The organism is Streptosporangium subroseum (genome assembly GCF_900188345.1).
Classification (GTDB): Bacteria; Actinomycetota; Actinomycetes; order Streptosporangiales; family Streptosporangiaceae; genus Streptosporangium; species Streptosporangium subroseum.
Genome location: NZ_FZOD01000019.1, coordinates 55,474 through 159,007, shown reverse-complemented (window position 1 = coordinate 159,007; position 103,534 = coordinate 55,474). Strand labels below are relative to the sequence as shown.

At 68.7% G+C, this 103,534-nt stretch carries 104 protein-coding genes, 1 tRNA gene and 2 pseudogenes (1 of these 107 cut by a window edge); 60 read left to right on the top strand and 47 right to left on the bottom strand.

Annotation, left to right across the window (positions count from 1 at the left end):
- Both CHC08_RS20870 and CHC08_RS20865 read left to right on the top strand, forming a co-directional pair.
- Positions 1 to 359, top strand: a 359-nt coding sequence (locus CHC08_RS20870; RefSeq protein WP_089208998.1) for a helix-turn-helix transcriptional regulator, incomplete at its 5' end; no start/stop codon positions are given.
- 105 nt (positions 360 to 464) lie between these two features.
- Positions 465 to 923, top strand: a complete 459-nt coding sequence (locus CHC08_RS20865) for a GNAT family N-acetyltransferase (RefSeq protein WP_089208997.1) — start codon at positions 465 to 467, stop codon at positions 921 to 923.
- On the opposite strand, the gene CHC08_RS20860 is transcribed toward CHC08_RS20865, so the two are convergent.
- From CHC08_RS20860 to CHC08_RS20845, 4 genes are all read right to left on the bottom strand, one after another.
- On the bottom strand, positions 904 to 1,206 hold the full coding sequence (locus CHC08_RS20860; RefSeq protein WP_218825392.1) for a class I SAM-dependent methyltransferase: 303 nt from the start codon (positions 1,204 to 1,206) through the stop codon (positions 904 to 906). The two genes, CHC08_RS20865 and CHC08_RS20860, sit on opposite strands and share 20 nt — an antisense overlap.
- Positions 1,207 to 1,388: 182 nt before the next feature.
- Complete coding sequence (locus tag CHC08_RS20855) at positions 1,389 to 1,871, bottom strand: DinB family protein (protein ID WP_420823576.1); 483 nt, start codon at positions 1,869 to 1,871, stop codon at positions 1,389 to 1,391.
- A gap of 228 nt (positions 1,872 to 2,099) precedes the next feature.
- Positions 2,100 to 2,173: transfer RNA gene (locus tag CHC08_RS20850), tRNA-Pro, on the bottom strand.
- A gap of 31 nt (positions 2,174 to 2,204) precedes the next feature.
- Positions 2,205 to 3,128 carry a metallophosphoesterase gene (locus CHC08_RS20845; RefSeq protein ID WP_089208996.1) on the bottom strand — a complete coding sequence of 308 codons (924 nt, stop codon included), beginning with the start codon at positions 3,126 to 3,128 and terminating at the stop codon, positions 2,205 to 2,207.
- A gap of 80 nt (positions 3,129 to 3,208) precedes the next feature.
- On the opposite strand from CHC08_RS20845, the gene CHC08_RS20840 reads away from it, so the two are divergent.
- The gene (locus tag CHC08_RS20840) at positions 3,209 to 3,664 is read left to right on the top strand and encodes a GatB/YqeY domain-containing protein (protein ID WP_089209017.1); all 456 of its coding nucleotides are present in this window, start codon (positions 3,209 to 3,211) and stop codon (positions 3,662 to 3,664) included.
- A 169-nt stretch (positions 3,665 to 3,833) separates the two neighbouring features.
- Here CHC08_RS20840 and CHC08_RS20835 read toward each other — a convergent pair whose 3' ends face one another.
- On the bottom strand, positions 3,834 to 6,056 hold the full coding sequence (locus CHC08_RS20835) for a transglycosylase domain-containing protein (protein WP_089208995.1): 2,223 nt from the start codon (positions 6,054 to 6,056) through the stop codon (positions 3,834 to 3,836).
- A gap of 319 nt (positions 6,057 to 6,375) precedes the next feature.
- On the opposite strand from CHC08_RS20835, the gene CHC08_RS20830 reads away from it, so the two are divergent.
- Complete coding sequence (locus tag CHC08_RS20830; RefSeq protein WP_012887233.1) at positions 6,376 to 6,672, top strand: WhiB family transcriptional regulator; 297 nt, start codon at positions 6,376 to 6,378, stop codon at positions 6,670 to 6,672.
- 283 nt (positions 6,673 to 6,955) lie between these two features.
- On the opposite strand, the gene bagB is transcribed toward CHC08_RS20830, so the two are convergent.
- Together bagB and bagA are read right to left on the bottom strand one after the other, a co-directional pair.
- Positions 6,956 to 8,110: an ATPase BagB gene (bagB, locus tag CHC08_RS20825; protein WP_089208994.1), complete on the bottom strand. Its 1,155-nt coding sequence runs from the start codon at positions 8,108 to 8,110 to the stop codon at positions 6,956 to 6,958.
- Positions 8,107 to 9,111 (bottom strand): ATPase BagA, encoded by a 1,005-nt coding sequence (bagA, locus tag CHC08_RS20820; protein WP_089208993.1) that lies wholly within the window; start codon positions 9,109 to 9,111, stop codon positions 8,107 to 8,109. Before bagA ends, bagB begins: the two co-directional genes overlap by 4 nt.
- 152 nt (positions 9,112 to 9,263) lie before the next feature.
- Here bagA and CHC08_RS49665 point away from each other — a divergent pair, with 152 nt between their 5' ends.
- The 4 genes from CHC08_RS49665 (at position 9,264) to CHC08_RS20800 (ending at position 11,587) form a co-directional block, all read left to right on the top strand.
- The gene (locus tag CHC08_RS49665) at positions 9,264 to 9,419 is read left to right on the top strand and encodes a Sp36 family protein (RefSeq protein ID WP_089209016.1); all 156 of its coding nucleotides are present in this window, start codon (positions 9,264 to 9,266) and stop codon (positions 9,417 to 9,419) included.
- Positions 9,416 to 9,874 carry a RidA family protein gene (locus tag CHC08_RS20810; protein ID WP_089208992.1) on the top strand — a complete coding sequence of 153 codons (459 nt, stop codon included), beginning with the start codon at positions 9,416 to 9,418 and terminating at the stop codon, positions 9,872 to 9,874. The genes CHC08_RS49665 and CHC08_RS20810 overlap by 4 nt, the downstream gene beginning before the upstream one ends.
- Positions 9,875 to 9,965: 91 nt before the next feature.
- Entirely contained in the window at positions 9,966 to 10,802 is an 837-nt protein-coding gene (locus tag CHC08_RS20805) for an NUDIX hydrolase (protein WP_089208991.1), read from the top strand.
- Positions 10,799 to 11,587, top strand: coding sequence for an MBL fold metallo-hydrolase (locus tag CHC08_RS20800; RefSeq protein ID WP_089208990.1), 789 nt, complete (start codon positions 10,799 to 10,801; stop codon positions 11,585 to 11,587). The genes CHC08_RS20805 and CHC08_RS20800 overlap by 4 nt, the downstream gene beginning before the upstream one ends.
- On the opposite strand, the gene CHC08_RS20795 is transcribed toward CHC08_RS20800, so the two are convergent.
- A complete protein-coding gene (locus tag CHC08_RS20795) occupies positions 11,584 to 12,264 on the bottom strand; it encodes a Crp/Fnr family transcriptional regulator (RefSeq protein WP_089208989.1) in 681 nt (226 codons plus the stop codon). The genes CHC08_RS20800 and CHC08_RS20795 overlap by 4 nt on opposite strands.
- A gap of 87 nt (positions 12,265 to 12,351) precedes the next feature.
- Between CHC08_RS20795 and nth the strand changes: the two genes are divergently transcribed.
- Together nth and CHC08_RS20785 are read left to right on the top strand one after the other, a co-directional pair.
- Complete coding sequence (gene nth, locus CHC08_RS20790) at positions 12,352 to 13,071, top strand: endonuclease III (RefSeq protein WP_089208988.1); 720 nt, start codon at positions 12,352 to 12,354, stop codon at positions 13,069 to 13,071.
- A 223-nt stretch (positions 13,072 to 13,294) separates the two neighbouring features.
- Complete coding sequence (locus CHC08_RS20785; protein ID WP_420823575.1) at positions 13,295 to 13,936, top strand: NUDIX hydrolase; 642 nt, start codon at positions 13,295 to 13,297, stop codon at positions 13,934 to 13,936.
- Here CHC08_RS20785 and CHC08_RS20780 read toward each other — a convergent pair.
- Positions 13,886 to 14,437 carry a HEAT repeat domain-containing protein gene (locus CHC08_RS20780; RefSeq protein WP_089208987.1) on the bottom strand — a complete coding sequence of 184 codons (552 nt, stop codon included), beginning with the start codon at positions 14,435 to 14,437 and terminating at the stop codon, positions 13,886 to 13,888. The genes CHC08_RS20785 and CHC08_RS20780 overlap by 51 nt on opposite strands.
- 72 nt (positions 14,438 to 14,509) lie before the next feature.
- Between CHC08_RS20780 and CHC08_RS20775 the strand changes: the two genes are divergently transcribed.
- Complete coding sequence (locus CHC08_RS20775; RefSeq protein ID WP_089208986.1) at positions 14,510 to 15,706, top strand: MarP family serine protease; 1,197 nt, start codon at positions 14,510 to 14,512, stop codon at positions 15,704 to 15,706.
- Between the two features lie 126 nt (positions 15,707 to 15,832).
- Here the strand turns inward: CHC08_RS20775 and CHC08_RS20770 are convergent, their stop codons facing one another.
- The 5 genes from CHC08_RS20770 to acs all read right to left on the bottom strand — a co-directional run bounded on the left by CHC08_RS20770 (position 15,833) and on the right by acs (position 21,207).
- On the bottom strand, positions 15,833 to 16,282 hold the full coding sequence (locus tag CHC08_RS20770; RefSeq protein WP_089208985.1) for a DUF309 domain-containing protein: 450 nt from the start codon (positions 16,280 to 16,282) through the stop codon (positions 15,833 to 15,835).
- A complete protein-coding gene (locus CHC08_RS20765) occupies positions 16,279 to 17,202 on the bottom strand; it encodes an alpha/beta fold hydrolase (RefSeq protein WP_089208984.1) in 924 nt (307 codons plus the stop codon). The genes CHC08_RS20770 and CHC08_RS20765 overlap by 4 nt, the downstream gene beginning before the upstream one ends.
- On the bottom strand, positions 17,199 to 17,675 hold the full coding sequence (locus CHC08_RS20760; RefSeq protein ID WP_089208983.1) for a phage holin family protein: 477 nt from the start codon (positions 17,673 to 17,675) through the stop codon (positions 17,199 to 17,201). The genes CHC08_RS20765 and CHC08_RS20760 overlap by 4 nt, the downstream gene beginning before the upstream one ends.
- A 26-nt stretch (positions 17,676 to 17,701) precedes the next feature.
- Complete coding sequence (gene nhaA / locus CHC08_RS20755; protein WP_245878441.1) at positions 17,702 to 18,910, bottom strand: Na+/H+ antiporter NhaA; 1,209 nt, start codon at positions 18,908 to 18,910, stop codon at positions 17,702 to 17,704.
- Positions 18,911 to 19,221: 311 nt separating this feature from the next.
- Positions 19,222 to 21,207 carry an acetate--CoA ligase gene (gene acs, locus CHC08_RS20750; protein ID WP_089208981.1) on the bottom strand — a complete coding sequence of 662 codons (1,986 nt, stop codon included), beginning with the start codon at positions 21,205 to 21,207 and terminating at the stop codon, positions 19,222 to 19,224.
- A 553-nt stretch (positions 21,208 to 21,760) separates the two neighbouring features.
- On the opposite strand from acs, the gene CHC08_RS20745 reads away from it, so the two are divergent.
- From CHC08_RS20745 to CHC08_RS20725, 5 genes and pseudogenes are all read left to right on the top strand, one after another.
- Positions 21,761 to 22,546, top strand: a complete 786-nt coding sequence (locus CHC08_RS20745) for a Fic family protein (RefSeq protein WP_089208980.1) — start codon at positions 21,761 to 21,763, stop codon at positions 22,544 to 22,546.
- A gap of 951 nt (positions 22,547 to 23,497) precedes the next feature.
- Positions 23,498 to 24,544, top strand: a complete 1,047-nt coding sequence (ssd, locus tag CHC08_RS20740) for a septum site-determining protein Ssd (RefSeq protein WP_089208979.1) — start codon at positions 23,498 to 23,500, stop codon at positions 24,542 to 24,544.
- A pseudogene (locus CHC08_RS20735) lies at positions 24,541 to 25,725 on the top strand (TadA family conjugal transfer-associated ATPase); the annotation flags it as partial. The gene ssd and the pseudogene CHC08_RS20735, both read left to right, overlap by 4 nt.
- A 356-nt stretch (positions 25,726 to 26,081) precedes the next feature.
- The gene (locus tag CHC08_RS20730; RefSeq protein WP_089208978.1) at positions 26,082 to 26,792 is read left to right on the top strand and encodes a type II secretion system F family protein; all 711 of its coding nucleotides are present in this window, start codon (positions 26,082 to 26,084) and stop codon (positions 26,790 to 26,792) included.
- Between the two features lie 437 nt (positions 26,793 to 27,229).
- Positions 27,230 to 27,811 (top strand): type II secretion system F family protein, encoded by a 582-nt coding sequence (locus CHC08_RS20725; protein WP_089208977.1) that lies wholly within the window; start codon positions 27,230 to 27,232, stop codon positions 27,809 to 27,811.
- A 339-nt stretch (positions 27,812 to 28,150) separates the two neighbouring features.
- Here CHC08_RS20725 and CHC08_RS20720 read toward each other — a convergent pair whose 3' ends face one another.
- A complete protein-coding gene (locus CHC08_RS20720; protein WP_245878440.1) occupies positions 28,151 to 28,426 on the bottom strand; it encodes a helix-turn-helix domain-containing protein in 276 nt (91 codons plus the stop codon).
- Positions 28,427 to 29,012: 586 nt separating this feature from the next.
- Positions 29,013 to 29,216, bottom strand: coding sequence for a cold-shock protein (locus CHC08_RS20710; RefSeq protein ID WP_089208975.1), 204 nt, complete (start codon positions 29,214 to 29,216; stop codon positions 29,013 to 29,015).
- A gap of 780 nt (positions 29,217 to 29,996) precedes the next feature.
- Between CHC08_RS20710 and CHC08_RS20705 the strand changes: the two genes are divergently transcribed.
- The 3 genes from CHC08_RS20705 to CHC08_RS50730 all read left to right on the top strand — a co-directional run bounded on the left by CHC08_RS20705 (position 29,997) and on the right by CHC08_RS50730 (position 31,299).
- The gene (locus CHC08_RS20705; RefSeq protein WP_089208974.1) at positions 29,997 to 30,233 is read left to right on the top strand and encodes a DUF4244 domain-containing protein; all 237 of its coding nucleotides are present in this window, start codon (positions 29,997 to 29,999) and stop codon (positions 30,231 to 30,233) included.
- Entirely contained in the window at positions 30,230 to 30,631 is a 402-nt protein-coding gene (locus CHC08_RS20700; protein ID WP_089208973.1) for a TadE family type IV pilus minor pilin, read from the top strand. Before CHC08_RS20705 ends, CHC08_RS20700 begins: the two co-directional genes overlap by 4 nt.
- 125 nt (positions 30,632 to 30,756) lie before the next feature.
- Positions 30,757 to 31,299, top strand: coding sequence for an Rv3654c family TadE-like protein (locus CHC08_RS50730; RefSeq protein ID WP_089208972.1), 543 nt, complete (start codon positions 30,757 to 30,759; stop codon positions 31,297 to 31,299).
- 371 nt (positions 31,300 to 31,670) lie between these two features.
- On the opposite strand, the gene CHC08_RS20690 is transcribed toward CHC08_RS50730, so the two are convergent.
- The gene (locus CHC08_RS20690) at positions 31,671 to 33,923 is read right to left on the bottom strand and encodes a DEAD/DEAH box helicase (protein WP_420823577.1); all 2,253 of its coding nucleotides are present in this window, start codon (positions 33,921 to 33,923) and stop codon (positions 31,671 to 31,673) included.
- 253 nt (positions 33,924 to 34,176) lie between these two features.
- Between CHC08_RS20690 and CHC08_RS20685 the strand changes: the two genes are divergently transcribed.
- From CHC08_RS20685 to CHC08_RS20665, 5 genes are all read left to right on the top strand, one after another.
- Complete coding sequence (locus CHC08_RS20685) at positions 34,177 to 34,527, top strand: STAS domain-containing protein (protein WP_030916965.1); 351 nt, start codon at positions 34,177 to 34,179, stop codon at positions 34,525 to 34,527.
- Positions 34,528 to 34,529: 2 nt separating this feature from the next.
- Positions 34,530 to 34,976, top strand: a complete 447-nt coding sequence (locus tag CHC08_RS20680; RefSeq protein ID WP_089208970.1) for an ATP-binding protein — start codon at positions 34,530 to 34,532, stop codon at positions 34,974 to 34,976.
- Positions 34,977 to 35,406: 430 nt separating this feature from the next.
- The gene (locus tag CHC08_RS20675; protein ID WP_089208969.1) at positions 35,407 to 37,740 is read left to right on the top strand and encodes a sodium-translocating pyrophosphatase; all 2,334 of its coding nucleotides are present in this window, start codon (positions 35,407 to 35,409) and stop codon (positions 37,738 to 37,740) included.
- A gap of 180 nt (positions 37,741 to 37,920) precedes the next feature.
- A complete protein-coding gene (locus CHC08_RS20670) occupies positions 37,921 to 38,442 on the top strand; it encodes a SixA phosphatase family protein (protein WP_245878439.1) in 522 nt (173 codons plus the stop codon).
- A gap of 57 nt (positions 38,443 to 38,499) precedes the next feature.
- The gene (locus tag CHC08_RS20665; protein ID WP_089208967.1) at positions 38,500 to 40,599 is read left to right on the top strand and encodes an FUSC family protein; all 2,100 of its coding nucleotides are present in this window, start codon (positions 38,500 to 38,502) and stop codon (positions 40,597 to 40,599) included.
- Here the strand turns inward: CHC08_RS20665 and serB are convergent.
- Positions 40,580 to 41,803, bottom strand: coding sequence for a phosphoserine phosphatase SerB (gene serB / locus CHC08_RS20660; RefSeq protein ID WP_089208966.1), 1,224 nt, complete (start codon positions 41,801 to 41,803; stop codon positions 40,580 to 40,582). The genes CHC08_RS20665 and serB overlap by 20 nt on opposite strands.
- A gap of 115 nt (positions 41,804 to 41,918) precedes the next feature.
- Here serB and CHC08_RS20655 point away from each other — a divergent pair, with 115 nt between their 5' ends.
- Both CHC08_RS20655 and CHC08_RS20650 read left to right on the top strand, forming a co-directional pair.
- Entirely contained in the window at positions 41,919 to 42,632 is a 714-nt protein-coding gene (locus tag CHC08_RS20655; RefSeq protein WP_089208965.1) for a GNAT family N-acetyltransferase, read from the top strand.
- Positions 42,629 to 43,564 carry a lysophospholipid acyltransferase family protein gene (locus tag CHC08_RS20650; protein ID WP_089208964.1) on the top strand — a complete coding sequence of 312 codons (936 nt, stop codon included), beginning with the start codon at positions 42,629 to 42,631 and terminating at the stop codon, positions 43,562 to 43,564. The genes CHC08_RS20655 and CHC08_RS20650 overlap by 4 nt, the downstream gene beginning before the upstream one ends.
- A gap of 194 nt (positions 43,565 to 43,758) precedes the next feature.
- On the opposite strand, the gene CHC08_RS20645 is transcribed toward CHC08_RS20650, so the two are convergent.
- From CHC08_RS20645 to CHC08_RS20630, 4 genes are all read right to left on the bottom strand, one after another.
- A complete protein-coding gene (locus CHC08_RS20645) occupies positions 43,759 to 44,439 on the bottom strand; it encodes a response regulator transcription factor (protein ID WP_089208963.1) in 681 nt (226 codons plus the stop codon).
- Between the two features lie 332 nt (positions 44,440 to 44,771).
- Complete coding sequence (locus tag CHC08_RS20640) at positions 44,772 to 45,344, bottom strand: DUF11 domain-containing protein (protein ID WP_089208962.1); 573 nt, start codon at positions 45,342 to 45,344, stop codon at positions 44,772 to 44,774.
- Positions 45,345 to 45,789: 445 nt separating this feature from the next.
- The gene (locus tag CHC08_RS20635) at positions 45,790 to 47,013 is read right to left on the bottom strand and encodes an S-adenosylmethionine:tRNA ribosyltransferase-isomerase (RefSeq protein WP_245878438.1); all 1,224 of its coding nucleotides are present in this window, start codon (positions 47,011 to 47,013) and stop codon (positions 45,790 to 45,792) included.
- Between the two features lie 73 nt (positions 47,014 to 47,086).
- A complete protein-coding gene (locus CHC08_RS20630; protein ID WP_089208961.1) occupies positions 47,087 to 47,767 on the bottom strand; it encodes an SDR family NAD(P)-dependent oxidoreductase in 681 nt (226 codons plus the stop codon).
- A gap of 123 nt (positions 47,768 to 47,890) precedes the next feature.
- On the opposite strand from CHC08_RS20630, the gene CHC08_RS20625 reads away from it, so the two are divergent.
- On the top strand, positions 47,891 to 49,021 hold the full coding sequence (locus CHC08_RS20625) for a GAF domain-containing sensor histidine kinase (RefSeq protein WP_089208960.1): 1,131 nt from the start codon (positions 47,891 to 47,893) through the stop codon (positions 49,019 to 49,021).
- Positions 49,018 to 49,674, top strand: a complete 657-nt coding sequence (locus CHC08_RS20620) for a response regulator (protein WP_179282125.1) — start codon at positions 49,018 to 49,020, stop codon at positions 49,672 to 49,674. Before CHC08_RS20625 ends, CHC08_RS20620 begins: the two co-directional genes overlap by 4 nt.
- Positions 49,675 to 49,882: 208 nt before the next feature.
- On the opposite strand, the gene CHC08_RS20615 is transcribed toward CHC08_RS20620, so the two are convergent.
- Positions 49,883 to 50,602 (bottom strand): hypothetical protein, encoded by a 720-nt coding sequence (locus CHC08_RS20615; protein WP_089208958.1) that lies wholly within the window; start codon positions 50,600 to 50,602, stop codon positions 49,883 to 49,885.
- Positions 50,603 to 50,670: 68 nt separating this feature from the next.
- Between CHC08_RS20615 and CHC08_RS20610 the strand changes: the two genes are divergently transcribed.
- From CHC08_RS20610 to CHC08_RS20595, 4 genes are all read left to right on the top strand, one after another.
- Positions 50,671 to 51,465, top strand: coding sequence for an ABC transporter ATP-binding protein (locus CHC08_RS20610; RefSeq protein ID WP_089208957.1), 795 nt, complete (start codon positions 50,671 to 50,673; stop codon positions 51,463 to 51,465).
- A 194-nt stretch (positions 51,466 to 51,659) separates the two neighbouring features.
- Complete coding sequence (locus tag CHC08_RS20605) at positions 51,660 to 52,574, top strand: SPFH domain-containing protein (protein WP_089208956.1); 915 nt, start codon at positions 51,660 to 51,662, stop codon at positions 52,572 to 52,574.
- An 81-nt stretch (positions 52,575 to 52,655) separates the two neighbouring features.
- The gene (locus tag CHC08_RS20600; RefSeq protein ID WP_089208955.1) at positions 52,656 to 53,411 is read left to right on the top strand and encodes a sulfite exporter TauE/SafE family protein; all 756 of its coding nucleotides are present in this window, start codon (positions 52,656 to 52,658) and stop codon (positions 53,409 to 53,411) included.
- A 30-nt stretch (positions 53,412 to 53,441) separates the two neighbouring features.
- Complete coding sequence (locus CHC08_RS20595; protein ID WP_089208954.1) at positions 53,442 to 53,669, top strand: hypothetical protein; 228 nt, start codon at positions 53,442 to 53,444, stop codon at positions 53,667 to 53,669.
- Between the two features lie 75 nt (positions 53,670 to 53,744).
- On the opposite strand, the gene CHC08_RS20590 is transcribed toward CHC08_RS20595, so the two are convergent.
- The 4 genes from CHC08_RS20590 to CHC08_RS20575 form a co-directional block, all read right to left on the bottom strand.
- Entirely contained in the window at positions 53,745 to 54,611 is an 867-nt protein-coding gene (locus CHC08_RS20590; protein WP_245878437.1) for a Rieske (2Fe-2S) protein, read from the bottom strand.
- A gap of 88 nt (positions 54,612 to 54,699) precedes the next feature.
- Positions 54,700 to 55,254, bottom strand: a complete 555-nt coding sequence (locus CHC08_RS20585) for an HD domain-containing protein (protein ID WP_239514561.1) — start codon at positions 55,252 to 55,254, stop codon at positions 54,700 to 54,702.
- A 410-nt stretch (positions 55,255 to 55,664) separates the two neighbouring features.
- Positions 55,665 to 56,318, bottom strand: a complete 654-nt coding sequence (locus tag CHC08_RS20580; RefSeq protein ID WP_089208951.1) for a hypothetical protein — start codon at positions 56,316 to 56,318, stop codon at positions 55,665 to 55,667.
- Entirely contained in the window at positions 56,305 to 56,565 is a 261-nt protein-coding gene (locus tag CHC08_RS20575) for a hypothetical protein (protein ID WP_089208950.1), read from the bottom strand. Before CHC08_RS20575 ends, CHC08_RS20580 begins: the two co-directional genes overlap by 14 nt.
- A 467-nt stretch (positions 56,566 to 57,032) precedes the next feature.
- Between CHC08_RS20575 and CHC08_RS20570 the strand changes: the two genes are divergently transcribed.
- The 3 genes from CHC08_RS20570 (at position 57,033) to CHC08_RS20560 (ending at position 58,599) form a co-directional block, all read left to right on the top strand.
- Positions 57,033 to 57,890: a helix-turn-helix domain-containing protein gene (locus tag CHC08_RS20570; RefSeq protein ID WP_089209013.1), complete on the top strand. Its 858-nt coding sequence runs from the start codon at positions 57,033 to 57,035 to the stop codon at positions 57,888 to 57,890.
- A 49-nt stretch (positions 57,891 to 57,939) separates the two neighbouring features.
- Positions 57,940 to 58,146: a DUF397 domain-containing protein gene (locus CHC08_RS20565; protein ID WP_089208949.1), complete on the top strand. Its 207-nt coding sequence runs from the start codon at positions 57,940 to 57,942 to the stop codon at positions 58,144 to 58,146.
- Positions 58,147 to 58,401: 255 nt separating this feature from the next.
- Entirely contained in the window at positions 58,402 to 58,599 is a 198-nt protein-coding gene (locus CHC08_RS20560; protein WP_089209012.1) for a DUF397 domain-containing protein, read from the top strand.
- 118 nt (positions 58,600 to 58,717) lie between these two features.
- On the opposite strand, the gene CHC08_RS20555 is transcribed toward CHC08_RS20560, so the two are convergent.
- A complete protein-coding gene (locus CHC08_RS20555; RefSeq protein ID WP_089208948.1) occupies positions 58,718 to 60,172 on the bottom strand; it encodes a catalase in 1,455 nt (484 codons plus the stop codon).
- 25 nt (positions 60,173 to 60,197) lie between these two features.
- Positions 60,198 to 60,626 carry a Fur family transcriptional regulator gene (locus CHC08_RS20550; protein WP_089208947.1) on the bottom strand — a complete coding sequence of 143 codons (429 nt, stop codon included), beginning with the start codon at positions 60,624 to 60,626 and terminating at the stop codon, positions 60,198 to 60,200.
- Between the two features lie 125 nt (positions 60,627 to 60,751).
- Between CHC08_RS20550 and CHC08_RS20545 the strand changes: the two genes are divergently transcribed.
- Complete coding sequence (locus tag CHC08_RS20545; RefSeq protein WP_089208946.1) at positions 60,752 to 61,852, top strand: CapA family protein; 1,101 nt, start codon at positions 60,752 to 60,754, stop codon at positions 61,850 to 61,852.
- A 265-nt stretch (positions 61,853 to 62,117) separates the two neighbouring features.
- Entirely contained in the window at positions 62,118 to 62,756 is a 639-nt protein-coding gene (locus tag CHC08_RS20540; protein WP_089209011.1) for a TetR/AcrR family transcriptional regulator, read from the top strand.
- Here the strand turns inward: CHC08_RS20540 and CHC08_RS20535 are convergent.
- Positions 62,732 to 63,307 (bottom strand): hypothetical protein, encoded by a 576-nt coding sequence (locus tag CHC08_RS20535; RefSeq protein WP_143653290.1) that lies wholly within the window; start codon positions 63,305 to 63,307, stop codon positions 62,732 to 62,734. The two genes, CHC08_RS20540 and CHC08_RS20535, sit on opposite strands and share 25 nt — an antisense overlap.
- Before the next feature lie 220 nt (positions 63,308 to 63,527).
- Between CHC08_RS20535 and CHC08_RS20530 the strand changes: the two genes are divergently transcribed.
- On the top strand, positions 63,528 to 64,016 hold the full coding sequence (locus CHC08_RS20530; protein ID WP_245878436.1) for a tetratricopeptide repeat protein: 489 nt from the start codon (positions 63,528 to 63,530) through the stop codon (positions 64,014 to 64,016).
- Positions 64,017 to 64,399: 383 nt separating this feature from the next.
- Here CHC08_RS20530 and CHC08_RS20525 read toward each other — a convergent pair whose 3' ends face one another.
- The 6 genes and pseudogenes from CHC08_RS20525 to dnaK form a co-directional block, all read right to left on the bottom strand.
- Positions 64,400 to 65,323 carry a hypothetical protein gene (locus tag CHC08_RS20525; RefSeq protein ID WP_089208943.1) on the bottom strand — a complete coding sequence of 308 codons (924 nt, stop codon included), beginning with the start codon at positions 65,321 to 65,323 and terminating at the stop codon, positions 64,400 to 64,402.
- 89 nt (positions 65,324 to 65,412) lie between these two features.
- Positions 65,413 to 67,995 carry an ATP-dependent chaperone ClpB gene (gene clpB / locus CHC08_RS20520; protein ID WP_089208942.1) on the bottom strand — a complete coding sequence of 861 codons (2,583 nt, stop codon included), beginning with the start codon at positions 67,993 to 67,995 and terminating at the stop codon, positions 65,413 to 65,415.
- Between the two features lie 147 nt (positions 67,996 to 68,142).
- Positions 68,143 to 68,395: pseudogene (locus CHC08_RS20515) on the bottom strand (heat shock protein transcriptional repressor HspR); the annotation flags it as partial.
- Positions 68,396 to 68,397: 2 nt separating this feature from the next.
- Positions 68,398 to 69,591 (bottom strand): molecular chaperone DnaJ, encoded by a 1,194-nt coding sequence (dnaJ, locus tag CHC08_RS20510; protein ID WP_089208940.1) that lies wholly within the window; start codon positions 69,589 to 69,591, stop codon positions 68,398 to 68,400.
- Between the two features lie 34 nt (positions 69,592 to 69,625).
- A complete protein-coding gene (grpE, locus tag CHC08_RS20505; protein ID WP_089208939.1) occupies positions 69,626 to 70,234 on the bottom strand; it encodes a nucleotide exchange factor GrpE in 609 nt (202 codons plus the stop codon).
- A gap of 28 nt (positions 70,235 to 70,262) precedes the next feature.
- Complete coding sequence (gene dnaK, locus CHC08_RS20500; RefSeq protein WP_089208938.1) at positions 70,263 to 72,140, bottom strand: molecular chaperone DnaK; 1,878 nt, start codon at positions 72,138 to 72,140, stop codon at positions 70,263 to 70,265.
- A gap of 193 nt (positions 72,141 to 72,333) precedes the next feature.
- On the opposite strand from dnaK, the gene CHC08_RS20495 reads away from it, so the two are divergent.
- The gene (locus CHC08_RS20495) at positions 72,334 to 72,912 is read left to right on the top strand and encodes an RNA polymerase sigma factor (protein ID WP_089208937.1); all 579 of its coding nucleotides are present in this window, start codon (positions 72,334 to 72,336) and stop codon (positions 72,910 to 72,912) included.
- Complete coding sequence (locus CHC08_RS20490; RefSeq protein WP_089208936.1) at positions 72,905 to 74,104, top strand: CU044_5270 family protein; 1,200 nt, start codon at positions 72,905 to 72,907, stop codon at positions 74,102 to 74,104. Before CHC08_RS20495 ends, CHC08_RS20490 begins: the two co-directional genes overlap by 8 nt.
- Before the next feature lie 49 nt (positions 74,105 to 74,153).
- Here the strand turns inward: CHC08_RS20490 and CHC08_RS20485 are convergent, their stop codons facing one another.
- Together CHC08_RS20485 and CHC08_RS20480 are read right to left on the bottom strand one after the other, a co-directional pair.
- Positions 74,154 to 74,636: a hypothetical protein gene (locus CHC08_RS20485; RefSeq protein ID WP_089209010.1), complete on the bottom strand. Its 483-nt coding sequence runs from the start codon at positions 74,634 to 74,636 to the stop codon at positions 74,154 to 74,156.
- 37 nt (positions 74,637 to 74,673) lie between these two features.
- Positions 74,674 to 74,925, bottom strand: coding sequence for a type II toxin-antitoxin system VapB family antitoxin (locus CHC08_RS20480; RefSeq protein WP_089208935.1), 252 nt, complete (start codon positions 74,923 to 74,925; stop codon positions 74,674 to 74,676).
- Positions 74,926 to 75,049: 124 nt separating this feature from the next.
- Between CHC08_RS20480 and proC the strand changes: the two genes are divergently transcribed.
- A complete protein-coding gene (gene proC / locus CHC08_RS20475) occupies positions 75,050 to 75,844 on the top strand; it encodes a pyrroline-5-carboxylate reductase (RefSeq protein ID WP_089208934.1) in 795 nt (264 codons plus the stop codon).
- An 89-nt stretch (positions 75,845 to 75,933) separates the two neighbouring features.
- Positions 75,934 to 77,172 carry an MFS transporter gene (locus CHC08_RS20470; protein ID WP_089208933.1) on the top strand — a complete coding sequence of 413 codons (1,239 nt, stop codon included), beginning with the start codon at positions 75,934 to 75,936 and terminating at the stop codon, positions 77,170 to 77,172.
- A gap of 10 nt (positions 77,173 to 77,182) precedes the next feature.
- Here CHC08_RS20470 and CHC08_RS20465 read toward each other — a convergent pair whose 3' ends face one another.
- From CHC08_RS20465 to CHC08_RS52465, 3 genes are all read right to left on the bottom strand, one after another.
- On the bottom strand, positions 77,183 to 77,947 hold the full coding sequence (locus tag CHC08_RS20465) for a hypothetical protein (protein ID WP_089208932.1): 765 nt from the start codon (positions 77,945 to 77,947) through the stop codon (positions 77,183 to 77,185).
- Entirely contained in the window at positions 77,944 to 78,924 is a 981-nt protein-coding gene (locus CHC08_RS20460) for an ATP-binding cassette domain-containing protein (RefSeq protein WP_089208931.1), read from the bottom strand. The genes CHC08_RS20465 and CHC08_RS20460 overlap by 4 nt, the downstream gene beginning before the upstream one ends.
- A 76-nt stretch (positions 78,925 to 79,000) precedes the next feature.
- On the bottom strand, positions 79,001 to 80,164 hold the full coding sequence (locus CHC08_RS52465) for a sensor histidine kinase (RefSeq protein WP_089208930.1): 1,164 nt from the start codon (positions 80,162 to 80,164) through the stop codon (positions 79,001 to 79,003).
- 199 nt (positions 80,165 to 80,363) lie between these two features.
- Between CHC08_RS52465 and CHC08_RS20450 the strand changes: the two genes are divergently transcribed.
- The 6 genes from CHC08_RS20450 to CHC08_RS20425 all read left to right on the top strand — a co-directional run bounded on the left by CHC08_RS20450 (position 80,364) and on the right by CHC08_RS20425 (position 85,455).
- Positions 80,364 to 81,527, top strand: coding sequence for an acetoin utilization protein AcuC (locus CHC08_RS20450; protein WP_089208929.1), 1,164 nt, complete (start codon positions 80,364 to 80,366; stop codon positions 81,525 to 81,527).
- Between the two features lie 162 nt (positions 81,528 to 81,689).
- Positions 81,690 to 82,529 (top strand): phosphatase, encoded by an 840-nt coding sequence (locus CHC08_RS20445; protein WP_089208928.1) that lies wholly within the window; start codon positions 81,690 to 81,692, stop codon positions 82,527 to 82,529.
- 322 nt (positions 82,530 to 82,851) lie between these two features.
- Positions 82,852 to 83,055, top strand: a complete 204-nt coding sequence (locus CHC08_RS20440; RefSeq protein ID WP_089208927.1) for a helix-turn-helix domain-containing protein — start codon at positions 82,852 to 82,854, stop codon at positions 83,053 to 83,055.
- A 281-nt stretch (positions 83,056 to 83,336) separates the two neighbouring features.
- Positions 83,337 to 83,435, top strand: a complete 99-nt coding sequence (locus tag CHC08_RS20435) for a 30S ribosomal protein bS22 (RefSeq protein WP_018654693.1) — start codon at positions 83,337 to 83,339, stop codon at positions 83,433 to 83,435.
- A 23-nt stretch (positions 83,436 to 83,458) separates the two neighbouring features.
- A complete protein-coding gene (locus CHC08_RS20430; RefSeq protein WP_089208926.1) occupies positions 83,459 to 84,487 on the top strand; it encodes an NAD-dependent epimerase/dehydratase family protein in 1,029 nt (342 codons plus the stop codon).
- A gap of 5 nt (positions 84,488 to 84,492) precedes the next feature.
- Positions 84,493 to 85,455 carry a lysophospholipid acyltransferase family protein gene (locus CHC08_RS20425; protein WP_089209009.1) on the top strand — a complete coding sequence of 321 codons (963 nt, stop codon included), beginning with the start codon at positions 84,493 to 84,495 and terminating at the stop codon, positions 85,453 to 85,455.
- 70 nt (positions 85,456 to 85,525) lie between these two features.
- Here the strand turns inward: CHC08_RS20425 and CHC08_RS20420 are convergent, their stop codons facing one another.
- The 3 genes from CHC08_RS20420 to CHC08_RS20410 form a co-directional block, all read right to left on the bottom strand.
- A complete protein-coding gene (locus CHC08_RS20420; protein ID WP_089208925.1) occupies positions 85,526 to 86,389 on the bottom strand; it encodes an HAD family hydrolase in 864 nt (287 codons plus the stop codon).
- Positions 86,390 to 86,494: 105 nt separating this feature from the next.
- A complete protein-coding gene (locus CHC08_RS20415; protein WP_143653289.1) occupies positions 86,495 to 87,076 on the bottom strand; it encodes a DUF5667 domain-containing protein in 582 nt (193 codons plus the stop codon).
- A 208-nt stretch (positions 87,077 to 87,284) separates the two neighbouring features.
- Positions 87,285 to 87,929 carry a sigma-70 family RNA polymerase sigma factor gene (locus CHC08_RS20410; RefSeq protein ID WP_089208923.1) on the bottom strand — a complete coding sequence of 215 codons (645 nt, stop codon included), beginning with the start codon at positions 87,927 to 87,929 and terminating at the stop codon, positions 87,285 to 87,287.
- A 203-nt stretch (positions 87,930 to 88,132) separates the two neighbouring features.
- Here CHC08_RS20410 and CHC08_RS20405 point away from each other — a divergent pair, with 203 nt between their 5' ends.
- Entirely contained in the window at positions 88,133 to 89,998 is a 1,866-nt protein-coding gene (locus CHC08_RS20405) for an antibiotic biosynthesis monooxygenase (RefSeq protein ID WP_143653288.1), read from the top strand.
- Here CHC08_RS20405 and CHC08_RS20400 read toward each other — a convergent pair.
- Positions 89,988 to 90,236: a glutaredoxin family protein gene (locus CHC08_RS20400; RefSeq protein WP_089209008.1), complete on the bottom strand. Its 249-nt coding sequence runs from the start codon at positions 90,234 to 90,236 to the stop codon at positions 89,988 to 89,990. The genes CHC08_RS20405 and CHC08_RS20400 overlap by 11 nt on opposite strands.
- 319 nt (positions 90,237 to 90,555) lie before the next feature.
- Here CHC08_RS20400 and CHC08_RS20395 point away from each other — a divergent pair, with 319 nt between their 5' ends.
- The 7 genes from CHC08_RS20395 (at position 90,556) to hemL (ending at position 98,918) form a co-directional block, all read left to right on the top strand.
- The gene (locus CHC08_RS20395; protein ID WP_089208921.1) at positions 90,556 to 91,263 is read left to right on the top strand and encodes a redox-sensing transcriptional repressor Rex; all 708 of its coding nucleotides are present in this window, start codon (positions 90,556 to 90,558) and stop codon (positions 91,261 to 91,263) included.
- A 115-nt stretch (positions 91,264 to 91,378) separates the two neighbouring features.
- Complete coding sequence (locus CHC08_RS20390; protein ID WP_089208920.1) at positions 91,379 to 92,701, top strand: glutamyl-tRNA reductase; 1,323 nt, start codon at positions 91,379 to 91,381, stop codon at positions 92,699 to 92,701.
- 44 nt (positions 92,702 to 92,745) lie between these two features.
- Positions 92,746 to 93,618 (top strand): hydroxymethylbilane synthase, encoded by an 873-nt coding sequence (hemC, locus tag CHC08_RS20385; protein ID WP_245878435.1) that lies wholly within the window; start codon positions 92,746 to 92,748, stop codon positions 93,616 to 93,618.
- Entirely contained in the window at positions 93,615 to 95,195 is a 1,581-nt protein-coding gene (locus CHC08_RS20380) for a bifunctional uroporphyrinogen-III C-methyltransferase/uroporphyrinogen-III synthase (protein WP_089208918.1), read from the top strand. The genes hemC and CHC08_RS20380 overlap by 4 nt, the downstream gene beginning before the upstream one ends.
- A gap of 328 nt (positions 95,196 to 95,523) precedes the next feature.
- Positions 95,524 to 96,510, top strand: a complete 987-nt coding sequence (hemB, locus tag CHC08_RS20375; RefSeq protein WP_089208917.1) for a porphobilinogen synthase — start codon at positions 95,524 to 95,526, stop codon at positions 96,508 to 96,510.
- A 191-nt stretch (positions 96,511 to 96,701) separates the two neighbouring features.
- Positions 96,702 to 97,343 (top strand): bifunctional DNA primase/polymerase, encoded by a 642-nt coding sequence (locus tag CHC08_RS20370; protein ID WP_089208916.1) that lies wholly within the window; start codon positions 96,702 to 96,704, stop codon positions 97,341 to 97,343.
- A gap of 279 nt (positions 97,344 to 97,622) precedes the next feature.
- On the top strand, positions 97,623 to 98,918 hold the full coding sequence (hemL, locus tag CHC08_RS20365) for a glutamate-1-semialdehyde 2,1-aminomutase (RefSeq protein ID WP_089208915.1): 1,296 nt from the start codon (positions 97,623 to 97,625) through the stop codon (positions 98,916 to 98,918).
- Between the two features lie 53 nt (positions 98,919 to 98,971).
- Here the strand turns inward: hemL and CHC08_RS20360 are convergent, their stop codons facing one another.
- Positions 98,972 to 99,568 carry a Uma2 family endonuclease gene (locus CHC08_RS20360; RefSeq protein ID WP_338055691.1) on the bottom strand — a complete coding sequence of 199 codons (597 nt, stop codon included), beginning with the start codon at positions 99,566 to 99,568 and terminating at the stop codon, positions 98,972 to 98,974.
- 42 nt (positions 99,569 to 99,610) lie between these two features.
- Positions 99,611 to 100,531 carry an EamA family transporter gene (locus tag CHC08_RS20355; RefSeq protein WP_089208914.1) on the bottom strand — a complete coding sequence of 307 codons (921 nt, stop codon included), beginning with the start codon at positions 100,529 to 100,531 and terminating at the stop codon, positions 99,611 to 99,613.
- A gap of 73 nt (positions 100,532 to 100,604) precedes the next feature.
- Here CHC08_RS20355 and CHC08_RS20350 point away from each other — a divergent pair, with 73 nt between their 5' ends.
- From CHC08_RS20350 to CHC08_RS20335, 4 genes are all read left to right on the top strand, one after another.
- The gene (locus CHC08_RS20350) at positions 100,605 to 101,504 is read left to right on the top strand and encodes a LysR family transcriptional regulator (RefSeq protein ID WP_089208913.1); all 900 of its coding nucleotides are present in this window, start codon (positions 100,605 to 100,607) and stop codon (positions 101,502 to 101,504) included.
- Between the two features lie 273 nt (positions 101,505 to 101,777).
- Positions 101,778 to 102,416 carry a histidine phosphatase family protein gene (locus CHC08_RS20345; RefSeq protein ID WP_089209006.1) on the top strand — a complete coding sequence of 213 codons (639 nt, stop codon included), beginning with the start codon at positions 101,778 to 101,780 and terminating at the stop codon, positions 102,414 to 102,416.
- A 57-nt stretch (positions 102,417 to 102,473) separates the two neighbouring features.
- A complete protein-coding gene (locus CHC08_RS20340) occupies positions 102,474 to 103,052 on the top strand; it encodes a TlpA family protein disulfide reductase (protein WP_089208912.1) in 579 nt (192 codons plus the stop codon).
- A gap of 23 nt (positions 103,053 to 103,075) precedes the next feature.
- Positions 103,076 to 103,534: the 5' portion of a cytochrome c biogenesis CcdA family protein gene (locus CHC08_RS20335; protein WP_089208911.1), read on the top strand. The gene runs 276 nt beyond the window's last position; 459 of the gene's 735 nt are visible here — the first part of the coding sequence; it begins with the start codon at positions 103,076 to 103,078; its stop codon lies off the right edge, out of view.

The following is a 103,534-nucleotide window of genomic DNA, read 5'->3' as shown; positions in this document are numbered from 1 at the left end:
CGCTGGACGTCGAGGCGCTGGCCCGCGGCGTGCACATGTCGGCCGGGCACCTCAGCCGCCAGTTCCGGCTCGCCTACGGTGAGTCACCCTACAGCTACCTGATGACGCGCCGGATCGAGCGGGCGATGGCGTTGCTGCGCCGGGGCGACCTCAACGTCACCGAGGTCTGCTTCGCGGTCGGCTGCTCGTCACTGGGCACCTTCAGCACCCGCTTCACCGAGCTGGTCGGGATGTCACCCAGCACCTACCGGCACCAGGCGGCACGCGCGACGGCGGGGATGCCCTCGTGCGTGGCCAAGCAGGTGAGCAGACCGATCAGGAATCGAGAAGCGCCGGCCCCCGAGCCGCACCCAGCCTGACCGTCATGGACATCACCGTTCAATGGAAGCGCCGGTCAGAGGTGAGCCGCGCGGCGCGATCAATCCAGACGAAACCCGTGAGCTCGGCCCCATAACCTCGGTCTCATGAACGACCACGCCTTCGTCCCCGACGACTTCGTCATTCCTCCGGACCTGGCCACCCCGCAGTTCCGCCTGGAACCCCTGGGGCCCCAGCACAACGCCGCCGACCACGCTGCCTGGACCGGCAGCATCGAACACATCCTTGCGACCCCGGGCTTCCAGGACCGAGGGTGGCCTCCCGCGGCCGGGATGACCCTGGAGGCGAACCTCGCCGACCTGCAGCGTCACGCGAACGACTTCGCTCAGCGCCGCGGATTCACCTACACCGTCATCGAGCCGGCCGGCGGCGAGGTAATCGGATGCGTCTACATCTACCCCTCCCGCAGCGACGACCACGACACCGACGTGGCCTCCTGGGTCCGGGCCGACCGAGCCGAGCTGGACGTGCCTCTGTATGAGGCCGTGGCAGCCTGGCTGTCCAGGGACTGGCCCCTCGGGACGCTCAACTATCACCCGCGCTGAGACCACATTCGTCCTGCGGGGGCCGGACCTCACCCAGCGTACGGAGTTCGGCGGTGGGTTCGGCGGCGACGACCCGGTGGCCCCGGGAAGCCAGGGCAGCCGCATCGCGGCCGCTGCCCGCTCCGATGTCCAGAACCCAACTCTGCCGCGTGGGAAACAGGTGGAGCGCCTCTCGGTGAACATCCGCGAACGCCACGCTCTCGTACTGCTCGACGAGGGCGTCCGCTGCCTCGGCGTATCCGGACGCGGAGCGCAGCCGCTCGGACGACAGATCACTGTTCACAGGGCGGCACTCTACGGCTGACCTCACTTCCGGCCACGAAGAGGGTCATCGGGCTCTGAGGCTCGTGGGCCTGCCTCTACCTACGGTGCCGTACGCGGTCACCCGGCCCCAACCTCAACCCGGGCGAACATCTCCGGTTTCCGGTAGCCCGTGGGGACGCATCCGTGGCACGTGGCCGGCAGTCAGTAGTAGCCCTTTTTGCCGTCAAGAAGCTCCCGGACGGCATCCAGGTGACCGGCGTGCCGGGCGGTCTCCTCGACCATGTGGATCAACATCCATCGCAGGTTCGCGGCAGCGGCACGGAAGTCCGGGTGCCGGCCGACATCATCCAGCGAATGGGCCGCGACGATCTCATTCGACACCACGCATTGCCTGTCATACTCCTCGAGGAGCCGTGTGAGCGGGATGCCTTCGACCATCATGTCGGCATCCTCGGGCCCGTCCTCGAATTGAGGCCCTTCGGCCGGTCGGCCCAGGAAGAGGACCTCGAACCAGCAGTGCTCGACCCAGCGCATGTGCGAGACGACACCCGCCATCGTCATGAGGGGGGAGGCCGGAAGGACGGATCGGTGCGCGTCCGCATCGGACAACCCTTCGCATTTCCAGTGAATGATCGCGCGCTGCATGTCGAGCCAGCCGACAAGCTGGGTTCGCTCGTCGGCCACGAAGGGAGGGCGATTACGAAGAGGGGTCATGAGCGCCGACGCTACGTCAGCCCTGATCACATCGCACCGTATTTTCGGCCGAGGCGGGCCGGCCCTCACGAGTTCGAACAGCCGACTTTTCACTGCCCTGAAGGTGCCGGTGTCTTGGTGCGTAGCCGGTCGCTCAGTAAACGCAGAAGGCCGCTCCTGATCTCTCAGGAACGGCCCTCAACCTCGGGACATTCAACGTCGGGGTGACAGGATTTGAACCTGCGGCCTCTTCGTCCCGAACGAAGCGCGCTACCAAGCTGCGCCACACCCCGGTCTTGCGGTCTTGCTCGTGCTTGGGAAAGTCTAGCGGACTTCGGGGGTGCTTGCGTCGCCACGGCGGCGGGGCACCAGTGTCAGGAGGGTGGCCTCGGGATAGCAGGCGAAGCGGGCCGGAGCATAAGGGCTGGTGCCGAGGCCGGCGGAGACGTGGAGGTAGGCGGAGTCGTGGCGGCTCAGACCTTTGACTCGGGCTCGGTCGATGCCGCAGTTGGTGACCAGGGCGCCGTAGAAGGGGATGCAGAGCTGCCCGCCGTGGGTGTGGCCGGCGAGCAGCAGCTGGTAGCCGTCGGCGGCGAAGCGGGTCATGTTGCGGGGCTCGGGGGAGTGCATCACGCCCAGGCGCAGATCGGCCTCCGCGGGGGCGGGCCCGGCGATCAGGTCGTAGCGGTCGCGGTTGATGTGGGAGTCGTGGATGCCGCCCACGGCCACGTCGAGATCGCCGATCTTGATGCGAGCCGTGGTGTTGTTCATGTCCAGCCAGCCCTCGACGGCCATGCCGGAGCCCAGCTCCTCCCAGGGGAGCGAGGGGATCGTCTGCTTGTGATCACCCTTGGAGGTGCGCCAGAGGTAGCGCGTGGGGTTCTTGGGCCTCGGCGCGTACAGGTCGTTGGAACCGTAGACGAACAGGCCCGGGCGCGACAGCAGGGGTTCGAGGGCGTACAGGAGGGGGCCGACCGCGTCGGGGTGCGCGATGGAGTCGCCGGTGTTGACCACCAGGTCGGGCTTGAGAGCGCCCAGCGAGCGGACCCAGTTGATCAGCATCCGCCTGCCGGGGGTGAGGTGCAGGTCGGTGAGGTGCAGGATGCGCACCGGGCGCTGGCCGGGCTCCAGGACGGGCACGTCGAAGCGCCTCAGCCGGAACGCGTTGCGCTCGATGACCGAGGCATAGGCGAGGCCGGCCAGGCCGACACCGAGCAGGGACAGGGGCACCGCGGCTGCTTTCCTCACCCTCTCATCATGCCCGACATGAAGCCTTCGGAAGGAAACTTGGGATACAGGGAGGCTGGTGAGACGGCAAGATGGATCGCATGAGCGCATTGAAAGACAAGCTGAGAGCCGATCTCACGGCTTCCATGAAGAGCAGGGACGAGATCCGCACCCGGACGATTCGCATGGCCCTGGCGGCCGTGGGGGTCGAGGAGGTCTCGGGCAAGACGGCGCGTGAACTCTCCGACGACGAGGTCGTCAAGGTGCTGGCCAAGGAGGCCAAGAAGCGCCGGGAGGCGGCCGAGGCGTTCAGTGGCGCCGGCCGTACGGCGCAGGCGCAGGCCGAGGTGGACGAGCAGGCCGTGCTGGAGGAATACCTCCCCGCCCAGCTCTCCGACGAGGAGCTCGGCAGGCTCGTGGACGAGGCCGTCGCCGAGAGCGGCGCCGCCGGGCCGCAGGCGATGGGTCAGGTCATGAAGGTCCTGAACCCGAAGGTCGCCGGACGCGCCGAGGGTGGCCGGGTGGCGCAGGCCGTACGGGCCCGCCTGTCGGCCTGAGAGCTCCCTGGAACCTCGATGACGGCTTCCGGGCCGTCGATGATCGAGGGCAGACCGCGCGCCGCCGTACGGCCCCTGAGGGCCCCGCTCGGTACGGCAAGCCGCCCGATGTGGCTGAGCCCTCCCGGCGACCCCCGAACGCGGGGTCGCCGGGAGGGCTCCGGTGTCACTACGGGATGACGATGGGGGCGCCACCGTTGGGGTCCGGAGGTGAGGGCGGGCCGTCGCCGCCGTCATCGCCACCATGATCGCCGCCCCGGTCACCCGAGTCGCCCTTGGGCTTCGGGGGCGGCTTGGGCGCGCACCTGCCGCCCGAGCAACCGCCGAAGCGGTCCATGTTCACCGGGGTGAAGGAGGTCGGATCGACGCCCTTCAGAGCGCGGGACATGGAGGCGTTCCAGATCTGGCCGGAGATCGTGGCGCCGTACACGTAGCTGTAGTACTGGCCGCCGATGGTCACGCCCGTCAGATCGTGCTTGAAGGCGCCGCGCGGGTCGCCGAGGCTGACCGCGGAGGCGAGGTCGGGGGTGAAACCGGCGAACCAGGCGGCGGTGTAGGCGTCGGTGGTGCCGGTCTTGCCAGCGGCCGGGCGGCCGATGCCGCCGTACTCGGACATCGTGCCCTTGGTGAACACCCCGGACATGATGTGGGTGGCCGCGTCGGCGACCTCCTCGTCCAGGACCTGCTTGCACTGCGGCTTGTAGGCCGTGGCCTTGTTGTCGCGGTCGCGGATCTCGGTGATGGCCATCGGCTTGCAGTAGGCGCCGCGGGCGCCGAGCGTCGCATAAGCGGCGGCGACCGTCACCGGGTCCATCTCGTTGACCCCGAGGGTGAAGGTCTCGACCTCCTGGAGCTTGTCCCCGTCGGCCCGCTTGATGCCCAGGCTCTTGGCCGTCTTGACCACGTCGCAGAGGCCGACCTCCTGCTCCAGGCGCATGAAGAAGGTGTTCACCGAGCCCAGGGTGCCGGTCGTCAGGGTCTTGAAGCCGCCGCCGCCCTCGCTGGAGTTGTGGATGTCGTGTTTCGGGTCTCCGACCGAGTTGCCCTTGCAGTCGCGGAACGCGCCGTAGCTCGGGGCGTTGTAGGCAGAGCCGGTGCCGAAACCGTCGTCGATCTTGAGCCCCTCGCCCAGGGCGGTGACCAGGGTGAACATCTTGAACGTCGATCCGGCCTGGAAGCCCCTTCCGCCGCCGTGTATCCCGTCGGCGGGGAGGTTGTAGCTGATCTCGTTCTTCTTCTTGCTCTGCCCGTACTTCCGGCTGGCGGCCATCCCCTTGATGGCGCCGGTGCCGGGAACGACCATCGCCTGCGAGGCGACCGGCTTGTCGCTGGTCTTCACGTACCGCTTGATGGCCTTCTCGGAGGCCTCCTGCGCCTTCGGGTCGAGCGTCGTCTTGATCGTCAGGCCGCCGCGCTCCAGCTGCCTCTTGCGCAGTGCCGGGGTCTTGCCGAACACCTCGTTGTTGAGCATCTCGTATTTGACGTAGAGGCAGAAGTACGGGTACGGGCTCGAGTCGCAGTCGCCGGGGACCGGGGTGTCCTTGAACCCGAGCTTCTTCGCCTTGGCCTCCTGCGCCTCCTGCGGCGTGATCTTGCCGAGCTCGGCCATCCGGTCCAGGACGGTGTTGCGCCGGTCCAGCAGCCGCTGGCGGCTCTCCTTGCCGGCGTTCGGGTCGGTCCTGCTCGGGTTCTGCACGGCTCCCGCGAGGGTGGCCGCCTCCCACAGGTTCAACTTGGAGGCCGGCTTGCCGAAGAAACGCTTGGACGCGGCCTGGATCCCGTAGGCGCCCGCACCGAAGTAGGAGATGTTGAGATAGCGCTCAAGGATCTCCGGCTTGGTGTATTTCTCCTCGATGGCCAGCGCGTAGCGCAGCTCGTTGAGCTTGCGGGAGACCGTCGGCGCGATCGCCGCAGCCTTCGCCTCCTTGGTCTCGGCGCTGTTGAGCCGCACGAGCTTGACGTACTGCTGGGTGATGGAGGAACCACCCTGGACGTCACCGCCGCCCGCGGAGTTCTTCGCGAACGCGCGGAAGGTGCCTTCGAGGTCGATGGCCCCGTGCTGATAGAACCGGTCGTCCTCGATCGCGACGATCGCGGTCTTCATGAGTTCGGAGACCTGGTCGAGGGGCACCGACTCACGGTTCTCGAAGTAGAACTGGGCGAACTGCTTGCCGTTCGCGTCGAGCAGGACGGTCTTCTCCGGGAGCGGGGGCTCCTTCAGCTCCTCGGGCTGCAGGTGCAACTCGTCCGTGGCGGCGTTCACGGTCAGCCCGGCCCCGCCCACCGCCGGAAGTGACACGGCGGCGACGAGCACACCCGCCACGGCGGCTGCGGCGAGCAGCCGAAGCACATTGAGGACCGCCGACCCCAGATTTTTGCCATGAGCTTGCACGAGTCAAGGGTACGTCGGACGGATGTCTCATACGGTAACGGAACGCCATCGAGTCCATGGGTGCGTCTGACAGATGTCCCAAACATGAACGGAACACCATTTTGGTCTGTCCGTGTCTCGATCGCTTGGACAGGTGACTAGTCATTCCCGGCCAGATGGCCGTGGATGACCATGTGAGAATTTGGTCCCGCCGGGGTCTGTCGGCCCGAACGTCTGATTGCGTACGTTCTCTTTCTGCGGCAATTGAATACCGAAGGCTCGACGCCCGCGCCCGTCGGCCCCAAAGTCACGACTGACCACCTAAGGGGAGTGGGGTCGAATGTGGATCACGGATTGGACCTCCCGTGCGGCCTGCAAGGGTGCGGATCCTGACGCTTTGTTCGTTCAGGGTGCTGCCCAGAACCGAGCAAAGCTGATCTGCCGAGGGTGCCCGGTCCGGACCGAGTGCCTCGCCGATGCGCTGGACAATCGCATCGAGTTCGGGGTGTGGGGCGGGATGACCGAGCGCGAACGCCGGGCGCTGTTGCGCCGGCGACCGGATGTCGATTCCTGGCGAGACCTGCTGGAATTGGCCAAAGAAGAGTACGAGCGAACAAATGAGCTGATAGCTGGCTGAGTTCGCGCGAAAATCCTGTACGGCTGGTGCCAAGCGCCAGCCGTACATTGTGTACGCCTGGCCTGGCATTTCCGATTTATGGGTGTGCCGGGCCAGGCATCAGCCGCACAGGCATATGCCGGATCGGGCGCCACCGGTCCGCGCATATGCCCATGACGCCCAACACGACATGCCCGTCCACCCGACGGAGCCGTCCGCCGCCACGGCATTTCCAGCGGCAGGCGGGATTGTGCCGAGCCGATCGTGAACGCCATGAGGCGCACACGCCCACGGGCGTGTGCGCCTACTGTGCGCTCAGGAGCTCGCCCACCTCGCGCAGACCCTCCAGGTCGTGCACGTCCTGCGCCATGGCGGGAACCCGCGCCACGGGCACCGTGGGATGGGCGGAGACGAAGTGCTCCTGCTCACGGTGCTCACGGGCGGCCAGCTGCATCCGGCCGGCATGCAGCCGCAGTACGGCGGCGGTCAGCTCGTGCTCGCCCCGTGACTCCAGATCCTCGGCCGCGGCGGTGCTCCGAGCCGCCGACAGCACGCCCGCCGGCGAGAGGTGCATCCGGTTGATCACTAGTCCGGCCAGGGGCATGCGCTCGGAGGCCAGCCTCTCCACGAAGTAGGACGCCTCGCGCATCGCGTCGCGTTCGGGCGAGGCCACGACGACAAACGCGGTGCCGGGAGCCTGCAGGAGCTTGTAGGTCTGGTCGGCGCGCGCCCTGAACCCGCCGAAGACGGCGTCCAGAGCGGACACGAAGGTCTGCAGGTCCTTGAGCACCTGCGCGCCCAGCAGCTTGGTCATGGCCCCGGCGATGACGCCGAAACCGGCGTTGAGCAGCTTGAACGCGCTGCGCCCTCCGGCCTTGGCCGGGGCCATGAGCACCCGGATGAGCCGTCCGTCGAGGAAGCGGCCCAGCCGCTCGGGCGCGTCCAGGAAGTCCAGCGCGGAGCGGGAGGGCGGGGTGTCCACGATGATCAGATCCCAGTCTCCCGAGCGGCGGAGCTGCCCGAGCTTCTCCATCGCCATGTACTCCTGCGTGCCGGCGAAGCTGGACGACAGAGACTGGTAAAAGGGGTTTGTCAGGATCTGGCGGGCTCGCTCGGGGTCCGCGTGCGCCTCGATGATCTCATCGAAGGTCCGCTTCATGTCGAGCATCATGGCGTGCAGCTTGCCCTTGCCCTCCACGCCCGCGACGAGCCTGGGGGTGTTGTCGAGCTCGGTGAGCCCCATGGACTGCGCCAGCCGCCGGGCGGGGTCCACGGTGAGCACCACGGCGGAGCGGCCGCGCTCGGCCGCGCGCAGTCCCAGCGCCGCCGCGGTGGTGGTCTTGCCGACGCCGCCGGACCCACAGCAGACGATGATCCGGGTGCCCGGGTCATCGATGATCGCGTCGAGGTCGAGAACCGGGGCGTCCCGGTGCCCGCCGCGTTCGGTGCGCTTGCTCATGCCGCTCCCTGGGTGCGGATGGATTCCGCCAGCTCGTACAGTCCGGACAGGTCCACCCCGTCGGACAGCAGTGGCAGCTCGTAGCGGGGACGGGCCGCCTCCTCCAGCGCCAGCCTCTCGCGGCTTTCGAGCTCGGCGCGGTGGGCGTGATCGGCGATCTCCTCCGCGAGCGCCTCGGCCACGGAGACCGCGGCCGAACCGCCGTCGGTGAGCCCGGCCGCCTTGAGGCCGAGCACCAGCTCGGCCGGGTCGAACCGGCCCTCGGCGGCGGCGTCCAGAACGGAGTCGGGCAGCAACGACTCCCTGACCATGTTGATGAAGACCCCGCCGGGCGGGAGACCGATCGTGCGGAGCTCCTGCAGCCCGTCCAGGGTCTCCTGGACCGGCATCTCCTCCAGGAGCGTGACGAAGTGCACCGCGGTCTCGGGGGAGGCCACGACACCGTTCACCAGGTCGGCGTGGTTCTTGATCGGGCCCATCCTGGCCAGTCCCGAGACCTCGTTGGTGACGTTGAGGAAGCGGGCGATCCGGCCGGTCGGCGGCGCGTCGAGCACGACCGCGTCATAGGTCCGCCTGCCGTTCTTGCCCTTGCGCCGGACGGCCTCGCTCGTCTTGCCGGTGACCAGGACGTCGCGGAAGCCGGGGGCGATGGTCGTGGCGAAGTCGACGATGCCCATCTTGCTCAGCACCTTGCCCGCCCTGCGCATGCCGTAGAACATCTCGAGGTAGTCGAGCATGGCCTCCTCGGCGTCGATGGCCAGGGCGTAGACGTCCCCTCCGCCGGGCGCGACGGCGATCTTCCTCTCCTCGTACGGCAGCGGCGGCAGATCGAAGACCTGCGCGATTCCCTGCCGGCCCTCGACCTCCACCAGCAGAACCTTGCGGCCACCCGCGGCGAGGGCGAGGGCGAGTGCGGCGGCCACCGTGGTTTTACCGGTGCCGCCCTTACCGGTGACGACGTGGAGGCGTACGCCGTCCCAATCGGTGTCGCGAGCTCTCACATTTCGAAGGCTACCCAACGGGCCATTGACGATTCGCCACTGCCTTGCTCCGTACGTAAATATGTGACTTCTCACAGTTGCCGCCGCAGGCCGGTCCACCGGAAGGCTCGGATGGAACCGATCGCCACAGCCGCCTCGCTAATGTGTCCCACATGACGAAATGGGAGTACTCCACGGTGCCGCTGCTGGTCCACGCGACCAAGCAGATTCTTGACAACTGGGGCCTGGACGGCTGGGAGCTCGTCCAGGTCGTGCCCGGGCCGAACCCCGAGCAGCTGGTCGCCTACCTGAAGCGGCCCAAGCCGTGACCCCGCAGGAGAGGCTGACGGCGCTGGGCCTGGTTCTGCCGGAGGTCGCGGCGCCGCTGGCGTCGTACGTCCCGGCGATCCGCACGGGCGACTACGTCTACACCTCGGGCCAGCTCCCGATGGTAGAGGGCAAGCTGATGACGACCGGCAAGGTCGGCGACGAGGTGAGTGCCGAGGACGCCCACAGCCTTGCCAGGATCTGCGCGCTCAACGCGCTCGCGGCCGTCGCCTCGGTCGCAGGCGGCCTGCCGAACGTCGTCAGGGTCATCAAGGTCGTCGGCTTCGTGGCCAGCGCTCCCGGCTTCACCGGTCAGCCGGGGGTGGTCAACGGGGCCAGCGAGCTGCTCGGCGAGGTGTTCGGTGACGCGGGCATCCATGCCCGTAGCGCGGTAGGCGTCGCGGTCCTCCCGCTGGACGCGCCCGTCGAGATCGAGATGATCGTCGAGGTTCGCTGAGATTTATTGGGGTTTGCTCTTGATTGTCCAGGGCCGGGCGGTGCCACATGATGGACCCTGAAACCGAGTGAGGTTCTGGTGGAGGGTCTGAATGGGTGGTATCCCGCTTCCTGGTGAGTTGGGTGAGCGCGCACGCGACATTCTGGCCGGGCGGGTGGAGCCCGTCCCGGCCCGGGATGCCGCCACCGTGGTCATCCTCCGAGAGGGCCCGCGGAGCGCGGAGGTCTATCTGCTGCGGCGCAAGGCCAGCATGGCCTTCGCGGCGGGGGCCTACGTCTTCCCCGGAGGTTCGGTGGATCCGCGCGACACCGACCAGGCGGTCGCCTGGGCCGGACCCTCGCCCGCCGCGTGGGGCGAGGTCTTCCGCGCGGACGGCGCGACGGCGCGGGGGCTGGTCTGCGCGGCCGTACGAGAGACGTTCGAGGAGTCGGGCGTGCTGCTCGCCGGACCGTCCGAGGACTCCGTCGTGGCCGACACCACCGGCGACGAGTGGGAGGCCGACCGGCTCGCCCTGATCGACAGGAGTCTGTCCTTCGCCGACTTCCTGGACAGGCGCGGTCTTGTCCTCCGCTCCGACCTGCTGCGTCCCTGGGCCCACTGGATCACCCCCGAGGTCGAGCAGCGGCGCTTCGACACCCGGTTCTTCGTCGCGGCGCTCCCTCCGGGCCAGCGCACCCGTGACGTCGGCGGTGAGGCCGACCAGGTCGCCTGGGTGCGGCCCGCCGACGCGCTCGACCGGGCCAGGAACGGTGAGATCTTCCTGATGCCCCCGACCTACCGCACGCTCGGCGAGCTGAGCGCCTACGAGAAGGTCCCCGACGTGCTCGCGGCCGAGCGGGAGATCGTCACCCTCATGCCGAAGATCGCCGAGGTGAACGGGGAGATCCACATCGTGCTCGACGACGACTACAGGTTCGGTGCCGCGTGAGCGGGCTGCGGATCCCCCTGGAGGGGCCCGACGGCTCGGGCACGGCCCACGCCTTCAGCCTTCTCGCCCCGAACCCGTCCCCGATGACCCTGGACGGGACCAACACGTGGGTGATCGGCGACGGGGAGGACGTCCTGGTCGTCGATCCCGGACCGGACGACGAGGGGCACCTCGCGAGGGTCGCCGGCCACCTGGAGGGGCGCAGGGTCGCGACGATCCTGCTCACCCACGGTCACCACGACCACAGCGGTGGCGCGAGGGCGTTCGCCGCCCTGGTCGGCGCGCCCGTCAGGGCGCTGGATCCCGCGCACCGGCTGGGCGAGGAGGGGCTCGGTGACGGTGACGTGCTCACGGCCGGCGGCCTGGAGCTTCACGTTGTGGGCACGCCGGGCCACTCGTTCGACTCGCTCTGCTTCTGGCTGCCCGAGGACCGGGCGATCCTGACCGGGGACACCGTGCTCGGCCGGGGCACCACCGTGATCGCTCCGGACGGCGACCTGGCCGACTACCTGCGGTCCCTGGACCGGCTTCGCGCGAGGACCGAACAGGTCGGCGCCGAGGCGCTGCTGCCGGGCCACGGCCCGGTGCTGCCCGACCCGATCGGCGCGCTGGACGGCTACATCGCACATCGGCGGCAGCGGCTGGACCAGATCCGCCGGGCACGCGAGGGGGGTGCGAAGACGCCGGAGGAGATCGTGGCGATCGTCTACGCGGACGTGGACCGATCGCTCTGGTTCGCCGCCGAGATGTCGGTCCGCGCCCAGCTGGCCTACCTCGACGGCTAGCGCGAGCGGTTGTGCAGCCGCTCCAGGTCCATGATGACCACGGCCTTGGCCTCGATGCGCAGCCAGCCGCGCTGGGCGAAGTCGGCCAGCGCCTTGTTCACGGTCTCGCGTGAGGCGCCGACCAGCTGGGCCAGCTCCTCCTGGGTGAGGTCGTGGTGGACCCGGACGCCGTCGTCGATCCGCTGGCCGAAGCGCTCGGCCAGGTCGAGCAGGGCCTTGGCGACCCGGCCGGGGACGTCGGTGAAGACCAGGTCGGCCAGCACGTCGTTGGTACGGCGGAGCCGCTGGGCCAGGGCGCGCAGCAGGTGCAGGGCGACCTCGGGGCGACCGGTCAGCCAGGGACGGAGGTCGTCGTGGCCGAGTCCGGCCAGGCGGACGTCGGTCAGGGCGGTGGCGGACGCCGTACGGGGGCGGGGGTCGAACAGCGACAGCTCGCCGAACATCTCGCTCGGGCCGAGCACGCTGAGCAGGTTCTCCCGGCCGTCCGGCGCGGTCCTGGAAAGTTTGATCTTGCCTTCGAGCACCACGTAGAGGCGGTCCCCGACCTCGTTCTCGGCGAACAGGTTCTGTCCCTTGGACAGTTGCACCTCGGAGATGCTCGTGCGCAGCGCGGCGGCGCTCTCCCGGTCGAGCGCCGAGAACAGCGGGGCCTTGCCCAGCACGTCGTCGGTGTTCACAGTGCCTCCTGTTTCACGGCTCACGCAGTCATTGTGACCTATCACACCGTCCGGCTCTCCAGGGGGCCATGCGCGTAGGCTGTCGGAGTGCTCCACAACGTCAGCCCCGCAGGTGAATCCCGGCTTGCCCTGGTCCGTCGAGCTCGCCGGATAGACCGCATTTTGGCGGAAACCTACCCTGATGCGCACTGCGAGCTCGACTTCCGCAATCCCCTGGAGTTGCTGGTCGCGACGATCTTATCTGCGCAGTGTACGGACAAAAGGGTCAATACGGTTACTCCTACGCTTTTCGCGAAATATCGGACAGCGGAAGACTATGCGAGCGCCGACCGGGCCGAGATGGAGGAAATCATCCGGCCCACCGGATTCTTCCGGGCCAAGACCAACAGCATCGTCGGCATGGCCCAGGGTCTGTGCGACCGTTACGGCGGCGAGGTTCCCGGCAGGCTCAAGGACCTGGTGACCCTGCCCGGAGTCGGCCGCAAGACCGCCAACGTGGTCCTCGGCAATGCCTTCGGGGTGCCCGGGATCACCGTGGACACGCACTTCCAACGGCTGGTGAGCCGGTTCCACTGGACCACGGAGACCGACCCGGTCAAGATCGAGCAGGTCGTCGCGGAGCTCATCCCGAAGCGCGACTGGACGATGATGTCCCACCGCCTGATCTGGCACGGCCGCCGCATGTGCCACGCTCGCAAGCCCGCCTGCGGCGTGTGCCCGCTCGCCGCCCTCTGCCCCTCGTACGGCACCGGCCCCGTCAACCCCGCCGAGGCCGCCAAGCTGGTGCGTCCAGGGCCGTTCTCGTAGCCGGGCAGGGCCGTTCTCACAACCGGGCGGTCCGGCTCAGGGCCGCCCGAGGCCGTTCTTGTCATCGGGTGGTCCGTCGCGGAGCGAGGCGAGGCCGTTCTCGTAACGGTCCGGGACCGTCCCCGTAACCGGGCGGGGTCATTCTCACAACCGGGCGGGGTCGTTCCCGTGACCGGGAAGCGTCGGGCGGGCCGCCGTGTTGCAGAAGACCGGAGGTGTGCCCGTGGAAGTGCCTGGGTGGTTGGAGACGCTGGCCGAGCGTGCCGCGAGAGCACCGGTGCCCCCGATGTTGCGCCCACCCGCGTCCGGTGGACGCCCGGCCGCCGTGCTGATGCTGTTCGGCGAGGGGCCGCTCGGCCCCGACGTGCTGCTGATCCAGCGCAGCTCGCGAGGGCGCACGCATGCCGGACAGCCCGCCTTCCCCGGCGGAGGGGTGGATCCCGAGGACGACGGCCCGATCGCCGCCGCGCTGCGCGAGGCCCAGGAGGAGACCGGGCTTGATCCGGCCGGTGTCCGGGTGATCGGCACGATGTCCGAGCTGTACGTGGCACACAGCGACAACCGGGTGACCCCGGTGCTGGGCTGGTGGCACACGCCCTGCGTGGTGCACGCGGCCTCGCCCGACGAGGTGGAGTCGGTGGAACGGGTTCCGATCCGTGAGCTCGTCGATCCGGCCAACCGGCTCAGACTGCGCCATTCGAGCGGCTACTGCGGGCCGGCGTTCCGGGTGCGCGGGCTGCTGGTGTGGGGGTTCACGGCGGGGGTGCTCGACGGGGTGCTCGCGAGTTCGGGTTTCGAGCTCCCCTGGGATCGGTCACGGGTCGAGGAGTTGCCCCCTGACGTTCTCAACCTCGCGTCCCGTTGACAGCGCCAGGCCGAGGCAGGCCCAGTCGGCCACGTCGTCGTCGGGGTCGTTGATCAGTCGCCGCAGGGCGGACAGGCCGGTCGGGTCGGGCGGGTTGCCCATGATGTTGGGCAACGCGTAGGCGGCGCCGTAGCGAACCCTGGGGTCGGCGTGCTCGGCCAGGGCGATCACCGAGGGCAGCGCGCGGCGGTCTCTGAGATGACCGAAGGCGATCAGCACCGAGTAGAGGACCAGGCAGTCGTCCTCACGGACGGACAGGGAACGGAGCACCGGCAGGCTGCGGCCGACAAAACCGAGCCGGCCGAGAATATCCACCCCGAGCATCCGCTCGGCCGGCGTTTTTCCCGAACACAGCCGACGAGCCGCGGTGAAAGTCTCTAGATCGCCCCGTTTCTGCAGCTCATTGATGGCCTGCCAGCGGATCGCGCCGTCCTGGTCCTGATCCCGCAGCGCGGTCTCGATGAGAGACTCCACGGCCGCCGACCCCCCGATCGTTGCCATCTGGACACGATAACCGCAGATACCTCGGGGAAGGTGTGCACGCGCGGGACAACGGCTGGATACCGTAAAGGGGTGAGCGGTGATCTTCTCGATCTCATCCTGATCGCCCTGATGGTGGCCTTCGCGGTGTCGGGATACCGCCAGGGGTTCATCATCGGGGTCCTAAGCTTTGTCGGATTCGTTGGGGGTGGGCTGCTGGGCATGTTCATCGCCCCGCCCATCGCCGGGGCCATAGTGAAGGGCGAGACCGAGCGGGCGCTGCTCGCCATCGTCATCGTCTTCCTCGCGGCCACGATCGGGCAGTTCGCGTCGTCGACGATCGGCGCGGTGGTCCGCAGCCATGTCACCTGGGAGCCCGCCAAGGTGGTCGACGCGGTCGGAGGCACGTTCACCAGCGCGTTCTCGGTGCTGATCATCGCCTGGCTGATCGGCTCCCTGCTGATCTCGTCGCAGTTCACCATGCTCAGCGAGCAGGTCAATAAGTCCCTGCTGATCAGCACCGTCGATCAGGTGATGCCGACGGGGGCCAAGGAGCTGCAGGGGCCGTTCAAGGCGTTCATCGACACCTCCGGCTTCCCCAAGGTGTTCGACGCCATCGGGGGCGGCCAGTTCGTCGAGGTCGCGCCGCCCGACCGGAGCGTGCTGAAGGGCCCGCAGCTCGCGCGGGCCCGCAAGGGCATCGTCAAGGTCCAGGGCGTCGCCACGAGCTGCAGCAAGCACATCGAGGGCACCGGATTCGTCTACTCGCAGAACCGGATCATGACGAACGCCCACGTGGTCGCCGGGGTCGACAAGGAGCTCCAGGTCACCGACTACCTCGGCCACTCCCACCGGGCCAGGGTGGTGCTCTACAACCCCGACAGGGACATCGCGATCCTCTACGTCCCCGGCCTGAACATGCCGCTCCTGCGCTTCGACGGCAACGCCAAGCAGGGCGACGACGCGATCATCGCGGGCTTCCCGCACGGCCTGGGCTTCACCACCAACGAGGCCCGGATCCGGGTGCAGCAGAGGGCCAACGGGCCGGACATCTACGAGCGCAAGTCCGTCACCCGCGACGTCTACTCGATCCGCGGCCTGGTCCGGCAGGGCAACTCCGGCGGGCCGTTGCTCACCACGGACGGCCGGGTCTACGGTGTCGTCTTCGCGGCGGTCCTCGACCAGCCGGAGACCGGTTTTGTGCTGACCGCCGCGGAGGTGGCCCCGGACGCCGAAGACGGCTCCAAGCTGGTCAACGCGGTGGGCACCCAGGAGTGCAACCAGAACTGAACGCGGGCGCCCAGGAGCACGTCCGAAACCGGACACGGGCGTCCGGACCCGAACGCGGTGGGCGTCCAGGAGCGCGGCCGGAACCAGCGGCCCCGCCGGAGCCCGTGCCGCTGAAGCGCTGAAGCGTTAGAGCAGGGCCCGGATCCTGGAGATGGCCGTCCCGGCGTCGGGATCCTCCAGCTCGTCCAGCTCAAGGGCGGTCCGGGCGATCTCCTCGTACGGCATGCCGTACGAGGAGATCCTGTCGGCGCCCCGCGCGAACAGCGCCGCGGCCCCGCGCCGGTTGCCCCGCTGGAGGTGGGTGAGGCCGACACAGATCTGCGCCAGCCCCTGCCACAGCTCCCGCTCCTCCTCCGGGGCGGTCTTCCAGCGGCCCTCCAGCACCTCGTGGGCATGGAACGGCCGGCCCTCGTCGAGCAGGCGGCGCGCCTCGGAGAGGGCCTCCTCCGCGCTCGGCGCGTAGTCGTCGGGGATACGCTCCACACCCTCGGCCCCGTGGGGCAGCGGCCGTCCGAGCGCGTCCCTGGGGCGCTGGTTGCGCGCCCTCCCGTCCGGATCCCGGTCTCGCGGGATCATCGGTCGGGCTCCGGGTCGGCCAGCCAGCCGATGAGCTCGGCGTCGAACTCCTCCGGGCGCTCCTCATGCGGGAAGTGCCCCGCGCCCTCGATCAGCCGCCACCTGTAGGGGGCGACCACGTAGCGGCTGGAGCCCTGGGCGGTGCGGGGCAGCATGTGCCCGTCGAGCGCGCCGTGCAGCTGCAGGGTGGGCGCGTTGATCGCGGCGCGCATGGTCCTGGCGTAGCGGAGCCCGTCGGGGCGGAGCTGGGAGCGGGCGAACCAGCGGTGATATTCCAGCGCGCAGTGCGCGACGTTGGGGATGCGGAACGCGTCGCGGTAGGTCTTCGCCACGTCCTCCTCCGGCCAGCCGGGCCCCGACCACTGATCCAGCATCCGTCCCACCATCGCGCCCTCGTTGGCGGTCAGCCGGCGCTCGGGCAGGAGCGGCAGCTGAAAACCCAGCGCGTAGCGGTTGGCCTTGAGCTGGCCGAACGGTTCGGTGAGCAGCGCGGAGCGGAGCCGGAGCGGGTGTGGGGCCGCCACCGGGACCAGCCGCAGGACCGTCTTGGGGTCCATCGCGGCCATGGTCCAGGCCAGCAGCCCGCCCCAGTCGTGACCGACGACGATCGCGCCGGTCTCGCCCAGCGCCCGGATCAGCCCGGTCGCGTCGGCGGCCAAGGTGCGCAGGTCGTAGCCGCGAGGCGGCTTGTCGCTGGCACCGTAGCCCCGCAGATCGACGGCGACGGTGTGATATCCCGCCGCGGGCAGCGAGACGAGCTGGTTGCGCCAGCTCCACCAGAACTGCGGGAACCCGTGCAGCAGGAGCACGAGAGGGCCCTTACCGGCCTCCACGACGTGGAAGCGGGTGCCACCGGCATGCACGGCGCGGTGGGTCCACGGGCCCTCGATCCTGGCCAGGGATTCGTCGGGATCGCTCATGGAGTCGGTCTCACCGGCTCGCTCACCGGCTCGCGATGCGCGCCGATCTGGCCCGCGGAGGCCGGAGCGGCGGGGGCGAGCTCGCTCTCACCGCTCTTGATGGTCTTGAGCGAGCGGAGGGTTCCCTTCATCCAGGTCATGCCCTTGAGCCGTCGCATGCCGATGAAGGCCAGAATCCCGGCCACGAGCAGATAGAACCCCGTGACGATCAGGAAGGCCGCCCAGGGCCATATGCCCAGGCCGATCAGGGCGTAGGCGATGGCGAACGAGAGCAGGATCAGGCACAGGTGGCCCATGAACGCGGCCGCGCCGAAGAGCCCACCGGCCACGCCGACCCGTTTGGCGTCGAATCTGAGCTCGGTCTTGGCGAGTTCGATCTCGGCCCGGACCAGGGTGGAGATGTGGTCGGTGGCCGTGGCGACGAGCGCGCCCAGCGACTCCTCCTGCGGTTCCGTGGGCGGAATCTGTGTCATGAACGATCTCCTATCGAGGGCCGGTGTCAAACATCATCCTGCGCGTTGAGGCGGTGGCGCACGCGCACCCGGAGCAGGATCGTGGCCAGGACCGAAGCCGTGAGGCTCGCCACGAGCACGCCGGTGGTCACCATGTTCACCCGTTCCGGATCGTCGCCGTAGGCGAGGTTGCCGATGAGCAGGGAAACGGTGAACCCGATCCCGGCCAGTATCGAGACGGCGGCCATGTCCCGCCAGTGCAATTCCTCCGACAGTCTCGCCAGGCCCAGCCGTACGGCCAGCCACGCCCCGCCGAAGACACCGAGGAACTTACCGACAACCAGTCCGGCGATCACACCGAGCACCACCCGATCGCTCAGTATCGTGCCGAGTCCCTCCACGCCGAGCACTACCCCGGCGGACAAAAAGGCGAACACGGGCACCACGAAGCCCGCCGAGACGGGGCGGATGTAGTGGTCGGCTCTCTCGCCGGGGGAGCTCTCCTCGCAGGAGTCGCTGTGCACGCGGGTCATCAGGCCGAGCGCTACCCCGGCGACGGTCGCGTGAACGCCGCTGATCTCGATGAGATACCAGGCGACGAGGGCGAGCGGCAGGTAGATCCAGAGACCTCGGACCCGTCTTGCCTGCAGCAGGCCGTACAGGGCGATGATCACGGCTCCGGCGAGCAGGGCCAGGAGGTTCAGATGCTCGGTGAAGAAGACGGCGATGACGGTGATCGCACCGAGGTCGTCCACCACGGCGCTGGTCAGCAGAAACGCCCGGAGCGCGGCGGGCATCGAGCTGGCCGTCACGGCCAGTACGGCGAGGGCGAAGGCGATGTCGGTGGCCGTGGGGATGGCCCAGCCCCGTCCCGCGCCCGGTGCGCCCCAGCTCACCGCGAGATAGATCAGGACGGGCACGATCATGCCGGCGACGGAGGCGAGGATGGGCAGCGCGGCACTGCGCAGGTTCGAGAGCTCGCCGTGGACGAACTCCTCCTTGACCTCCACTCCCGCGATGAAAAAGAAGATCGTGAGCAGGCCGTTCTGCGCCCATTGGGAGAGAGTGAGATGGAGGTGAAGGGCTTCGGGACCGAAGGTCGTGGTGCGCAGCGCCTCGTAGGAATCGTCGGCCACATTGGCCCAGACCAGCGCGGCGACGGTGGCCAGCAGCATCAGGATGCCGCCGACGGTCTCAGCTCGGAGTGCCTCGGCGAGTTGGCGGGCGTATCGAACTGTGGGTCGGAAAGGCCACATATCAGCAGGTCGGCGCATGAAACCTCCGCGAATGCAGGGAGAGACGTTCTCTCCCCGGCCGACCAGACTTCCCGGCACACCTGATCGCCAGCCTACAGAAGCCCGCGAATCGGACCTCTGCCAGGCTCGTGGACGCGGATGGGCCTGCTGCTCAGAGCGCGAGTGAGTTTGCTGCTCGGAGCGCGAGTGAGTTTGCTCGCGAGAGTGCGGATGGGTCTGCTTGCAGAAGGCGCGAACCTCCGTCGCCGGAAATTCGCGCCTTCGCGCTATTCGAGAGGACGTCCGAGGGCTCGGCCCCCGCAGCCCCGGTCTTACTCCTCGCTCTTGGCGCTGGGCAGTTTCTCGGAGATGAGGTTCATCACCGTGCTGTCGGCCAGCGTGGTGACGTCGCCGATGCTGCGGTTCTCCGCCACGTCGCGCAGGAGACGCCGCATGATCTTTCCGGAGCGGGTCTTCGGCAGTTCGGGGACCACCAGGATCTGGCGCGGCTTGGCGATCGGGCCCAATTCCTTGGACACGTGGGCACGGAGCTCGGTGGCGATGTCGAGGCCCTCCTCGGCGTTGCCGCGCAGGATCACGAACGCCACGATGGCCTGGCCGGTCACCGGGTCGGTCGCGCCGACCACGGCCGCCTCGGCGACCTTCGGGTGGGAGACCAGCGCGGACTCGACCTCGGTGGTGGAGATGTTGTGGCCGGAGACGAGCATGACGTCGTCCACGCGGCCGAGCAGCCACAGGTCGCCGTCCTGGTCCTTCTTGGCGCCGTCGCCCGCGAAGTACACGCCCTCGAAGCGGGACCAGTAGGTGTCGATGTAGCGCTGGTCGTCGCCCCAGATCGTGCGGAGCATGGACGGCCACGGGTCGCGGATCGCGAGGAAGCCGCCGCCGCCGTTGCCGACGTTGTCGCCCTGGTCGTCGACCACGTCGGCGGTGATGCCCGGGAGGGGACGCATGGCCGCGCCGGGCTTGCCGCTCGTCACGCCGGGGAGCGGGCTGATCATGATGGCGCCGGTCTCGGTCTGCCACCAGGTGTCCACGACCGGAGTACGGTTGCCGCCGATGTGCTCGCGATACCAGACGTAGGCCTCGGGGTTGATCGGCTCGCCGACGCTGCCCAGGATGCGCAGGGACGACATGTCGTACTTGGCGGGGATGTCGTCGCCCCACTTCATGAAGGTACGGATCGCCGTCGGGGCGGTGTAGAGGATCGTGACCTTGTACTTCTGCACGATCTCCCAGAACCGGCCCCGGTGCGGGGTGTCCGGGGTGCCCTCGTAGATGACGCTGGTCGCGCCGTTGGCCAGCGGGCCGTACACGATGTAGGAGTGACCGGTCACCCAGCCGATGTCGGCGGTGCACCAGTAGACGTCGGTGTCCGGCTTGAGGTCGAACACCGCGTGGTGGGTGTAGGCGACCTGGGTCAGGTAGCCGCCCGTGGTGTGCAGGATGCCCTTGGGCTTACCGGTCGTGCCGCTCGTGTAGAGGATGTAGAGCGGGTCCTCGGCGCCGTGCGGCTGCGGCTCGTGGACGTCCGGCTGCCGGTCCACGATGTCGTGCCACCAGACGTCCTTGTCGGTCCACCCCACCTCCTGGCCGGTCCTTCTCACGACCAGGACGTGCTCGATGCCGGGGCAGCTCTCGACCGCCTCGTCCACGGTCGGCTTGAGCGCGCTGGGCGCGCCACGGCGGTAGCCGCCGTCGGAGGTGACCACGACCTTGGCGTCTGCGTCCTGGATCCGGCCGCTGAGCGCGGTGGCGGAGAACCCGCCGAACACCACCGAGTGGACCGCGCCGAGGCGGGCGCAGGCCAGCATCGTGATCGGCAGCTCGGGGATCATCGGCATGTAGATGGCGACCCGGTCGCCCTTGCGCACGCCCAGCTCCTGCAGCGCGTTGGAGGCCTTGGCAACCTCGCGTTGCAGGTCGGAATAGGTGAGGGTACGGCTGTCGCCCTCGGGCTCGCCCTCCCAGTGATAGGCGACCTTGTCGCCGCGGCCCGCCTCGACGTGGCGGTCGACACAGTTGTAGGCGATGTTGAGCTCGCCGCCGACAAACCACTTGGCGAAGGGAGGGTTCCAGTCAAGCGTGGTGTCCCAGCGCTTCGACCAGGTCAGACGGTCGGCCTGCTTCTCCCAGAAGGCCAGGCGATCCTGTTCCGCCTCGGCGTAGGCGTCGGCGGTCACGTTCGCGGCCGCGGCCAGGTCGGCAGGAGGGGCGAACCGCCGGGTCTCTTTCAGCAGGTTCGACAACGTCTCCTGGGTCTCACGCGATTCGGAACCAGGGGTCTCCGGGGCCACTACGCACTCCTTAGGTACTGCTGGTCTACAGGTCGTGTCCCACTTCACCAGTCCTGTGGGGCCTGCCACAAGAGGTCTAGACAGGTCCATACCAACCGGTGACAAGGGCTCGTGATGACTCGCAAAAGCCTTATTGGCGAGGATAACTGCTGCTCAAACGTTGCGTTTTCGACACCGTAGGAAAGTGGCGGGTTCGATTCAACGTGATTCGGGGCGATGACGCGCCGGACGGTGCCAGGCGCTCGGTGAACGGTCCGACAGTCTTTCCCGCCCTCTACTTCGACCCGCGACCCGGCCGGATCCGCGACCAGTTCTGATCCGCGACCAGTTCTGATCCGCGACCCGGTCTGACCCGTGACTCGCCTGTCATCCGCTCTGATCCGTCACCCGGTCCAACCCGTCACTCGCTCTGGCCCTTCACCCGCTCTGATCCGCGACTCGCCCGTCACCCGCTCTGACCCGTCACCCAGCCTGACCCGCGACCCGGCCTGGCCTGGAGCCTTCGCGACGGTGCCGTCGGAGCCCTGCCGACTGGCCGGTAGGGTCGGGGAACGTGAGCGACCCATTGGCTGTAATCGCCGAACTGCCCGGGGTGTCCGAGGCGGTCACCGATGTCCGCAAGGCCGTGGACCGGCTCTACGGGCACCGCGTGCTGCGGCGCAAGAGCCCGGAGGTGTCGGCCAGGTCGGCGCTGCGCGGGGCCAGGGCATCCGCCGCGCTGGAGGGCGTGGACGTCCCCCTCGCGACCATCCCGGAGGTCACCGACCCCGTCGTCCAGGGCGCGCTGAGGGTCTCGGCCGAACTGGGACGGCTCGGCCCGACCTGGCGTACGGCGCCGCGACAGGTTCTGGCCAGATTGCACACCTTGGCCGCCGCCGGCCTGACCGAGGATCTCGGCCGCCCCCGGACCGGCGTCGAGGCACCCGACCTTCTCGGTCTGGGCGACGCTCCGGGCCCCGAGGAGACGGTTGCTCGGGTGGACGGGCTGGTTGAGCTCGTCACGGGGTCCGCCGGGGGTTCCTCCAAGGCGCCAGCGCTGGTGCTCGCGGCCATCGTGCACGCCGAACTGGCAGTGCTGCGGCCGTTCGGGTCGGCGGACGGAGTGGTCGCGAGGGCCGCGGAGCGGCTGACGCTGGTGGAGTTCGGCCTGGATCCGAAGTCGCTGGCGGCCGTCGAGGTAGGTCATCTCGAACTCGGCACGGCCTACGCGGAGAGCCTGAAGGCCTACCTGAGCGGAACCCCCGACGGGGTCGCGACGTGGGTACGGCACTGCGCCTCGGCGATCACGCTGGGCGTGCGCGAGGCCACGGCGATTTGCGAGGCCATGCAGCGCGGCTGATCACGTAGCGCTGCTGATTACGGACATCTTCCCACAAGACCGACGGCGCCCCTGGTAATGGGGCGCCGTCGCCGGCACGTCCAACCTGGTTACCAAGCGTGCACCCAATAATCGTTGTAACGGGACAAGCCCGCTACAACGCGCCTCCCGCGGCTGGCGGCGCGTGGGTACCAGGCGGCCGTGCCCGGACAATTGGTCCGTAAAACCTTTGTACGACGGATCCCGGCTGATGGGAAGCCCCAGAACCAAGACCTTTACGGATCGTGGGTATTAATGGACAAAACGTCCTTATGCGGAGCGGTCTGTCTTGACGGCGGCGGTCAGACCGGTCGGCGGGCCGGTCGACGCACCGACCTTGATCACTCTAGGTGATCACAATCTGGTGCGTCGGAACGGGTTTCGGTCGGACGATGTCAGGCGTCTGGACCGATGCATTAAAAAAACTAGTGAAAAGTGGAGATTACTCCTCGACGAAACTGAAGTGGATCGGGCAGCATGAGGGTGTATCTCCCCAAACCGGAGTAACTGCGCACGGGTTGGTATCGCAATCCTCTTGCCATGCTCTGGTTGCTGTTGAAAGCTTTCTTCTGAAACGGGACCGGCTCTACCCCCCCAGAGCCGGACCGGTTGGCGACCCCCGCTCTCCCCCCCGGCGGGGGTCGCCACTTTTTTGATCACCCCGCTCCCGCCCGCCCGCACCGGCGGTGTCTCCCTCCGCCGGCGCCGCTTCCGGCGGTTGCGTTCACGGGGTTGCAGCCATTCATCGCCGGCGAACAGATGTGGTCTGACCGTGCTTTTCCGCGCTTTCGCGAGGCTCGGCCGGCACTTCGGCGACCGGTTGTCCACAGGTGAGATGGAATCTGGTCCGGTTATCCACAGCCCGGCATTCGGCGCCCTTGGAGGGACGGGCCATCCCGGAAGGTGGGGTTCCCGCACTTCAGGGAGGAACCGTTGGACCGCCCTCTGGTCATCACCGAAGACCACGATCTGCTTGATGATCTGCTCCGCGTGGCCGCGGCCGCCGGAGCCGAGCTTGACGTCGCTCATGTGCCCGCACATGCCCGGCCCTACTGGAATCGCGCTCCCCTGGTCGTGGTCGGCAGCGACATGGCCGACGCACTGGCCGCCACCGGCCCGCCGCCCCGCCACCGCGTCATCCTGGTCACCCACGCCTCCGAGGACCCCGACACCTGGCGCAAGTGTGTCGCCGTCGGCGCCCAGACCGTCCTGGAGCTGCCCTCGGCCGAGCGGCAGCTGGTCGACGAGTTCGCCGATGTCGTAGAGCCGCAGACGAGGGCGGGACATGTGGTCTGCGTCGCCGGTGGACGCGGCGGAGCCGGAGCCAGCGTCCTCGCGACCTCGCTGGCACTGGCGGCCTCCCGCCGGCGTGTCCGCACCCTCCTCATCGACGCCGACCCGCTTGGCGGCGGCCTGGACGTCCTTCTGGGCCAGGAGGAGACAGGCGGAGCTCGCTGGTCCGACCTGGTCGCCCGCGAGGGCAGGGTCAGCTTCACCGCGCTCCAGGCGGCACTGCCCTCGTTCGCGGGGCTGACGCTACTCTCCTTCCACCGCGGCGAGGTCGAGGCCATCCCCGCCGAGGCGATGCGCTCGGTCATCGAAGCAGGGCAGCGAGGTTTCGACCTGGTGGTCGTCGACCTGCCCCGCCATCCCGACCAGGCCGCGGTGGAGGCTCTCGGCAGGGCCACCACCACCCTCCTCGTCGTCACCGCCGACGTGCGCGGTGTTCTCGCCGCGGCTCAGGTGCTCAGCGGGCTGCGCAGGCACACCGGTGAGGTGCGGGTCGTCGTGCGCAGCGGTGTCCTGGACGACGACGTGGTGACGACCTCCCTGGGCATGCCGTATGCGGGGAGTCTCCCCGATCAGCCCCGGCTCTCGGCAGCCCTCAACCGCGGAGATTTCCCCCCGCTCAGTCGCCGAAGCTCTCTGGGTCGCTTCTGCACCTCGTTCCTGCACTCGCTGTTCGGAGGTTCTCCATGAAGCGCGCCGAGACCGCCGCGGTCTCACCCGAACTGGTGGAAGCGGTCCGGGTACGGCTGGCCCGGACCGGAGTCGAGCCCAGCGCCGCACACGTCGCGGTCGCGCTCCGCGCAGAGCGAGCGATGCTCGGCGACGCCGAGATCCTTGCGGTGGCCCGTGTCCTGTGCGCCGACCTGATCGGCGCCGGCCCTCTGGAGCCGCTGCTGGCCGAGGCCGAAGTCACCGACGTGCTGGTGAACGGCCCACGCGAGGTGTGGGTCGACGACGGTCACGGCCTGCGCCTGACCTCGGTCGTCTTCCCCGGAGAGGACGCGCTCCGACGGCTCGCCCAGCGCCTCGCCTCGGCCGCGGGCAGACGTCTCGACGATGCCTGTCCCTATGTCGACGCTCGCCTCGCCGGGGGCGTCCGGCTTCACGCGGTCCTCCCGCCCGTGGCCCCCGGTGGCACCTGCCTGTCTCTGCGGCTCCCGCCCCGCCGCACCTTCACCCTCCCCGACCTGGTCGAAGCGGGCACGATCAGAGCCGACAGCGTCCCCGTGCTCACCGCGGTGGTCGAGTCAAGGCTTGCCTTCCTGGTCACGGGGGGCACCGGCACGGGAAAGACAACCCTGTTATCGGCGCTGCTGTCCCTGGCCGATCCCGGCGACCGGCTGCTGCTGGTCGAAGATTCGGCCGAGCTGAGACCGCTGCATCCTCACGTCGTCCGTCTGGAGTCCCGTCCGGCCAACCTGGAGGGAGCCGGCGGCGTCGGTCTGCGTGACCTTGTCCGCCAGGCCCTGCGCATGCGCCCGGATCGCCTTGTCGTCGGCGAGGTCAGGGGAGCCGAAGTAGTCGATCTACTGGCCGCCCTCAACACCGGTCACGAGGGCGGATGCGGCACCTTGCATGCCAACACCGCCACCGATGTGCCACCCCGGCTGGAGGCCCTCGCCTGCGCCGCCGGCCTCAGCCGGGAGGCGGTCCACAGCCAGATCGCCGCAGCCCTGGACGTCGTCATCCATCTCGCCCGCGACCATGCCGATGGCCGCCGCAGGGTGGCCGAGATCTGCATGATGGTCCGTCGTCCCTCAGGCTTTGTTGACGCCGAGCCGGCCCTCACCTTCTCACCGGACGGCCAAGTGACCTCCGGTCCGGGCCTACCCGCCCTTGCGGCCCGCGCACCCGGCATTCTCACACCGCCCGGTGCCACCCGTCAGCTGTACGGACCTACGTCGCCCGGTGCCACCCGCCAGCCGTTCGATCCTTCGCCGTCCGGTGCCACCCGTAGGTCATTCGAATCTGCGTCGCCCGGTCTCATCCGTCAGCCTTTTGATCCTGTGCCGCCCGGTGCCACTCGTCCTCCGCTCGAATCTGTGCCGCCCGGTGCCACTCGTCAGCTGTTCGGACCTGCCTCGTCCGGTCTCATCCGCAGGCCGTACGAACCCGCTCGGCAGGAGCATCGCCATGAGCGGCCGGAAGGGTCCCCGGCGACTCGCCGATCGCTGTATGGCTCTGCTTCGGGTGACGGCTCCGTTCCGGACGCGCGGGAGATGTCGTCATGACGGTGATGGCACTGATCCTCGCCACCCTGGCGGTGTGGCTGTGGACGGGCTCCGATCCCGGGGCGGCCCGGTTGAGATGGATGTGGGCACAGCATCGCGGCTCGGGCGAATCGCGTTCTCTGCGTGAGAGATTCACCGGCCGTTCCCGGCCTTCCAAGCGCACGCATGCCTGGCGAACCGCGTCGATCGAGCTGTGCCAGGCGTTCGCGGCCGAACTGGCAGCCGGCCGGACCGCCGGCGAGGCGCTCGCACGGGCCGTGCCGGCCGCGGAGTTTCCCGATTCCCTGGCGCTGCGCCCACTGATCGCGGCAGCGAGAGATGGCGGTGACGTCCCCGCGGCCCTGCTCGCTGTGGCCCCGGAGCGCGGCGGTGAGGCCTTCCGCCGTTTGGCCGCCTGCTGGAAGGTGAGTATGACCGCCGGGGCAGGATTGGCCCTCCTCGTCGACCGTGTGGCCGATTCGCTCAGGGAGGCCCAGGCCCACCGTCAGGATGTCGCCGCCCAGTTGGCCGGCCCCCGCGCCACCGCCCGTCTACTGGCCGGGCTCCCGGTGCTGGGCCTGCTGATGGCGGCGGGGCTCGGTATGCGACCGCTGCACTTCCTGCTCGGCAGTCCTGCGGGGGCGGGCTGCCTGCTTCTGGGCCTCGCACTCGATGCCTGCGGTCTGTGGTGGACCCACCGCCTGGTCACTCGCGCGGAGGAGACCTGACCTCTCACCGGTCAATGCCGGGCAGCACTCCGGCTCGTGGCTGAGGCCGCCGAGGTGGTTGCTGAGGCGGCCGAGGTGGTTGAGGCGGTTGTGAGGATCGGGCGATCGTCTCCGGCTCGTGGTTGAGGTGATTGTGAGGAGCGAAAGAAATGATCATTTTGCTTGCCGCGGTGCTTGCCGGAATCGCCGGGTGGTTGTGGATCACGCCCGGTGACCCTGCCATCCGGATCCGCCGAGCTCGAAGGCGATCGCCGTCTTTGGAATTCCCGTCTTCGGGAGGGCCCTCTGGACCTCTTGGGCTTCAGGGGATCCAACCAAACCTTCAAGGGATGCGACCAAATGCGGAGGGGCCTTCGTTCTCTCCATGGGCGGCATCCTCTCCGCATGTGGCGGGCCGGGAGCCGCTCGGAAGGCGACGACCAAGCCGGAGTGAGGTGATGGTGGCGTCCGCCGCCGGGCTGATGGCAGCTCTGGCCGTCGGCGGAACGCCGGGGCTTGTCGTGGGGGTGGTTGGCTTCGCGATCGTGTTGGTGGTCGTGCGGAGGCGGGAGCCACCCGAGCTCCGCCGGCAACGTGCTCGGGTGACGGCGGATCTGCCCCTGGCGGCCGATCTCATGGTTGCCTGTCTCCGTGCGGGACAGCCGATCAGCGGGGCCATCGGTGTCACGGTGGAGGCGGTCGGCGGGCCGCTCGGTGACCGGCTGGCCTGGGTGAACGGACAGTTGAGACTGGGCGCCGCGCCGGAGAGCGCCTGGCAGGTCCTCGCATCTGAGCACTCGCTCGCTCCGCTGGCACGCACGATGAGCCGGGCCGCGCTCAGCGGAGCCCCGGTGGCCGATGTCCTCACCAGGTTGGCCGACGACTCACGCCAGGCTGCCCGCGCCGCGTCGTCGGCGGCGGCACAGCGGGTGGGGGTCCAGGCTGTCGCCCCGCTGGGTCTCTGTTTCCTGCCGGCCTTCGTTTTTCTCGGAATCATCCCCGTCGTGGCCGGCCTTGCCGGGGAGGTGCTACTTCCCTGAGTTATCCACAGGGTTTCCTCGATCGATTCCATGTTGTCCACAGGAAAGTGCGGGGCTGTGGATAAACAGCCAAAGACCATTCAAGTAACGGCGATGTGGGCTCGCACAGAGCCGTAAGACCTCCGGGGAGACTCGGGTGCGGTTTCGGCCACCGGCTACCGCAGGACGACCTCCGAGCATTCCGGGCCTCATGATCGACGGTATACGCGGCGCCTCTTCCGCCCGGCGGAGTCGGCTCTGTCGCCGACATCGTCACCGGCAGTCGAACCATCGCGGTGCCGACCATCCCCACTCTGCGACGTATGAATCTCATGAGACGAGCGAAGCCACGCCTATCCCTCAACGCGCCCGCTCTTCAAGCAGCGGGGGTGATTCGGACGTCGCCCGGGGGAAGGCCCGCCGGTAGTCGCCTGGCGCCACTCCGACCTGTTTGAGGAAGTGGTGGCGGAGGTTGTTCGCCGTGCCGAGCCCGCTCAGCTCCCCGACTTTCTCGATCGGCAGGTCCATGGATTCCAGTAGACCCCGTGCCCGCACCAGGCGCTGGTTGAGAAGCCACTGAAGCGGGGTCGTTCCTGTGGCGGCCTGGAGTCGCCGATAGAACGTGCGTGGACTCATCGCTGCTCGTCTGCCTTTCCCGGACGCCGTCCGTAGGCCTCAGCGCCGCCGTTCTCGCTCGCCTCTTCCCTGGGCCCCCACTTGGATACGGGCCTTCCGACAGCCTTCTGTGGTGTACCGGCCGCCTCCCACTTTTTGGACTGCCCCAGCGCGTGGACTGGCAATGGGACGGCACCGTACGCTGACCCGGGCCCGGCCTGGAAGAAAATCATCCCCACGGCTCGTCGGTGGTTCACAGCGTGTCAATGTCGTCAACGGCCGGCGCTACCGTCGGCGGATCGCAGCCGTCGGTAGCCTCCCGATAGGCGGCGGACGCGCAGGTGAAACGGCCGAAGCGGGTGTCGAGCCGCTCGGGTGAGCAGCTACCGAGGATTTCGCCGATCTTCTCCCGAGCAGGGCCGCGATCCGGTCCGGGTAAGCGGGCCGTGGTCGGCCCCGCCGTCCGCGTCCACGACGAGATCGACGATTCCCGCGGTTGCCGTACCGTTTTCGGGGTCTCCTCAGGCCTCACGCTGGTAGTCCTGAAATGAGTCCGGGCCCCTACCGCCAGAGCGGTAGGGGCCCAGATCAGAAGTCGGTGCGCTGCTTACAGCGCGGTGACCTGCTCGGCCTGCGGGCCCTTGGGGCCACGCGTCGTCTCGAACACGACGCGCTGGTTCTCCTCGAGGCTGCGGTAGCCACCGGTGGTAATCGCCGAGAAGTGCACGAACACGTCTGCACTACCGTCGTCGGGGGCGATGAATCCAAAGCCCTTTTCGGCGTTGAACCACTTCACGGTGCCTTCAGTCAACTGCTTCTCCTATTAAGGGGGAGCCTCACCACATCACCAAGTCGGTGATACGGGGCTGCATACGGACCGCATATTGCGTCCGCCGAAATATTCGGAGAAGCAAAAAAGCCCGCTGTCAGGGAACTTCCCGCGGCGCTTCAGACAGAGCGAACGTACGAGGAAACTAAGACTGCAACCCTTCAAAGCTACTCGGCGCTCGCGAGCCATGTCAAACAAGAACATGATCAAGCACAAAAGTGCGACTGAGTCGCTCCGATGGTCCTCGTTCCAGATTCTGGAACCGTCGATCCATATCCTGGAAGGGATCGACACGGTCATGGGCTGGAGCGGGTCGACACAGTCATCGGATCGAGTCTCGACAGGGCACTGTCTCGAAAGGGCCAGGAGGCTGGAGACCATCGCTCAACCCGCGACCCGAAACGGGATTGCCCCCACATGCAACCCGTGACCTGGGGCCCCGAAACGGGATTGTGCGCGCCGTCCCAACCTGCTGGCCGTCCCAACCTGACCTGCGGGTCGGAACCTCGAAACCTGACGGCAGCACACGGCGCCGGATGGCTCCTCCTTGAAGCCGGGGGTGAACCCCGGATCCGGCTCTTGGCGGGATCCGACGTCTGGGCATCCTGTCGACAATGCGGCTGGTCAGCTGGCCGGTCGCTGTGGACAACCGAAAGTTCTCCACAGAATGCCATTCGGGTCAACGGGGCCATGGGCCCGTGGGGAAACCTGGCTGGACCGATGCCGGGCACTGGGTCCGGCTGGGATTCCCAGGAGGAAACGATGGGTCAAGCGAGCGCCGGCCGCACCCGGTGTGATCGGCTGCAGTGGTTGCGGGCACGCTGGGCGTTGCTGACCACCGGTCCACACCGTGACCGGGGCATGTCCACCGCCGAATACGCGGTCGGCACGATCGCCGCCTGTGCCTTCGCCGCCATCCTCTTCAAGGTGGTGACGAGTTCCGAGGTTCAGCAACTGATCACGGGACTGATCAATCGGGCACTGAACGTGGCCGGATGACCCTCGTGGCACTGGCGACTCCCTTTCGCCGATCGAGGGGATCGGTGACCGTGGAGACCGCCGCGGTGCTACCCGCCCTCATGGTGGTGCTGGCAGCCGGATTGTGGGCCGTGGCGGCGGTCGAGGCGCAGCTCGAATGTGTGGACGCGGCCCGGGCGGGTGCTCGGGCCGCCTCACGCGGCGAGGCTCTGGAGCGCGTCCGGGGCGGCGTTCTGGCCGTCGCCCCGGCGGGTGCGCGAGTCGTGGTGACCCGTAGCGCGGAGGTCGCCCGGGTGGAGGTGTCCGTGAGTGTCAGACCTCGCTGGGGCGCCTCGCTCCCGAGCGTCACCGTTCGTGCGGCTGCGATGTCCACCACCGAACCCGGTGTGATGTCCGTCACCGGACCTGGCGAGGAGTAAAGGCTGGAGGAGTAAAGCTGAGTGCCGGTGTGATGTCCGTTACCGAATCCGATGGATCCGTCACCGAATCCCGTGTGATGTCCGTCACCAAATCCCATCGGATCCATCGCTGAATCCGATGGGAAGTGATCGCCCTCCCCAGTACCGAGCGCGATGTGACGTTTGCCATGGTGACGGCTATCTCCGGCACCGAATCAGGGGGAACCAGGAGGGATGCGAATGGAGAGGGAGGCGGGGAGGAGATGGGCCGGGAACACCGGGAACACCGGGAACACCGGGAACAGGGCGGACGCCGGAACGGGGCGGACACAGAGCGCGGGTCAGCCACGATCTGGATGATCGGGCTCATGACGTTGATCTTCGCGGTGGCGGCCGCGATCACCTTCACCGGGATGGCCAGGGTGGCGCGCCACCGGGCGCAGAGTGCCGCCGATCTCAGCGCGCTCGCCGCCGCGAGGCTGGCCTTCGCCGATCCGAACCGCGGCTGCGCTGAGGCGACCTCGCTTGCCGTGGGCAACGGGGCGAAGGTCACACGCTGTTCCATCGACGGTGACGGCATCGCTGATATTCAGGTGGCCCTACGGCTTCTGTTGCCGGTGGCGGGCGGGGTGACCGTCATGGCCGGTGCACGCGCCGGGCCTGTTCACATCTCCGATTTCGCCAACTGAGAAAGGGATCCGAACAGAAGCGATGAATCCTTAGGGAGAAAGATCGCGATCGAGTGGCTGACCAGGACGACGTTTCCCTACCCCGGCACCCCGGCACCCCGGCACCCCGGCACCTCGGCTTCCAGTCCCGGCGGGCGCCGTCGTTTTACGAGCGCGCCCCTCCTGGTTTGAGGAAACGGCATAGGGTCATGGCCCGCGGCGGCAAACGCAGCACTTCCATTCACGGTCCTGAGGGAGCAACGGTCCTGAGGGAGCAAACGTGGGGTTCGCGGTCTGTGTGAGCAATGGTCCGTATGAGCAATATGGGGCTTCATCGTCATGGGCTTTCGGGTGACCGAAATGTCGAATGTACTGGACGTGACCTGCTTTGATCATGCCTCGCGTGGGTCGATGGAGAGCAGGACGGCGAGGAGACGGAGTGCTCCGGTCTTGTCCAGGGGCTCGTTGCCGTTGCCGCATTTGGGCGACTGGATGCAGGAGGGGCAGCCCCGCTCACACTCGCATGAGGCGATGGCCTCGCGAGTGGCGGTGAGCCAGTCGCGGGCGCGGGCGTAGCCGCGTTCGGCGAAGCCGGCGCCGCCTTCGTGGCCGTCGTAGACGAAGACGGTGAGCAGCCCGGTGTCCGGGTGGAGTTCGGTGGAGACGCCGCCGATGTCCCAGCGGTCGCAGGTCGCGAACAGCGGTAGCAGGCCGATGGAGGCGTGTTCGGCCGCGTGTGCGGCTCCGCCGAGATCCAGGCCGTCCCCGGCCAGAGGGGCGATCGCTGAGGCGGGAAGCGTCCACCAGACCGCGCGGGTCCGCAGCGTGCGCGGAGGCAGGTCGAGAGATTCGTCACCGAGGAGTTCGCCGCTCTGGGCACGGCGCTTGATGTAGGAGACCACCTGGCTGGTGACCTCCACCGAGCCGAAGTGAAGCTCTCCGGGGCCGAGCGGGTGCGAGCGAAGGGATTCGATCACCGAGATGTCGGTGACGTCCCTCGCGAAGGTCGTGTATTCGGGTGTCCCGGCCTCGAGCAGGGCGACTTCCGCCTCCAGGTCGAGCTCGGTCACCAGGAACGTCTCTCCCTGATGCACGTAGACCGCGCCGGTGTGCACGGACATGTGGGCCGAGGGCTCGTCCACGGTGCCGAGCAGCCGGCCGGTGGACGTCTCGACGAGCTGGACCGGAGCGCCGCCGCCTCCCCGGATGTCGGCGAGGTCGGTGGCCCGGTCCCGGCTGGTCCAGAACCAGCCCGTGGCGCGTTCTCTGAGCAGGCCGGCCTCGACCAGGTCCGAGAGCACCTGCTTGGTGGCCGGTCCGAAGACCTCGAGGTCGTCATGGGTGAGGGGGATCTCGGAGGCGGCCGCGCACAGATGCGGCCCCAGCACGTAGGGGTTGTCGGGGTCGAGCACGATCGCCTCGACGGGCCGGCCGAACAGGGCATCGGGGTGGTGGACCAGGTAGGTGTCCAGGGGGTCGTCCCTGGCGATCAGCACCGCCAGCGCGTCCTGTCCGTCTCGTCCCGCCCGTCCGGCCTGCTGCCAGAGTGACGCCCGGGTTCCCGGCCAGCCCGCGATGAGCACGGCGTCCAGCCCGGACACGTCGACGCCGAGCTCCAGCGCGTTGGTCGTCGCCAGCCCGAGCAGGTCTCCCGACCGCAGTGCCTTCTCCAGTTTCCGGCGGTCCTCCGCCAGATATCCGGCCCGGTAGGCCGCCACCTTGTCGGGCAGTTCCGCCGGTGCGCCCACGTCGATGACGAGGTCCTGGAGCCTGGCTCGGGTGGTGAGGGCCACGGACTCGGCGGCGCGGCGGGAGCGGACGAAGGCCAGGGTGCGGACGTCGGCGATGACGAGGTCGGCGAGGAGGTCGGCGCTCTCGGCGGTGGCGGGACGGCGGAGAGGCGCGCCGCCCTCGCCGCGCAGACCGGTCAGGGGCGGCTCCCACAGGGCGAAGGTGGTTGCGCCCCGGGGAGAGGCGTCCGTGGTCACCTCGGCCATTTGAAGGCCTGTCAGGCGCATCGCGAAAGTTCCGGGCTCGCTGGCCGTGGCCGAGGAGAGCAGGAAGGTCGGGCGGGAGCCGTACCGGGCGCAGATCCGGCGCAGGCGGCGCAGGATCTGCGCCACGTGGGAGCCGAACACGCCTCGGTAGCCGTGGCACTCGTCCACGACGATCACCCGTAGCCGCCGCCAGAAGGCCGACCACTGGGCGTGGCGAGGCAACAGGGTGCGATGGAGCATGTCCGGGTTGGTCAGGACGTAGTTGGCGTGTCTGCGGATCCAGGCCCTTTCCTCGAAGGAGGTGTCGCCGTCGAAGGTGGCCGCGCGGAGTTCGGGCAGGTCGAGCTCTCCGAGGGAGCGAAGCTGGTCGGCTGCCAGCGCCTTGGTGGGCGACAGGTAGAGGACCGTGCCGCCGTCGAGCACCGACGAGAGGGCGGGCACCAGGTAGGAGAGGGACTTGCCCGACGCGGTCCCTGTGGCGATGATCACGTTTAGACCGTCGTGGACCAGGTTGGCCGCCTCGGCTTGATGTGGCCACAGGCCGGAAATACCGTGGTTCGCCCAGCGCGTAACCAGACGTTCATCGACCCAGTCCGGCCACCGAGTCTCGCCCGCCTGACGTGCGGGAACGTGCTCCACGTGTGTCACACGCTCGCGACGTGCGGGAACGTCGAGCAGGTAGGTGAGAGCGGTGCCCGCTCGAAGGGAAGAGGATGAGGGCGGAGTCACTGGTTTCCAGTCTCACATCTGTGGGCAGAGTCGCCGGGAATCGTGATTTCGTATAGACACTGAGCGTACGCATGGTTGAATGCCGCGCGTCGGGGCTTGTCATCCGGGGGTCACTCGGTCCCAGGAGGCACGTCCGAATTGGTACTTTCGCAGGCAAGGCGCTGGAGGATCTGTGGATCTGAAGTTGGACCACCATTCCGAGGACCGTCTCACCATCGTTGAGGTCGAGGGTGAGATCGATGTCTACACTGCGCCCAGATTGCGTGAGCTCCTGATCGACCTGGTCAACAAGGGGAATTTCCACCTGCTCGTCAACATGGAGAAGGTCGACTTCCTTGACTCCACGGGCCTTGGTGTCCTGGTCGGCGGGCTCAAGCGAGTTCGGGCGCACGATGGCTCACTGGAGCTGGTCTGCACCCAGGAGCGCATCTTGAAGATTTTCCGGATTACCGGACTGACCAAGGTCTTCGGGATCTACGCCTCGGTTGACGAGGCCAAGGAAGCTCACGGTCGAGACAAGTAGTCGTGGCTACCGTCGAGCTGACGTTCAGCGCTCTCCCGGCACATGTGCGTACGGCACGTCTGGTCGCCACGGCGATCGCCAGGCGCACCGGTGTCGAGGAGTCGCTGCTGGACGAAGTACGGCTCGCTGTCGGTGAGGCATGCTCACGGGCCGTGGAGGCACATCGCCTCCACTGTCCGGGAGAGCCGATCCGTATCGAGCTACGGGATGACTTGGGGCGGTTCGAGGTGACGGTCACCGACTCCGCGCCAAGTGACGAGCTGGAGCAGGATCGTGGATTGTTACGGTTCGACGATCCGCTCGGACAGCTCCCTGACACCCTGATGTCCGGATTCGGCATTGCGGTCATCGCGGGGCTGGCCGACGACGTTCAGGTCTACCCGAGTCAGAAGGGCATGCGCATCCGCATGAGCTGGCCCGCGGCGACCAACGGCCTGCCTCCGATCTGACAGACGACTCCAGCAGCCGGGCGCGTCCGCTTGCGGGCGCGCCCGGCTGTTCGTCTGTATATCCCCATTTTCGGTCAAAACATAATTTGTATATAAGCAGACCGAAATGGCCATGAAACTGGGTTGCAGGCCTTGATGTGGCGGCGTAAATGCCCTTATAAGCAGGTCGGTCGACAAGGGCTTAGCGGACGCGTTGTCAATTGGCCGCCGGGAGAGGCTTTATATCCGCGTCCTCGCTGCGTAGACTCCCGGCACCGGCCAAGGTTTGTCCTTCGGAGCGGCCCATGACGGGCCGAATCCGGTGGGCGTCTGCGGACGCAACTGGAAGCGGCAGTGCGAACCACCCCGGATGTGCGCCGCTCCGCCCGCTTATACCTATTGCAGCGCACTCCGGGCAGGACGTGGTTCCCGTCTTGCCAAGGAGAGTCGGATGTCTGTGCTCCATCTCGCCGCTGTCGAAGAGCCAGCGGTATCCCTGAGCGGTTCCCATTTCAACATTGTGATCGTGGTCGCCGTCGTGGCCCTGCTCGCACTTGGCGTCGCAGGCGCCCTGGTGCGGGAGGTGCTCGCCGCCGATCAGGGCACCGAGCGTATGCAGAACATCGCGCGAGCCGTACAGGAAGGGGCTTCCGCGTATCTGACGCGGCAGTTCCGGACGCTCGCGGTGTTCGTTGTATTGATTCCGTTCCTGCTGTACCTCCTACCGGCCGAGTCGACCAGCGTGGCGATCGGCCGATCGGTGTTCTTCGTGATCGGTGCGCTGTTCTCCGCACTGACCGGCTTCATCGGCATGTGGCTCGCGGTCCGCGGAAACGTCCGCGTCGCCGCGGCCGCCCGTAGCGCCGGCGAGAAGGTCGCCATGCGGATCGCCTTCCGCACCGGTGGCGTCGCGGGCATGATCACTGTCGGTCTCGGCCTGCTCGGCGCGGCCATAGTGGTGCTCGTCTACGGAGGCGACGCTCCGGCGGTGCTGGAGGGCTTCGGCTTCGGTGCCGCCCTGCTCGCCATGTTCATGCGAGTGGGCGGCGGCATCTTCACCAAGGCCGCCGACGTCGGCGCCGACCTGGTCGGCAAGGTCGAGCAGGGCATCCCGGAGGACGATCCGCGCAACGCCGCCACCATCGCCGACAACGTGGGCGACAACGTCGGCGACTGCGCGGGCATGGCCGCCGACCTGTTCGAGTCCTACGCGGTCATGCTGGTCGCCAGCCTCATCCTGGGCAAGGTCGCCTTCGGCGTCGAGGGTCTGGTCTTCCCGCTGATCGTTCCGATGATCGGTGTGCTGACCGCCATCATCGGGATCTTCGTCACCGCTCCGCGCAAGGGTGACCGCAACGCGATGGCCGCGATCAACCGTGGTTTTTTCATCTCCGCGGCCATCTCGGCGGTTCTCGTCGCCGTCGCGGCCTTCGTCTACCTGCCGAGCAGCTTCGCCGGGCTGACCGGCGTGAGTCCGGAGGTCGCCGCGATCACCTCCGACCCGCGTCTGATCGCGATCGGCGCGGTGCTCATCGGGCTGGTGCTGGCGAGTGCCATCCAGATCCTCACCGGCTACTTCACCGAGACGAACCGTCGTCCGGTGAGGGACATCGGGGAGAGCTCCCGCACCGGTCCCGCCACGGTCATCCTGTCCGGCATCAGTGTCGGCCTGGAGTCGGCGGTCTACTCCGCGCTGATCATCGGAGGCGCCGTCTACGGAGCCTTCCTGCTCGGGTTCGGCAACGTCACCATCGCCCTGTTCGCCGTGGCACTGGCGGGCACCGGCCTGCTGACCACGGTCGGTGTGATCGTGTCGATGGACACCTTCGGCCCGGTCTCCGACAACGCCCAGGGCATCGCCGAGATGTCCGGCGACGTCCAGGGTGAGGGCGCGCAGGTGCTCACGTCACTGGACGCGGTGGGCAACACCACCAAGGCCATCACCAAGGGCATCGCGATCGCGACGGCGGTGCTCGCCGCGACCGCGCTGTTCGGCGCGTTCCGTACGGCGGTCGAGACCCAGCTGACCGTCGCGAGCGCGAGTGTGAAGGAGACGCTGGGCTCGTTCGCGTCGTTCAACCTGAGCGTCGACTCCCCGAACGTGCTCGTCGGTCTGATCATCGGTGCCGCGGTGGTGTTCATGTTCTCCGGTCTGGCGATCATGGCGGTCGGCCGTGCGGCCGGGCGGGTGGTCTTCGAGGTCCGCGAGCAGTTCCGCACCAAGCCGGGAATCATGGCCGGTACGGAGCTGCCCGACTACGGCAGGGTCGTGGACATCTGCACCCGCGACTCGCTGCGGGAGCTGGCCACGCCTGGCCTGCTCGCCGTACTGACCCCGATCGCCGTCGGTTTTGCCCTCGGTTACGCGCCGCTCGGCGCGTTCCTCGCCGGTGCCATCGCCTGCGGCACGCTGATGGCGGTGTTCCTGGCCAACTCCGGCGGCGCCTGGGACAATGCCAAGAAGCTGGTCGAGGACGGCCATCACGGAGGCAAGGGTTCACCGGCTCACGAGGCCACCATCATCGGTGACACCGTCGGTGACCCGTTCAAGGACACCGCCGGTCCGGCGATCAACCCGCTGCTCAAGGTGATGAACCTGGTGGCGCTGCTGATCGCTCCCGCCGTGGTGACCTACGCCGACAACGTGGGACTGCGGATCGGCGTCACCGTGCTCGCGGTCGGCGTCGTCGTCGCCGCGGTGGTCATCTCCAAGCGTCGTTCGGCGAGCATCGCCCCGGCCGAGGAGAGCCAGACGGATCGCGAGCCGGAGCAGATCTCCAGCTGAGCGAGGTGTGACGGGAGGGGTGCACGGGGGCGTGCACCCCTTCCGCATGTGCGGATGACCCCGGTGGGAAACTGGGCCCATGGAAGAACAACCCTCCGGCGGTAAGACGCTCCTCCTCATCCTGCTGGCGATGGTCGTGGTGTTCGCGGTGATCGCCGGTGCGGCCATCTGGGCGTCGGGGTGAGGGCGCGCACGCTCATCGTCCTGCGGCACGCGAGGGCGGCTCAGGTTCCCGGCCTCCCGGACAGGGAGCGCCCTCTCACCGAGCGCGGCGAACACGACGCCCGCCGGATCGGTGAGGCGCTCACCGGCATGGACCTCCGGCCCGACCTGGTGCTCTGCTCGCCGTCGGCGCGGACCAGACGGACCGCCGAGCTGGCCCTCTCCGGAGCCAGGGACGCCGGGAACGCCGGGAACGGGGCTGCCGGGGACGGCGGCGCGGACATCGTGTTCGAGCCGGTCATCTACGAGGCCTACTCCGATGAGCTGCTCACGCTGATCCGGCGGAGTGACCCCGAGGTGCGCACGCTGATGCTGGTCGGCCACAACCCCGGCATCCACAACCTGGTCCAGGGCCTCACCACGGAGAACGGCGACTTCGGTTTCCCGCCCGGCGCGTTCGCGGTCATCGAGATCGACGACGAGTGGGCCGGGCTCGACGCGGGACGCGGCGTCACCCGCTGGAGCCCGGGCGACCACTGAACATCCGATAACGGGGCAGGAAGGGTACGACCTCCCGTCGTCGGGATCGGGGGTGGCATGCGGAGGATCGTCAAGGCGCTGCGCTGTGACTTCGAGATCTCCGGGCGTCCCGCATGGGGATACGGCCTGATCTGCGCGCTGGGCGTCTGCCTCCCGCTGCTGCTCGGTGTGCTGTCCGGCCACGTCCACGAGGGCGCCGCGACGGCGCTGGGCGGCTATCTCGCGGTCTTCGGCGACGCCCCCGGCCTGCCGTACGGTGAGCGCGTCCGCAAGCTGCTCCTCGCCACGGTGATGGTCACCCTCGGCGTCGGTCTCGGCGGACTGATCCAGCCCTATCCCTGGCCGGCCGCCGTCGTGGTCGGTCTGGTCGCCGCGGCCAGTGTCTACTGGGCCGTGCTCGGCATTCCCGCCGTACTCGCCGTGGTGCTCGCCTACTTCGCCCCGTCCGGGTTGAGCCTGCCGCTCCACATGGCGGTCACGGCGGCCGGCGGCCTGCTGGTCACGCTGCTGGTCGTGGTGGTCTGGCCGGTGCGCCGCCTTCAGCCGCTCCACAGGGCGCTGCGGAAGGCCGGTACGGCCGTCGCGGACCTCCTGGCCTCGGAGGGCAGTACGTCGCTCTCGGACGAGTGCAGGGAGCTGCTGCAGCGCCAGGCAGGCATCGCGCAGAAAGACGCGGCCAGGGCGTTCTCCCTCTACCGGGTCTCGGACGAGGACGCGAACGAGAACGACCACTCCCCGGAGCGGTTGCTGGCCACGCTGACCCGTGTCCTCCACGAGACCGTCGCGCTGCGCGTGCTGCGAGCGGCGGCCGCGGCGACGGACCTCGGGACGGGATGGACCGATGAGCTGGATGAGGCGGTCGAGGCGCTGGCCCTCGCGTTGCGGGAGGCGGTGACGTCCGGCAGTTCGGCCGCGGTGCCCGAGGCGCTGGCCGCCGTCAATCGCTTCGCCGACCGGACGGAGGAGATCCGCAGGGACGTCAACGCGGACGGTGGGGGGCTGACCGGGGTCGTGCTGCTGGGGCAGATCTGCCGAGGCCTGGACCGGATCGGGATGGCCGTGCGGTCGGTGGCGCAGCAGACGGCCGAGGGGCTTGACGTCGCGGTGCGCCTGCCGAGGTTCGGCCGGCCGGGAAAGCCGGTGTTCACGACCGGCTCCGACCCGATCAGGCGGGGGCTGGCGACGATCATGGCCATGGGGCTGATGCTGCTGGTTCACGAGCACTACGCCAAGTGGTTCGTGGTGACCGTGACCGTCAGCCTCCGTCCGGCCTACCAGGACACGGTGGACCGGGTGCTGCTGCGGGTCCTGGGCACGGCCGTGGGCGCGATGGGCGCGGCGCTGGTGCTCGCGATCGCGCCGGGTCTCTTCTACCTGATCCTGTTCATCGGGATCTGCGCGGCGCTGGGGTTCGCGTTACGCGGATCCTGTTACGGCTGCTGGGCGATGTTCTCCACGCCGCTGTCGCTGATGCTGTCTGACTTCTCCCTGCCGCTCAGCTGGGACGCGGCGGTGGCCAGGGTGGCGCTCACGGTCGCCGGCGGGGCGCTGGCGCTGCTCTTCGCCCGGCTGCTGTGGCCCAGGGAGAACCGGGCCCTGCTGACCGGCAGGATCGTGGACATGCTGGAGAAGCACGCCTCGCTGGTGCGGTCGCTGGCCGACCAGGGCCCCGGCGAGGTGCGTGCCAAGGTCGACTCGGCGGCCGACGCCGGGGATCGGCTCACAGAGTCTCTGGACCGGTTGGACAAGGAGCCGGGGGGCAGCGCGCCACGGAGGCTCAGGGACGCGGTGACGGCGGCTCAGAGGCTGCGGGACAACGCGCTCACGCTGCTCGCGGTGCCGCCGCCCGGAGAGGAGCCGGGGCCCACGGTGACGGTTCTCGACATGGTCGCGGATCGGCTGGAGAGGGTCGCGGAGGCGGTCAGGGCGGAGCGGCCCGAGGAGCCGCCCGATGATCTGGACAGCGTCCTCGACGAGCTCGGCGCATACGTGGACGGGCTGGCCGCACGCCGCATGGACGAGCTGGCCGAGGGGGCCGCCGACCGGATGACCGGGGTGCGCGAGGGGATCAGGCACGCCGCGGCCGCTCAGCCGCCCCTGCGGGGGCTGAGCGCCGAGGCCGTCCGGCTGGCCTCGCTCAGCGCTCCGCGACGGTGACGCCGTCTTCGGCGTCGGCGTCCTCGACCTCGGCTCGCGGGATGCCGAGCAGGTAGAGGATCGAGTCGAGGTAGGGCACGTTCACCGCGGCGTCGGCGGCCCGGCGGACCACCGGCTTGGCGTTGAACGCGATCCCCAGACCCGCCTTCGCGATCATGTCCAGGTCGTTGGCGCCGTCGCCGATCGCCACCGTCTGGCTGATGGGGATCCCCGCCTCCAGCGCGAAGCGCTCCAGCGCCCGCGCCTTCCCCGGCCGGTCGACGATCTCGCCGATGACCCGCCCCGTGAGCAGGCCGCCTGAGACCTCCAGCGTGTTGGCCGCCGAGTAGTCGATCCCGAGGTCCTTGACGAGGGCGTCGGTGAGCTGGGTGAATCCGCCGCTGACGATCGCGAACCGGTAGTCGAGCCGCTTGAGCGTCCGCACCAGCGTGCGGGCGCCGGGAGTGAGCACGACCTCCTCGCGGACCTTCTCGAAGACCTCCTCGCTGAGGCCCTCCAGCAGCGCGACCCTGCGGCGCAGCGACTCGGCGAAGTCGAGCTCGCCGCGCATCGCCTCCTCGGTGACCCTGGCGACCTCCTCCAGGCAGCCCGCGTGCGCCGCCAGGAGCTCGATCACCTCGCCCTGGATGAGCGTGGAGTCCACGTCCATCACGATCAGCCGCTTGGCCCTGCGGTGCAGGCCGGTCCTCTGCACGGCCACGTCGACCTGCTGCGTGTGCGCCTCGACGGCCAGCTCGGCCCGGAGCGTATCCGGGTCGGCGCCGGATACGGCCAGCTCGATGCAGGTCACCGGGTAGTTGGACAACCGTTCGATCCGGTCGATGTTGGCGCCTGCCGCGGCGATCCGCCCCGCGATGCCCGCCATCGCGGCGGGCTGGAGGGGCGCGCCGAGCACGGTGACGTGAAGCCGCCCGCGTCGCCGCCTCTCCTTGGGATCGGAGCCCGTGGACAGCTCCACCTGCAGACCGAGGTCCTCGGCGGTCCGCTCCACGGCGGTCCAGAGCGCGCCGAGGGTGCCGCCGGTCCCGGTCGGGGCCTCGCCGGCGTAGGAGACGAGGACGCCGAGGGTGAGCCGGCCACGGATGACGACCTGCTCGACGTCGGCGACGACGACGGGGAAGTTCGACAGGACCGAGAAGAGCCGCGAGGTGACGCCCGGTCGGTCCGGGCCGGTCAACGTGATCAGAAGCGTGCGCTGGTTCATCGTTCTCTACGCTACTTGGCTCTGGAATCGATCGTGAATGTGGTTCATCATCCGGACGCCTGAAGTTCGCGGACACCTCAGGTCCGGCGTCACTTATGGGTGTCTTCATGAACCCATGACGACCCTTCCCGCAGAGCCACGAGTCGCTCGCTACACCGTCGGGCTGGCCAGTACCGCTGTCGAGATGCGCGAGGCCCAGCGCCTGCGCCACCAGGTCTTCGCCGAGGAGATGGGTGCTCGGCTGGACAGTCCCATCACAGGTCTGGACGTCGATCCGCTCGACGCCTACTGTGACCACCTGCTGGTACGGCACGGCGACACGGGCGAGGTCGTCGGCACCTACCGGCTGCTCACCCCTCGCCGGGCCGACCGGCTCTACTCCGACTCCGAATTCGATCTCAGCGCGCTGGCCGGGATCCGGCCGGGCATGGTCGAGGCGGGCAGGGCCTGCGTGCACGCCGACCACCGGGGCGGTGCGGTGCTCGGGCTGATGTGGGCGGGCATCGCGCGTTACATGGTCGCCGGGGGGTACGAGTGGCTGGCCGGGTGCTGCTCGGTCCCGGTGTCCTCCGCCGCCGGGGTCATGCAGCGGGTGCCGCTCTCCCCGCCGGAGTACCGCGTCACCCCCCACCGTCCCTTGCAGGTCGACCCGAGCTCCGACCGGACCGTGCTGCCTCCCCTGATGCGCGGCTACGTCCGGCTGGGCGCGTGGATCTGCGGCCCGCCCGCCTACGACCCCGACTTCGACGTGGCCGACTTCTTCGTGCTGCTCTCGATGACCAACGCCGACCCCCGCTACCTGCGTCACTTCCTGGGAGAGCAGGCGTGAACCCCTGGCTGCCGGTGGCGCCGTGCATGCCCACCACCTGCCTCGTTCCCTCGGACGCGAGGGCCGCCTGGCCGCGCAGGACCCTGCGGCTGACGGCCGCCGTGATCCTGATCCTGGCCGGTACGGTGTTCGCGCTCCTCACCCACCTGCTCGGTACGGCGGAGCGGGTCCGGGTGACGAGCGTCTGGTCCCGGCTGCTGCTGCGGGCCCTCGGTGTCCGGATCGAGGTACGGCAGGGCTTCACGTTCCTGGCCGGGTCGGCCGAGCGCGGCTTCGCCCCCGGTTCGAGGGCGAAACTGGTCGTGGCCGGCTCTGCCTCCGGCGTATCCGGCGTATCCGGCGTCTCCGGCTCGGGGGCGGCTCCGCTGATCGTGGCCAACCACGTGTCCTGGCTGGACCCGCTCGTCATGGCGGCCGCGCTGCCGTGCCGCCTGCTTGCGAAGCGGGAGGTCCAGGAATGGCCGGTGATCGGCATGCTGGCGGCCGGGTCGGGCGCCCTGTTCATCGACAGGGACCGGCTGTCGGCGCTGCCCGAGGCGGTCGACGCGATGGCCAGGGCCCTCGGGGAAGGCCATCCGGTGATGGCCTTCCCCGAGGGCACCACCTGGTGCGGCCGTGAGATGGGCGCCTTCCGGCCGGCCGTGTTCCAGGCGGCGTTGAACGCCGAGGCCCCGGTCCGCCCGGTCGCGCTGCGCTACGTGGACGTCGACGGCGCCCTCGCCACCGGTTCCACCTTCGTGGGCGACGACACGCTTCTGGCCTCCATCCAGAGAGTGGTCGCCTTCCGCCGGCTGGTCGTGGAGGTGACCATGCTTCCTCCGGTGACCGCGGAGAACCGCCGCGTCCTGGCGTGGAAGGCCGAGGCCTCGGTCGCTTCGGTGATCATGGACTCGGCGAGGCACACGGTTCCCGCCGCTCCCGCCGCGGCCTAGAGCCGCGGCACGCGGGTTCCCGCGGCGGCCCGGAATCGTGGTTCACGGCCCTGGTGAGGGCCTGGAATCGCGGTCTGCCGCTCTGCCGTGGTCCGGAACCGTGGTCTGTGGTCCTGTGGCGGCCTGGAACCGTACCCCGTGGTTCTGCGATGGCCTGGAGCGGTGTCCGGTGCGCCACCGGCGACCGGGTGTTCCTAGGCCGATCCGAGATAGGCGATGACCGCGGCCACCCGGCGGTGGGTGTCGGGGCTGTTCTCCAGGGCGAGCTTCATGAAGATCGAGTTCACGTGCTTCTCGATCGCGGAGACCGACAGGTGCAGGGCCCGGGCGATGCCCCCGTTGGACAGGCCGTGCGCCATCTCCCTGAGCACGTCCAGCTCCCTGGGCGTCAGTTCGGCGGGCGGGGGAGTGTCACGCACCCCGCGCTTGGCCAGCAGACCCTCCACCACCTTGGGGTCGATCACCGATCCGCCCCCGGCCACCGACCTGATGGCGCCGAGCAGCTCGTCGATGTCTCCGACCCGGTCCTTGAGCAGGTAGGCCCTGCCCTCGGTGCCGTCCCTGAACAAATCCAGGGCGAACATCGCGTCGGAGAACTGGGAGAGCACCACGACCCCGATGTCCCGCGAGGAGGCCCGGATCCGGTGCGCGGCGTCGATGCCCTCCATGCCCGGCCGTACGAGCTCGGCCGAGCCGGGCATCCGGATGTCGGTCACCACCACGTCGGGCCGGAGCCGCTGGGCGGCGTCGAGCAGCTCGTCGGCGGTGCCCACGGCCGCCACCACCCCGATCTCCCCCGAGGCCTCCAGAAGCCGGCGGGTGCCCTCGCGCACCAGATAGTGGTCCTCGGCCAGGACGACCCTGAGCTCAGCCATGGGCCGTGCGGTGTCCGGAATCGGTCATGTGGGAAATCATGCCGGGCGGCGGTCCCGGCGCATATGAGGCTGTCCACACTTCGTACGGCGGACGCGAGAGACCGCGGGGGCCGGGGTTCCTGCCGTACGGCGGACGCGAGAGACGGCGAAGGCCGGGATGCCTGCCGTACGGCGGCACGTCGGATGCCGTACGGCGGGTGCGTGGACGCCTCGCCCGGTCGGACGCCGAGAGCCCCCGCCCCGGGAGGGGACGGAGGCTCGGGTGGCGGGCATCACCGACCGGTCGGTGCTCCATCGGGAGCGGCGGGCCGGGTCCGTGCGCCGGGGTACGGCTAGCGCGCGACGCGCGTGCTGTGGTTCTTGCCGAAGAGCCAGCTCTTGACGCCGAGGCGCTCGAGCTCGTCACGGCTGAGGGTCTCCGCGCCCGTGGGCACGTCGTAGGCCAGCACGCCGAGGGTGGACTTCAGGGTGCCCTTGGCGGTCTTCGCGACCTTGAACGCGAACTTGAAGGAGACGGACTCCTTGACCTTGAGGTTCTTGTCCACGGCGCAGATCAGGACCTGCTCCTCGGAGGCGCACTCGCTCTTGGCGGGACCCTGGTAGGTCCACTTGCCGCTGAGGATGACGCTCTTGGGGAGCACGGCGACGATGAAGTAGGCGCCTCCGTCGGAGACGTACGGGCCGGAGTTCGTGGCCTTGATGGTGTAGGTGATCTTTTTGCCGGGACGGACCGTCTTGGAGGCCGCGGCCTGGACGACGAAGGTGGAGAACGGGTCGTCGGCCTTCTTGACGGCCGCGGCGGGAGCCTTGGCGGGAGCGGCCGAGGCCGGTCCGGCGAGCAGGAACGTGCCCGCGAGCGGTGCGACCAGGGCAAGAGCGGCGATCTTAGAGATCGGGTGGCGCATTAAACGTCTCCCAGTTGGGGGGGACGGGGACGCTGTGATCGTCCCCGTTCAAGTCGCAGCGTTTTATCACATATAGCGATAAAAAGTAAATTTATTATCTTTATTGCGCCATTTCGAGCTGGGTGCTCGGAGCGGCGCCGTATCGGGTATTGGAGGGTTCCGTGCCGGCCGTCCCGCCTCATACGGACCGCCTCGGACGCTTCGGGTCTGCGGGAAATTCATCGAAAAAGAGATGTACGGACTATCGGAGGATCCGGGTTCTCGTTCCCGGCTCTTCGGGTTCACACCCGCGCGGAGACCAAGGGCGTTCCGGGTATTGGTTACGTCCGATGGAACGCGGGCCGACGCCATGGTGAACTCGCCATAGCGCGGGCACCGCCCTTATCTCCGGCCCGGATTCGGTGATTCTCGTGGATTGCCGTGATCGGCGGGTGTTTCCCCGCGGCTAGCTCAGGATCAGGTGGACGTCTCCGAACTCGTGCCAGAGATAGCCCTCTCTGAGAGCCTCCGCATAGGACCGGGAGAGCAGCTCGCCACCGGCGATCGCCGACAGCATCAGCAGGTGGCTGGAGCGTGGCTCGTGCAAGCCGGTGATCAGGCCGTTCACCGCCCTCACCCCGGTGGAGGGCGTCACGATGTGGGAGGTCCAGCCGCGCGCGGCCCGCGCGCGGCCGGTGGCCAGCGCGGCCGTCTCCAGCGCCCGCACCACGGTCGTGCCCACGGCGATCACCCGGCTGCCCGACTCGTGTGCGAGTTCCACCTGCCGGGCGGTGGTCTCGGGCACTTCAAACCATTCCGGATAGGGCGGCTCGTTCTTCTCCGGCGAGGCCACCCCCGTGTGCAGGGTGATCGGCGCCATGCCGATCCCGCGTGACACCAACTCGGTCACCAGGCCGGTGGTGAACGGCCGTCCCGCGCTGGGCATCTCCGCGCTTCCAGGACGCACCCCGAACACGGTCTGGTAGTCGGCCAGCGGCCAGTCCTCGTCCACGTAGGAGTAGCGGATCGGCACGCCGTACCGGTGGAGGTAGGCGGGAACCTCGCGGTCGAGCCTGGCCCGCCACAGACGCGGCGTCTCCCGCTCCAGCAGCCGCAGGGTGGCTCCGCCGGGCAGCGGCAGCCACTCCCCTCCGGCGCCGCCCGGATAGGGCTCGCTGGCCGTCTCCATCCGGCGGCGCAGCTCGACCAGCCAGGTTCCGTCCTCTCGCTCGGTCGAGAAGTGCACCGCGAGCCGATCGAGCCGGACCGCGGCGGGGAGCGTGGCGGAGTTGTTGACGACCAGCAGATCACCGGGTTCCAGCAGGCCGGGCAGGTCGGCGAACGTGCGGTGGCCGATCTCGCCGCCTCTCCCACGGGTCTCCCGGGCCTTCCCGTGGGGGTCTTCGGTACTCTCGCGCGCTCCTGTGGTGTCACCGCCGCTCCCATGGATATCCCGGGTGTCCGTACGGGTCTCTTCGGGACATCCACGGGTCTCCCGGGCGTCCCGGGCCTTCCCCCGGGCCCCTTCGGTGCTTCTGCGCGCCTCCCCGGCACCACTGCCACCACCGCGCGAGACCAGCAGCCGCACTCCGTCGCGGGCCAGCCCGCGGGCCTCGGGCGGCTCGTGCGCCTCCAGGTCGTACGGGAGTACGAAGTCCGATGCCATGGCGTCCGTCGTCGGTGTGCTCACGATTCCTCCTTCGCCGTTCCGATCCGCGTGCCGCCGGGATCGCCGGCCCGTTCGCGTTGGCCGCGTCGGCCGCTCATTCGTGCCTCACCCGCCCGCTGGCCGGGCGCTCCGCGATCAGCCGCCGCAGGGTGGGGACGACCGACTCCGGGCCCGCGGCCGCCGCGGCCTCCTCGGCGCCGACCGCGTCGGCGAGCATGGCCGTGTTCATCTCGCCCGGATCCACCCACCAGACCAGGACATCGGGCTCCTCGGCGGCCAGCACGCCGGAGAGCCGCTCCAGGGCGGCCTTGGTCGCGCCGTACCCGCCCCAGCCCTCGTAGGCCTCCACGGCGGCGTCGGAGGAGATGTTGACGATTGCCCCGCGCCGTTCCCTGAGCCCACGCAGGGTCAGCTGGATCAGTGCCAGCGGAGCCAGCACATTGGATCTGAACAGATCTTCGAGGGCGTCGATCGGATAGCCGGCCAGGGGCGGCAGCGGGACCGCGCCCAACCCGGACGCGTTGTTGACGAGCAGGTCCAGCCCACCCTGATCGTGTACGGCATGCGCCAGCCGGTCCCGGTGGCCCGGGTCGGCGACGTCTCCGGCGACGGCGAGGGCGCCGAGCTCGTCCGCGACGGGTTTCAGGGCGTCCGCGCCCCGTGCGGTGAGGATGAGCCGCCAGCCGTCGGCGGCCAGGGAACGAGCGAGCGCGAGGCCGAGGCCACGGGAGGCGCCGGTGATGAGTGCGGTCTTCGTCGTGTCTTGACGGGTCATGTCCCGACGGTATGAACCGCATGCCTCCCGCACATCGGGCGCAGGACCGGGCCGGCCCTGCGCTGATGGACCTAGGACCGACGGCCGAGCGCGGTCGCGAGCACGGGGGCCTAGAGTTTTTTCATGAACGAAGACCGGGACGCGGTGCTGCACGCGGTGAGTTCCGCGGTGCTCGCCGTGACCAGGCACCTCTCGGTCAGGGAGGTGCTCCAGGTCATCGTGCGGTCCGCCAGGCAGCTGCTGGACGCCCGCTACGCCGCGCTCGGCGTGCCCGACGACCAGGGGGCGTTCGCCGAGTTCGTCGCCGACGGCATCTCCGACGAGCAGTGGGACGCCATCGGGCCCACGCCCCGCCAGCACGGCATGCTGGGCGCGATGCTGCGTGAGGGCGAACCGGTCCGGCTGCCCGACATCCGCAGGGATCCCCGGTTCGAATACTGGCCGCGCGCCCATCCGGTTCTCAAGGACTTCCTCGGGGTGCCGGTTCTCGACGGCGATCAGGTGCTCGGGATCATCTTCCTGTCCAACAAGCGGAGCCCCGGGGGGTTCACCGAGGCCGACCAGGGACTGCTCACCATGTTCGCCGCGCACGCCGCGATCGCGCTCACCAACGCCCGCCTCTACGAGCGCGGCCGGGAACTGACGCTGGCGGAGGAGCGCACCCGGATGGCCGGGGAGCTGCACGACGCGGTGACCCAGAAGCTGTTCTCGCTCCGGCTCACCGCCCAGGCCGCGGCCTCGCTGGTGGTTCGCGACCCCGACCGGGCGCTGCGGGAGCTCGATCGGGTCGAACGGCTGGCAGGGGAGGCCCTGGCCGAGCTCCGCGCGGTGATCGTCGAGCTTCGCCCGGCCGAGCTCGACCGGCACGGCCTGGCCGAGACGCTCCGCAAGCACGTGCACCTGCTGGACCGGCTTCACCCGGCCTCGTTCACCTTCGAGGAGACCCCGGTGTGCGCGCTCGCGCCGATGACCGAGATGGCCGTCCTCCGGGTGGCCCAGGAGGCGCTGCACAACGCCTCCCGGCACTCGGCGGCGGGCGTCGTCAGCGTACGGCTGGGCTGTGAGGACGGGCGCGTGGTCCTGGAGATACGCGACGACGGGGCGGGATTCGACGTGGACGTCGCCGCGGGGCGGGGGCTGGGCATCGCGTCGATGGGAGACAGGGCTCAGGCCCTGGGCGGGGTCGTACGGGTGAGATCGGAGCCCGGCCACGGGACACTGGTCAGGATGGAGGTGCCCGCGTGCCCCGTGTGATCCGTGTGCTGATCGCTGACGACCACCCGGTCGTCCGGCAGGGACTGCGCACCTTCCTGGACCTTCAGGACGACCTCGACGTGGTGGGAGAGGCCGCGGACGGCGCGGAGGCGGTCGCCCTGGTGGAGTCCCTCGTCCCGGACGTGCTGCTGCTCGACCTGAAGATGCCGGTCCTCGACGGTCTCGGCACGCTGCTCAGGCTGGGGGAGGGAGGGCCGTTCCCAAGGGTGCTGGTGCTGACCTCGGTGAGCGACAGGGAGGACGTGGCCCCGGCGATGCGGGCCGGGGCGGCCGGCTTCCTCTACAAGGACGTCGAGCCCGCCGCGCTCGTCCAGGCCATCCGCGCGGTCCACGGAGGCCAGATCCTGCTGGCTCCCGAGGCCGCCGAGGCGATGCTGTCGGGGTTGCCCGGGCCGTCGGGCTCTACCGCTCCGGTGTCCGGGCACGTGACGTCGCTGACCGACCGGGAGCGCGAGGTGCTCACGCTGATCGCCTCGGGCCGCTCCAACCGCGAGATCGCCAGGGAGCTCACCGTGGCGGAGAAGACGGTGAAGACCCACGTCTCCAACGTGCTGATGAAACTGGGGGTCCAGGACAGGACCCAGGCCGCCCTCTACGCCGTGAGGCACGGCCTGGACCGGCCCGGCGGTTGACCGGGTTTCCCACGGCCCCTCCACCCGGGAGCGGCGCCCGTCCGGGCAACGGTCACGTCCGCCGCTCCGCCGGCGAGTTAACCGGGTTTTCCACGTTCGGTCGGGCGATGGTCATGTCCGCCGCTCCACCGGCGAGCTGACCGTGTCTCCCACGCCTGAGAGCGGCGCCCGTTCTTGGAACAGCCCGGCCGGGCTCGGAGACACCCCGCTAGACGAACTCGGTGATCGCGTGATGGGCGGCCACCCGCGCACGCCGTACCGCGCGGTCGAGGTCGCGCAGGGCGTGGTCCCGGGCGGTGATCTGACCCGAGGTGAGCCCCCGGTCGTCGGCGACGCGCAGCACCGCGTCGAGCCGGGCGGCGAGAGCGGCGACCCGGTGGGCTCGGGCCGGGTAGCCGGGGGCCAGGCCGTCGCTGACGATTTTCACGCGGCGGTGGCCCTGAGCCGGGCCCTCCACACCGAGCAGGGCGTCGGTGGCCTCGCGCATCGCGAGGGTCAGCCCGTGCTCGGCCTCGGCCAGCGAGGGCAGGTCGGGGGTGGTGGTGCCAGCCCCCAGCACGCTCCAGCGCACCCCGGCGTACGATGACCCGCGGCGGTCTCTCATGGGGATGAGGCCGAGGCACCTGCCGGGAAGCACGGCTATCGCAGCCTGTCCCGCCTCTATGGCCGCGGAGTTGAAGGGGGGTGGTCCGGTGAGTCCGAGTGGGTCGCCCGCGATGGGGAGGGCCAGCCGCAGCGACTTCATGCCCTCGATCCGCAGGTCGGCGAGGAATCCGCGGAGGGGGAGGTCGCCGGTGTCTCCGGCGACGAGTTGGGGGCCTGCCTGCCGCTCCACGCGGTCGGCGGCTTCGTCGAGGCCGACCTGCCCCGCGAGCCAGGCGTTGCCCCAGCAGACCAGGGTGGCCGAGATCGGTGAATCAGGATGCACCGATCCACGATATGCGCTTGTCCTGCAATAGGTTTTGTTCCAGGCGATTCACGAGGAGGCGTAAAGGGATGGGCGGTCAGGTGCTTCGGCTACAGGACGTCACCGTCCGCAGGGACGGGGCGGCCCTGCTGCGGGACATCGACTGGACCGTTCATGAGGACGAGCGGTGGGTCGTCATCGGCCCCAACGGCGCGGGCAAGACGACGTTGTTGCAGGTGGTCGGGGCGATGCTGTTCCCCACCGAGGGCATCGTCGAGATCTTGGGCGAGCGGCTCGGCCAGAGTGACGTGTTCGAGTTGCGGCCCCGCATCGGGCTCGCGAGTGCGGCGCTGGTCGAGAAGGTGCCGCCGGAGGAGAAGGTCATCGACCTGGTGCTCACGGCCTCCTACGCGATTCTCGGCCGCTGGACGGAGGAGTACGACTCCAACGACGTCACGCGCGCCGTCGAGCTCATCGACCAGCTCGGCTGTGCTCATCTGATCCGGCGCCGGTTCAACACGCTGTCGGAGGGTGAGCGCAAGCGGGTTCTGATCGCCCGCGCGCTGATGCCGGACCCCGAGCTGCTGCTGCTGGACGAGCCCGCCGCCGGGCTGGACGTCGGCGGACGGGAGGATCTGGTCCGCCGCCTGGCGATGTTCGCGAACGATCCGAAGGCGCCGACGATGGTGCTGGTCACCCATCACGTGGAGGAGGTGCCCAGCGGCTTCACCCACGCACTGCTGCTCCGGCACGGATCGGTGGTCGCCCAGGGCCCGATCGACCAGGTGATGACCGCCGAGAATCTGTCGCGGACCTTCAGCGTCCCGCTCACCCTGGAGCGCGGGCTCGACGGCCGATGGTACGCACGGGCGCACCACTTCTGAGGTTTTAGCCGGGATTTTCTCGGAGTTCCGGGGCTTTCTCTGAACTCTGGGATTTTCCCGGATTTATAGGGTCTTTCCCGAGCTTCAGGCGCCTTTTTCGAGACCATTATGTGGGGTTCGAAGGCCGATAAAGAAAAAATAAAATATCCTTCCGGGACGAGAGACCCAGGTGACTCGACCGTCCGGAGTGGCTCATGGAATCGCTGGTCGCTGCACTCGTCGTCACGGTAATAGCAGTGCTCGCCCTTTTTAGGGCAGTCCGCATTGTTCCGCAGGCCAATGCGGGGATTGTGGAGCGATTCGGCCGTTATCATCGGGCGCTCAGACCCGGGCTGAACCTGGTGGTTCCATTCATCGACCGGATGAAGAAGACGATCGATCTGCGCGAGCAGGTCGTCTCCTTCCCGCCGCAGCCGGTGAGCACCTCGGATAATCTCGTCATCTCCATTGACGCGGTCATCTATTTCCAGGTCGTCGATCCCAGGGCGGCGACCTACGAGATCGCCAACCTCCTGATCGCCGTCGAACAGCTCACCGTGACCACGCTGCGCAACGCGGTCGGCGGCATGGATCTCGAGCGCACGCTGACCTCTCGCGAGGAGATCAACAGCGAGTTACGCGGGGCGATGGACCACGCCACCGGCAAGTGGGGCGTCAGGGTCAACCGCATCGAGCTCAAGGCGGTCGACGTTCCCGTCTCGATCCAGGAGTCGATGGAGAAGCAGATGCGCGCCGACCGGGACAAGCGGGCGGCGGTGCTCTCGGCCGAGGGGCAGAAGCAGGCGGCCATTCTCGTCGCGGAAGGTCAGAAACACGCCGCGGTGCTCAGAGCCCGTGGTGAGGCCGAGGCCCTGGTGCTCAGGGCCCAGGCCGACGCCGAGGCCAGGGCGGTGCGCGCGAAGGGTGAGGCCGAGGCGATCGGCATGCTCTGCCGTGCGATCCACGAGGGCAAGCCGGACCGGGAGTTTCTCGCCTACCAGTATCTGCGGACGCTCCCCGAAATCGCCAAGGGTGACGCCAACAAAGTGTGGATCATGCCGTCGGATATGGGCAGGGTGATCGAGAGCCTGGAGAGCCTGCTCGCCGGTAAGGACACCCCCGCCGCCTGACGGGGCGGGTCCTCCTCCTAGCATCCGGGGAGTGCCGTGCACCGTTCACGGGCGCGAGCCGGACAAGTTGAGGGGGGCGTCATGACGCCGTTGGGGGCCGTTGCGCTCTTTGCTGCCGGAATCTGGGCAGGGGGTATCAACGCCGTCGTCGGCTCGGGGTCGCTGATCACGTTCCCGACGATGCTGGCGTTGGGGTTCCCGCCGGTCGTCGCCAACGTCTGCAACACCATCGGTCTGGTTCCCGGATCACTGACCGGTGCGATCGGTTACCGCGCGGAGCTGAAGGGGCAGCGCGACCGGCTGCTCCGGCTGGGAGTCGCCGCGCTCATCAGCTCGCTGATCGGCGGGATGCTCCTGCTCTACCTTCCGCCGGGGGCCTTCAACGTTGTCGTTCCCGTTCTGATCGGCGTGGCGTGCGTGCTGGTCGTGGTGCAGCCGAGGCTCAACAGGTGGCTGCGCGCCCGGCGGGAGCATCCCCGCCCAGATGGAGGCCCCTGGCTCTGGCTCGGTGTCTTCGGGGCCGGAATCTACGGCGGTTACTTCGGCGCGGCCCAGGGCGTGCTGTTCATCGGGTTGCTGGGCAGTTTCCTCGACGACGGCCTGCAGCGGATCAACGCCGCCAAGAACGTGCTCTCGCTGGTGGTCAACGCGGCCGCCGCGGTGCTGTTCATCATGGTCGCGGAGGTGGACTGGCTGGCGATCCTGATGGTCGCGCTCGGCTCCACGATCGGCGGGTTCCTCGGCGCGAAGGTCGGCCGGAAACTTCCCGCCCCCGTGTTGCGCGGGTTCATCGTCTGCGTCGGCATCGCCGCGATAATCAAACTGGTGTACGGATAAATCTGCAACGTTTTTGGGTATATAGCACATATGAAGGGTGACAAGGTAGAGATTGTCATTGACGCAGGGGACAGCTCACGCACCTACGAAGTCGCCGCCACCAAAGCGGGCCGCCGGGTTGAGGTGACCAACCTTCGCGGTGGTGTGGTGGAGGTGAGCGAGGTCACCCGGAGCGGTACGGCCGTGCGCACCGCCAGGTTCATGTCCAGCAGGGTCCTCGCCCTGGTCGAACACCCGGCCAACGGCAAGTCCGACTGACCGTCCATCCCGCCCAGATCAAGGCCCGGGTGGGATGGAGATCATCCATCCTGCCTGGGTTCCGTCGCACCCAGGTCAGACCTGGGTGGGACGGACCTGGAGGACACCGTCACGGCGGATCCGGGTCTCGAAGGACGGCTGCGGGGCCGTGGCGGGGCCGTGGACGACGGCTCCGTCGGACAACCGGAAGGTGCTTCCGTGCCAGGGGCACACCACGCAGGAGGTGCCCTCCTCGGAGACCAGTTTCCCCTGATGGAGCGGTCCGGCCAGGTGGGAGCAGCCGTCGGCGAGCACGGTGACCGCGTTGCCGATCCGTAGGACGAACAGGTCGATGTAGCCCAGCCTCCGGGCCACCGGGCGTCCGTCGGGAAGGTCGGTGATGTCGCACAGGTCGTGCCAGCCCAGCGGGACCAGGTGGGTGACCGACTCGGCGTGGTTGGCTCCGGCGGCCTGCCGGTAGGCCAGGTGGCCGCCGAGGTAACCTCCCATGCCCGCGGCGCCCAGCCCGGCGAACGACAGCATCCGTCCATGCCGGTCGTGCCCGGCGAGCCGGAACGCCAGCGAACCGGCGTAGAGCCCGAGGGCGACCAGGTTGGCGATCGCGTGCACGAATCCGACCCGCTGCTGCTCCCGGTGGAGCACCGACCAATCGGTGATGCCCGCGACCGCGGCGGGTATCGCGCCGGCGACCCCGCCCGCGAGCAGCATCCGCGCCGCCCGCGGATCGGAGCGGGTCACGTCGAGCACCGCCGTCGCCACCCAGAACCCCAGGCTGACGTTGGCGAGCGGTGGATGGAGGGGTTTGCCGAGGGGAACTCCATGCAGCAGGTCGCGTAGCCCTCCTGGGCCGATTCGCCGGCGCACGGCCTTGGCGAGCAATCGGATCGGCCTGTCAGCCCTGGTCGACCGTTCGATACGGTCGGTGAGGTCGACTGGAGGCACCAGATCTCTGAAGGTCCGGCGTCCTGTTTTGACTGTTTCCTTCACAATCGCCCCCTTCTAACCCATAGGGACCTACCCGGGAACGGCATTATGCACGCGCCAAATGCCCCCGCCTGACGGAGAGGGCAATGATCTCGGTGGCGTAGGCGCCGAGTGTCGCCGATCCCTCCTCGATGATTTTCACCTTCTCAAGCACCTGGTCGGCTGTCACCTTGTAGAGCGACCAGGTACCGCCTTCGTTGTGGTGGTTGGCCATGATCGGCGCGATCCGGTCGAGGGCCTTGGCAAACCGGGCTTCGGGAGTCTTGCGCTCTTCGAACTCGTCCCAGAGCGCGCGCAGCCGCATCGTCTGGTCCTCGGGGAGCAATCCGAAGATCCGGTCGGCGGCCTTGCGTTCGATGCCGAGCTGGGCCTCGACGGCGGAGGCGTCGTAGATGAACGTGTCTCCGGCGTCGATCTCGACGATGTCATGGACGAGCAGCATCGCGATGACTCTGTCCAGGTCGGTGCCCGGCGGGGCATGCTCGGCCAAGACCATCGCCAGCATGCCCACGTACCATGAATGCTCGGCGTCGTTCTCGCGCCGCGACCCGTCCATGAGGGTGTTGCGGCGGACGATGCGTCTGAGCTTGTCGATCTCCATGACGAAGGCGAGCTGAGCGTGCAGACGGTCCTGTGCTGGAGGGGTGGTCACCTGCGCAAGCCTAATGCGCGTCGATCCTCCTTTTCCGAGCGACCATGGGATCATGCGCGACCAAGTGTGACGGGGACCCCGTTGAACACGGCGTTTCCGGAGGAGATATCGAACACCGAATCGTCTGTCAGCGTGTTCGCGTTGATTCCCGCCTGTTTGGCCGCGACCAGCTGAGAGGTCCCGGGGCGCCCCCATCCGTGGGTCGGTCTGACCACTCCCGTGAGCTCACGAGGGTCGCCGCCCAGGACAAGGGGAAGCCCCGGAGTTCGTGCTCCAGGGCTTCGAAACGGATCACGAGATCCGAGGCCGCTCCGTACCGGGCGGGGAGATCGTGGCCGGGCTCCCGTCGTGGGTGAAAGTCATGCGGCCATGGGGAACGCCGTCGTGGCGGGGCGGGTATCGGGCACCTCCTCAAGATCCCGGCCGGAGCGCAGAGACACCCAGTTCGCCTGTCCGTAGAGCCGGTCGAGTCCCAGGGAGAGCCCGGGGGCCGCCTCCCTTCGGATGATCTCGACGGTGATCAGGTGGGCCCACCTGCGGTGCCGCGCGACCTCGGTCCGCCGGGCGTAGCAGGCCGACGAGAGCTCTCCGGAGAAGGCCTCGAAGTCCTCGGCGCAGATCCCGGCCCGGGCCAGGACGAGAGCCTTCTCCCCGAGGGCCGTCGGGGTTATCCACAGGATCAGCGGGAGCCGGCCCGAGCGGGTGTGCATGCCGGTTTCCACGCACGTCTTCTGGATGCGGTGCCGGGAGGCCAGGCACCACATGTGTGCGATCACCCAGTTTCGTCCGAAGCGGGAGGCGGCAGGGGCGCCGACGGTGCCGGTCAGCACCAGGAACGGCCACCAGTCGCCCTTCCCCAGGGAGAAGGCGACGGCGGTCACGGCGGTGACGACGGCGGCCAGCAGGGCGATCTCCGTGCGCCAGCGCCACAGCCGGACCAGAGGGCTCGTCCGGTGGGGCAGCGGCTCGTACGGTCGCTCGTAGCGGTTGTTGCGGAGGTTACGCCACGACATTGCCGCTCACCCCCTCGTCGGGAGTGGGCGTGAGAGCGAGGGCGGGAGCGGCGAGGCGCTCAGCCTTGAGGAGGTCGAAGCGGGGGTCGCGGTAGTGCCGGGCACCGTACCCGGTCCTGGTTACGGTCCAGCCGAGCCGGTGGGCCCATTCATCCTGGTCCATGCAGAGCTCTCGGTCGGAGATGTCGATGAGGTCGAGGATGAAGGCCTTGATTCCGTAGAGTCCCTTGGTAACGTGGAAGTACATAGGAAACTCCCTTCGTGGCTTTGACGCGGAGTTCTTGTGCCAACCGGGTCGGTGGCCGCCGGCCCGGTTTTTCTGTGGCGCCTCATCGGCGCCTTCTGGTGCGCGCGACACTGGGCTGTCGTCGGCCGGCTCTCCTGTTCCCCCTGATGACCTCCCCGCATGACTCCGACATGTGGACGGCGCCGTTGCCGATCAGGCGCGCACCACCCGTAACTCCCGCGCGTGGCCCGCTGAGGGTCTCCCGAAGAGCTCCACCGGATGATCATCGGTGGCTTCCCCGATCTTCTGGGAACCTTCCTGATTTGATAGTCGCTCAGGAGAGATTTCCCTGCAAGACTTGGCGTAAGGAAAGAAGTAATAATCTTTCACACATGCACTGCAATGATCCGTGCAATTTGCACTACTATTCGTTCTGTTCCTGCTGAGGCCATGCCACACGCCTATCCGTCATGGTGAAGGGGGTTGCGATGTCTGAGCGCGGCAGTCCGGCGTTTCGCCGGCGCCGGCTGGGCATGGAGCTGCGTCGGCTCCGCGAAAGCCTGAATCTGACCGGTGACGAGGTGGCCGACCGTCTGCTCTGGTCGACCGCCAAGGTAAGTCGCATCGAGAATGCCAAGACGCTGGCCAGCCAGGTTGACGTTGAGGCACTCGCTGAGCTTTACGGGGTCGAGGAAGACCTTCGGGGGGTTCTTGTCGCGCTGAGACACGACGCCGCCCAGAAGGGCTGGTGGGAGCGATATCGCAATTCCATTCCTGATGACTACACCATGCTCATCGGAATGGAGGCGGAGGCCACTGTGGTGCGAAGCTGGGAACCCCAGATCGTCCCCGGTCTCCTCCAGACGGAGACGTATGCCTGGAGCCTCTCGCTGGCGAGCCAGCATGCCAGCCAGCTTCCGCCGAGCTGGCTTCAGGATCGGATCGAGATACGGACGGAGCGACAGCGCACGCTGCTGTACACGCCCGATCCGCTGACTCACGTGAGCGTCCTCCATGAATCCGTGCTGAGGAACCAGTACGGCGACGCGCGCGTCATGCGCGACCAGCTCATGCATCTGATCGAAGTATCGGAGCTGGAGCACGTGGAGATGAGGATCCTGCCTCAGGTCGTTCCACCGCCGGTATCCACCGGAGCTTTCCTGCATCTGACGTTTCCCGACTTCCCCGACGTCGTCTACGAGGAGTCTCTTCCCGGTGGACGATTGGTGGAAGACGCGGAAACGGTCTACATGTACGAACGCGCCTTCGGACACCTGATGGAACGGGCTCTCGACGAAGCGGCGTCACAAGAACTGATCAAGAAGACAATCAAGCACTGGAGCTAGTGGCGGGTTGCGGCCTGCCGCTGGCCCATCATTTTCGGAAAGATGATTGATGAATATAAATAATCACAATGATGTGATGTGGAAGAAAAGCACGCGAAGCGCTGTCAACGGCAATTGCGTCGAGGTGGCGTCGCTGGGCGAGGGTCGTGTGGGAGTCCGGGACAGTAAGGACTCGTCGGGGCCGGTCCTGGTCTTCACCCCTGAGGAATGGGGCGCTTTCGTCGGGGGGGTGAGAGACGGGGAGTTCGACCTGTGAGAGAAGGGGGCCCCGGCGCTCGCGAAAAAGGACCAGGGCCGCCCCATTTGTGTTGTTGCAACTTCATCATTTTCTGCCCGCTGGACGGATGACGGTCCGCCGGTGGATCAGGGAAGAATCATTGCATGCCGGGGGGCCGTGTCAGGCACAGTGTCCTATCTGGTCATGCCTAATGTCTTGCGTGTTTTCCATCACCCCTTCATCCTTAAGATGCTTTATGTTCTCTCATGGGAGAAGAGGTGAGTTGTGTCCGATATGGACCTATTTGGAGTGGTATGGCGGAAGAGCCAGCGTAGTGCCGCCAATGGGAACTGCGTTGAGGTCGCATGTCTTCCGGAGCGGCGCATCGCGGTCAGGGACAGCAAGGACAGGACCGGGCCGGTTCTGATCTTCGGTGGTTCCGAGTGGGCCGCGTTTGTCGCCGGGGTGAAAGGTGGCGACTTCGATCTCTGATCGGCTGTTTGTCCAAGATGGGGGCTTACCCAATGGCGGGTCAGGCCCCTTTCGTGTGCCTGGAGACAGCCGTACGGCCCGCACCCTGGCGAGATGCGGGCCGTACGAACGGGTGTGACTATTCGGTGGTGACGCCCAGGCCCTGGGCGACGCCCTGGCCGAGGTCCTTGTGGATGTTGGTCCAGTATTCGACGACGTGCTTCTTCATCTCGGCCGTGACCTCCGGTGCGGAGGCGTGGCCGACGACGTTGCTCACCAGGTGGGAGCGGTCGGTCTCGGACAGGACGTTCTCCCACAGGGCGCGAGGCTGGGCGTAGTCGTCGTCCTCGCGGTGCAGGGTGTAGGCGGAGCGAATGATCTCGCCGCTCACCTGGTAGTTCTCACCCTCGAACAGCGACGGGTCGGCGACGGGGCCACCCGCGGTGTTCGGCGCGTAGACCGGGTCGGCGGGGTTGCTGAAGCGCATGGCGCCGTCCTTGTTGTAGCTGTGGATGGGCACCTTCGGGGCGTTGATCGGCAACTGCAGGTAGTTGGCGCCGATGCGGTAGCGGTGGGTGTCGGGGTAGGAGAACAGCCGGCCCTGGAGCATCTTGTCCGGGGACGCGCCGATGCCCGGCACCAGATTGGCGGGCTCGAAGGCGGCCTGCTCCACCTCGGCGAAGTAGTTCGCCGGGTTCCGGTTCAGGGTGAACCTGCCGACCGTGATCTCGGGGTAGTCGGCGTGCGGCCACACCTTGGTCAGGTCGAACGGGTTGAACCGGTAGTCGGCGGCGTCCTCGAACGGCATGACCTGGACGTTCACCGTCCAGGACGGGTGGTTGCCGGTCGCGATCGCGGTGTGCAGGTCACGGAGGTGGTAGTCGGCGTCCTGCGCGATGATGGCGCCGGCCTCGGCGTCGGTGAAGTTTTTGACGCCCTGGTCGGTCCTGAAGTGATATTTGACCCAGAACTTCTCGCCGGCCGCGTTGTACCACAGGAAGGTGTGGGAGCCGAAGCCGTGCATGTGGCGCCAGGACGCCGGGGTGCCGCGGTCGGTCATCAGGAAGGTGACCTGGTGGGCGCTCTCCGGTGAGTTCGTCCAGAAGTCCCACTGCATGTTGTGGTCACGCAGGTTGGTGTCCGCGCGGCGCTTCTGGCTGTGGATGAAGTCCGAGAACTTCTGCGGGTCACGGATGAAGAAGATCGGCGTGTTGTTGCCGACGATGTCGTAGTTGCCCTCGTCGGTGTAGAACTTGATCGCGAAGCCGCGCGGGTCACGCTGGGTGTCGGCGCTGCCGAGCTCACCGGCCACCGTGGAGAAGCGCAGGAAGAGCGGGGTCTCCTTGCCCTTTTGGAACAGGCCGGCCTTGGTGAACTGGCTGACGTCCTCGGTGATCTGAAGGACGCCGTGCGCGCCGCCGCCCTTGGCGTGGACCACGCGCTCGGGCACGCGCTCCCGGTTGAACTGCGCCATCTTCTGGATCAGGTAGTGATCCTGCAGGAGAAGGGGCCCGTTGGGGCCTATGGACTGGGAATGCTCGTCACTCGGTGCGGCGATTCCGGCGTCGGTCGTGGTGGTTGGCCTGGTGCTCATAGATGGGTCCTCCGGGGATTCTTCTTCATCGAGAGTCTTCGGCGTCTTGGGAACGACAGTCCGGGCACATGCCCCAGAAGATGACGTCTGCCTCGTCAACCAGGTATCCGGCATCGGAGGCAGGGTCGAGACAGGGGGCGTGGCCGACGGCGCAGTCGACGTCCGTGACCTTCCCGCACCGGCGGCAGACGAGATGGTGATGGTTGTCACCGACTCGCGCCTCATATCGGGCGGGGCTGCCCGCGGGTTCTATCCGGCGGAGCAGCCCTCCCCGGTGCATCGAGTGCAGGGAGTCATAGACGGCTTGCAGGGAGACCTGACCGACCCGACCTCGCACGCCACGGTAGACGGCCTCCACATCCAGGTGGTCGCCCTCCCGTACGGTTTGCATGATCGCCAACCGGGCAGCGGTCACCCGCAGGCCTGCCTGGCGAAGCCGGTCCTCGTCTTCCATGGGTTACACGCTATGACTTAAACCTGAATCATTCAAGTAAGCGATTCATCCCAGTTTGGAGGAATCGAATCTCGTAGGGCGAGTTATCCCACGGGGTGTTAAGGAGATGGCATCCTCGAATACCGATGGACACGTACCCCGCTCGCCGCCTCGTCGCGGCCACCGCGATCACCCTCTCCGCGATGCTCCTCGTGGCCTGCTCGGCGGCCGAGTCCTCCGTTCCGACGGCCACGCCCGACGTCGCGGAGAAGCCGACCACCTCCACCAAGCCCAAGCCCACGCCCGAGCGCAGGCCGTACACCATCTCCTTCGGCGGTGACGTGCACTTCGAGGGCGTGCTGAGAACCCGGCTGGACGCAGACCCGAAGACCGCGCTCGGCCCGATCGCCAAGGTGCTCAAGGCCTCCGACCTGGCGATGGTCAACCTGGAGACCGCGATCACCACCGGCGGCACCCCCGCCCCCGGCAAGCAGTTCACCTTCCGGGCCCCCGCGGCCGCGCTGACCGCGCTGAAGGCGTCCGGGGTGGACGTCGCGTCCATGGCCAACAACCACGGCATGGACTACATGCAGAGTGGACTGGCCGACTCCCTGGCCGCCGTCAAGCGCTCGAAGTTCCCCATCGTGGGAGTGGGGAAGAACGAGACCGAGGCGTACAAACCCTGGCGTACGACGGTGAACGGCAACCGGGTCGCCATCATCGGCGCGACCCAGGTGCTGGACGCCGAGTTCATCAACGCGTGGACGGCGACCGACAGCCAGGGCGGCCTGGCGTCGGCCAAGAACGAGCCGCGGCTGATCCAGGAGGTGCGCAAGGCGCGCAAGAACTCCGACACGGTGATCGTCCACCTGCACTGGGGCACCGAGCTGCAGAAGTGCCCGAACGAGGCCCAGCTCAGCCTGGCCCCCAAGCTGGTCGCGGCCGGGGCGGACGTCGTGGTGGGCGGTCACGCGCACATCCTGCTCGGGAGCGGTTATCTGAAGAACAGCTACGTCAGTTACGGCCTGGGCAACTTCGTCTTCTACAACTGGGGTCCGGACACGGGCAGGACCGGCGTGCTCACCCTGACCATCAACGGGCGCAAGGTGCTCAAGGACCAGTGGACCCCCGCCTCCATCCAGGGCGGCGTGCCGGTCCCGATCACCGGAGCCGGCAGGCAGCAGGCCGTCAACGGCTGGAAGGCGCTGCGCGACTGCGCGGGCCTGACCGCCAAGCCCGGCTCGTGAGGTGTCCCAGACCTTGACCGGGTTGTTCCGAAGAAACCGGGTTGTTCCGAAGAAGCAGGTGACGTTCCCGGTCGTGGGAAACCCTCCTGCGCGCGGGCCGTTGGTCTGCGAGCCGCGACTGTCACACCGCCGACAGGGAAACCCTCCTGTGCGCGGGGTCGTCGGCCGAATTTCATTCGGCTTCCGTGAGGGGGAGAAATCTTGCGATTGACGAATAAGACCTGACCTGGAGGGGCGAGAGAGGCAAGATGGTGGAGTGTCCATCATGCCTGCCGAGGAGCCCGGTGAAGCTCCGCTGCGGCGCCAGCCCACCCAAAGACGGAGCGCACGACGCGTCGAGAGAATGCTCGACGCGTGTGCCGATCTGTTGGACGAGGTCGGCTACGACGCGCTGTCCACCACCCGGATCGCCGAACGCGCCGGAGTCGCGATCGGCTCGGTCTACCAGTTCTTCCCCGACAAAAGGGCCGTCATCCAGGCGGTGACCCGGCGCCAGGTGGAGCGGCTCATCTCCCGGATCGGGAGGCGCTTCCTGTCGGAGGACTACGCCGGCTGGTGGGACGCGGTCGACGCGATCATCGATGAATACGTGGAGATGCACAGGACCGTCCCGGGTTTCCGATCCCTGCACTTCGGTGACGTGGTCGATCTGAACCTGCTCGACGCGGTGTCGGACAACAACACGGTGATCGCCGGACGGCTGCGCGGCCTCCTTCTCCAGGAGTACGGCCTGGCGGACAGCGAAAAGATCGACCTGGCCGTCCTGGTCGCCGTCGAGGCCGGAGACGCGGTGCTCAAGCTCGCCTTCCGTCATGATCCGAAAGGTGCCCCGGAGATCGTGGCCGAGGCCAAGCGTCTGATCCGGGGATATCTGAACCGTCAGTTCGCGGGTTCGTCGGGGTGAGGTGATTCGGGGGACGGGCTCTCCTGCTGGGCTCTCCGGTAGTGCTCCGGTGGCGAGATCTCCTCGGTGGAGGTGCTCAGCCCGGGGACGGCGAGCCTCTCCCGGTGTTCGCGGTTCTTCCGTCTGCGCTCGAGCTCGGCCAGCCGGCGCCCCTCCTTGACGATCTCCCTGCTGAGACTCGCCTCAAGGAGTCTTTCCCCGCGGAGCCTCTCCTGGAGAGACCTCTCCGCCTCGTGTTTCATCGGCCCGGGGACGATCGCGGTGGGCTTGGGCGGCTGTTTCCTCCGCTCCTGGTCGGAGCGGCCCATGGCCTCGCAGGGCGTCGGGGCGGGTTCGGCGGTGATCCGGGACCGCCGAGCCTGGCGGACCAGCTCGATCTCCTCGGCCAGCGCGTCGTGCCGCTCCTCCCGGAGCCGGTTCTCCAGGGAAAGCAGTTCGCTACGGGCCTGCTCGACGGCGTCCATCCTGGCGGACAGGTATCCGGCGGACCCCGGAACGATCACGGAAACGGCCACCAGGAATGTCAGAGTGAAGGTCGTCTGCTTGGACATGCCCATCGCAGCCCTCCCAACGAGGTCACTCCACTACCAGGAGTCGCGGCTCATATGCCCGTTTTGCTGGAGGGACACGCGCACTGTGACCACTCGTTTACCTAAGGTCATGTGACCAATACCTGCCGTTGTCCGGACGAAATCGAGCGCCGCTCGGTACTCTCGCGATGTGGCGCATGTGACACGTGAGCAACTTGATCGACTGCTAGAGCAGACCCTTTTGGCCGACGATCACGAAGACCTGGCCCGGCGGCTTGAAGCCCTGGTAGAGGCATACGTGACCGGTGACATATCGCGGTCGGCGATCCTCCTGCTGGCGGCGGAGGAGTGGCGGCAGGCCGGACAGCCCGCCAACGCTCTCGACTGTTTCCAGAGGGCGGTGGACGACGGGGGCGAGGTGAGCATCGACCCCCGGGCCGGAATTGCGGACACCCTCTTCGAGCTCGAACAGCAGGATGAGGCGCGGGAGGTGATCGAGGCGATACGGGCCGACGGCGGGGTCACCCCCGCCACCGCGCTCACGCTCGCCGAGACCCTTGTCGCCTACGGAGACCTGCGAGAGGCCCATCGCTGGGCCACGGAGGGAGCCCATGAGGCCGTGGAGGGCAGCGGGGAGCACATCGCACTGCTCAGGACCCGCTATCGGATCCGGGTGGATCTGGGCCTTCCTGAAGACGAGCTCGACGCCTTGCTGGACACGTCGCACTGAGTCTTGCTGGACACGTCGCACTGAGTGTCGAGCCGGCCTCTCGCCTGACTCGCCGCGCCGATGGAGCAGCCGCGTCGGGGTGACGGGACGGGCGCGGTGCCGTCATGGCCGGAGGCGGTCGCCGCGGCCGGCCCTTCGCCCGACCGTGGCGTCGTGGCCTGCCCACCGTGGTGACGGGCGCGATGCCGGTCGGGACGGTCGCGCTGTGATGGCGCGGTCGGTCCTTCGCCTGGTTGCCCGCCGCGCCGGTGCGGCCGGCCCGCCGTGGTGACGAGGCGAACCCGCCGTGCGACGTGGTCGAGATGCAGCGTAAGCGGAGAAGGGCCGTGATCCGGGGAGCCCCCCCGGATCACGGCCCTTCCCACGGGTGATCCAGCCGGCGGCTAGCGGAGTCCGAGATCGGTGGACACCGCGTCCAGGACCGGGTGCTCAGAGGTCCGCTCCGGGCCCTCCTGCGGGGCGACCGCCGCGCCTTCCAGAGGGGTGACCTCCGTGCCCTCCTGCGGAGTGGCACCGCCCGCGGGGGCCTCGGGCGCGGCCGGGACCTCCAGCTGGATCGTGCCGGGCAGGTTCGTGTCGGCGCCGGGCAGATCCGTGCCGGGCAGGTTCTCGGCGGGAAGGTCCGTACCGGGGAGGTTCGTACCGGGCGGGTTCGCGGGCGTGCCGGGAAGGTCCGTGCCGGACAGACTCGCGCCGGGCAGGCCCGTGCCGGGCGGGTTCCCCGTGCCGACCTCCACCGGGATCGGTCCCGGCAGCGGCACGTCACCGGTCGGCGCGCCGTTCGGTCCGGGGAGGTCATGGATCCGGGAGACCCGGAACCGGGACCCGTCCAGTCCGGTGCCGGGCCCGCTCGGTGCGCCCGGCAGGCCGGGCAGATCCGGGGTGGTGGACATGGTGTCGACCCACGGGGAACCGGTGGTGTACGGCTGGCCGAAGGGCGAGGACTGGAAGGAGGCGTCCCCGGCGTCGGTGAAGCTGACCGCTCCGGAGGCCCAGGAGAGGCCGGGCAGACCCGCGGCCCGGGCGAACCGGTCCACGGGCCTCTGCGCCCCGGCACCGGCGAAGGTCATCGTCCCGTCGCCGGCCGGGGTCATCGTCTCGCCGGTCGTGATGACCCCGATCTCGTCGCAGACCCCGGCTGTGTATCCGGGGTGTCCCGGGTATCCCGGCGTCACCACGTTCACCACATCCCGGCCCTGGCAGGGCGTGACCCCCGCCGAGGCCGGAGCGGTCACCGTCCAGCTCACACTGGCCGTGAGCGCCGCCACCGCGAGGATCCCCCGGATGTTCCGTGATGCGTTCGACATGCGCGTTTCCCTGTTCGTTTTCGGTAATCGGATGAGTGCCGAACGTAACAGTGGGGTCTTGACCAGGGATCCGTTTGGACCAACGATGGTTAAGCCATTACCGGGCCGATCGCCAGGGTGTCGTTCGCCTCGTCGAGGTCGACGAGGACCTGATCCCCGTCATGGACCTCGCCGGAGAGCACCTGCTTGGCCAGCTTGTCGCCGATCGCCGACTGGATGAGACGGCGGAGCGGGCGCGCGCCGTACAGCGGGTCGTAGCCGGTCAGAGCCAGCCAGTCGCGCGCCGCCGGGGTCACGGTCAGGGTGAGCCGCCGATCGGCCAGCCGCCCGGCCAGGTGCGCCACCTGAAGATCCACGATCCTGGACAGCTCCTCCGTGCCGAGCGCGTCGAACAGGATCACGTCGTCGAGCCGGTTGAGGAACTCGGGCTTGAAGGCGTTTCTCACCGCGTCCATCACGGATTTCCGCTGGGTCTCCTTGTCCAGCTGCGGGTCCACGAGGAACTGCGAGCCGATGTTGGAGGTGAGGACCAGGATCACGTTGCGGAAGTCGACGGTCCTGCCCTGCCCGTCGGTGAGCCGTCCGTCGTCGAGGACCTGGAGCAGGACGTCGAAGACCTCGGGGTGGGCCTTCTCGACCTCGTCCAGCAACACCACGGTGTACGGCCTGCGCCGCACGGCCTCGGTGAGCTGGCCGCCCTCCTCGTAACCCACGTAGCCGGGCGGGGCTCCGACAAGGCGCGCGACGCTGTGCTTCTCGCCGTACTCGCTCATGTCGATGCGGACCATCGCCCGCTCGTCGTCGAACAGGAAGTCCGCCAGAGCCTTGGCCAGCTCGGTCTTGCCGACGCCCGTCGGACCGAGGAACAGGAAGCTGCCGGTCGGCCGGTCGGGGTCGGAGATGCCCGCGCGTGCCCGCCGTACGGCGTCGGAGACCGCCTGGACGGCCCGCTTCTGGCCGATCAGCCGCTTGCCGAGCTCCTCCTCCATGCGGAGCAGCTTGCTGGTCTCGCCTTCGAGCAGGCGGCCCGCGGGGATGCCGGTCCACGAGGAGATGACCTGGGCGATGTCGTCGGAGCCGACCTCCTCCTTGACCATCGGGTTCTCGGGCTGGGCGGCCGCGCTGGCCGCGGCGAGCTCGGCCTCCAGCTTGGGCACGTCGGCGTACATCAGCCGGGAGGCGGCCTCGAAGTCACCGTCGCGCTGCGCCCGCTCGGCGGCGCCGCGCACCTCGTCGATCTGCTTCTTGAGGTCACCGAGCCGGTTGAGCCCGGCCTTCTCCCGCTCCCAGCGGCCGACCAGGCCGTTGAGATCCTCCTGGCGGTCGGCGAGCTCCCTGCGGAGCCGCTCCCGCCGCTGAACGCTGCTCTCGTCGGTCTCCTTGGAGAGCGCGAGCTCCTCCATCTTCATCCGGTCCACGTTCCGCTGGAGCTGGTCGATCTCCACGGGACGGGAGTCGATCTCCATGCGGAGCCGGGAGGCGGCCTCGTCGATGAGGTCGATCGCCTTGTCCGGGAGGAACCTGGAGGTGATGTAGCGGTCGGAGAGGGAGGCGGCGGCCACGAGCGCGCCGTCGGCGATCTGGACCTGGTGGTGCGCCTCGTAGCGGCCCTTGAGGCCGCGCAGGATGGCGATGGTGTCCTCGACGTTGGGCTCGCCCACGTAGATCTGCTGGAAACGCCGCTCCAGCGCGGGGTCCTTCTCGATGCGCTCGCGGTATTCGTCGAGCGTCGTCGCGCCGATCATCCGCAGCTCGCCCCGGGACAGCATGGGCTTGAGCATGTTGCCCGCGTCCATCGAGCCCTCGGCGGCGCCCGCGCCGACCATGGTGTGCAGCTCGTCGATGAAGGTGACGATCTGGCCGTCGCTCTCCTTGATCTCGCTGAGCACGGCCTTGAGCCGCTCCTCGAACTCGCCCCGGTATTTGGCGCCGGCGACCATCGAGCCCAGGTCCAGGGCGATCAGGCGCTTGTCGCGCAGGCTGGAGGGCACGTCACCCGCGATGATCCGCTGGGCCAGCCCCTCCACGACGGCGGTCTTGCCGACGCCGGGCTCGCCGATGAGCACCGGGTTGTTCTTGGTTCTGCGGCTGAGCACCTGGATGACCCGCCGGATCTCCGAGTCGCGCCCGATCACGGGGTCGAGCTTGCCCGCCCTGGCCCGCTCGGTCAGGTCGATGCCGTACTTCTCCAGCGCCTGGTAGGTGTCCTCGGGCGTCGCGGTGGTCACCCTGGCGTGCCCGCGCACCTGCTCGAAGGCGTCCAGCAGCGTGTTGGGGGTGGCTCCGTGCGACTTGAGCAGCTGGGCGATCGGGCCGCCGTCGGCGGCGAGGCCGACCAGCAGGTGCTCGGTCGAGACGTAGTCGTCCTCAAGCTGGAGGGCGCGCTGGGCCGCGGTGTTCAGCACGGTGAGCAGCTGCCGGGAGCTCGACGGGGCGCTGACCGTGGAGCCCTGCGCCTTGGGCAGGGCCGCGAGCCGCTCCTCGGCCTCGGTGCGGAGCTTCTTCCAGTCGGCGCCCACGGCCTCCAGCAGAGGTACGGCCGTGCCGCCGGTCTGAGCCAGCAGTGAGGTGAAGAGGTGGGCCGGGGCGACCTCCGGGTTACCCTCGGCGGCGGCCCGGCGGATGGCGGACGAGACCGCTTCCTGGCTCTTCTGCGTGAGCTTGTAGTCCATGCTTGTGTGCCTCGCTCCGTTTGGCGGTAAGCCCCCCCGGGACCTCGTGGAGTCAGGCGGGTGGCAGTTGGTACTGGATCAGGGCGCGGATCATGGTCATCTCCGCGCGCAGACGGTGGTTCTCGTCGCGCAGGCGCAGCGCCTCGGTCTCCAGCGACAGGATCCGCTTGATGCCCGCGAGGTTGATGCCCTCCTCCTGGGAGAGCCTCTGGACCTCGCGGAGCATCACGATGTCGCGGGTGGAGTAGAGGCGCCCGCGACCCGCGGTCCGGCCCGGACTGACCAGGCCGAGACGGTCGTACTGGCGCAGGGTCTGCGGATGCAGACCCGACAGCTGGGCGGCCACCGAGATCACGTAGACGGGTGTGTCGTCTGAGAGATCGAAATAGTTGGCTTCCATGGCTACTCGCCTCTGGCCTGTTGGATCAGCTCGGCCCTCGGGTCACCACCCGCCGTGGCGTCGCGGAACTCCTCCAGGGCGCCACGCGCCTTGTCCTCCAGCTGCTGCGGCACCAGAACCTCGACCGTGGCGAGCAGGTCGCCCTTGGTGCCGTCCTTGCGGGCCACGCCCCTGCCCCGCACCCGGAAGGTGCGGCCGTTGGGGGTGCCCTCGGGGATGCGCAGCGTGACCGGCAGCCCCTTGAGGATCGGCACCTTGATCTCGGCGCCGAGCGCGGCCTCGGTGAAGGTGACCGGCACGGTGATCGTGAGGTTCTCACCCGTCCTGCCGAACACCGGGTGCGGCTTGACATGGATCAGGACGTACAGGTCACCGGCCGGGCCGCCGTTCTCGCCGGGAGCGCCCTTGGCCTTGATCTTGATGCGCTGGCCGTCGCCGACCCCCGCCGGGATGCGCGCCTGGATCGTGCGGGTGCTCTTGCCCCGCCCGCTTCCCTCGCACACCGGGCACGGGTCGTCCACCAGCAGGCCGCGGCCCTTGCAGTCGCGGCACGGCTCGGAGAAGGCGAAGTTGCCCAGGTTCCGGCTGGCCGCGCCGGTGCCGTCACAGGTCGGGCAGACCCGCGGGGTGGTCCCGGCCTTGGCGCCGGTGCCGCCGCACGCCGTACACGCGGAGGAACTGGTGAGGCGGAGCGACACCGTGGCGCCCTCGACCGCCTCACCGAAGGAGAGCGTGACCTCGGACTCGATGTCCTGGCCGCGCCGCGCCCTGGTGGTCGTTCCGCCGGCACGGGTGGTGCCGCCCCGGTTGAAGAGGCCGCCGAAGATGTCGCCGATGCGCTCTCCGGTGCCGCTCTGCTGCTGGTGCGTGCCGCCGAACAGGTCCCCCAGGTCGAAGGGGAACCCGCCGCGGGGAGCGCCGGCGCCCCCCGCGTAACCCCCGACTCCCGATCCGAACAGCGTCCGCGCCTCGTCGTACTCCTTGCGGCGCTTGGTGTCGGACAGGATGTCGTAGGCTTCGGAGACCTCCTTGAACTTGGCGGTGCTCTCCGAGGCCGCCGAACTCCCGGGATTGGCGTCCGGATGGTACTGCCTGGCCAGTTTCCGGTAGGCCTTCTTGATCTCATCCGCGGTGGCGGTCTTGGGCACACCAAGGACGGCGTAGTAGTCCTTCTCCAGGTAGTCCTTGGTGCTCATCCGCGTTCCTTCTCAGAGATCAAATACGGGGGTGTCAGTTGTCGCCCGCGACGGGCTCTTCGGGCTCGGCGACCGCGACCCGCGCGGGGCGGAGCACGCGCTCGCCGATCCGGTAACCGGGCTGCAGGATCTCCACACAGGTCGGCTCGGTGACGTCGGGGGAGTAGCTGTGGATCAGCGCCTCGTGCACCGTCGGGTCGAAGGGCTCGCCCTTGGTGCCGAAGGTCGTCAATCCCAGCTTCCCGGTGGCCGCCTCCAGGGACTCGCTCACCTTGGCGAAGCCGCCGGTGAGCTCTCCGTGGTCACGGGCACGGCCGATGTCGTCGAGGACCGGAAGCAGCTCGACCAGGGCGCCGGCCACCGCCTGCTCCCTGACGGCCGCCCGGTCACGCTCCACCCGCTTGCGGTAGTTGGAATACTCCGCCTGGAGACGCTGCAGGTCCGCGGTGCGCTCGGCGAGCTGGGTGGCCAGCTCGATCGAGGCCAGGTTGTCGGCCAGGGAGGGCCGGTCGGCCTGCTCCCCGGCCTGCTCGGACGTCTCGTCCGCCGGCTTCGGCTGACGCGCCTGCCCCGTCTCCGGGTCGATCTTGCGGTTGTCGCGGATAACCGGCTCCTCCTCGGAACCGTTCTCGCGCGTGCTCACGCTCTTGCTCCCCTCGGCTCTCCGACCGTCACTTCTTGCCGTCTTCGCGCTTCGGCTCGTCGTCCACGATCTCGGCCTCGACCACATCGTCGTCCGCCTTCTGGCCGTCCGTGGTCTCGGCGTCGGTCGTGCCGGCCGGGCCTTCTGAGCCCTGCGCCTGAGCCTGAGCGTAGATCGCCGAACCCATCTTCTGGCTGACCGTGGCGAGCTTCTCCGCGGAGGCGCGGATCGCGGCCGAGTCGGTGCCCTCGAGTGTCTTCTTCAGCTCGGTGAGAGCGTCGTTGACCTCGGTCTTGATGTCGTCCGGAACCTTCTCGGCGTTCTCGCCGAGGAACTTCTCGGTCTGGTAGACGAGCGAGTCGGCGTTGTTGCGCGTCTCGGCCTCTTCGCGGCGCTGCTTGTCCTCTTCGGCGTAGGACTCGGCCTCGCGCATCATGCGCTCGATGTCGTCCTTCGGCAGCGCGGAGCCGCCGGTGATCGTCATCGTCTGCTCCTTGCCGGTGCCGAGGTCCTTGGCGGAGACGTTGACGATGCCGTTGGCGTCGATGTCGAAGGTGACCTCGACCTGCGGGATGCCGCGCGGCGCCGGGGCGATGCCGGTCAGCTCGAAGGTGGCCAGCTTCTTGTTGTAGGCCGCGATCTCACGCTCGCCCTGGTAGACCTGGATCTGCACCGACGGCTGGTTGTCCTCGGCCGTGGTGAAGACCTCGGAGCGCTTGGTCGGGATCGTGGTGTTGCGCTCGATGATCTTCGTGAAGATCCCGCCCTTGGTCTCGATGCCCAGCGACAGCGGGGTCACATCGAGCAGCAGGACGTCCTTGACCTCGCCCTTGAGCACGCCGGCCTGGAGGGCGGCGCCGATGGCCACGACCTCGTCCGGGTTGACGCCCTTGTTGGGCTCCTGGCCGGCGGTCAGACCCTTGACGAGGTCGACGACGGCGGGCATGCGGGTCGAGCCGCCGACGAGCACCACGTGGGCGATGTCGGAGACCTTGATCCCGGCGTCCTTGATGACCTGGTTGAACGGGCCCTTGCACCGCTCGAGCAGGTCGGCCGTGATCCGCTGGAACTCGGCGCGGGTGAGCTTCTCCTCCAGGTGGAGGGGGCCCTCGGCCGAAGCGGTGATGTAGGGCAGGTTGATGGAGGTCTCCGACTGGCTGGAGAGCTCGATCTTGGCCTTCTCAGCGGCCTCACGCAGGCGCTGAAGGGCCATCTTGTCCTTGGTCAGGTCGACGCCGTGCGCGTTCTTGAAACGGGTCGCGAGCTCGTCGACGACGCGCTGGTCCCAGTCGTCGCCACCGAGGTGGTTGTCGCCGCTGGTGGCCTTGACCTCGACGAAGCCGTGGCCGTCCTCCTGGCCGACGTCGAGCAGGGACACGTCGAAGGTGCCGCCGCCGAGGTCGAAGACGAGGATGGTCTCGTCCTTCTCCTTGTCGAGGCCGTAGGCGAGCGCCGCAGCGGTGGGCTCGTTGATGATGCGGAGCACGTTGAGGCCGGCGATGGTGCCGGCTTCCTGGGTCGCCTGACGCTGGGCGTCGTTGAAGTAAGCCGGGACGGTGATCACCGCGTCGGTGATCTTCTCGCCCAGGTAGGCCTCGGCGTCCTGCTTGAGCTTCTGCAGAACGAAGGCGCTGATCTGCTGCGGGGAGAACTTCTTGCCGTCGATCTCGACGGACCAGTTCGTGCCCATCTCCCGCTTGACCGAACGGATCGTCCGGTCCACGTTGGTGACGGCCTGTCGCTTGGCGACCTCGCCGACAAGAACCTCGCCGTTCTTCGCAAAGGCGACCACAGACGGGGTGGTCCGCGAGCCCTGCGCGTTGGCGATGACGGTGGGCTCACCGCCCTCGAGGATCGAGACGACGGAGTTGGTCGTCCCCAGGTCGATACCTACCGCACGTGCCATGAGTACGTCCTTGTAGTCAAAGTTGAGTCGATGCGACTCATACTGGAGTCTCGAGTGACGTTTGTCAAACGACTTGAGTCTAGTGGGCTCAACCTTCGTTCGCGTGAAAGCATTCCCGGCTTCCGGGCAACAAGGGACGTCTCCCGGCGCGGCCGGGGGACGCCTTCTGTCCCCCTACAACGAAGGAAAGCGCATGATCGCTCCCCCTGATCTCGGGCCGCGGCCCGAGATCGGCGAGTGGTCGCCACGCGACGATTTCGACCGGGTGTTCAACGCCCACTTCGCCGAGATCCATCGCTACATCGCGCGGCGCCTGGACGTCAACGCCGCCGACGACCTCGCGGCCGACACCTTCCTCGCCGCCTTCCGCGACCGCGACCGCTTCGACGCCGCCCGGGGCGGGGTCCGGCCCTGGCTGTACGGCATCGCCACCAACATCCTGGCCAGGCACCGCCGGAGCGAGGTACGCCGGTGGAGGGCGCTCAGCCGGTCCGGGACGGACGAGCGCGTGGAGAGCCACGAGAGCGTCGTCGCCACCAAGATCGCCGCCGGGCAGGTGACGGGCCGGCTCGCGGGGGCGCTGGCCGGTCTCGCCAAGCGCGACCGCGACGTGGTCCTGCTCGTCGCCCTCGCCGAGCTCACCCACGCCGAGGTGGCCGCCGCCCTCGGCATCCCGTACGGGACCGTGGCGTCCCGTCTGAACCGGGCGCGCAAACAGCTCCGCAGGGCGCTGGGCGACGTCAACCCGCTGAAGGAGGCCCACGATGGATGAGATCACCCTGCTGGAGTCCTCGCTGCCGGACGCGCCGCCGCCCGCGCCCGAGGTCGTCGCCCGCGCCCGTGCCCGCCTGGCCGCCCACGAGGTACGGCGTCGCCCCCGCCACACCTGGGCACTGATCATCGGAGCCGCCACGGCCACCGCCGCCGTCGTCACCGCCGCCGCCCTGGCCGCGACCCTCCTAGCCCACGCGCCGGCCCCCGTGTCGACTCCCGTGTCGGCCTCGGCCTCGCCGACACCGAGGAGCGGCACGCGACTGCTTCTGGAACTCGCGGACAGGGTGGAGAGGCTGCCCGTCGAGACCGGTGCCTACTGGAGGACGCGGACCCTCTCCAGGGAGCCGCTGCCGATGGGCCCGGCCTCCGCCCGCTACTTGATCGCCTCCACGCTGGACATGCGCGAGTGGGCCCCGGCCAAGCCCGGGGCGCATTCCGTCCAGGAGATACGGTCGACGGGTTATGAGCCGCTCACCTCGCGGGATGAGCGGATCTGGCGTGAGCAGGGCTCTCCGAAGCAGTGGAAGGTGCCGGCCGGATGCACACCACCGAAACCCTCCGTCTGCGAGCAGACCATCACCGGCGGTGGGAGAACCCCTCCCGGGTTCATGTTCGGGGTGTCTGCCAAAGGGCTGATCTTGGATCACTCCGTGTCCTCCTTCACCCTCGCGGATTTGGCGGCTCTCCCTGCCGATCCGGCTCTTTTGAGGAAGCGCCTGGCCGGATATCACGCGGCACAGGTGAAGCGGGGCATCAAGGCACTCTCCAAGGACAGCTTTGAGGAATTCCTCGTGGAAGCCGTGCCGGACATGCTCGGGCTGCCGGTCCGTCCCGCCGTCCGGGCGACGCTGCTCCGGATGTACGCGGAACTGCCCGGAGGCGTGGCCGTCCGCGAGACCGTCGATTCGCTGGGCCGCTCCGCCCTCGCGGTCGATCTCCGCGACAACGAACTGCGAGAGACCACCCAGCTTGAGTTCGGCGGCCATGATGTCCCGGTCACGCATGAGACCCTCCTGGACTCTCTGACCGGTAGGAGAATCGGTGCGCGGTATCTCACGGTGCGCGTGGAGGACGGGTTTCCGAAGGGCACGGCGCTCATCGACAACACCGTCAGCGAGGTGGGCTGGACCGACGAGCGGCCGGTGCTTCCTCCCGGCTGCCACCTGAAGGGCAACGGCGTCTGCCACTGACCCGGTGAAACCGGCGGTACGGCTCCCGCGCGTCGCGAGCCGTACCGGCTCAGGGCTTGGCGCCGTCGACGATCTTGCGGTGGCCGAGGGGCTTCTTGAGCTTGACGGTCGTCACCTTCTGGATGGCGATCTCGATGCAGGCGACGTTCTGGACCTTGCTGCTCGGGCCCTCCCAGAGGGTGACGGTCACCTTCTTGGAGGTCTCGCGCACGGTGACCCGGTCGAGCACGTTGCAGGGCTCGACCCCGGACCACCAGACGACCCGCAGACTCCGGCGGTCCTTCGACGGCGTGGCCTTCAACCACCTGACCTTGCGGGGATTGTCGGTGTGTCCCTCGGGTTTGGTCGGTTTGGGAGTGCCCCCCGTGGGCTCGGTCTGGGGCGCCACCGTGTGGCTCACCGGCTGAGAGGGGGCGGCCTGGGACGGAACCGCCTGTGAGGGAGCGGCGCCCGTGGTGGTCACGGCGCTGGGTTCGGTGCCGCAGCCCGCGGCCAGCAGCAGGCTTCCGGCCAGAAGAGAGGTCACGATCATACGCATGCCCCTACAACGGATCGGAGCCGCAGGAGGTTCAGGGAAGCCTGATGTCGCGCTGCCGGACCTCGGTCATGACCGCCCGGCGTGCCTTTGCCGCTTTCGCCGCATCGTCGAACTCTCCTCTGGCTGCGCGGGCGGAGAGGGCCTCCAGCGCCTCGATGCGCTTCACGCGAGCCACATACTCCCGAAGGGCGGTGTTCACCGCGTCCTCCTTGACGGTGGTACCCAGTATCCGCATCGCCTCGGCGAGGATGTCGTCGTCGAGATCGATCCGAGTGACGCTCATGTCATTCCTCCCGCGCCGACAACCTCTATCCAGCGCCACTCTCGCTTTTCCCGAATGATTTCGCAGGGAGAAGGGGCCGATAGGCTGCGAGGAGTTTCCGCCTTCCTGATTTCGAGGTGTTCCCATGATCGCGATTCTTGGAACCGGCAAGATGGGCGAGGCGCTCCTGTCGGGGCTGCTGCGGGCCGGGTTCAAGCCTGGCGACGTGCTGGCGACCGCGCGGCGCACGGAGCGCGCCAAGGATCTCGAAGAGCGGTACGGCGTGCGGACGGTCTCCAACGCGGAGGCCGCCAAGAGCGCCGACACGATCATCCTCGCGGTCAAGCCGCAGGACATGGCCTCCCTGCTGGGCGAGATCGCCCCGCACGTCCCGGCGGACCTCCTGGTGATCTCGGCGGCGGCGGGCATCACGACCTCGTTCGTGGAGTCGCGCCTGGGCGCCGACATCCCGGTGGTCAGGGTGATGTCCAACACGCCGGTGCTGGTGGACGAGGCGATGAGCGTGATCTCGGCGGGCGCCCACGCCTCCGAGGAGCACCTCAAGCGCACCGAGGACCTGCTGCGGCCGGTCGGCAAGGTGCTGCGCATCCCCGAGTCCCAGCAGGACGCCGCCACCGCGCTGTCGGGCAGCGGCCCCGCCTACTTCTTCTACCTCGTCGAGGCCATGGTCGACGCGGGCATCCTGCTCGGCATGCCCCGCGCCGCGGCCCTCGACATGGTCACCCAGTCGATCGTCGGGGCGGCCATCATGCTCCGCGACTCGGGCGAGCACCCGGTGATCCTCCGCGAGGCGGTCACCTCTCCCGGCGGCACCACCATCGCGGCCATCGCCGAGTTGGAGCGGCACAGCGTCCGCGCGGCCTTCCTGGCCGCCATCGAGGCCGCCAGGAACCGCGGGCGCGAGCTCGCCGAGGGCTGACCCCGCCCTCCGTTCGCACCCCCCTCTATTAGGAAACTTTCCTACATAGGGCATCATTTCCACGGGACTTCGGTGGGAATGGGGTAGTCGTGGCGCAAGCCGTACACGCTGACGAGCAGCGGGAACAGGTGGGATCCGCGGTCTGGTCGCGGAGTTTCACCCTGTTCTTCACCGCGCGGTCCGTCTCCATGCTCGGCGCCGCGATGGTCCCGTTCGCCACGGCGATCGGCGTGGGCGGGCTCGGGTACGGCTCGACCGGGGTGGGGCTCGCGCTGGCCGCGTGGATGGCGCCCTTCGCGGTGCTCATCCTGTTCGGCGGGGTATTCGCCGACAAATTCACGCCGCGCCGCATGATGATCGGCGCCGACACGGTCCGGGTGGTGACCCAGGGGACCAGCGCGGCGCTGTTCATCTTCGGTCATCCGCAGCTCTGGCAGATCCTGGTCATCGCCGCGGTCAACGGCGTCGCCGCCGCCATGTACCAGCCCGGAGTCTCCAGTACGGTCCCGCGCGTGGCCAGGGACGTGCAGAAGGCCAACGCCACCCTGCGGGTCTCCGAGGCGATCATGCTGCTGGCCGGGCCGGGCGTCGCGGGCGCCATCGTCGGCTTCGCGGGCGTCGGGATCGTCTTCGCCATCGACGCCGCCGGGTTCGCGACCAGCGCGGTCTGCCTGCTCCTCCTGCGCCTCCCCGCGGTCGCCTCCCCGCCCGCGAAGGAGTCGATGTGGCGCAACCTGCGCGGCGGCTGGCAGGAGTTCCGGTCCAGGACCTGGATGTGGTCGGTGATCCTGGTCTGGGCGGTCTTCGGCGTCACCCTGTTCGGCCCGATGATCCCGCTGGGCTCGGTGCTGGTCACCAAGCAGCTCAGCGAGGCCGCCTACGGCCTGGTCATGTCCGCCTCCGGCGCCGGCACCGTCGTCGGCGGCCTGGTCGCGATGCGGATCCGCCCGGGGCGGCCGCTGATGGCCGGGGCGATCGGCCTGTTCGGCTTCGCGCTGGAACCGCTGTCCATCGCCGGCGCGCTGCCGCTCCCGGTCATGATGGCCGCGCACGCGATCGGCGGGGCGGGCTGGGCGTTCTGGTCGGTCATGTGGGCCACGAGCATCCAGACCCAGGTGCCGGCGGAGGCGCTCAACCGTGTCACCGCCTACGAGGTCGCCGGATCCACCCTGTTCGTCCCGGTCGGCCAGGTGCTCGCCGGCCCGGTCGCCGAGGTGGTGGGGGCGCAGGAACTGCTGACCGTCTCCTCGATCGTGGCGGTCGCCGGCTGCACCACCCTGCTCCTGGTGCCCGCCATCCGGGGCCTGCGCAGGGCGGCCCCGGCCTGACCGGGCGGCTTCAGGCGTCACGGCGATTCATCAGGACCGCGGCGGCGATCATCGTCACCGCGATCCAGGCGCAGTACACGCCGAACCCGGTCCACGGTCCCAGCGCCCCCTCGGCCGTCCGCGTGGCCATGATCTGCTGACCGGCGTTGACGGTGACGTACCGGCCCCAGCCGCCGGGCAGCGCGGACGCCATCGGGGGCAGGACGAAGATCAGGCCGATGACCGCGACGATCGCCCCCGCCGCGTGCCGGATCAGCGCGCCGACCGCCAGCCCGAACAGGCCGCTCGCCGTCAGGTAGAGCCCGGTCCCCAGGACGGCGCGGAGCACGCCGGGATCCCCCAGGGACGCCTGTGAGCCGGTGGGCGCCAGCAGTGCCTGGCCGGCGAGGAAGGACACGAGCGACGCTCCCGCGGTCACGGTGAGGACCGTGACCGTGAGGACCGCGGCCTTGGCCGCCAGCACGTGCAACCGCCGGGGCACCGCCAGGAACGTCGTACGGATCATGCCCGTCCGGTATTCGCCGCTGATCACCAGCACGCCGAGCGCCGCCGCGGCCAGTGCCGCGAAGCCGGCGCCGAACAGGCTGATCGACGTGGCGTCGAACGAGGCCGCTATCTGGGGGGCCAGGTTGTCCCACGACGCGGCCATGATCGCCGAGAACACCGCGCCGCCGGCGATCATCAGCGCCGCCGTGGCGAGCAGTGTCCACATCGTGGAACGCACCGAGCGCATCTTGGTCCATTCGCCGAGCAGTATCCCGTTCATGCTGTTCATGCCGTCGGTCCTTCCGCTGTGTACTGCGCGCTGTCCCTGGTCAGTTCCATGTAGGCCGCCTCCAGCGTCGGCTGGACGAGCGTCACCTCGTGCAGCGCGATCCCGGCCGCCGCGGCCACCTCGCCGATCTCCGCCGCCGTCATGCCCGTCACCCGCAGGTGGTCTCCGTGCGACTCCACCGCCGAGCCCGCGGGCGGTTCCACCGTCAACGCCGAGTCCCTCGACGGCCTCACAGCCACCGCGGAGTTCCCGGACGGCTTCGCCGACAGGAGCGCCGCGAGCTCGGCCGATCTCGGCGAGCCCACCCGGACGTAGGACTGCGAGCTGCGGTCGATGAACGCCCCCGTTCCCGAGTCGGCGATGAGCCTGCCCCGGCCGATCACGATCAGGTGGTCGGCGGTCTGGGCCATCTCGCTCATCAGGTGGCTGGAGACGAAGACCGTGCGGCCCTCGGCCGCCAGTTTCCGCATCAGCGTGCGGATCCACAGGATGCCCTCGGGATCCAGCCCGTTCACCGGCTCGTCGAACAGCAGCACCTCCGGGTCGCCGAGCATCGCCGCGGCGATGCCGAGCCGCTGGGACATGCCCAGGGAGAATCCGCCGATCCGCCGCCCGGCCACCTCCGCGAGGCCGACCAGGTCCAGGACCTCCCCGATCCGCGAGGCCGGGATCGAGTTCCCCTGCGCCAGGCAGAGCAGGTGGTCGCGGGCCGTGCGCCCGCCGTGGACGGCCTTGGCGTCCAGCAGCGCGCCGACCTTGCGCAGCGGGTGTCGCAGCTCGCGGTACGGCGAGCCGTCGATGTGGACCGCGCCCTTCGTCGGCCGGTCGAGCCCGAGGACCATTCTCATGGTGGTCGACTTGCCCGCGCCGTTGGGCCCGAGGAAACCGGTCACCCGGCCGCTCTCCACGGTGAACGACAGCTCGTCCACGGCGACGGTCGGGCCGTACCGTTTTGTGAGTTCCGTTGCTCGAATCATGATTCCAGCCTCGCCGCGCCCCGGCCGGATATCCTCCGCCCCGCGAAGGGTCCTCACCCTGGGAGCAGGGTACGGCTCACGCCCCCGGCTGGGCCTCCGCTCCCAGGCTCGCGGCTCCGGGCAGCGGGAACCGGGCGTGCACCCCGAAGCCGCCTTCGCGCCGGGGCCCGGTCCGCAGCTCGCCCCCGGACAACGCCACCCGCTCGGCCATGCCGACCAGCCCGAACCCGCCGCCCGGAGCCGCCCTGGCGCCCAGGCCGTCGTCCAGGACCTCCACCTCGACCGCGTCCGGCAGATAGGTGAGCCGCACGCTGGAACGGGCGCCCCGAGCGTGCCTGCGCGTGTTGGTGAGGGACTCCTGGACGATCCTGTAGATCGCGTGGTCCACGACCGAGGGCAGCGCCACCGCCTCCCCGGTCACCTCCAGCCGCGCGGGCAGCCCGGCGCTCGCGGCCTGCCTGACCAGTTCCGGCAGCGCCGCGGCCCCGACGCCCGCCTGGTTCTCCGGTTGCTCGCCGTCTTCGGCGCGGAGCACGTGCAGGAGCCGGCGCATCTCCGTCATCGCGGTCCGCGCCGTCCGCTCGGCCGTGAGCAGGGTCTCCTGAGCCTTGCCGGGGTCGGCCGGCACCGTCGTCCTGGCCGCGCCCATGAGCACGGTGATCACGCTGATGTGGTGGGCCACGACGTCGTGCAGCTCGCGGGCGATGCGACGGCGCTCGGCCCGCACCGCGTTCTCGGCCGCCTCGCGCTGCCCGCGCTGCCTGAGCTCTCCCCGGAACCGGATGTACTGACCCAGCCCGACGTAGATGAACGCCCCCAGCACGGGGACGGTCTGGTTCCCCGGCAGCGGGGGGACGACCAGCACCATGCCGGTCAGGTAGGTGCAGGCGCCGGCGCCCGCGAGGAGCCAGGCCGTCCGGTTCGGGGCGTGACGGCCCGCGCTGTAGAGGGCGACGACGCCGGGCGTGGTGCCCGGGCCGTCGACGCCGGCGGCGACGCCCGCGAGGTCCAGGGCCAGGGTGACCATCACGACGGCGGCGGGCCGGCTCCGCCGCGCGAGGAGGGCCAGGCAGCCGGCCGCGGCGATCGCGCCGCCGATGATCTGGCCCCGTGGGTCACCCAGATGGGAACGGAGCATCGCCGATCCCTCCAGCAGGAGGACCAGCCCGGCGAGCAGCGCGTCCTGGACGCGGGGGCGCTTGAGGAATCGCCATGCGGCGCGGGGGGCGTGCAAGCGCATGCCTCGACCGTACGGCACGCCGTACGCCCGCGAAGGGTGTCGCTTTTAACGGAATAAGTCCAGATATTTCGCTCAGATCAAAACGACCTTCTCCTCCATGAAGGCCGTGTAAACCGGCTTCCGAATTCGTGCGGTAACGTCGGCCGAAAGCGGGGAAGATCGAGGTCTGTCGGGACACGCCGCCGAACGGGAGGGATCCATGAGCCGATCCGTGCGGGTCGTCTGGGACGATGCGCTCACCTCCTACGACTTCGGGCCCGGGCATCCGCTCGCGCCCGTCCGTGTCGAGCTGACCATGGCGCTGGCCAGGGAGCTCGGCGTGCTGGATCGGGTCGAGCTGACCGGGTGCGCGCCCGCCACCGACGAAGAGCTGGCACTCGTCCACAAGCGTGACTACATCGAGGCCGTCAAGTGGGTCTCCGCGACGGGACGGCCCGACCTGTCCCACGGGCTCGGCACCGCGGACAACCCCGCCTTCGCCGGGGTTCACGAGGCGTCCGCGCTGATCACCGGTGCCACCCTGGAGGCGGCCCGCTCGGTGTGGACAGGTGAGGCCGAGCACGCGGTGAACGTCGCGGGCGGCCTGCATCACGCGATGGCCGCCACGGCGAGCGGGTTCTGCGTCTACAACGACCCGGCGGCGGCGATCGCCTGGCTGCTGGCCCAGGGGGCCTCCAGGATCGCGTACGTGGACGTGGACGTGCACCACGGGGACGGCGTCCAGTCGTTGTTCTACGACGACCCGAGGGTGCTCACCATCAGCCTCCACGAGAGCCCTCGCACGCTCTTCCCCGGCACTGGTTTCCCTCAGGAGACCGGCGCGGAGGGGACCGCGGTCAACGTGGCCCTGCCCGCCGGATGCGGCGACAGCGGCTGGCTGAGGGCCTTCCACGCGGTGGTGCCGCAACTGCTGCGGGAGTTCGCCCCCGAGATCCTGGTCACCCAGCACGGCTGCGACAGCCATGCCCTGGACCCGCTGGCCAACCTGATGCTCAGCGTGGACGGCCAGCGCACCGCGTACGAGGCGCTGCACAGGTTCGCCCACGAGACCGCGGGCGGGCGGTGGATCGTCACCGGCGGCGGAGGGTACGAGCTGGTGCAGGTCGTGCCCCGGGCGTGGACCCACCTGATCGCCGAGGTCTCGGGGCACCCGATCGATCCCGCCACCGCCACCCCCGAGGCATGGCGCCGGTTTGTCAAGGAGCGGACCGGGCAGACGGCACCGTTGACACTGACCGATGGCAGGCATCCGGAATTTCGTGATTTCTCTACTGGTTATGACCCAGCAGACGGGATCGATCGGGCCATCATGGCGACCAGAAACGCCGTCTTTCCCTTCCACGGACTGGATCCCCTCCCCTAGCCACCGGATCCGCCGGCGGACCGGTCCCGGGGCCTCGGAGGCCCCGGGAAAGCAGGGGCGGCAAGGCGGGCCCGCGAGGGAGACCACCGGTCGCCGGCGCCCGAGTCGCGATGCGCGGTGTCGCAGTCAGAGCGGCGTCGCAACTGAAAAGAGGATGAGCGGATGAGCGACGAGCGAGGTCAGCGGCTGTCGGTGCTCGCGACGGGACAGGACGCATCGCCGTCGACGATCGACGACCTTCGCGAGCACCTGATCCGCACCCGTATCGCCGGTGAGGTGGCGACCAGCCGGGAGAACAACCTGGACCACTACCGGTCGCTGGCCAACCGGGACCCCCACCACATGTTCGGGCTGACGCCGGACGGCAGATGGTCCTACAGGGACGTGCTGGAGCTGATGGCCAAGTCCGCCGGCGTGGTGGCCGACCCCGGTCACCGCGAGGGCCAGGACACCATCGACCCCGACCGCACGATCGAGGCGACCGAGCGGATGGGCGACGTGATCGCCGGCGTGCTCCGGGGCGGGAATCCCCGGATCCTGATCGCCACCGGGCATCCCACCGGCCTGCTCACCGTTCACATGGCCCTCGCACGGCTGGTGCGGGAGCGCGGCGCCACGTTGATGAGCACGGCCGAGGGCTGGTCCTACTGGGGCAACGGGTTCGGCCGCAAGCGCAAGGTCCGCTACATGGACGACGTCGCGATGCTGGACGACCGGGGCGCCTTCGTGCACACCCACGACCCTGCCCCGATGCGGGCCATGATCGCCGAATTCGGCGACGAACGTCCCGACCTGGTCATCGCCGATCACGGCTGGGCCGGTGCGGCCGGTGAGGCGGGGATCCTCACGGTCGGATTCGCCGACAGCAACGACCCCGCACTCTTCGTCGGGGAGGCGGAAGGCAAGATCGCGGTGACCGTCCCGCTCGATGACAACGTGCTGCCCAGATATTACGAACCGCTGACGCACCACTTGGTAGAGAGGGTCGTGCGAGCCCTCTGAGACGGGGGATGCGCAAATTGGGTCATCCCTATACGGGCTTTTCGCGCCTGCATTCCACGTAGCTCGCCGACCGTTTGCCAACTTTTTGATGATTGTGGGCGACTCTAATAGGAGACAGTTGGTCCGTTCCAAGATCAAGGCGAGGGGCACGGTCCGGCTGCTGGCCAGCGATTTCATCCGTTTCGCTGACATGGGGCTACGTAGGTTGAGAAAATAGGGGGTTTGCGCACTCGGAGTCCCGACTTACGCTGACGGCAGTACACGTGCGTGAGCAATGGCACCAGTGGGGATAACCCGGAAACACGTGCGGAAGAGGCGTCCGATGGGTGCAGGCGAAAGACCTCTCAGCGAGGTGAAGTTCCTGACGGTGGCAGAAGTGGCCGCTGTCATGAGGGTGTCCAAGATGACTGTGTACCGACTCGTGCATTCGGGCGAGCTGCCGGCCATCCGGGTCGGTCGATCCTTCCGAGTGCCCGAGCAGAAGGTGCACGACTATCTCAGGGATGCCTACATCGAGGCGGGTTGAAGCAGGGGGACCTCGACACATTGTGCCGAGTGGCCGGAGAGCGACGAGCCGGCCGCGAGGCAACGAGGAGTGGTGAGTGGCTTGCGGATGCCGCTCCTCCCGGTCCGAACCGGTATGTGACGGGCTCGTGCTTCTCTGAGGTAGCGACGTCATGACGTCGTGAGTTCAAGTGCCCGGGGTCTCCCAGGGGCGATCTACCGTGGATCGCCGGTAGGCTGTTGACCCGGTGTGTGTTCGCGCACCGGTTTAACAATCTCGGCTACCAGCTACCTGGGGGTCCCGTGGGCTCTGTGATCAAGAAGCGCCGTAAGCGCATGGCGAAGAAGAAGCACCGCAAGCTTCTGAAGAAGACCCGTATTCAGCGGCGTAACAAGAAGTAGTAACGCGGACTTGCGAGGCGCCGATGACCCACACCGTGCTTGTCACCGGGGTCTCGCGCCACATCGGCGCCCGAGTGGCGAGCGTTCTCGCGGCTGACCCGGACATCGACCGGGTCATCGGAGTAGATACGGTGCCGCCGCCCTCGCTCTCACGTGATGGCGGCGTACCTCTCGGCCGGACGGAGTTCGTCCGCGTCGATCTACGCAGCCCCGACATCGCTCAGGTGATCGCGGCCGCCGACATCGACACCGTCGTTCACATGAGTCTGGTGAGCGCTCCTCCCCGGAGCGGCGGCCGGGCGCTCATGAAAGAGCACAACGTCATAGGCACCATGCAACTGCTCGGTGCCTGTCAGCGGTCCGCGACGGTTCGCCGTGTTGTCGTGCGCTCGACCACCGCGGTGTACGGCTCGTCGTCGCACGACCCGGCTGTCTTCACCGAGGACGCCGAGCCGGGCGAGCCGCCGACTCACGGCTATGCCAAGGACGCCTCCGAGGTGGAGGGCTACGTCCGCGGCTTCGCCAGGCGTCGGCGTGACGTGGCAGTGTCGACGCTCAGGTTCGCCAACTTCATGGGACCCGGCGTCGACTCCCCACTGACCCGTTACTTCACCCAGCCCCTCCTGCCGACCGTCTTCGGCTTCGACCCCCGGCTGCAGTTCGTCCACGAGGACGACGCGGTCGAGGTCCTCCGGCGGATGGCGACGGAGGATCATCCCGGCACGTTCAACGTGTCCGGGGACGGCGTGCTGCTCCTGTCGCAGTGCGCTCGCAGGGCCGGCCTGCTCTCGCTGCCCGTGCCCTCTTCCGCGTTCCGTCTCATGGGCGAGCTCGCCCGCGGTGCGGGACTCGTCGATTTCTCTCCCGAGCAGCTCCGCCTGATGTGTCACGGCCGCGTGGTGGACACCACCCTGCTGGCCACGGCACTCGGCTGGAAGCCCAAGTTCTCCACCGCCGCCGCCTTCGAGGATTTCGTCCGCGCGCGCGACCTGGCCGGCGGGCTCCCCGCGGCCGTGACGGATCTGTTGTTCCAGGCGGTGGCGTCGAGGTGACCGAGATGGCAGGCGAACCCGGGCATCCGGAGGACGCCGAGGTGATTCCCATCACCCGGGCCCGTTCCTCCCGGGAGCCGTCCCAGGAGCCTTCCCCCGAGTCCTTCCCCGAGCTCCCGCCCGCCGATGACGACCGCCTCGCTGAGTTTCTGGCCTTCCTGCGGCGTCGCCTCTCGGGCGAGTACGAGGTCGACGAGTTCGGATTCGACCGGGAGCTCACCGACAAGGTGCTGCTGGAGCTGATCCGCCCGCTGTACCGGCGCTGGTTCCGCGTCGAGACCGTCGGCATGCGGAACGTGCCGGACGACTCGGGCGCCCTCATCGTGGCCAACCACTCGGGCACCGTTCCGCTCGACGGGCTCATGCTCCAGGTCGCCCTGCACGACGATCACCCCGAGCGCCGCGCGATCCGGCTCCTCGGCGCGGACCTGGTCTACAAGCTTCCGGTGCTCGGTCACCTGTCACGCAAGACCGGGCACACCCTGGCCTGTCGCGAGGACGCCGACCGCCTGCTCCGCAAGGGCGAGCTCGTCGGGGTCTTCCCCGAGGGCTTCAAGGGCGTCGGCAAGCCGTTCTCCGAGCGCTACAAGCTGCAGCGTTTCGGCCGCGGCGGCTTTGTCGCCTCGGCCATCCGGGCCGGAGTCCCGATCGTTCCCTGTTCCATCGTGGGAGCCGAGGAGATCTACCCCAAGATCGGCGAACTGCGCTTCCTGGCCAGAACCCTCGGCCTGCCGTACCTGCCGATCACCCCGCTGTTCCCCTGGTTCGGGCTTCTGGGGCTGGTCCCGCTCCCGTCGAAATGGATGATCGGCTTCGGCGAGCCCATCCGCACCGACCAGTTCGACCCCTCCGAGGCGGACGATCCTATGCTGGTCTTCAACCTCACCGACCAGATCCGCGAGGTCATCCAGCAACAGCTGGACGAGCTCCGTCTCCAGCGCGGTCACGCCTTCCCGCCCTTCTTCTGAGCGCGCCGTACGGGGCCGGCCTTCTGAGCGCGTCGTAGGGGGCTGCCTTCTGAGCGCGCCGTACGAGGGCTCAGCCGCGGTAGTGGCGGCGCAGGGCGATGGCGGCGGCGACGCCACCGGCGATGGCCCCGGCGCTCGCGGCGATGGGCAGAGCGATCATCGTGGCCCTCCGACCGGTACGGAAGTCCATGATGTCCCAATTGCGCTCTTTTGCGTAGTAGCGCAGCTCGGCATCGGGGTTGATCGCGGTGGCGTGGCCGACCAGCGAGAGCAGCGGCAGGTCGTTGGCCGAGTCGCTGTAGGCGTGGCAGCGGGACAGGTCGAGGCCCTCCATGCGGGCCAGGGCCCGGACCGCCTCCGCCTTGGCGGGGCCGTGGAGCAGGTCGCCCACCAGGCGGCCGGTGTAGACGCCGTCCTTCGTCTCGGACACGGTGCCGAGGGCGCCGGTCAGGCCGAGGCGCTGGGCGATCACACGGGCGAGTTCCACCGGGGTCGCGGTGACCAGCCAGACGCGCTGCCCGGCGTCCAGGTGGCTCTGGGCGAGGGCGCGGGTGCCGGGCCAGATCCGGTCGGCCATGGCCTCGTCGAAGATCTCCTCGCCGAGCCGGACGATCTCCTCCACCCTGCTGCCCGCCACGAACGCCAGAGCGGTCTCCCTGGCCTGGGCGATGTGATCGGGATTCTCGTTGCCCCGGACCCGGAAAACCGCCTGGCCGAGCGCGAACTTGAGCAGGTCCCTGCTGGTGAACAGTCCGCGTGAGGCGAGGCCCCGGGCGAAATGGTAGATGGAGGCGCCGCGCATCATGGTGTTGTCGACGTCGAAAAAGGCGGCGGTCGTCGGGTCGGGCTCGGCCATCGGCATCGCGACAGCTGCCGCGGCCGCCACCTCTCCAGCTATTTCCGCTTCGCCACGCCGTCGTAGTAGCCGCCTCATAGCACCTCAGCTTAACTGGCATGTGCGGGTGAAATCGGTATACGTCGTGTTAGCGGAGTGTGACGTCTTGGCGGAGTGAGAGATCACCGGAGCCATCGGGACAGGTTAATTGGGCGCGGCCAGGCCGTCGATGTAGGTGAGGTAGCCGTTGGCCTTTTTTTGATCCTCCGCGTCCATTCTTGGAAGCATTCCCTCGATCTGGTGGCGTTGCTTCTGGACAAAGCGCTTCAACTCTCCGGCGCTCTTCGCATCGCGGCGCCGTACCTGCGTGAGGGAGGTGACCGCGGAGCGGGTGGTCTCCTCCATCGCCTGGAGGGTCTCCCCGATCAGATCGTTCTTGCCCTGGTTGGAGCCCAGGAGTTCCTCGACCTCCTGGGCGCGGGTCTCCGCGTAGTCGAAGGAGCGGTCGGCCCGCTCGGCGTCGTCGCTGCTCAGGTGGAACAGGGTGCTCTCGGCGGCGCGTTTGAGCGGATAGAAGGTGTCTCCGGGCATCGACTCGTAGGTCAGTATCCCCGCCATGACCATCGAAACCGCCAACGTCGCGCACAGCAGCCGGGAGAACAGGCCCGCACGAGGCCTCGGCCGCGAGGGGAGGACCTGCCGCTCCTGGAGTTCCTCCTCCGGGGGCATCTCCATGAGCTGCTCCCGGAGCCGGGCACGGAACTCCAGGCGGGGGCCGCCTGCCATGCGGGCACCAAGCCGCGACACGCGATTTTGGATGCGCGCCTGCGACCGCCGCGAGATTCCGGGCAGCCACTTACCCATGAACTCTCCCTGCCGCCCCCAGAGCATGATCTATCGATACCACTTGCCTAACGACGACCTGGCACGCCAGGTTACGCGATACCTCACCATCGGCATGGTGAGCCGTCCCGGGCACGGTCCAAGGGAGTCATCAGCTGAGATCTGGGGGAAGCGCACGAGCGAGCGCCCGGATCGCACGGAACTGAAGTGCCTTGATCGCTCCACTCTTCTTGCCCATGATGAGCGCGGTCTCCGCCAGGGACATGCCGTGAAGGAAACGCAGGACGACGCACTCCTGCTGCTCGGGACCGAGGTCGCGGACAGCACTGAGCACCCGGTCGCTGACCATCGCGGTGACGACGGCGTTCTCCGGGATGTGCGGGCCGTCGAGCGGGGTGTCGATCACCTCGGCCGTCGAAACCTCAAGGCGGTACCTGCCGGACTTGAAGTGATCGGTGATCAAGTTCCTGGCGATGGTCACGAGCCATGCCCCGAAATCACGTCCTTGCCAGGTGAAGTCGGCGATTCGGCGAAGCGCGCGGAGGAAGGTCTCGCTCGTGAGATCCTCGGCCAGCGGGTGTGAGCCGACCCGGAAGTAGACGTAGCGGTAGACCAGGTTCAGATATCGGTCATAGAGCGTGCCAAATGCCTCCGTGTCTCCGGTTTTGGCACGCAGAACAAGCCTCCGGAGGTCATCCGAGGCGTCCTCGCGTACGGCGAGCTCATTACTGCGGACGGGCTGGGCCACCCCGGCAGTAGCGGGGAGGGGTCCGGCAAGCGGCCACGTGTCTGGCATCCGGTATCCCTGAGGGGAAGGGGGTACGGCGTGCTCGATCACTCTAGAAATGAACCGGTAATTCCACAATCCACTTGGGTCCGTCGTGACTGGGGGTAATCGACGGATACGGTGTGGGGCCGGTTGTTTCGGGCCGGTCCGGGGAGCCGACTATGAGTTCGGCTACCGGTTAGGGGGTAATGTCCGGCAGCATTGGAGACACCATGGAAGTCCTCGTCGCTGTCATCGCCCTCGCCGGTGCACTGCTCGCAGCCATCGCCACCGTCGCTCTCATCGCCAGGCTCCGTAGTGAGCCCAAGGGTTGGCTGATCGCCTGGAGTGTCACAACGGCGTCGCTCTTCGTGTCACTCGGGGTAATCGCCGCTGGTTACCTGCTTGCATTCGGACCGGCAACATTCCGCATTTACCAGCTGACCGGATCTCTGCTGGCCCCCATGTGGCTGGCCGTCGGGGTCGTTCAGCTGCTGGCACGGAAGTCTGCGGCCAGGTTCGCCTCCTGGCTTCTGGGGGTGGCCTTCACCCTCATCGCCGCGGTGATCATGATGGTCGATCCGCTCCTGGCGGAGAAGTCCTTCACCAAGGAGCTTCCGACCGCGAGCCTTCACTGGGGCCTGCCGCCGTCCTATCTGCTCTTCGCGGTCCATGCGGTGGTCGGGATCGGCCTGCTGGCCGGCCTCGTGCTCGCGGTCGTGCGCTGGCGCGGTGGTGACGACTACGACGCCGACAACATGCACGCCTTGCTGGTGCTCGCTCCCACGGGCCTCGCCCTCGTCGGATCCGTAAGTTTTAAAGTGCCCGGAATGTTCGGCGCGCTTTTACTCTGCGTGACAGCCGCCGCCGTCTGGTACGCCGTTCTCCGCCCGCTCGCGCCCTACGAGGACGAAGACGAGGATGAGGACGGGGACGACTGGGAGACCCGGCCTCCGGTCTCCCGCCGCCAGACCCCCGATCAGCCGGCCCGGGACGTACAGGTCGCGGGCCGCCGCCTCCTGCCGGAGGAGTCCTCCAGCCGCTCCGGCCTCGGCGACCTGGTCGCCGAGTATCGCGCGGGCGAGCAGGACGTCGACTACGCGGCGCGGATGCAGCAGCAGCCTCCGCCCGGCGACAGGTTCGGCGGTCCCGCCACCGGGATGTTCATGGCGGGCGAGTACGGCATGCCGCTCGGCGACACGCCTCCCGGCCCCTCCGCCGGCAACGACTTCACCCAGCGCCCCCCCACGACCGGCCAGTTCGGCATGCCGTCCGCCGACCCCGCGACCGGTGAGTACAACGTCCCGCTCAACGAGTTCGGCATGCCGGCGAGCCCCTCCGCGGGCAGGCCCGCGGGGCCGGGCACCGGCGAGTACGGCAGACCGGCCAGACCGGGCACCGGCGAGTACGGCAGACCGGCCGGACCGGGCACCGGCGAGTTCGGCAGGCCCGTGGGGCCCGCCACCGGCGAGTTCGCCATGCCCGACCCGTCCGGCGGACGGCCAGGCAGCCTCCAGCCCATGCCCGCCGACCAGGCCTTCGGCGGCGCACCCGTCTACGATCCCGCCGCGGAGCAGGGGCTCGGCGGTCCGCCCGGTTACGCCGGTTCCCGAGGGTACGGTCAGGGCGCCGAGCAGGGACAGGGACGCGGTTCTCGCGGTTACGGCCAGGTCGCCGAGCAGGGATACGGCGGCGTGCCCTCCACCGGTGCGATGTATCCGGGCCCGGGGGGAATGATCGAGCAGCCGGGTGGTTCCGGCCGGATCTCACCCAGCATCTTCGGCATGCTGACGGTGTTCACCCTGATCGACGGCACCGGCGAGATGTTCAACCGGCTGGCCGAGGAGACGGTCGAGGCCGTCCGCGGCGCCGAGCCCGACACGCTGATCTACGCCTGCCACTCGGTGAAGTCGGCGCCGCTCCAGCGCATCGTCTACGAGCTCTATCGCGACGAGGTCGCCTACACCGAGCACCAGCGCCAGCCCCACGTGGAGCGTTTTGTCAGGGAGCGGCAGACCATGGTGCTCGCCACCAACGTGATCGAGCTCGATGTGAACGCCGCCAAGGTGGTGCCGCTCCCGACGGTCTTCAGGCGTTGAGCGCGGCGCGCAGACGATTCTCGTCCACGCGCCAGAAGTCGTGCTGGACGCCGTCGATCAGGGTGACCGGGATCATCTCCCCGTAGGCGGCCTGGTCGTCCTCGGAGGCGGTGATGTCGCGTTCGTCCCAGGGGACGCCAAGCTCCATGGCGACCCGCTCGACCACCGCCCGGGCGTCGTCGCACAGGTGGCAGCCGGGTTTGCCGAGCAATGTGATGCGATGGTCTCGCGGTGACATGACCGCCACGGTAGCCGAATCCCGGGGCCGGACCGGCGATCCGGGGCCGTGACCCGAACCGAGGAGAACGGGGAGGCCACCGGTGACAGGTGGCGCGCCGGCCCATCGGCCGACGTCCTGACCAGCGGAGGAATGGAGAACCTGACCGGGATCTCCATCAAGATCCGGTCTGCGCCTCGACGGGCATCGCCACCGATGTTGTGCATACTCACTTTGTGCATCGGTTCACAAAGGGACTAACCTGGATGTCAGTGGCCTCACCTCGTCATCCGTCGCGTCCGGGTCGCGCCGGACGCCTGTCCCCCTGGAGCTTCGGCACGTGATTCGCCGTCTGTCCCAAGCTCGCGAACGTGGCATACCCGAGGCGACCGTCGCCCGGCTGCCGCTCTATCTGCGAGCCCTGAACGGCATGGCTGAACGGGGGCTGGCGACAGTGAGCTCCGAAGACCTCGCCGTCGCCGCGGGCGTCAACTCGGCGAAACTCCGCAAAGACCTCTCCCATCTGGGTTCCTACGGCACCCGCGGGGTCGGCTACGACGTCGAATACCTCGTCTACCAGATCTCCCGCGAGCTGGGCCTGACCCAGGACTGGGCCGTGGCCATCGTCGGAGTGGGTAACCTCGGGCGTGCGCTCGCCAACTACGGCGGGTTCGTCTCCCGCGGATTCCGGGTCGCGGCGCTCCTCGACGCCGACCCCGAAGTGGTGGGCGACCACATAGCGGGATTGAATGTGGAGCACATCGACGAGCTGGAAGCCGTGATCAGGCGGCGGGGAGTGTCGATCGTGGTGCTCGCGACACCGGCGGCGGCGGCACAGCAGGTGGCCGAGCGGGTCATCGCCGTGGGGGTCACCAGCATCCTGAACTTCGCTCCTGTCGTACTTGCCGTGCCTGAAGGCGTCGATATCCGTAAAGTCGACCTATCAATTGAATTGCAGATCCTTGCGTTCCACGAGCAGCGCAAAACGGATCGAATGACTGGGGGGCCCGCGATGGCCGAGGAGTGGCCCGAGGCGGTGGACTTGTGAACGAGTACGGCGAGCGAGCCGGTGGACGTGAACACAGCATCTCCCACATCGTCGGAGTCTCCGGCACGGCAGGCATGAGAGACCACATTCGTTCACGGAGAGCGGGGGAGGGCCGATGAGCGTTCTCGTCGTCGGTCTGAGCCACCGGACGGCTCCGGTGGCCCTGCTGGAGCGCGTGTCCGTCTCCGGTGACGCGCTGGTGAAGTTGCTCCACGACGTTCAGCAGGACGACCACGTCGCCGAGGCCATGGTCGTCTCGTCCTGCAACAGGGTCGAGATCTACGCCGAGGTGGATCGGTTCCACGCCGCGGTGACCGGCGTGTCACAGCTGCTCAGCACCCATTCGGGTGTCCCCATGGAGCAGCTCGCGAGTCATCTCTACGTGCACTACGAGGACCGGGCCGTCGAGCACCTGTTCTCGGTCGGTTCCGGCCTGGACTCGATGGTCGTGGGCGAGGGGCAGATCCTCGGCCAGGTGCGTTCGGCGCTCAGGCTCGCCCAGGAAGAGGGCACGGTCGGCTCGACGCTCAACGAGCTCGTCCAGCAGTCACTGCGGGTGGGCAAGCGCTCCCACACCGAGACCGGCATCGACCGGGCGGGCGCCTCGCTGGTCGGCGTGGGGCTCACCCTCGCCGAACGCGCCCTCGGCCCGATCCAGGGCAAGCGGGCCCTGGTGGTCGGCGCGGGCTCGATGAGCGCCCTGACGGCCGCGACCCTGCAGCGGACCGGCGTCACCGACATCGTGGTGATCAACCGGACCCACGACCGCGCCGTACGGCTGGCGCAGACGGTCGGCGGCCGGGCCGCCGAGTTCGGCGATCTGACGGCGGAGCTGGCCGAGGCCGACCTGGTCATCTCCTGCACCGGCGCCACCGACGTGGTCATCACCCCCGACATGCTGACGCCCAGGGCGATGTTCCTGCTGGACCTCGCCCTGCCGCATGACGTGGACCCCGCCGTACGGCGGCTCCCGGGCGTGACCCTCATCAACCTGGAGTCGATGCAGGACGGCGCGATCGTCGCCGCCACCGACGACGGCGGGCTCGCCGAGGCGGTCACCGCGGTGCGCGGGATCGTCGCCGACGAGGTCTCCGCCTACCTGTCGGCCGAGCGCGCGGCCCGCGTGACCCCCACGGTGGTCGCGCTGCGGAGCAAGGCGGCGCAGGTGGTCGAGGCGGAGCTGGGGCGGCTCGTCTCACGCGTTCCCGAGATCGACGGGCGCGTCCGGGACGAGGTCACCCAGACCGTCAGGCGCGTGGTCGACAAACTGCTCCATGAGCCCACTGTGCGTGTCAAGCAGCTCGCGGAGTCCCCAGCAGGCGATCATTATGCGGAAGCACTGCGTGAGCTGTTCAACCTGGATCCGAAGGTGCCAGACGCGGTGAGACGCGTCGAGACGGTCGACACCAAGCCGAGCAAGAGAGAGGCGGGCCTGTGAACAGCGTTTCTCCTCCGCTCAGGTTGGGCACGAGGCGGAGCCTGATGGCGAGGACCCAGTCGGGTCTGGTCGCCGCCCGCCTCACCGAGCTGACCGGCCGGGCCGTCGAGCTCGTCGGCGTCACCACCTTCGGCGATGTGACCAAGGCGGACCTCACGCAACTCGGCGGGACGGGCGTCTTCGTCAGCGCGCTGCGCGACAAGCTGATCGAGGGCGAGATCGACTTCGCGGTCCACTCGCTGAAGGACCTGCCCACCACGCAGGACCCGCGCGTGGTCATCGCGGCGATCCCGCCGCGCGACGACCCCAGGGACGCCCTGATCAGTACGGCGAAGCTGGCCGACCTGCCGTCCGGCGCGAAGGTCGGCACGGGCTCCCCGCGCAGGATCGCCCAGCTCCGCGTGCTCCGCCCCGACCTGGAATACGTCTCCATCCGCGGTAACGCGGACACCCGGATCGGCAAGGTCACCTCCGGTGAGCTGCAGGGCGTCGTGCTGGCGGCCGCCGGGCTCGGACGACTGGGCCGTGAGGCCGAGATCTCCCAGATTTTCGAGGTGGAGGAGATGCTCCCCGCCCCCGGGCAGGGCGCGCTGGCCGTGGAGTGCAGGTCCGACAGGGCCGACCTCATCGACCTTCTGAGCGTGCTCGACGACGCCAGGACCCGCGCCGCGGTGACCGCCGAGCGCGCGGTGCTCAACGCCCTGGAAGCGGGGTGCGCGGCTCCGGTGGGTGCGTACTCGGCCGATCACGGGCAAGAATTGATTCTGACCGCCGCTGTCGTCGCCGTCGACGGCAAGCGTGCGGTGCGCAAGTCCACCGCCGGGACCTGTTCGGCGCCCATGGATCTGGGCCGCGACCTCGCGGCCGAGATGATCGCCGAAGGGGCTGGCACGTTGATAGGGGAGCGAGCACATTGAGCTCCGGAAGTACCACTTTCGAGCGCCCGGCCGGGTTTGTCGCCTTCGTGGGCGCGGGTCCCGGTGACGAAGGTCTGCTCACGTTACGTGGCGCAGACCTGCTCTCCAGGGCGGACGTCGTCATCCTCGACCAGGAGGCGTACGGCTCGCTGCTGCGTCACTGCCGTGAGAACGTCGAGATCATCGATGCCGCGGAGGAGGGAGCCGTCTCGCCGAAGATCGTCGCGGCGGCCAAGGCCGGCAGCGGCGTCATACGGCTGTGCCCGGGTGACCCGATGTTCTTCTCCTCGATCACCGAGGAGGTCGCGGCCTGCGCCAAGGCGGAGGTGGACTTCGAGGTCGTTCCCGGAGTGACCCCGGCGACGGCGGTGCTCACCTACGCCGGTATCCCCGCGGCGGTGTCGGTGCCGGAGTTCCGGGTCGTGGACGCGACCCAGATCGACGACTGGTCCGCCTACGCCGCCGGTGAGGGCACCCTGGTCATCTACAACGGCATCTCCGAGGCCGTCGTGATCGGCAAGGCACTGATCGCCGCGGGCCGTCCCGACTCGACGCCCGTCGCGATCAGCAGCGCGGGCACCACCACCGAGCAGTACACCGTGGTGACGACCCTCGGCAGGGTGGGGCCCGACCTCAAGCACGCCGGGATGACGGAGCCGGCACTGATCGTCGTCGGCGAGGCCGTCGCCATGCGCGACAGGCTCTCGTGGTTCGAGACCAAGCCGCTGTTCGGCTGGCGGGTGCTCGTGCCCAGGACCAAGGAGCAGTCGGCCAGCCTGGTCGAGCAGCTGCGGTCCTACGGCGCGGTGCCCGAGGAGGTCCCCACGATCTCCGTCGAGCCGCCGCGCACCCCGCAGCAGATGGACAGGGCGATCAAGGGCCTGGTCACGGGACGCTACGAGTGGGTGGCGTTCACCAGCGCGAACGCGGTGAAGGCCGTGCGCGAGAAGTTCGAGGAGTACGGCCTGGACGCCCGCGCGTTCGCCGGGCTCAAGGTCGCCGCCGTGGGCGAGAGCACCGCGCAGGCACTGGTGCAGTTCGGTGTGAAGCCCGACCTGACGCCGTCTGGCGAGCAGTCGTCGGAGGGCCTGCTGGCCGAGTGGCCCCCGTACGACTCGATGCTCGACCCGATCAACCGGGTGCTGCTGCCGCGCGCCGACATCGCGACCGAGACGCTGGTCGCCGGGCTGACCGAGCTCGGCTGGGAGTGCGACGACGTGACCGCCTACCGGACCGTCCGCGCCGCGCCGCCGCCCGCCCCGACCCGTGAGGCCATCAAGGGCGGCGGATTCGACGCGGTGCTGTTCACCTCGTCGAGCACCGTCCGCAACCTGGTGGGCATCGCGGGCAAGCCGCACAACGTCACGGTCATCGCCGTGATCGGCCCGCAGACCGCCAAGACGGCCGAGGAGTTCGGGCTCCGCGTCGACGTGATGTCCGACAAACCATCGGCTTCCGCACTCGCCGCCGCGCTGGCCGAGTATGGTGCGAAGCAGCGCCAGGCCGCGGTCACGGCCGGAGATCTTCCCCGCAGGCCCTCGCAGACCCGGCGGGGAGCCCGGCGCCGCGCCAAGTAACCTTGGTGTGATGGCCGCCGAGAGCGGCGGCGGCGGACGAGGCGTCCACGACGTCACGAGCCGCCGTGGACGGCGAGTCACGTTCGACGGCTCGTCGCGCCGGACGGTGCACCACGATGGACGGTTCGAACTGAACGGTTAGGCACATTGGAGGGCTCGCCGCACTGAACGGTGGAGCACGTTGGACGGCTCGCCGCGTCGAGCGGTGGAGCAACGTTGGGCGACGCGTCGCGTCGAACGGTGGCCGCCTCGGAAGCGGCGCACCGGAACAGACACCGAGGTCCTCCGGCCCGCAGTCCCCTACCGGCCGGGGGAAGGGGGAGACACCATGACCGCACAGTTCCCTGCCGTACGGCCCCGCAGACTCCGTCGTACGGCATCGATGCGCCGGATGGTCGCCGGCACCCGATTGCACCCGGCGGAGCTGGTGCTGCCCATGTTCGTGAAGGAGGGCATCGGCGAGCCGAGCCCGATCGGCTCGATGCCCGGGGTGTTCCAGCACACCCGCGACTCGCTGCGCAAGGCCGCTCACGAGGCGGCCGAGGCGGGGGTCGGCGGGTTGATACTGTTCGGCATCCCCGCGGTGAAGGACGGTCGCGGGTCGGCGGCCGACGATCCGAAGGGGATCGTCCAGCAGGCCGTCGCCGACCTCGTCGCCGACGTGGGTGACACGCTGGTCGTGATGACCGACACCTGCCTGGACGAGTTCACCGACCACGGGCACTGCGGCATCCTGACGCCCGGCGGCGAGGTCGACAACGACGCCACCCTGGAGCGCTACGCGGCCGCCGCGGTGGCTCAGGCCCGAGCGGGATCGCAGGTCATCGCGCCCAGCGGCATGATGGACGGTCAGGTCGCCGCGATCCGTGCGGCGCTGGACGGCGACGGCTTCGAGCAGATCCCGATCCTCGCCTACTCCGCCAAATACGCCTCGGCGTTCTACGGCCCCTTCCGCGAGGCCGCCGAGTGCGCGCCGCAGTTCGGCGACCGCAACGCCTACCAGCAGGACGGGGCGGGGCCGGTTGGAGAGGCGCTGCGCGAGGTCCGGCTGGACCTCGACGAGGGCGCCGACGCCGTGATGGTCAAGCCCGCGCTGGCCTACCTCGACATCCTGCGCCAGGTGCGTGACCTGGTGGACGTGCCGGTGGCCGCCTACCAGGTCAGCGGGGAGTACGCGATGGTCGAGGCCGCGGCGGCGAACGGCTGGGTCGACCGGGATCGAGTGATCATGGAGTCACTGATTGCCATCCGCCGTGCCGGAGCGGACATGATCCTCACCTACTGGGCGACGGAGGTGGCTCGAAAACTGAGGTGAGATGTGCGGCACATGCTGAGAACAGGGGGTTTACCGTCTGCTTATGTGGTCCGTGCGTTAGAGTGCGAGAACCGGTGCGGATGTGTCCCAGGTGACGTGAACCCTGGGCGTTTGACGTCCCTTATTAACCAGCATGTGGATATGTCTTCGCACCCGGGTGCACGCGGGATGCGCGGATGACGGAGGACACAATGGTGGGGGTACCGCTGGTTCGTCGAAGTAGACGGCATGCTCATCCAAAGCAGATGATCAATTCTGTTCTGGAGTATGCCGCGCTGGGCTGGGCGAGCTGTCCCGGCGCACGGCCGCTTCGGGGCGGTTCCCGCTCCTGCTCGTGCGATCGCATCGGCTGTCCCGACCCGGGCGCGCACCCGCTCTCGCGGGCCTGGCAGATGCAGGCCACCACCGACCCCACCCAGCTCACCCACTGGTGGCAGCGCGAGCCCGAGGCGAATGTGATCCTCCCCACGGGCCGGGTCTTCGATGTCTTCGACGTACCGCTCGCCGCGGGGCGCACCGCCCTCGCGAACATGGACTCCGCCGGAGCCGTATCAGGTCCGGTCGCCGACGGCGGCGACCGGATCCTTTTCTACGTGGCCACCCGCAACGCCTCCGAGGACGAGGACGAGTGGTGGTCCTGTGCCCTCGACTTCGGCCCCTCGACCATCGAGGAGATGCCCGGCCTGCGCTGGCACTGCCGCGACAGCTACGTCCTCGCCCCGCCCTCGATCCTGCCGACCGGCCGGCCCGGCTCATGGCTGCGTCCCCCGGACGGCCGCCCGCTGCCGGATCCGCTCCGCGTCCTCGACTGGCTCGCCGACACCTGCGAGTAGGCGCCGGCCGACCGCGCGCCGGTGAGCGTCCCCGCAGAGCGAGTCGGCTGTCCCCGTAGAGCCGGCCGACCGCGCGGTGGTGAGCGTTCTCGTGACGAGGAGCGTCCCGGCCGGTACGAAGACGAACAGACGTGGCGGCGAGCGCTCTCGCGATGGGGAGCATCCCGGCCGGTACGAAGGTGAACGGACGAAGGACTGAGTCTTTCCTCCGGGTGACGGCTGCCTTGCCGCACTCGCCCGTGGAATGGGTCGGCCGCCCTCGTGACTACGCTGGGGGGCGTGAGCCGTACTAAGAACTCCGAGGACCTGTTCGCCCGCGCGCGTGAGATCGTTCCGGGAGGTGTCAACTCTCCGGTCCGGGCCTTCGGCGCCGTCGGTGGCACGCCTCGCTTCATGGTCTCGGGACAGGGGCCCTACATCACCGATGTGGACGGCAACCGCTACGTGGACCTGGTCTGCTCCTGGGGCCCCATGATCCTCGGGCACCGGCACCCGGCCGTGATCGAGGCGCTGGAGGAGGCGCTGAGGGACGGCACCTCGTTCGGTACGGCGACGCCCGGTGAGGTCGAGCTCGCGGAGGAGATCGTCGCCCTGGTGGACCCGGTGGAGAAGGTGCGTCTGGTCAGCTCGGGCACCGAGGCCACCATGTCCGCGGTACGGCTGGCACGCGGCTTCACCGGCCGATCCAAGATCGTCAAGTTCGCGGGCTGCTACCACGGCCACGTGGACGCCCTGCTTGCCGCGGCCGGATCCGGAGTGGTCACCTTCGGCCTGCCCGACACCCCCGGCGTGACCGGCGCCTCCGCCGCCGACACCCTGGTGCTGCCCTACAACTCGATCGAGGCGGTGACCGAGGCGTTCCAGACCTTCGGTCCCGAGATCGCTTGTGTGATCACCGAGGCGTGCCCCGCCAACATGGGCGTCGTCCCGCCGCTGGACGGTTTCAACGCCAAGCTGCGCGAACTCTGCACCGCGCACGGAGCCCTGCTGATCATCGATGAGGTGCTCACCGGTTTCCGGGTGTCGGAGTCCGGCTGGTACGGGCTGGATCCGGTCGACGCCGACCTGATGACCTTCGGCAAGGTCATGGGCGGCGGCCTGCCCGCCGCCGCGTTCGGCGGGCGCGCCGATGTCATGGCCCATCTCGCCCCCGAGGGGCCGGTCTACCAGGCGGGCACCCTCTCCGGTAACCCGCTGGCCTGCGCCGCCGGCCTCGCCACCCTGCGCGCCTGCGACGAGGGGGTCTACGACCGGGTCGACGCCGCGGCCCTGATCATCGGCCGCGCCGTCGCCGACTCCCTGGCCGCCGCGGGTGTGCCGCACCGCCTGCAGCGCGCGGGCAGCCTGTTCTCCATCTTCTTCACCGAGGACCAGGTCACCGACTTCGCCGGGGCCCAGAAGCAGAACGTCACCGCCCACAGGGCGTTCTTCCACGCGATGCTCGACCAGGGCGTCTACCTGCCGCCGTCGGCCTACGAGGCCTGGTTCCTGTCCGCCGCCCACGACGACGACGCTCTGTCCCGCATCGCCGACGCCCTCCCCCTCGCCGCCAAGGCCGCCGCCCAAGCCTCCTAACGGGGCAACCCGTCCATCCCCAGGGCTCAGTTGTTCTTCGGTGACCTGTCCACTTACCGGGGCAGGTTGCCGAGCCCGATGTCGAGGGGGAAGGGGACTGGGACGGTCAGCCGCTCGTGGTGGATACCTGTGAGGCCGTACACACGGGTGGCGGGGTCGAGTTCGTAGACGTAGACGACGGGAGAGCCGTCGTTGTTCTCCACCCGCCAGAAGTGGGTGATGCCGGCCTCGGCGTAGCGCGACGGCTTGGTCTTGCGATCGCGGTCCTCGGACTCGGGTGAGACCACCTCCACGACGAGGTGCACTTCGTCCGGAGTGTAGAAGGCGCGGTCGTCGTCATCGGCGGCCACCTTGTCGACGACGAGCACGTCGGGGCAGGGCCGCATCCTGTGTCCGAGCTTGACGTCCATCCGGTTGACGGCGGCGACGTGCTCGGGAGCATGGGTTTTCAGGCCGACCGTGAGACCGGCGAGAACCCGCTGGTGGAACCGTGTCTGGGAAGCGGCGAAGACAAGTGCTCCGTCGATCAGTTCGACGCGCTCGAAGAAGTCGGGCTCACCGTTCGGCCCCCCCGCCGGAAGGCGGTCGAGGTCATCGGCGGTCCATCCCTGCGGGGGTGGAGCAGGCCAGTGGTCGAATGCGTCACTCACATCGTTCACCGTAACGACGCCCCTGTCGCTCGGTGTGTTCATTCAGATCATCTCTGTCGCTCTCGATTCGTTCTTCCCTGCTCCATCGTTGGCGTGCGGAGGAGAAGCCTGGACGGTGCGAATCGCACGGCGGGGGCGGGTACCGGCGTATAGGACGCCGGAGAGGATCAATGCCCCGGCGGCGAGCTGGGCGGGGGAGATCGGCTCGCCGAGGACGAGGGCGGCCGAGGACATGCCGAAGATGGGGACGAGCAGGGCGTAGGGGGCGACGATCGAGGCGTCGTAGCGCTGGAGGAGGAAGCCCCAGATGCCGAAGCCGCCGAGGGTGGAGATCAGTGCGACGTAGAGGACCGACAGGGTGCCCTCTATCGAGAACTCCAGGTGAGGAACCCCTTCGACCAGCAGGGAAAGGCCCATCATGGGCACGGCCGCCACCGCGCTCATCCAGACCATGAAGCGGAGCGAGCTTGGAGGCGCGGCCTTCCTGACCGCGATGTTTCCCGCGCCCCAGCAGAGCGCCGAGCCGACGACCAGCAGGAAGGCTCCGATCGGGCCGCCGCTCAGCTCCGCGGCGATCAGTGCCAGTCCGGCGAACGCCACCCCCATGCCAGTGATCCGCCGGACGGTGATCCGCTCCTTGAGCAGGACGACCGCGAGGATCACGGTGAAGACCGCCTGGACCTGGACGACGAGCGAGCTCAGTCCGGCGGGCATGCCCGCCCGCATGCCCAGGAGCAGCAGACTGTACTGCCCGACGCCGAGGGTGGCCCCGGCGACGAACACCCGCTTCCAGGGCACGCCCGGACCTCCGACGAACAGCAGCGCGGGGAACGCGGCCAAGGCGAACCGGAGCGCCACGTAGAACAGGGGCGGGAAGTGCCGGAGCCCCACTTCCATGACCACGAAGTTGAAACCCCAGATGGCGGCGAGGCCGATGGCGAGGAAGAGATGCCGGATTCGCATCCTTCATCATCATTTGCACTGATAATTCAGCACAAGCAAGACTTTCTTGCTCTGTCCGTTTAGAATCGCTTACATGTTGGATCTCAACCGCCTCAAGGCGCTTCACGCGGTGTCCGTCTACGGATCGGTGGGCGCGGCGGCCGACGCGCTCATGGTGACGCCGTCCGCGGTCTCCCAGCAACTCGCCAAGCTGGAGCGGGAGATCGGCGCGACGCTGCTGGAACGCAACGGGCGCGGCGTGCGGCTGACCGACGCGGCCGGGTTGCTCGCCGACCACGCCGAGCGCATCCTCGCGCTGGTGGAGACCGCGGAGGCCGACTTCGAGGCGTTGCGCGGGGAGGTCGTCGGACGGCTGAGCCTCGGAGCCTTCCCCACGGCGGCCCGGGGGCTGATGCCCGGCGCACTGGTGCACCTCGGCGAGCGCCACCCCGACCTCCACCTCCAGCTCTACGAACGGGAGCCCGAGCGGCTGGTCCGCGAGGTGGCCAGGGGTGAGATCGACCTCGCGGTGATCCAGGACTGGATGAACCGTCCGGTGGCCATCCCCGAGGGATTGTCCCGGGCGACGCTCTTCGACGACATCGCCGACGTGGTCGTGCCCGCGTCCCATCCGCTGGCGGGCCGGTCCGAGATCGCGCTGGCCGAACTGTCCACGGAGCGATGGATCAGCTCCACACCCGGCACGGTCTGCAGGGACTGGCTGGTCTACACCCTGCGCTCGGCCGAGTTGGAGCCGGTCATCACCTGCATGGTGGACGAATACGCGACCCAGATGGCCCTCGTCGCGGCCGGGCAGGGATGCGCGATCATCCCCCGGCTGGGCCGTGACTTCGTTCCCGAGGGAGCGAGGGTCGTCCCGATCCTGCCGCGCCCGAGCCGCAGGATCTACGCGCTCTGGCGGAGTGACGCGGCCCGCCGCCCGGCGATCCGCGCGGCCGTCGACGCGCTGAGGATCGCCTCCGTCGACCGCTGAGATCGACCGCCGAGGTCGACTACTGAAATGGACCGCCGAGGTCGGCCGCCGAGATGGACCGCCGAGGTCGATCGCTGAGATCGTCACCCGGTGGCTCCATGTGTCGTTGGTGATCTTCCTGGTGACCCCGCGTGCCGCCGGTGGCCAGAGGGGGTGGAGCGGCGGAAGCGACCGCCCGCGAGCCCGGTCCGTCCGCGCGAAGTGGCTGGAGTGGCCGGAGTGGCACACCTGCACGAGCCATCGCTTCTACCTGTGGGTAGGCTGACGGACACCATGGCTGAGACCACCGTCGTCCACCTCCTGCGTCACGGTGAGGTGCACAACCCCGCTAACGTCCTGTACGGCAGACTGCCCGGATACCACCTGTCAGAGAACGGCAGACAGATGGCCGAAACGGTGGCCAAGTCGGTCGCCGGACGCGACGTCACCGCCCTGTTCTGCTCCCCGCTTGAGCGGGCACAGGAGACAGCGGCCCCGTTCGCCTCGACCTTCCACCTGGACGTCACGATCGACGACAGGCTCATCGAGGCGTTGAACATCTTCGAGGGTGTCCCGGTCGGCAAGGGTGAGGCGCTCTTTCGCAGCCCGCGGCACTACCGCCACATGTGGAACCCGCTCCGCCCCTCCTGGGGAGAGCCGTACGCGGACATCGTCAAGCGGATGAGGGGTGCGATCGACACCGCGCGTGAAACGGCGCGCGGTCACGAGGCGATCCTGGTCAGCCACCAGCTCCCGATCTGGGTCATCCGGCTCGCAGCCGAGGGCAGGCGGCTCCCTCACGACCCCCGCCGCAGGCAGTGCGGCCTCGCCAGCCTCACCAGTTTCTCCTTCGAGGGAGACCGGCTGATCAGCGTGGGATACAGCGAACCCGCGGCTGCGCTCGTCAAGCGCCCCACTGTCCCGGGCGCGTGACCCCGCCGATAGAGTGAATGCTCTACCGGTTGTAGTACAGGGAGATTCTGGCCTCTGATGCGCGCAAACTCCGCTGCCGCCGCCGCTGCGGCTGCGCTGCTCCTCGCCGTGACCGGATGCGCCGGCAACCAGGGATCACAGCCGCAGACCGGGGACACCCGCTTCGTGGCCGGTGACGGCAAGATCACCCTGTTCGAGGCAGCCGACCGCAAGGTCGCCCCTGCCGTCGAGGGGGAGACCCTGACGGGAGACGCCGCGACACTCGCCGCGCACAAGGGCAAGGTCGTGGTGCTGAACTTCTGGGCGTCGTGGTGCGCGCCCTGCCGGGCCGAGGCTCCGGTGCTCAAGGACATCGCGGCCAAGACCAAGGCCGACGGCGTCGAGTTTCTCGGCATCGACTTCAAGGACCGCAAGGCCGAGGCACTCGCCTTCGAGCGCAGCCAGGCGACCGGCTACCCGAGCATCTTCGACCAGCCGGGCAAGGTCGCGCTCTCCTTCCAGGGCACGGTTCCTCCCGCGGCCATTCCCTCCACGCTGATCATCGACCGCCAGGGACGGATCGCGGCGAGGGCTCTCGGCGCGGTCAAATACACCGACCTCTTCGACGCGGTCGCCAAGGTCGGCGATGAGAAGTAGCCCGAGGCGGCGGTGGGCCTCCGATGAGCGTTGATCTGGCCGGCCTGGTGGCGGGCGGATCGCTCGCGCTGGCACTGCCGATCGCGGTCGCGGCGGGTCTGGTGTCGTTCCTGTCCCCGTGCGTGCTGCCGCTGGTCCCCGGCTACCTGTCGTACGTGACCGGAATGAGCGCCGACCCCAAGCGGGGGCGCATGGTCGCGGGCATCGTGCTGTTCGTCCTGGGTTTCGCCGCGGTGTTCGTGGTGGGCGGGGCACTCTTCGGCGGGCTCGGCGCGGCGCTGTTCGACAACGCGGACATCATCAAGCGGGTGCTCGGCGCGCTCACGATCGTGCTGGGTCTGGCCTTCATGGGTGTCATCCCCGGCCTGCAGCGTGACTTCCGCATCCACCGGCTTCCGGCCGCGGGTCTCGCCGGAGCGCCGCTGCTCGGCCTGGTCTTCGGCCTCGGCTGGACCCCCTGCATCGGCCCCACTCTCGGGGTC

Coding starts and splice junctions, on each gene's coding strand:
- CHC08_RS20865 (WP_089208997.1), top strand. CDS start 465: ATGAACGACCACGCCTTCGTCCCCGACGACTTCGTCATTCCTCCGGAC.
- CHC08_RS20840 (WP_089209017.1), top strand. CDS start 3,209: ATGAGCGCATTGAAAGACAAGCTGAGAGCCGATCTCACGGCTTCCATG.
- CHC08_RS20830 (WP_012887233.1), top strand. CDS start 6,376: ATGTGGATCACGGATTGGACCTCCCGTGCGGCCTGCAAGGGTGCGGAT.
- bagB (WP_089208994.1), bottom strand. CDS start 8,110: ATGAGCAAGCGCACCGAACGCGGCGGGCACCGGGACGCCCCGGTTCTC.
- CHC08_RS49665 (WP_089209016.1), top strand. CDS start 9,264: ATGACGAAATGGGAGTACTCCACGGTGCCGCTGCTGGTCCACGCGACC.
- CHC08_RS20805 (WP_089208991.1), top strand. CDS start 9,966: ATGGGTGGTATCCCGCTTCCTGGTGAGTTGGGTGAGCGCGCACGCGAC.
- CHC08_RS20780 (WP_089208987.1), bottom strand. CDS start 14,437: ATGGCAACGATCGGGGGGTCGGCGGCCGTGGAGTCTCTCATCGAGACC.
- CHC08_RS20770 (WP_089208985.1), bottom strand. CDS start 16,282: ATGATCCCGCGAGACCGGGATCCGGACGGGAGGGCGCGCAACCAGCGC.
- CHC08_RS20765 (WP_089208984.1), bottom strand. CDS start 17,202: ATGAGCGATCCCGACGAATCCCTGGCCAGGATCGAGGGCCCGTGGACC.
- CHC08_RS20760 (WP_089208983.1), bottom strand. CDS start 17,675: ATGACACAGATTCCGCCCACGGAACCGCAGGAGGAGTCGCTGGGCGCG.
- nhaA (WP_245878441.1), bottom strand. CDS start 18,910: ATGTGGCCTTTCCGACCCACAGTTCGATACGCCCGCCAACTCGCCGAG.
- CHC08_RS20730 (WP_089208978.1), top strand. CDS start 26,082: ATGACGGTGATGGCACTGATCCTCGCCACCCTGGCGGTGTGGCTGTGG.
- CHC08_RS20725 (WP_089208977.1), top strand. CDS start 27,230: ATGGTGGCGTCCGCCGCCGGGCTGATGGCAGCTCTGGCCGTCGGCGGA.
- CHC08_RS20720 (WP_245878440.1), bottom strand. CDS start 28,426: ATGAGTCCACGCACGTTCTATCGGCGACTCCAGGCCGCCACAGGAACG.
- CHC08_RS20705 (WP_089208974.1), top strand. CDS start 29,997: ATGGGTCAAGCGAGCGCCGGCCGCACCCGGTGTGATCGGCTGCAGTGG.
- CHC08_RS20700 (WP_089208973.1), top strand. CDS start 30,230: ATGACCCTCGTGGCACTGGCGACTCCCTTTCGCCGATCGAGGGGATCG.
- CHC08_RS20675 (WP_089208969.1), top strand. CDS start 35,407: ATGTCTGTGCTCCATCTCGCCGCTGTCGAAGAGCCAGCGGTATCCCTG.
- CHC08_RS20665 (WP_089208967.1), top strand. CDS start 38,500: ATGCGGAGGATCGTCAAGGCGCTGCGCTGTGACTTCGAGATCTCCGGG.
- serB (WP_089208966.1), bottom strand. CDS start 41,803: ATGAACCAGCGCACGCTTCTGATCACGTTGACCGGCCCGGACCGACCG.
- CHC08_RS20655 (WP_089208965.1), top strand. CDS start 41,919: ATGACGACCCTTCCCGCAGAGCCACGAGTCGCTCGCTACACCGTCGGG.
- CHC08_RS20645 (WP_089208963.1), bottom strand. CDS start 44,439: ATGGCTGAGCTCAGGGTCGTCCTGGCCGAGGACCACTATCTGGTGCGC.
- CHC08_RS20640 (WP_089208962.1), bottom strand. CDS start 45,344: ATGCGCCACCCGATCTCTAAGATCGCCGCTCTTGCCCTGGTCGCACCG.
- CHC08_RS20630 (WP_089208961.1), bottom strand. CDS start 47,767: ATGACCCGTCAAGACACGACGAAGACCGCACTCATCACCGGCGCCTCC.
- CHC08_RS20625 (WP_089208960.1), top strand. CDS start 47,891: ATGAACGAAGACCGGGACGCGGTGCTGCACGCGGTGAGTTCCGCGGTG.
- CHC08_RS20610 (WP_089208957.1), top strand. CDS start 50,671: ATGGGCGGTCAGGTGCTTCGGCTACAGGACGTCACCGTCCGCAGGGAC.
- CHC08_RS20605 (WP_089208956.1), top strand. CDS start 51,660: ATGGAATCGCTGGTCGCTGCACTCGTCGTCACGGTAATAGCAGTGCTC.
- CHC08_RS20600 (WP_089208955.1), top strand. CDS start 52,656: ATGACGCCGTTGGGGGCCGTTGCGCTCTTTGCTGCCGGAATCTGGGCA.
- CHC08_RS20595 (WP_089208954.1), top strand. CDS start 53,442: ATGAAGGGTGACAAGGTAGAGATTGTCATTGACGCAGGGGACAGCTCA.
- CHC08_RS20585 (WP_239514561.1), bottom strand. CDS start 55,254: ATGGAGATCGACAAGCTCAGACGCATCGTCCGCCGCAACACCCTCATG.
- CHC08_RS20580 (WP_089208951.1), bottom strand. CDS start 56,318: ATGTCGTGGCGTAACCTCCGCAACAACCGCTACGAGCGACCGTACGAG.
- CHC08_RS20575 (WP_089208950.1), bottom strand. CDS start 56,565: ATGTACTTCCACGTTACCAAGGGACTCTACGGAATCAAGGCCTTCATC.
- CHC08_RS20570 (WP_089209013.1), top strand. CDS start 57,033: ATGTCTGAGCGCGGCAGTCCGGCGTTTCGCCGGCGCCGGCTGGGCATG.
- CHC08_RS20565 (WP_089208949.1), top strand. CDS start 57,940: ATGAATATAAATAATCACAATGATGTGATGTGGAAGAAAAGCACGCGA.
- CHC08_RS20560 (WP_089209012.1), top strand. CDS start 58,402: ATGGACCTATTTGGAGTGGTATGGCGGAAGAGCCAGCGTAGTGCCGCC.
- CHC08_RS20555 (WP_089208948.1), bottom strand. CDS start 60,172: ATGAGCACCAGGCCAACCACCACGACCGACGCCGGAATCGCCGCACCG.
- CHC08_RS20550 (WP_089208947.1), bottom strand. CDS start 60,626: ATGGAAGACGAGGACCGGCTTCGCCAGGCAGGCCTGCGGGTGACCGCT.
- CHC08_RS20545 (WP_089208946.1), top strand. CDS start 60,752: ATGGACACGTACCCCGCTCGCCGCCTCGTCGCGGCCACCGCGATCACC.
- CHC08_RS20540 (WP_089209011.1), top strand. CDS start 62,118: ATGCCTGCCGAGGAGCCCGGTGAAGCTCCGCTGCGGCGCCAGCCCACC.
- CHC08_RS20535 (WP_143653290.1), bottom strand. CDS start 63,307: ATGTCCAAGCAGACGACCTTCACTCTGACATTCCTGGTGGCCGTTTCC.
- CHC08_RS20525 (WP_089208943.1), bottom strand. CDS start 65,323: ATGTCGAACGCATCACGGAACATCCGGGGGATCCTCGCGGTGGCGGCG.
- clpB (WP_089208942.1), bottom strand. CDS start 67,995: ATGGACTACAAGCTCACGCAGAAGAGCCAGGAAGCGGTCTCGTCCGCC.
- dnaJ (WP_089208940.1), bottom strand. CDS start 69,591: ATGAGCACCAAGGACTACCTGGAGAAGGACTACTACGCCGTCCTTGGT.
- dnaK (WP_089208938.1), bottom strand. CDS start 72,140: ATGGCACGTGCGGTAGGTATCGACCTGGGGACGACCAACTCCGTCGTC.
- CHC08_RS20495 (WP_089208937.1), top strand. CDS start 72,334: ATGATCGCTCCCCCTGATCTCGGGCCGCGGCCCGAGATCGGCGAGTGG.
- CHC08_RS20490 (WP_089208936.1), top strand. CDS start 72,905: ATGGATGAGATCACCCTGCTGGAGTCCTCGCTGCCGGACGCGCCGCCG.
- CHC08_RS20485 (WP_089209010.1), bottom strand. CDS start 74,636: ATGATCGTGACCTCTCTTCTGGCCGGAAGCCTGCTGCTGGCCGCGGGC.
- CHC08_RS20480 (WP_089208935.1), bottom strand. CDS start 74,925: ATGAGCGTCACTCGGATCGATCTCGACGACGACATCCTCGCCGAGGCG.
- proC (WP_089208934.1), top strand. CDS start 75,050: ATGATCGCGATTCTTGGAACCGGCAAGATGGGCGAGGCGCTCCTGTCG.
- CHC08_RS20465 (WP_089208932.1), bottom strand. CDS start 77,947: ATGAACAGCATGAACGGGATACTGCTCGGCGAATGGACCAAGATGCGC.
- CHC08_RS20460 (WP_089208931.1), bottom strand. CDS start 78,924: ATGATTCGAGCAACGGAACTCACAAAACGGTACGGCCCGACCGTCGCC.
- CHC08_RS52465 (WP_089208930.1), bottom strand. CDS start 80,164: ATGCGCTTGCACGCCCCCCGCGCCGCATGGCGATTCCTCAAGCGCCCC.
- CHC08_RS20450 (WP_089208929.1), top strand. CDS start 80,364: ATGAGCCGATCCGTGCGGGTCGTCTGGGACGATGCGCTCACCTCCTAC.
- CHC08_RS20445 (WP_089208928.1), top strand. CDS start 81,690: ATGAGCGACGAGCGAGGTCAGCGGCTGTCGGTGCTCGCGACGGGACAG.
- CHC08_RS20440 (WP_089208927.1), top strand. CDS start 82,852: ATGGGTGCAGGCGAAAGACCTCTCAGCGAGGTGAAGTTCCTGACGGTG.
- CHC08_RS20430 (WP_089208926.1), top strand. CDS start 83,459: ATGACCCACACCGTGCTTGTCACCGGGGTCTCGCGCCACATCGGCGCC.
- CHC08_RS20425 (WP_089209009.1), top strand. CDS start 84,493: ATGGCAGGCGAACCCGGGCATCCGGAGGACGCCGAGGTGATTCCCATC.
- CHC08_RS20420 (WP_089208925.1), bottom strand. CDS start 86,389: ATGAGGCGGCTACTACGACGGCGTGGCGAAGCGGAAATAGCTGGAGAG.
- CHC08_RS20415 (WP_143653289.1), bottom strand. CDS start 87,076: ATGGCAGGCGGCCCCCGCCTGGAGTTCCGTGCCCGGCTCCGGGAGCAG.
- CHC08_RS20410 (WP_089208923.1), bottom strand. CDS start 87,929: ATGCCAGACACGTGGCCGCTTGCCGGACCCCTCCCCGCTACTGCCGGG.
- CHC08_RS20405 (WP_143653288.1), top strand. CDS start 88,133: ATGGAAGTCCTCGTCGCTGTCATCGCCCTCGCCGGTGCACTGCTCGCA.
- CHC08_RS20400 (WP_089209008.1), bottom strand. CDS start 90,236: ATGTCACCGCGAGACCATCGCATCACATTGCTCGGCAAACCCGGCTGC.
- CHC08_RS20390 (WP_089208920.1), top strand. CDS start 91,379: ATGAGCGTTCTCGTCGTCGGTCTGAGCCACCGGACGGCTCCGGTGGCC.
- hemC (WP_245878435.1), top strand. CDS start 92,746: ATGGCGAGGACCCAGTCGGGTCTGGTCGCCGCCCGCCTCACCGAGCTG.
- hemB (WP_089208917.1), top strand. CDS start 95,524: ATGACCGCACAGTTCCCTGCCGTACGGCCCCGCAGACTCCGTCGTACG.
- CHC08_RS20370 (WP_089208916.1), top strand. CDS start 96,702: ATGGTGGGGGTACCGCTGGTTCGTCGAAGTAGACGGCATGCTCATCCA.
- CHC08_RS20355 (WP_089208914.1), bottom strand. CDS start 100,531: ATGCGAATCCGGCATCTCTTCCTCGCCATCGGCCTCGCCGCCATCTGG.
- CHC08_RS20350 (WP_089208913.1), top strand. CDS start 100,605: ATGTTGGATCTCAACCGCCTCAAGGCGCTTCACGCGGTGTCCGTCTAC.
- CHC08_RS20345 (WP_089209006.1), top strand. CDS start 101,778: ATGGCTGAGACCACCGTCGTCCACCTCCTGCGTCACGGTGAGGTGCAC.
- CHC08_RS20340 (WP_089208912.1), top strand. CDS start 102,474: ATGCGCGCAAACTCCGCTGCCGCCGCCGCTGCGGCTGCGCTGCTCCTC.